Raw genomic sequence first — 115,343 nt, 5'->3', positions numbered from 1 at the left:
CATTGCGTCCCCAGACAATCAGGGTCTGGGCTTTGATTTCACCCAGACGCGGGCTGAAATCCGGGAACTGTTTCGGGTTGGCCTCCAGACTCTGGACAAAGTTTTCCAGGTGATCGCGGCGCGACAGCATGTTGTTCAAACGCGCTTCGAACAGCGCCTCGGTCAGGTCGCTGGTGTCGAAGACAAAGATCTCCATCATCAGCTTCAGGTTCTCGATGGTCGGCTCGCGATACAGCTGATTCAGGCGCTTGATACCTTCGGTCGGCATCGGAGTAAACAGGCTCATGCCGCCCGTTCCGCCGCCCATTAATACCAGTTTGCCCACGCGCTCCGGCCAGCTCAGGGTAAACGCCACAGCACTGTGACCGCCCATCGAGTTACCCAGCAGGTGGACTGTTTGAATATCCAACTGATCGACCACGCTTTTCAGGATTCGAGCGTTGAGATCGGATCGCGAACCGCGGTTAACGATCCCATCGCTTTTGCCCCAGCCAGGACAATCCAACAGGATCACCCGGTATCCGGCCTGTACCAGCGGATCGATATTTCGGCTGAAGTTTGCCCAGCCCGTCGCGCCAGGACCGGATCCGTGCAGCAGCACGACGGTCTCTTCGCCCTGCCCACAGTCATTGAAATGCACGCGTAGGGTTTCGCCTGCTTCCTGCACCTCCAGAAAACGACTGGTAGCGGCTTCGGTTTGCGATTGGTAAGTCATGATGTTCTCCTGCATATTCAGTTCTGTTTTAGTTCTGCGTAGTGGCGCTCAGGGAGCCGAATCCGGCGATCCACTCCGGGATCGGGCGGTAATAACGGCCTTCGCTGCGCCAGTTGCCAAAGGCAGAAATGGCGGCAAAGGCGGCAACCCAGGTTTTAACTTCGTGCGTTGATTTGCCCGCCATCGCGGACAGCTCTTCGTTACTGACCGCGTCCAGCTCCTGCAAACGCCCCTGCTCAAGCAGCGTCATAAAACGGTTATCCCAGACGGGGTTAAGCGGGTGCAGCGTGTTTTGATCGACCACAAACTTCTCGGCGGCGCTGATCACCCGCTGCTGGCGCAGCTCGCGCTCGTTTTCAGGCAACTGTTTGCCGCTACCGAGCAGGCGGTCGCGCATATGGGCATCGGCCTTCGCCAGTTCCGGTACCGGCGGCTGATGCGACAGACCACCGGAGCCTAAAAACAGCACGCGCTTATTCAGCGAGCTGGCGAAACGGCCAATCGCTTCACCGAGCATGCGGGTGCGCTGAAAGCCCGGCAGCGGCGCGGCGACGCCGTTAATAAACACTGGCAGCACCGGCACCTTATCCAGGCCGCCGAGCAAAAACTCCAGAGGCTGCGCGAAGCCATGATCGACCTGCATGTTGTAGGACACGGCGAGATCGATACCGCTTTTCATTACCGCGTGGGCGCAGGCTTCAGCCAGATCTGTCGGAACCGGCAATTCCCCCGCCGCGCTACCAAAATCGCCGATCGCCGTAGCGCCAACGCCTAAACAGAACGGCGGCATCACGTCGTAGAAAAATCCGTTGTAGTGATCGGGGGCAAACAGCACGACCAGTTCAGGTTCGAACGCCGCAATACGTGCCCGAGCGCTGGCGATCACGCCGTTAACCTCGTCGAGCACAGCCTGTGCCGGGTCGACATAGCCCACCAGCGGCGAATGGGAAAGACAGTGAAGATAAGCGTGCATATCAGGCAACCTTTTCAACAGGAATGTCGACAGTAGCGCGAGTGAGCGTCATCACCGACGCCAGTTTATTCAGGGTGCTGCCCAGGGTTTGCGGAATGGCGATGGCGGCCACGAAGCGGTCCGGGCGCATGACTACCAGCGCGGCGTTGTGCTGGGCAAACCACGCGCGCAGGCGGTTTTGCGTATCGCCAATGCGGGTAACGCCATCGTGGTTATCCTGATCGGTATGTATCTGCGTCTCCGGCACGACCTGGATAAAACACGTCCCCAGCGCCTGCCACTGTTGGATCTGCGCCTCGCTCATGCCCCATAGCGGGTTACAGCCCCAGCCAATCACCGCGAAATTCGGTCCGATGACGTTGTCGAGCAACGTCGCTTCGCCCGATTCCAGCGTCACCTTCGGCTGGATAAACATCTTGCCGACCGGTGAAGTTTTCGCGTTGCCTTCACGCACCAGCGCCCCGGCGTGGTACTGCGGCATCGGCTTAAAGCGCATTTCAAGGAAGTAGCGTTTGACCGGCGGAATATAGTTCAGCAGCCAGGAAACCCCATCGCGCACCGCACCATGCCAGCGTTTGGGCGGTGCAAGTACGTTGCCTGCGGTCACAGAGAGGTCGATCATCGCTTTGGCGTGGTCGCGACGTTCCTGCTGGTAGGTATTCAATAGCGCATCGCCGGCTTTACCGTTAATCACCAGCGCCAGTTTCCATGCCAGGTTGAAAGCATCGCGCATGCCGCTGTTGTATCCCTGACCCTGCCAGACCGGCATAATGTGCGCCGCATCGCCCGCCAGCAGCACGCGGTCAATACGAAAACGTTCGGCCAGACGAGCATTATGGGTATACACGCGCTGGCGGATCAGCTCGACGTTGTCCGGGTTCGGCAGCACTTTGCTCAAGAGCTGACGCATATTCTGCGACTCGCTAAGCTGCGCTTCGGTTTCCCCCGGCATAACCATAAACTCAAAACGGCGCACCGCGTGCGGCAGCGCGGCAGAGACATACGGGCGCACCGGATCGCAGCACAAATACACATGCGGCGTGCTGAGCGGATCGTTGGCGATATCCACTACAATCCACTGATTCGGCGCGGTTTTACCTTCAAACGGCACGTTCAGCGAGCGTCTGACGTTGCTGCCACCGCCGTCACAGGCCACCAGCCACTGGGCCTTCACCGTTTCACGTTGATCGTCCGGCGCTTTCAGATTTAGCGTCACTTCGCCGTTTCGCTGGCTGAAGGCCTCCAGTTCGCGGGAGAACAGGCAGCGCACGTTGGGAAAACGCGACAACCCTTCCAGCATCACCGCGTCCACCTGTGGCTGAATAAACGCATTGCGGCGCGACCAGCCAAATTCGTCGGTCATCGGCTGGATATCAGCAAAGCAGCGGCCTTTCGGGGTGAGAAAACGCATTGCGTGCCACGGCGTGGTGTGCGGCAAAACGCGCTCGACCAGCCCCACAGACTGCATAGTGCGCAGCGCTTCATCGTCAATGCCGATGGCGCGAGGATAGTCGATCAGCGTGTCGAGCTTCTCCACTACCAACACCTCAATGCCCATCTGGCCAAGATAGTTGGCCATCATCAGCCCTACCGGACCAGCGCCGGCAATCGCCACCTGCGCGGTATGCTGCGCAGCGGGTTGGATATCCGGGTTTTTTGTTGTCATTTCAGAACCTCACGACTCGGACAAAACGCAATTGCAGACCCTGGTGAGGCGCAATCTGTTTTGTTAAAAATATGTGAATAATTTTTTGTTGTGCGGTCAGTATAGAAGCGAGTTTTTGCGCTACAATCAAAACATGCCAGGATGTGCACTAAGTGCACAACGTTGTTTTACCTGTAGATTTGTCAATGAATATGAAAAATGACGAGAGCACTGAGTACAAAACCGTACGCGGATTAACGCGCGGATTAATGTTATTAAATATGTTAAACCGGCTCGATGGTGGGGCCAGTGTTGGCTTACTTGCTGAGTTAAGCGGCCTGCATCGCACCACGGTCAGACGGCTGCTGGAAACCCTGCAGGATGAGGGTTACGTCCGGCGCAGCCTGTCCGATGACAGCTTTCGCTTAACTATTAAAGTCCGCCAGCTCAGCGAGGGGTTTCGTGACGAGCAGTGGATTTCTGCACTCGCCGCCCCGCTGCTGGGGGATTTGCTGCGCGAGGTCATCTGGCCGACCGACGTTTCCACGCTGGATGTGGACGCGATGGTGGTACGTGAAACCACCCACCGTTTCAGCCGCCTGTCGTTTCACCGGGCGATGGTAGGGCGTCGTTTGCCACTGCTGAAAACCGCATCCGGCCTGACCTGGCTGGCATTTTGTCCGGAGAATGAACGGCAGGAACTGATTGAAATGCTGGCCTCCCGACCGGGAGAAGAGTTTCAGCTTGCGCGCGAACCGCTGAAGCTCAATGCCATTTTGTCCCGCGCGCGAAAAGACGGTTTTGGCCAGAACTTTCGCGGTTGGGATCAGGAAGAGAAAATCGCTTCTATCGCCGTCCCCATCCGCAGCAAACAGCGGGTGATCGGCTGCCTGAATCTGGTGTATATGGCCAGCGCCATGACCATCGAACAGGCTGCGGAAAAGCATCTTCCGGCCTTACAAAAGGTGGCAAAACAAATAGAGGACGGCGTCGAGTCGCAGGAGATTTTGGTTGCCGGGAGGTGAGATGGATCACAGTTATGCGGATTATCTGATTGATAGCTGGCATAACTCACTATCCGGCCGATAAAACTCTGTGACCTCTTGCCCAAAAAATATCTTCATTACATAGTGTGCATTCGTTTTCTGCCAGGAGGCTGCATGTTAAAGGTCATTGCTGAGGATTTCATCAAACCTGAGTATATTGAAACCGTTCTCCCGTTGTATCGTGAGCTAATATCGGCAACGAAGAAAGAACCGCACTGCATTGCTTACGACCTCTATATTGATGAAAAAGATCCGGGGCATTTTATTTTTATCGAAGAATGGCCAAACCACGCGGCTCTCGATGAACATTGTGCCAGTGAGCATTTCCAGCGACTTGTACCATTAATCGATCAATACACGCGCCAGGAAGCACGTTACATACTGATGGATGACGTGGTAAATCCGGCAGTCTCGTGATAATGAAGGAAGTAGTTGGAATACTGTTAATTATGTTTTTGGCAGAATGCTCAACACCAGGAAAGACAGTCTTTTACTTCCCTGGTCGCTGAGGGCTTAAAGCCTCTTCAAAAGAGGCTTTAAGCTTTGCAACAATGCATCCCACGGATTACAAAACGGAATCATCACTGTTCCAGCTGTATTGTTATTTAGAGTTTATACTCCATTATTACTGTTCCAGATATTAAGCGCATTTTTACGAGGCCATTTTCATCGCGGCACCAATAACTGCCATACACATACTGCTCGCAAGTAAAACAATAAACCAATATATATAATTATTAAACTTTGTAAATAACCAGATAAATCTAAGCAATGACAATGCAGCAATAGAAATAGAAGACACAAACATTGTAAATATATAAATACCAGAAATTATCCATCCTGCTTCTTCGTAAATACTCTTCATTGTAAAAATAAGGATAGATAAGTAAAATGCTGATAAAGCAAGCCCGCTCAGAAAATCATAATAATCGATGTATGTGATGTTTTTATCTTTCTGCGGAAGAGCTATAAACTTTTCAAGTTTCTCATTGTCTACTCGTGACAAAAACCGATTAATTAGCGGAGTAAACATCACTAAAATCATCACCAAATGAATGAATAGTAAAGAAAGTTTAATTCTGTCATCAACCGATTCATTCTGTGGCCAGATAGATATTATTTCATAATCCATTTTTGCAAGGAGAAAAAAGCAAATGGCCGATGGTATATATTCAGAAGATATAGCTTTCCATATTTTTTTTAAAATCACTTATATTACCCCATTAGTTATACCGGTGAATCACTATTAGTTAACCGCGCTACTAATCTGCAAATAGTTGGCGATCATATTTATTTAATACGGATAATATATATCTATTCAGAAACGGATTGCTACCTACTAATTTTATCACTACATACCTGAATCACGTAAATTACACATATCAAAAAAAAACCGAAACCCGCCCCTGAAAAGAGCAGCGTTCCGGTTTTTATTCAGTCCGAAGGGTTTCAGACTTTAAGCAGTTTCACCGTCTCATCGATGTCGATTTCATCTTCCGAGAAGATCAGCGTCGTGCCCTGGAAGGTAGTGATGGCCAGCTTTTTCAGCGTGCGCATTTCACCAGGCTTCACGTCTGATTTCGGTCGGATGCTGTTCATCAGCACGCCGACAGACAGCACAGCATTTTCTTTGTCGATACGGGTCTCTACAGGGACTTCTTCGCTGTAGACCAGGAATGACTTGATCGAGGTGAGCTTCAGACGCTCGCCTGCGATATAGATGTACTTGCTGTCTGGTATGACTTTTACCGCGTAGGCAGACAAGCCTTTGTTATTGGTGGTGGGCTCAAAAGTCACCGCCGCGTCTTTCTTGATCAGCTCAGGATTAGCAACCTTAATCACATGAAAATAGCGGTTGTCGCCGTTTTCATCTTTGATAAATCCAAAGCCTTTATCTTTAAACCATGTTGTGATTGTTCCGTTCATTGCTGTTTCCGCCTGATTAAACCTATTACTCGTAGAGTATACCTACTCAATTTGCGCGCAGTGTAAAACACAGGCCATGTCTTTGGCTACTCGTTACCCCAACGATTGAGGAACTCCGCAATATCATCGATACGCTGAGCGTCGACACCTGCCACGGTAGCCATCTCCTGCTGCGCTTCTTCGCTGATCTCTTCGTTGTTCATCAAACGGGTGATCAGCTGCTGGAAGTAGTGCGCCAGCGCGTCACGTTCTGTGTCGCTCACCGGCTTTGCGGCCTCGGTCGCGTACTCGTCGGCAATATCATAATATTTTAGCGGAATGTCGTTGTTCATCAGTTGCTCCGGGGTAAATGCATGTGCCAGCAGTTGCCTGCCGCGTCTGGTGTGAATGATAGCATTCTTATTTCATGGTTCGCGATCTGTTTTATTGGTCACTATGCATTACATATATCAATAATGTTTTCTGGCACCACTTCGCATTTAATCAACCTTTCCGTATTTAAATAACAGCATTCTTATTCAGCTCGATAAAAACAACTGCGTATTAAATAACGAGCCACAAAGGGAATATTAAATTACTTTAATTACATAATTGATATCTGTCATCTGCAGTTGGCCCAATCTCATCGCTAGTCGCCCATTTGCCCACATTCATCTTCTGGACAACACTCTACGATGACACCACTGACCCAACACGTGGAGCAAACACCATGAACATCACGCAAATCCGTAACGCCACACAGCACATCACCTTTGGTGGCAAAACCTTTCTGATCGACCCTATGCTGGCGGCAAAAGGTACTTATCCGGGCTTTGCCGGTACGGCACGCGCCGAGATCCGCAACCCGACCGTTGATCTGCCTGTCGATATCGACACCCTGCTCAACGTTGATGCGCTGATCGTGACCCATCTGCATGAAGACCACTGGGATGAAGCCGCGGCTCGTGTCGTACCGAAAGACAAACCGATTTATGTGCAAAACGATCGCGATGCGCAGGTACTGCGGGAACAAGGTTTCACGCAACTGACCGTACTGACGCAAAACACTGCGCTTGGTGATATCACCCTGCGTAAAACCGGCGGCCAGCACGGTTCGGATCGCACTTACGCCATCCCGCAAATGGCTGAGCGTCTGGGTGATGCCTGCGGAGTTATCTTCCAGCATCCGGCGGAAAAAACGCTGTATCTGGTCGGGGACACCATCTGGCGCGACGAGGTGGAAACCAACATGCGGACTTTCCAGCCAGGCGTGGTCATTGTGAATGCAGGCTTTGCCCACGTTATCGGGTTTGGCCCAATTATCATGGGCGCGGAAGATGTGCTAAAAACCCACTTCACGCTGCCCGAAGCACAAATTGTGGCGACCCACATGGAGGCGATTAACCACTGTCTGCTGACCCGCGCGGCCTTGAAAGAGTACGCCTGCGACAACCAGATTGCGCAATTTGTTAACGTGCCGGAAGATGGCGAAACCCTGACGTTTTAAAATCCACAGAGGACTCGTATGCAACCGCTTAACGTCGCCATTGTTGCCGTGGAAGATTTCAGCCCGTTCCACTTCTCGGTGCCGTGCATTATTTTCAGTGACAAAGTGGCGGCGAAAAAGCGTTTTGAGGTGCAACTGTGCGCCGAACAGCCGGGCATCGTTTCCTCGCAGGATGGCTTCTCCATCAACGCAGCCTACGGCTATGAAGCGGTGGAGGCCGCCGATATTGTGGTGATCCCCTGGTGGGGCACCACAGCACATCGGCCACCACAAAGCCTGCTTGATGCGCTCAATCGTGCGCGACAAAACGGCGCGCAGATTGTTGGATTATGCCTGGGTGCGTTTGTCCTCGGCTACGCCGGTCTGCTGGATGGCAAACGGGCGGCTACGCACTGGGAGTTCGAGCAGGATTTTCAGGCCCGTTTTCCGGCAGCTCATCTGGATATCAACGCGCTGTATGTGGATGACGACGGTATTATTACCTCGGCAGGCACCGCCGCCGCACTGGATTGCTGCCTGTACGTCATCCGCCAGCGTTTTGGCAGCACGGTGGCGAATCAGATTGCCCGACGGATGATTGTGCCGCCACATCGCGAGGGCGGCCAGGCACAGTTTATCGAGCAACCGGTGGCGAAAAATACCAAAGATCAGCGCATCAACGTCCTGCTCGACTATTTGCGCCAGCATCTCCATGAACCGCATAATCTCGACGAGCTGGCGCAACGGGTGATGATGAGTCGTCGCACCCTCACCCGTCATTTTATGAAGGCTACAGGGTCAAGCGTGGCCGAATGGTTGATTGCCGAGCGCCTGCGCCGTAGCCAGACGTTGCTGGAGTCCAGCCAGTTACCCGTTGAACGCATCGCCGAACAGGTTGGTTTTCAGTCGCCCGTCACCTGGCGCCAGCATTTTAAATCCCACTTTGGCGTTAGCCCGGCTGAATGGCGTAAAACCTTTCGCGGTGATTAGCTTCTTTTTTGCGCCAGCCAGATGGTGTGCCCGGCGCAGTGCGGATCTTCCATCACCATCTCGACCACCGCAAAACCGTGTGCTGACAGCAGTGCCCGGTATTCATCCGGGGCGAGGCTGGCGTGAAACAGCGGCTCACCTTCAAATTGCCCCATCGCGATACCGTTGTCCGTACCGCTGGTGAACATCAGCGCGCTACCGGGATGGCTGAGGCGGTCAAAAATCGGGAACATCTTTTGCTGGTCCTGCTGAGTTAAATGGAAAAAGCTATCCCAGGCGATCAGACCATCGAAAGTCTCATTGAGTGCCAGCTCGCGCATATCCTGTTCCAGCCAGAGCTGCGCGGGAAAAGTGTTTCGGGCCCGCGCCAGCATCGCCGGGGAACCATCAACGCCGGTAAGCTGAAAACCCTGCTGGATAAAATAACCGGCGATCGGCTGGCCGTTGCCGCAGCCAATATCCACAATGCTGCCCTGCCCGCCCATCACGGAAATGAATTTATCGAGCCAGCTTTTCTCGAACAAGGTGCGCGAGCGCTGGCTGGCAAAAGCATCCGCATGGCGTCGGTAGATGGACAGAATATTTTTTGCCGCAGAATCGCTCACAATGTCCTCACTTTTTTCTTCTGTTAGGTATAACGGCGATAAATCCTTCAGCACGCTATCCTCAAACCCTGGAATGCGCCTCGCAGAACCCATGCGCAAATACCCCAAAACCGTCCCGCTGTGGCATCATAGCGCACAGATAACGTCATTACAGGGGTGATAAACGTGAAACCGGTAACGCTATACGATGTGGCAGACCATGCAGGCGTCTCTTACCAGACCGTCTCTCGCGTCGTGAACCAGGCCAGCCACGTTTCCGCAAAAACCCGACAGAAAGTTGAGGCCGCGATGGCGGAACTCAATTACATTCCTAACCGCGTTGCACAGCAGTTGGCTGGCAAACAGACGCCACTGATTGGCGTTGTGACAGCAAACCTTGCCCTGCATGCCCCCTCACAAATCGTTGCTGCCATAAAATCCCGCGCCGACCAGTCCGGTGCCAGCGTGGTGATCGCCATGGTCGAGCGCAGCGGCGTTGAGTCCTGTAAAGCCGCGGTCCACAATCTGCTTTCTCAACGCGTAACCGGGCTTATCATCAACTATCCGCTGGATGAAGAAGATGCCATTGCCGTGGCCGCTGCCTGCGGTACGGTGCCGGTGCTGTTTCTCGATGTCTCTGACCTGACGCCAATTAACAGCGTGATTTTCTCTCATGACGACGGCGCGCGTCTTGGCGTTGAACATCTGGTGCAGCACGGACATCAACGGATCGCCCTGCTGAGCGGGCCGCACACCTCCGTTTCGGCAAGGCTTCGGCATGCGGGCTGGCACAAGTATCTGGCACATTACCAGCTACAACCCGTAGCGGAGCTGGAAGGCGACTGGAGCGCGATGTCTGGTTTTCAGCAAACGATGCACATGCTGAATAACGGTAACCTCCCTACCGCCATGCTGGTCGCTAACGATCAAATGGCGCTGGGCGCGATGCGGGCAATCAGCGAGTTCGGTCTGCGGGTCGCCGTGGATATATCGGTAATTGGCTACGATGACACCGAAGACAGCGCCTGTTACATCCCACCGCTGACCACCATCAGGCAGGATTTTCCGTTACTGGGTGAAACCAGCGTCGACAGGCTGCTGCAACTCCCACGTGGCGAATCAACCGTGGGCAACCAACTGCTACCCGTCACCCTGGTCAAGCGCAAAACGGTTCTGCCTCCCGATACGCAAACCACCACTCCCCAGGCGCTGGCTGATTCCCTGATCCAGCTGGCACGGCAAGTTTCTCAGCTCACACCCAAATTGTGAACGCATAACAATTGTGTGAGTCAGTTCACTTATTGAACGCTCCATCCTTTACAGAAAGGAGCGCTTGTTCGTATTTTGATTGAAATTGTGAGCGAGTAACAAATTCAAACAGGATACCGTTATGAACCTGAACACAGATTCACTCTCCGCTGTTCTGGCCCGCCGTGACTGGGAAAATCCCGGCGTCACGCAGCTCAACCGCCTGGAGGCGCACCCGCCTTTTTGTAGCTGGCGCTCAGCGGATGATGCACGTACCAATCAGCATTCGAGTCAGTTACGCTCGCTGAATGGCAAGTGGCAATTTGCCTGGTTTGCCGCACCGGAGGCAGTACCGGAAAGCTGGCTGACAAGCGATCTGCCACAGGCAGACATCATCAACGTCCCTTCTAACTGGCAGATGGACGGTTACGATGCGCCAATTTATACCAACGTCACCTACCCAATCCCGGTGCATCCTCCGTACGTTCCGGCACAGAACCCCACAGGATGTTACTCGCTCACATTTAATATCGAAGACGCGTGGTTAGAGGAAGGTCAGACGCGCATTATTTTTGACGGGGTCAATTCCGCGTTTCATCTGTGGTGCAACGGTCGCTGGGTCGGTTACGGTCAGGACAGCCGTCTGCCGTCTGAGTTTGATCTTAGCGATTATCTGCTGCGCGGCGAAAACCGTCTGGCTGTGATGGTGCTGCGCTGGAGCGACGGCAGCTATCTGGAAGACCAGGACATGTGGCGCATGAGCGGTATTTTTCGCGATGTCTCCCTGCTGCATAAGCCCACTACGCAAATCCGTGACCTGCGCATTAATACCCGTTTTAATGACGACTTCAGCCGCGCCACGCTGGAAGCGGAAGTCAGAGTGGGTGGCAACGAGAGCGAAGATTTACGCGTCACCCTGCAATTGTGGGAAGGTGAAACGCTCAGCCACGAAACGACCTCACCGCTCGGCAGCGAGATCATTGATGAACGCGGCGCTTATCATGACCGGGTGACTCTGCGTCTGAACGTCGAAAAACCGGCGCTGTGGAGTGCCGAAACACCCAATCTGTACCGCGTCGTTGTGCAGTTACGCACCGCGGGCGGAGTGCTGATTGAAGCGGAAGCCTGTGACGTTGGTTTTCGTCAGGTTTGTATCGAAAACGGCCTGCTGCTGTTAAACGGCAAGCCGCTGTTGATTCGCGGTACCAACCGCCATGAGCACCATCCGGTCAACGGCCAGGTGATGGATGAGGCGACGATGGTGCAGGACATCATCCTGATGAAGCAGAATAACTTTAACGCCGTGCGCTGCTCACATTACCCGAACCATCCGTTGTGGTACACCCTGTGCGATCGCTACGGTCTGTATGTGGTCGACGAAGCCAACATTGAAACCCACGGCATGGTGCCGATGAATCGCCTCACCGACGACCCCGCATGGTTGCCTGCCATGAGCCAGCGCGTCACGCGCATGGTGCAGCGCGATCGCAACCATCCGAGCATTATTATCTGGTCACTGGGCAATGAATCCGGCCATGGTGTCAATCACGACGCGCTCTACCGCTGGATAAAATCAGAAGACCCGTCACGCCCGGTACAATATGAAGGCGGCGGCGCAAATACCGCGGCGACCGACATTATTTGCCCGATGTACGCCCGCGTAGATCAGGATCAGCCCTTCCCCGCAGTCCCCAAATGGTCGATTAAAAAGTGGCTGTCGATGCCCGGCGAGCAGCGTCCGCTGATCCTTTGTGAATACGCCCACGCCATGGGCAACAGTTTTGGCGGCTTCGCCAAATACTGGCAAGCGTTCCGCCAGTATCCGCGCCTGCAGGGCGGGTTTGTCTGGGACTGGGTGGATCAGTCGTTGATTAAATATGATGATAACGGCAAGGCATGGTCAGCCTACGGTGGCGACTTTGGCGACACGCCTAACGATCGTCAGTTTTGCATGAACGGACTGGTGTTCGCCGATCGCACTCCGCATCCGGCGTTATACGAGGCCAAACATGAACAGCAGTTCTTCCAGTTCACGTTACTGCCGGGCGCTGAACGCCAGATTGAAGTGACCAGCGAATATCTGTTCCGCCGCAGCGATAACGAAGTTCTGCACTGGTCGATTGCTCAGGACGGCAATCCGCTGGCCGCCGGAGAAATCGTTCTGGATATCGCCCCACAGGGTCGCCAGGTGATTACCCTGCCTGATGTCCCGATGCCAGACACCGCAGGCCAGCTGTGGTTGACGGTACGCGTAGAGCAGCCTCAGGCGACCGCATGGTCAGAAGCCGGGCATATCAGCGCCTGGCAGCAGTGGAAGCTGGAAGAAAAACTCAGTCTGGCACGGCAGCCAACTCACTGTTTCGCGCCACAGCTTAACGTTAGCGAAAACATCTTTACCGTTGAGAACGATAACAAGCGCTGGCAATTCGACCGTCAGTCTGGCCTGCTGACACAGTACTGGATTGGCGATAAAGCCCAACTGTTAACCCCACTGACCGACCAGTTCACCCGCGCACCGCTGGATAACGATATCGGCGTGAGCGAATCAACCCGCATCGACCCTAATGCCTGGATTGAACGCTGGAAGGCTGCCGGTCATTATCAGGTCGAAGCAACGTTACTGCACTGTGCTGCCGACACGCTGAGCAGTGCGGTACTGATCACCACCGAACATGCGTGGCAGTATCAGGGCGAAACGCTGTTCGTCAGCCGAAAAAGCTATCATATTGACGGCAATGGTGAAATGCAGATAACGGTGGATGTTGACGTTGCCAGCGGTACGCCGCATCCGGCCCGCATCGGCCTGAGCTGCCAGCTGGCGCAGGTTGCGGAGCGAGTGAACTGGTTAGGTCTCGGCCCGCATGAGAACTACCCGGACCGTCTGGGCGCCGCCTGTTTCGATCGCTGGGATCTGTCGCTTGATGAGATGTACACCCCGTATGTTTTCCCGAGCGAAAACGGTCTGCGCTGCGGCACGCGCGAACTGTACTACGGCGCGCACCAGTGGCGCGGAGACTTCCTGTTCAACATCAGCCGCTTTAGCCAGCAGCAACTGATGGAAACCAGCCACCGCCATCTGCTGCAACCTGAGGCGGGCACCTGGCTCAATATTGATGGCTTCCATATGGGCGTCGGCGGCGATGATTCGTGGAGTCCTTCAGTGTCGCCGGAATTCCAGCTAAGCGCAGGACGCTACCACTTCCAGTTCGTCTGGGGCCAAAAATAATAATATAAGCAGGGCAGGTTGATACCTGCCCGCATTTATAGGAAGTCTGTTATGTATTATTTAAAAAACACTAACTTTTGGATGTTCGGCTTTTTCTTCTTCTTTTACTTTTTCATTATGGGTGCCTATTTCCCCTTCTTCCCTATCTGGTTACACGATGTAAACCATATCAGTAAAGGCGACACCGGCATCATCTTCGCCTGTATCTCACTGTTTTCTTTGTTATTCCAGCCAATTTTCGGACTACTGTCCGATAAGCTTGGTCTGCGTAAACATCTGCTGTGGGTAATTACCGGCATGCTGGTAATGTTTGCCCCGTTTTTTATTTACGTATTTGGCCCATTATTGCAGGTTAATATTTTACTGGGTTCAATTGTCGGCGGGATTTACCTTGGCTTTATTTACAATGCCGGTGCCCCAGCGATTGAAGCCTATATTGAAAAAGCCAGCCGCAGAAGCAACTTTGAATTTGGTCGCGCGCGCATGTTTGGCTGCGTGGGCTGGGCGCTGTGCGCCTCGATTGCCGGCATTATGTTTACCATCAATAACCAATTCGTCTTCTGGTTAGGTTCTGGCTGTGCGGTCATTCTGGCATTGCTGCTGCTCTTTTCAAAAACAGATGCCCCCTCTTCTGCAAAAGTCGCGGATGCGGTAGGCGCCAATAACTCGGCATTTAGCCTGAAGCTGGCGCTGGAGTTATTTAAACAGCCGAAACTTTGGTTCCTCTCCTTGTATGTGGTCGGCGTTTCCTGTACTTACGATGTGTTTGACCAGCAGTTCGCCAACTTCTTTACCTCATTCTTTGCCACCGGCGAACAGGGCACCCGCGTGTTTGGCTACGTCACGACGATGGGAGAATTACTCAACGCCTCGATCATGTTCTTTGCGCCGCTGATTGTGAACCGAATTGGCGGAAAGAACGCCCTGCTGCTGGCCGGTACGATTATGTCGGTAAGGATTATTGGCTCGTCATTCGCCACCACTGCACTGGAGGTCGTTATTCTCAAAACGCTGCATATGTTTGAGATACCGTTCCTGATCGTCGGTTGCTTCAAATACATCACCAGTCAGTTTGAAGTGCGTTTCTCGGCCACAATTTACCTGGTGTGTTTCTGCTTCTTCAAACAGTTAGCCATGATTTTCATGTCAGTTCTGGCCGGAAAAATGTATGAGAGCATTGGTTTCCAGGGAGCTTATCTGGTGCTGGGGATTATTGCGCTGAGCTTCACGCTGATTTCCGTATTTACCCTTAGCGGGCCGGGGCCGTTTTCCCGCGTTTTCACCCCGGCAGGTAAACAAGTCTGAAGACAAATAACAAGAAGGAATATCTTCGATGAGCATGTCTATGAGAGACAGAATGAAAGCAGGCAAGCTGTTTACTGATATGTGCGAGGGGCTGCCGGAAGAGAGACTGCGCGGAAAGGAGTTAATGTATGAGTTTAACCACACGCGTCCATCTGAGATTAAAAAGAGGGAAAAACTGATTCGCGAAATATTTGCCTCCGTAGGAGAAAATGCGTGGATTGAGCCCCCCATTTATTTCTCTTACGGCAGCAATATTCACATTGGCAAAAACTTTTACGCCAATTTTAACTTTACCATTGTGGATGATTACACGGTCACCATCGGCGATAACGTTTTAATTGCACCAAACGTCACGATCACGGTAACGGGTCACCCTGTGCACCATGAATTAAGGAAATCCGGAGAGATGTTTTTCTTTCCGGTCACCATCGGCAATAACGTATGGATTGGCAGTAACGTAGTGATCAATCCCGGCATAACGATTGGCGATAATTCCGTTATCGGCGCGGGGAGTATAGTCACAAAAGACATTCCGGCAGATGTCGTGGCCGTGGGGGTTCCCTGTCGAGTTCTCAGAACCATTAATGAACGAGATAAAGAGTACTATTACCAAAATTATAAAGTGGATCCGTTACTTTAAGTCGTCATGCCGGATGCACCACTCACGTGGTTTATCCGGCCTACAATACTAAAAGGCCCGGTAAGCATTGCGCCGCCGGGCATCACACGATGTTACTCTTCAATCGCCTGACGGATTTGCTGCAACGACGCGGGATCGTCAATGGTCGTTAGATCGCCAGGATCGCGGCCTTCACAGATCGCCTGGATCGTCCGTCTGAGCATTTTGCCAGAGCGCGTTTTCGGCAACTGCGACACAAACCAGACGTGCGCCGGACGGCCAAAATTACCAATCTGACTGTCCACCAGCGCCATAATCGCCTTCTCTTCCGAATGTGCGATGTCGCGATCTTCAAGGCTGTCGCTCTGTTTCGGAATGACAAACGCGACCGCGACCTGCCCCTTCAGCGCGTCCTTCACGCCGACCACAGCCACTTCGGCAACGTTCGGATAGCTGGAAATACTCTCCTCTATCTCACGCGTCCCCAACCGATGCCCGGCCACGTTGATGACATCATCCGTACGGCCAAGGATGAAGTAATAGCCGTCCGCATCGCGAATACCCCAGTCAAAGGTGGCGTACACCTGGCGAGAAAACAGCGACCAGTAGGTATTCACAAACCGCGCGTCATCACCCCAGATAGTCTGGATACAGCCCGGCGGCAGCGGCCCTTCAATCACCAGCATGCCCTTTTCATTCGCTTCGCAGGGCTCACCGGTCACCTCATTGAGCAACTGCACGTTATATCCGTACATCGGCACGCCTGGGCTACCCAGCCGCGACGGGCGGTCGTCCAGCCCGCGAGCGATCGCCATAATCGGCCAACCGGATTCAGTCTGCCAGTAGTTGTCGATAACCGGGACGCCCAGCGTTTCCGTTACCCAACTGGCGGTCGGTTCATCCAGCGGCTCACCCGCCAGATACAGCACCTCCAGCGAGGAGAGATCGTGATTGCGGATTTGCGCGGTCGGGAATTTCTTCAGCACGCGGATGGCGGTTGGGGCAGAGAACATCCGGCTGACCTGATACTTCTCAACAATTTTCCACCATACGCCACAGTCTGGGTACGTTGGCAACCCTTCGTAAACCACCGTCGCCATCCCCGCCAGCAGTGGGGCATACACGATATACGAATGCCCAACCACCCAGCCGATATCCGATGCGCAGAAGAACACGCCGCCCGCTTTACCGCCGAAAATTGTGTCCATCGAGGTCGCCAGCGCGACCGCGTAGCCGCCAACATCGCGCTGCACGCCTTTCGGTTTACCGGTTGTCCCGGATGTATAGAGAATGCAGGACGTTTCGTTCGACTCCAGCCAGGCAACCGGCACCCGCGCGCCGAGATGCTGTTGGCGCAGCGCGGCAAAGTCGAGGTCTCGCCCCTCTACCCGCGCCATTTTCGCCAGACCGCGATCGACCAATACCACATGACGCGGCTGGTGCTGCGCCTGGTTGATCGCATCATCGAGCAGCTTTTTATACGGCAGGACTTTGCCGCCGCGCGCCCCGGCATCCGCCGACACGATAACCACCGGTCGGGCGTCGTCGATACGCGCCGCTACGCTGTGCGAGGCGAAACCACCGAACACCACCGAATGGATCGCCCCTATACGTGCGCAGGCCAGCAGCGTAATGTGCGCCTCGGCGATCATCGGCATATAAACCAGTACCCGATCGCCACGCTGTACGCCCAGCGACAACAACATCGCCGCCGCGACGTTCACTTCGTCATACAGCTGACGAAAGGTAAACGTGCGTTCTTCTTCGGTTTCTGATGACACAGCAATCAGCGCCAGCGCGTCAGGCTGTTTCTCCAGCCAGCGGTCGATGGCGTTGTGGCACAGATTGGTCGTGCCGCCGCAAAACCAGCGGGCAAACGGCGGATTACTGTGGTCCAGCACCTGCGTATACGGCTGCTGCCAGTCAATACGCTGGGCCTGTTCGGCCCAGAACGACTCCGGCTGTGTAATAGAATGTTGATAAAACTCGCTATAAGACATAATGCTCTCCTGTTGAACTTACGCCTGATGAGTCGGGTTTTAGATAATGAACAAATCCAGATACTCATTGACCGGCATCTGCTCCAGACGAGTTCTGTCCAGGGAGACATCCAGGATGCGCTGCTGCTGACGGGTCGGGAACTGACGCGCCAGGTTAATTTTGAACTTCTCGACCAGCTTCGGCATACCGTCGTTACGACGGCGCGCGTGGCCGATTGGGTATTCCACTACCACTTCTTCAAAGCGTGAGCCGTCGGTGAATTCAAGCGTGATGGCATTCGCGATGGCGCGTTTTTCAGGGTCGTGGTAATCGGCAGTAAAGGCCGGATCTTCGAAGCAGTTAATCTTTTCACGCAGTGCATCAATGCGTTTGTCCTGCGCCACGCCGTCTTCGTAATCTGCCGCCGTTAAGCGCCCGAACAGCAGCGGGATAGCCACCATGTACTGGATGCAGTGGTCACGATCCGCCGGGTTATTCAACGGGCCTTTTTTATCGATGATACGGATACAGGCTTCGTGCGTACGAATGGTCACTTTTTCGATATCGGCAGCGGTCTTACCTGCGGCCTGTAACTGCTCGTACAGCGTCATCGCCGCTTCTACCGCGGTTTGCGAGTGGAACTCTGCCGGGAAGGAAATTTTAAACAACACGTTTTCCATCACGTACGAACCGTACGGGCGCTGGAAGCGGAAAGATTCGCCTTTGAAAGAGACATCATAGAAGCCCCAGGTTTTTGCCGTCAGTGCGGACGGGTATCCCATTTCACCGGTTTTCGCCATCAGCGCCAGACGTACAGCACGTGAGGTGGCATCGCCAGCCGCCCAGGATTTACGCGTGCCGGTATTCGGCGCATGACGATAGGTACGCAGCGACTGACCGTCGACCCACGCCAACGAGACGGCGTTGAGAATTTCATCGCGGTTCAGGCCGAGCATCTCGGCAACCACCGCCGTGGAGGCGACTTTTACCAGCAGGACGTGATCCAGACCGACGCGGTTGAAGGAGTTTTCCAGCGCGATACAGCCCTGAATTTCATGGGCTTTAATCATTCCGGTTAACACTTTTTTCATGGTTAACGGCGCTTTACCCACCGCCACCGCATTGCGCGACAGCCAGTCAGCTGTCGCCAGAATACCGCCGAGGTTATCGGAAGGATGACCCCATTCTGCGGCCAGCCAGGTGTCGTTAAAGTCCAGCCAGCGGATCATCGCACCGATGTTAAACGCCGCCTGCACCGGATCGAGCTGGAACTGGGTACCTGGTACGCGCACACCGTTCGGGACGACGGTACCCGGTACAACCGGCCCCAGCAGTTTTTTACAGGCCGGATATTCCAGCGCTTCCAGGCCACAGCCAAGGGTATCAAGCAGGCAATAATGCGCGGTGTCATACGCCACCTTCGAGGTGATCTCGTAGTTCATGACATAATCAACGATATCAACGATTTCACGGTCAAATTCAGGGCGGACGTTCGAAATATGTGCAGACATAGGGTACATTTCCTGTTTTTTATCTTTAGAGGTTTTGCATTAGCAACGTTTTTCAATCGGGACAAATACGCGATCTTCCGGGCCGGTATAGTTGGCGGAAGGACGGATAATTTTGTTGTCCTGGCGCTGTTCGATGATGTGCGCCGCCCAGCCAGTGACGCGGGCGATAACGAACAGCGGTGTGAACATTTCAGTGGGGACGCCCATCATGTTGTAAGAGACTGCCGAGAACCAGTCGAGGTTGGGGAACATCTTTTTCGTTTCCCACATCACCTCTTCCAGACGGTCGGCGATGTTGTACATTTTCAGCGAACCGCCTTCCTGAGAAAGCTGTTTCGCCACGCTCTTGATCACCTGGTGGCGCGGGTCGGCGATGGTGTAAACCGGGTGACCAAAGCCAATCACCACTTCTTTATTTTCAACGCGTTTACGGATATCCGCTTCGGCTTCATCCGGCGTTTCATAGCGTTGCTGGATCTCCAGCGATACTTCATTCGCTCCGCCGTGTTTCGGCCCACGCAGTGCGCCAATCGCACCGATAATCGCGGAGTACATATCAGAGCCAGTTCCCGCAATCACACGCCCCGTGAAGGTAGAAGCGTTAAACTCGTGTTCGGCGTACAGCACCAGCGAAATGTGCATCGCCTTTTCCCAGCTTTGTGATGGCTTTTCACCATGCAGCAAATGCAAGAAGTGACCGCCAATAGAATCATCATCGGTCTCCGGCTGAATGCGCTCGCCGTTATGGCTGTAGTGATACCAGTACAGGAGGATAGAACTGAGCGATGCCAGCAGTTTGTCGGCAATATCGCGTGCGCCGGAGACGGTATGTCCTTCTTTTTCTGGCAGAGTACAACCCAGCGCGGAAACACCAGTGCGCATCACGTCCATCGGATGCGAGGCGGCAGGCAGCGCTTCCAGTACGGTGCGCACGTTAGCGGGCAATCCGCGCAGCGCTTTCAGTTTGCTTTTATAGGCGGTGAGCTCATCGCGGGTGGGTAATTTCCCGTGAATCAGCAGATGCGCAACTTCTTCAAATTCGCACTGTTGTGCCAGGTCAAGAATATCGTAGCCACGATAGTGTAGATCGTTACCGCTTTTACCCACGGTACATAAGGCAGTATTTCCGGCAGCGACGCCTGACAGCGCAACCGATTTTTTGGGTTTAATGACATGGGTACTATTTTGCAGGATCGTTGTGTCGCTCATGTTGTCCTCGTCATTATTGTAATATGTAGGGTACTAATTTATTGCCGGATGGCGGCTACGCCTTATCCGGCCTACGACGGTTACTTTTTTGTGTACAACGCGTCGAGTTTCTCTTCGAACTGGTAGTAATTGATGCTTTCGTACAGCTCGTTGCGCGTCTGCATAATGTCGATAACGTTCTTTTGCGTACCTTCCTGACGCAGCACGTTGTAAACCTTCTCCGCCGCGCGGTTCATGGCGCGGAAAGCTGACAGCGGGTATAGCGCCATCGCAACGTTCGCGCTGCGCAGTTCATCGGTGGTAAACAGCGGTGTGGCGCCAAATTCAGTAATGTTGGCGAGAATTGGTACCTGTACCGCATCTGCAAACTGGCGGTACATCGCAAGTTCGGTAATGGCTTCCGGGAACAGCATGTCAGCGCCCGCTTCGACATACGCCTGGGCACGATCGATGGCAGCCTCTAACCCTTCCACCGCCAGTGCATCGGTTCGCGCCATAATCACAAAGTTGGGATCGGTGCGCGCATCAACGGCTGCGCGGATCCTGTCGACCATCTCTTCTTTCGAGACGATCGCCTTGTTCGGGCGATGACCGCAGCGCTTGGCGCCGATCTGATCTTCAATATGCAGCGCAGCAGCACCCGCTTTGGAAATCGACTTGACGGTACGCGCCACGTTGAATGCAGACGATCCAAAACCAATATCCGCATCCACCAGCAATGGCAGCGGGCAAACATCCGTAATGCGACGAATATCAGTCAGCACATCATCAAGGGTAGAAATACCGAGATCCGGCAGCCCCAGCGAGCCCGCAGCGACGCCACCGCCGGAGAGATAAATCGCCTGATACCCGGCGCGTTGAGCCAGCAGAGCGTGGTTGGCATTGATGGTGCCAACGATTTGTAATGGGTTTTCTTTGGTAAGCGCAGCGCGAAACGCCAGCCCTGGGGAGTGTAGAGACATATCCCGTCCTCTTGTTATCAACTTGTTATCGTTCGTTGATATTTCTAAAGCAAGGGGTATGCCAGGGAGCTTATTTTCTCTTCAATTTAATTTTTTATCTTTTAAAACAATATATTAAATCCAATACTTCTATTTTTGTTGCACAAAAGCGTGTCAGCTATCGTTTCATGAAACGTTCCTTCACGTTTCATTGCAACATTTATGAAACACAACTAAACCCTACTACTCGGTTCCTTAATTTTTGGGGTTAGTTATGGCAGATACGCATCTACCGCCGCGAGTGAACGACGATAAACCGGTTATCTGGACAGTCTCGGTCACCCGCCTGTTTGAACTGTTTCGCGACATCAGTCTGGAGTTCGACCACCTGGCGACCATCACCCCCATTCAGCTTGGTTTCGAAAAAGCGGTGGCCTATATCCGTAAGAAGCTGGCTACCGAGCGTTGCGATGCCATCATTGCGGCGGGCTCCAACGGGGCATATCTGAAAAGCCGTTTATCGATTCCGGTGATCCTGATTAAACCCAGCGGATTCGACGTGCTACAGGCGCTGGCAAAAGCGGGAAAACTCACCTCGTCGATTGGCGTCATTACCTATCAGGAAACCATTCCTGCGCTTCTCGCGTTTCAAAAAACCTTCAATTTGCAGCTTGAACAGCGCAGCTATATCACCGAGGAAGATGCCCGTGGGCAAATCAACGAACTGAAGGCCGGTGGTACGCAGGCAGTGGTTGGTGCGGGATTGATTACCGATCTGGCAGAAGAAGCAGGTATGACCGGCATCTTTATCTATTCGGCGGCCACCGTGCGCCAGGCCTTTGTCGATGCGCTGGATATGACTCGCCTGACGCTGCGCAGAAACGGTCAGTACGCCTCTGGCGATACGTTGCGCACCCGCTACGCACTGGGAGATATGCGCGGTCACTCTGCGCAGATGGAACAGGTGCGGCACACGATTATGCTCTACGCCCGCTCGCGTGCGCCGGTCCTCATTCAGGGCGAAACAGGAACGGGTAAAGAGCTGGCCGCACAGGCCATTCACCGTGAGTTTTTCACCCGTCAGGAGAATCGACGCGGTAAACCCTCGCCGCCGTTTGTTGCCGTCAACTGCGGGGCAATCACCGAGTCATTGCTGGAAGCGGAGCTGTTCGGCTATGAGGACGGCGCCTTTACCGGCTCTCGCCGAGGGGGGCGCGCGGGCCTGTTTGAAATCGCCCACGGCGGAACCCTGTTTCTTGATGAGATAGGCGAGATGCCGCTGCCGTTACAAACCCGACTGCTGCGCGTGCTGGAAGAAAAAGAGGTTACCCGGGTCGGTGGACATCAGCCGATTCCGGTCGATGTCCGGGTGATTAGCGCCACACACTGTAATCTGGAGCAGGAGATGAAACAGGGGGAATTTCGTACCGATCTGTTTTATCGCCTGAGCATTTTACGCCTCAAGCTACCGCCGCTACGCGAGCGGTTGCCCGATATCCTGCCGCTGGCGGAAAGCTTTTTAAAACAATCGCTGGCGGAACTGGACGTGCCGTTTTCTGAGCCAGTACGCAAGGGGCTGGGATTAAGTCAGCCGACGCTGCTGAATTATGGCTGGCCGGGGAATATCCGCGAACTGCGTAATATGATGGAGCGCCTGGCGCTATTTTTAAGCGTCGAGCCGCAGCCGGAGCTGAATATGGATTTTTTACAACAGCTATTACCGGAACTGGCCATTGCTGCTGACTCACCGCAAGCATCTTCATTGCTGACGCCGCAGCAGGTGTTGGCACAATTCAATGGTGATAAAACCGCGGCTGCACGCTATCTCGGAATTAGCAGAACCACGTTCTGGCGCAGATTAAAAGAAAACCCGCCGGTGCAATGACCGACGGGTGGCGTATTTTTTACAGCAGCGTGTTATTTTTTCTTGTAAATATTAGCTGTGCCATGGATTTTGTTATCCGTTTGGCCGGAGGTTAATACCACCACATCAGCGCCTTTCTCTTCAGCTTTCTTCAGCAGCTCTTCTTTAGCATCTGCAACAGAAACTTCATTACTCGTTGAAATATCACCGATTTTTGTGTACTGCGACTCAACCTTTTCAAACTCAAGTTTTGTCATAAATTCCGCAGCATAGGCGTTGGAAAAAACTAAAGCTAACGCACCAATAAGTACTTTATATCCAGTTTTCATATAAAAGCTCCAGGTTTTGTTATATATGCCATCATCGCCCCCTGAACATTCGACACGCGAGTCAAGGATGATTAATAAGTAGTTCAGGCTGATAAAAAGATCCAGAGCAGGCGGAAATATAAAGATATTTTGCTAATCGTTAAATACGCAAAATGCAGCGGCGCTGCGTTTTCAACGCGCAGTGTGAGTGAATACGCAGAATGACGTGGATACTAAAATTATAGTGTTAGCTGTCTTTCCCATGTTTACTAATGGAAACGTTGTCTATGGAACCTTTGCACGCCGTTGTACTCACCGTCAGCCTGTTTGTTTTAACCTTTTTTAACCCCGGCGCAAATCTGTTCGTGGTGGTACAAACTAGCCTGGCATCCGGACGACGCGCAGGTGTGATGACCGGTCTGGGTGTTGCCTTAGGTGATGCGTTTTACTCCGGCCTTGGGCTCTTTGGTATGGCAACGCTAATCACCCAGTGTGAAGAGATATTTTCATTGATTAAGATTGTCGGCGGCGCCTATCTGCTGTGGTTTGCCTGGAACAGCATCCGCCATCAGGCCACGCCGCAAATGCCCACGCTACAGCAGCCGCTTTCCGCCCCCTGGTATGTATTTTTCCGCCGTGGATTACTAACAGATTTATCGAACCCACAAACTGTACTGTTTTTTATTAGTATCTTCTCGGTCACCTTAAGCGCAGACACACCTACGTGGGCCAGACTGATGGCCTGGGCAGGCATTGTGTTGTCTTCCGTTATCTGGCGTATTTTTCTCAGCCAGGCATTTTCTTTGCCTGCCGTGCGACGGGCGTATGGTCGCATCCAACGGGTTGCCAGCCGGGTAATTGGCGCAATAATAGGTGTCTTCGCGCTAAGACTTATTTATGAAGGTATTAGCCATCGATAAGAGAGTTTAACTTGACCATCGTGAGGTAATTGTCCGTAATACCGCCTGAATTTTTAATCGCAGGTTGAGTGGCAGTGAGATGGAACAGGTTGAACCGGTAAACGACACATTACTCCTTACGGAATGGCAGGCGCTGATACGACAAACATCGCCTGACGTTCATACGCTCCTCACATCGTTAAGCGATGAAGAGATCCGCCATTTAGTGACCGTTTTTTATGACTATATGCTCTCCCATGCCCAGAGCGCATTGTTCCTTAATACAGAACAGGTCAGTACCCGCCTCAGCGGTAGTATGTTTGACTGGTTACGCAGCGTGCTCGGCAGCGCGCACGAAGATCTCTCACAGCTGCTGGCCAAACAGCGAGAAATTGGCGTGGTGCATGCCCGTATCGGCCTGCCCATCGATCTGGTGAATCGCGGCGCGCGTAAGCTCAAGGATGAGCTGTATCGGGTATTGAAAACCAAAGCTGACCACTCGTCTTCCCTGCTGAGCAATGCTATCTGTTTCAGCAGCCTGGCAATGGATACTGCGCTGGAGGCCATGACCGTCTCCTATTCCCCAAGCCACCAAAACTCCCTGCATACGCAGGAGCAGTATCGCCTGCAGACCATTTACGATGACGTTAACGTCGAGCGCGAACGGCAAATTCGCTCATTTACCGACTGGGAAAACCAGTTTATCTATAACATTGCCACCGGAATGCCTTTCGGTGAAATGGTGTTTCTGGCGAACTCTGATTTTGGTATGTGGTTCTCACATAAGGGAAAACATATTCTTGGCAACAGCAATTTGCTCAAAGAAATGGAATCGCTAATTGCAGAGATCGACACCCGTCTGACGACCACCCTGTCACCTCAGCATCAGCCGACAGAACCCGAGCGGATGAGCTTATTACAGGATGTTCGCCAGCTGTCGGCAAAAATCCATTTCCTGCTCGCTTCGATGTTTGAGGCGCTGGTTAAGCAGGAAAATGGTAAAGATTCGCTGACCCAGTTGCTTAATCGCCGCTTTATTCCGACCATCATGCGACGCGAAATCTCGCTGGCGTTACATGCGCGTAAGCCTTTTAGCCTGGCGATGCTGGATATCGACTACTTCAAGCAAATTAACGATAACTTCGGGCATAATACCGGCGATCTGACGCTCAAAAATGTCGCAGCGGCCATTTATGATCATATCCGTAGCAGCGATTACGTGTTCCGCTACGGTGGTGAAGAATTTATGATCTTGCTCGTCGAGTCAGATGAATCGCAGGCCAGTATCATTTTGGAAACGCTGCGTATGAAAATTGCCGGGATGCGCATGGCAGCCTCTGCGACAGAAACGTTTTCTATTACCGTCAGTATCGGTATTGCCGAATATGATTATCATCCCGACTACAAACAGCTGGTTGATAAAGCCGATCGCGCACTTTATCAGGCAAAAAGTAATGGTCGCGACCGCGTTGAGGTTTATCAGGAATAACCATTGCCCTGCAGAGAAATAAATACCCCGTTCAGGGTATTTATCTGACTTGCGATAAATATCGAGCTGTTATTTTTATTCAGGCATATTGGCATGATGAAAATAACAGCCACGTAATAAGATGCAAATCAAATACACCAAATCTGAATAGCGCTAGCATATCCCGGTGATGACGCCTTCTGAATGCAGAAGGGGAAATATGAGGGATAGTATAAAATCATGAACGGGAAGAAAAGAACGCGCTGGCAGCGCCGTCCTGGCACGATCGGAGGCAAACTGCCGTGGAATGACTGGCGCAACGCCAGCAGCTGGCGAAAAGCCACCCAGTTTCTCCTGCTGGCTATTAATATTTATATTGGCGTAACGTTCTATTACTGGGTCCGCTATTTCGAAACCGCCGGCACCAGCGTCTATATTCCAAGGCCAGGTGGTATTGAGGGATGGCTACCAATCGCGGGTTTGATGAATATCCGCTATACGCTGGAGACTGGTTTTCTTCCGCCTATCCATGCCGCCTCCATGCTGCTGTTAGTTGCGTTTATCCTGATTAGTCTGTTGTTAAAAAAAGCCTTCTGTTCGTGGTTATGCCCGGTGGGCACGCTGTCCGAACTGCTCGGCAATCTGGGGAAAAAAGTATTTGGTCGCAACTTCACGCTGCCGCGCTGGCTGGATATTCCGCTGCTCAGTCTGAAGTATTTGTTGCTGAGTTTCTTTTTGTATATCGCCCTGTCGATGCCTGCGCAGGGGATTCAGTATTTTCTAATGTCGGCCTATGGCATGATTATCGACGTGAAGATGCTCGATTTCTTTCGCCATATTGGCTCCGCTACGCTCATCTTTGTTATCGTTATCAGCGTCCTGAGCCTGTTTATTCGCAATGCCTGGTGCCGCTATCTGTGCCCTTATGGTGCGCTGCTCGGCCTGTTCTCATTACTCTCACCGTTTAAAATCCGCCGTAACGCTGACAGCTGTATCGACTGCGGAAAATGCGCGAAAAACTGCCCGTCGAATATCCCGGTCGACAGACTGATTCAGGTGCGTACCGTGGAATGCACTGGCTGCATGACCTGCGTTGAATCCTGCCCGGTAGCCTCAACGCTGAGCTTTTCACTGCAGACTCCGCCTGGAGCACAAGGCAACGGTGGTAAATCATTATGGCGCCAGAGGACGCTGTCAGGTGTTGCCATGACGCTACTGGTGCTGGGCATTCTGTTTGCCACTATTGGTTATGCCGTTTATGCCAATGTCTGGGATACGCCAGTGCCCGATCATATGTATTTCCAGCTGATCCCGAAGGCAAAGATGATCGGCCATTAATTTTTTTATCAGTATGTTCAAAACCCTGCCAATTCTGGCAGGGTTTCCCGCGTCTTTTGCCATTTTAAGACAATTGAACTTGTGCCATCGCGCTCTCGTTTATACAACCTTAAATATCATCTGTAATAATTTTTCTATTTTGTTATGGGCGACTGGGATCAAAATAATGAACGGGATAACATCATGACTAAAATAAAACTGGCACTGCTATTACCTCTGTTTCTGGCGGGTTGTACGATGAGCGACGGGGAATTAAGAAACGCTTACGCTCAGCATTATCAGCAACCTACCGCTTATGTAGATGCTTATAAACAGAAAATAGCCAGTATGGATATTCATGCGCTGGCCCAATATGCCGCCGCAGAAGATAAGAAAAAAATGCGTGGGCAGCCAAGACTGAAAATCGACGAATTCATTACCATTGAGAACGTGCAGGCGAAAGGAAATCGGGTAGTCTATGATTACTCACTGTCCGAAAGCTGGCTGGCGCTGTCCGCAGATAAACAGCGCGAGAAGCAGACTAATATGAATAAAGACCTGATCTACCGTACCTGCTCGCTGGAAACGGTACGTCTGGCGCAGGCAAAAGGGCTGGAAGAAGAGCATAACTATTACAGCCAGTACCCAGACAAAGTCGCCTTTACTCTGAGAACCAGCGCGCAAATTTGTCTGCAAAACGGTTTTACACAATAACCGCAATCCACTATGCCTGATGCGCTGCGCTTATCAGGCCTACGATTTACATGCTGCCGTAGGCCGGATAAAGCACCAGCGCGCAAATTTGTCTGCAAAACGGTTTTACACAATAACCGCAATCACTATGCCTGATGCGCTGCGCTTATCAGGCCTACGATTTACACGCTGCCGTAGGCCGGATAAGGCGCCAGCGCGCAGATTTGTCTGCAGAACGGTTTTACACAATAACCGCAATCCACTATGCCTGATGCGCTGCGCTTATCAGGCCTACGATTTGCACGCTACCGTAGGCCGGATAAGGCGCCAGCGCGCAGATTTGTATGCAAAACGGTTTTACACAATAACCGCAATCACTATGCCTGATGCGCTGCGCTTATCAGGCCTACGATTTGCACGCTGCCGTAGGCCGGATAAGGCACCAGTGCACAGATTTGTCTGCAGAACGGTTTTACAAAATAATCGCAATCCACTATGCCTGATGCGCTGCGCTTATCAGGCCTACGATTTACACGCTACCGTAGGCCGGATAAGGCGCCAGCGCCGCATCCGGCTAAAACATCAGAATTTCCAGGACACACTGCCGACAATGCTGCGCTCGGCGCCGAAGTAGCAGTATGAGAGCGAGTTACAGGCCGCAACGTAGCGCTTGTCGGTCAGGTTGTTAACGTTCAACTGCGCGCTCAACCCTTTAATGCCGATATTCGTTAAGTCGTAACCAATCACCATATCCACCAGCGTGTAGGACGGCAGGGTGTGAGTATTCAGGCGATCGCTGGTAATACCGTTAACGTAGCGCACGCCTGAACCCAACGTCAGACCGTCCAGCGGACCGCTTTTCACATCGTAGCTCAGCCAGGTACTGGCCTGGTTACGCGGGGCGTACACTGCGCGCTTGCCCTGCTCTTCCGGGCTGCTTTTCTTATAGCGAATGTCGGTATAGGTATACGCCGCCTGCAAACGGAAGCTATCCGTCAGTTGGCTAATTGCCTCCAGCTCCACCCCTTCAGATTCAATTTCCCCAATCGAGCGGTACGGATCGGTCGGCTCTTCTTTGGTGGCGATATTCGTCTGATTGATACGGAATACCGATGCGCTGAACTGGCTGTTGAGTCCTTCCGGCTCATATTTCAGCCCGGCTTCCCACTGCTTGCCTTTCATCGGATCCAGCAGATTGCCGTTCTCATCGGCAAAGCTGGTTGGCGTAAAGGCAGTGGAATAACTCATGTACGGCGCAAAGCCGTTATCGAATAAATAGAGCAACGCGGCGCGGGTGCTGAAGTTGTTTTTATCCAGATCGCTGCGAGTATTCTTGATCTTATCAATGTTAGAAACGCTGACCTGATCGTAACGACCACCGAGCGTAATACGCCAGCGATCCCATGACATCTGATCCTGCAAATAGTAACCCGTCTGGCGCAGCTTGTGTTTCTCACGCGCATACATGTCGATGTAATCAGGCTTCGCGCCGTACACTGGATTAAAAGCGTCAATCGGCGGGAAAGCGCCGTAGTAACCGGTAGTATTGTTGCTGCGATCCTGATAGTCGATCCCCACCAGCAGACGGTGGTTTACCTGCCAGGTATCAAAGCTGCCGTCGAGCTGGTTATCCAGCGTAATCGCCGACATTTTTTCATCGGAGCCGGAGTAACCGCGATTAAGCTCGGTTTCATTCAGCCAGCCCGCCGCATACACCTGATTCAGCTCAACGTCGGTATGCAGATAGCGCAGCTTTTGCCGCACCGACCAACCGCTATCAAACATATGCTCAATGTTGTAGCCCACCATGTTTTCACGGCGATCGTATTTGTCGTAATCATCCTCGCCTTCGTAAAAGGTGTTGGAGATCTTTTGCCCGTAATGCGGAACCACGGTGCCGTCATACGGCAGACCGGAGTGGCTACCGCCTTCCGGGTCACGGTGCAGATATGCCATCAGATCCAGACGCGTCTGGTCGGTGATACGCCATGTCAGGCTGGGCATCAGCGCGTAACGCTCTTCCTTCAATGGACCCAACTGCGAGTCCGCGTAACGCGTCATCCCGCTCAGTCGCGCCGCCACGCGATCGTTATCATCCAGTGCCCCGGTGACGTCAAACGCCGCGCCGCGCTGGTTATTGTTGCCGGCAAACAGCTTCACCTCACCGCCCGCATCAAACGACGGCTTACGTGAGGTCAGCGCCACAATGCCACCCGGGGAGGAACGGCCATACAGTACGGAAGCCGGGCCACGTACGACTTCGATATCTTCGAGGAACCACGGATCGACCACCAGCGAGCTGTGTGAGTTGGTGTCGCCCATCATCTTCAGACCATCGAGATAGACGTTATCCAGGCTACCGTCAGAAAAGCCACGTAGCACGATGTAGTCAAAGCGGTTGGAGGCGCCAATCTGATTGCTGTACACCCCCGGCGTATAGCTGACGGCCTGGCGCACGCTGGTTGCGCCCTGCTCTTCAAACTGCTCACGGGTAACGATCGATACCGACTGCGGCGTTTCAATATCCGGCGTGGCAAGCTTCGTGGCCCCGCTCTGCATCTGCGAGGTGACAACCACCGTATCGTTTTTTGTTGTTTCCTGCGCCAGTAGAGGAAAAGCCACGCTGCCGGTCACCCATCCCACCAGCAGCGCCAAGCGAGTCTTCGCGAACATGAATATCTCCAAAGGCATGTCTAATTGTAAGTGAGAATTATTACCTTTTTGCTGACGGAGATAGCTATGCCGAATGCCAGGTTGCCTATGCGCAGTGCCAAATTGTCAGGAAATCACGTGCGTAAAACGCAAATATGGATTAGCAAAGTTTGAGCAAATCGCCGGGCGAAAAGCCGTAACGGCGACGAAAAGCGGTAGAAAAGTTGGTGGCGTGCTGATAACCCGACATCCAGGCCGCCTGTTGTACGCTATATCCTTCCAGTAGATAGCCGCGCGCACGTTCCAGACGGCAATCGCGCAGGTAGTCGAATACCGAACAGCCATAGGCTGCGCGAAACTTACTGCGCAGGCTACTGGGACTCATCGCTGCGCGTTGTGCCAGGTCATTAAGGGTGTAGCCATTTTCGGGACTCTGCTCCAGCAGTCGGCGAACGACCTCCAGCCGCTGCTGCTCCCCGCTCGACGCAAGACGTTTACCGCTCTCGACCTGACACACGCTGAGGCCATGACCGAACAGTTGTAATATCAGCCCTTCCAGCATCAGCTGACGAGAAACATGGCTAATCGTGCTCTGCTGCGCGTACTGCAGTCCGCTGAGTAAAAACCCCGGCACCTGCCAGATAAGCGTTGGCGTCTGGCATCTTTCCCACTCACGCATCAACGATTCGAGCAACCCCGTGCGACACGCGCCGTCGGGATACAAACCAAGCGATAATGTCCGCAGTTTACAATCAGCATGATGACGGGCACGCATCGTCTGGTGCTCACTCAGGCGTGAGCTAAACGCCATGCCGGAGCGCACCACATGCTCCTGTCCGTTAAGCGTCAGGAGCACGCAACCTTCCAGTACCACCAGCATATACAGAGGGCTGTCGTGACGAGAGGTGGTTTCGTAGGGTTGCAATACCTGTACGTCGGAGTGCGTCACGCACATCCCACACGGGAGCGTCATCTCCTCCACCTCACCTTGCAGAACGGGGCTGCAGGACGGTAAATCCGGCCTTTGTGCCAACTGGGGAAAGCGGTAATCGATCCCGTAGCGCTCACCAAAATCCATAAACTCGCTGACGGAGAAAGTGCGAGCGACGCGTCCGGAGGCATTCAGGGCGGTGGTATTGTTCATGCTGTCTTCTGCACAGGAAATGGGATTAACGGTTTATAACTGAAGCAACATTACCATTACCTGCGCATCACGACAATAATAATGAGAACTATTATCAATATGGATAATTAGCAGAATAAACAGATTAATCCAGCCAGTTTAGATCTGCCGAGGAGACACACGGCGCAGCCTCTTTTAACCAGCGATACAGCAGCTCAATATTTCTAAGCCGTGTTGAAGTCTTTGGCCAGACAAGGTAGTAGCCCTCGCCAGTCGCTACCGCATCTTTAAACGGTAACGCCAACATCCCTGCCTGAATGGCCGCCAGGCTTAACAGCAGGTCGGCAACGGACACGCCATGACCGCTCATCGCAGCAAGACTGCCCTGCTCCAGGGTGTCGAACACTTTGCCTCGCGCAAGATTCAACGCCGGAAACTTCCCGGTGCGTTGCAGCCACCGACGCCAGTCACGGCGATCCGCTGAGGGATGAATCAGTTCACAGGCAGAAAGATCGCACTGCGCCTGCACCAGCAGTGCGGTTGAGCACACCGGGATAAGCCACTCCTGAAACAGCAACCGGCAGTCGGTATCGTCACCAAAATGGCCATTCCCTAATAGGATCGCACAGTCATACGGTTCACGACCGAAGGATACCGAATCGGTATCCATCCAGACGCTGGAAATTTCGACAACCGGGGTCGGATGCGCTTCACGGAAATGACGCAGCACGTCCAGAAGCCAACGCATCGTCAACGTAGACGGCGCTTTCAGCCGTAGCTCATGACTGCTGCTGCGAAAGGCATGACACGCGTGTTCCAGACTCTGAAACCCAGCCGTCAACTGCTGCGCCAGCCCTTGGCCAGAAGGCGTTATCTCGATACGCGGGCCGCTGCGGACAAATAGCTCACAACCAAACCATGCCTCCAGCGTGCGAATATGACGGCTTACCGCGCCCGGCGTCACGTTAAGTTGAATAGCGGCTTTACTGAACGATCCCAGACGGGCTGCGGCTTCAAAAGCCCTCAGGGCATACAACGGAGGTAGCGTCATTCTCAGCTTCTATGTTGAGTTTTACTCACAGTAGAGCGCAGTTTTATTCGTTTTTCAATGCGCCACGCAGGCGGAATACTGATGGAAAATATCATCAGGATAATCAGGTATGAATTTCACTTTACTGGCTGCCTATAGCCTCAGCGTAGTAACCCTGTTGTTAACTCCGGGTCCTGTCGTGGCGCTGATTACCACCACCGCGTCGCAGCACGGCTATCGCCGGGCCTTTCTCACGCTGATTGGCACTAACGGCGCTTCTTTAGTATTGATTGCTCTGGCTGCACTGATGTTAGCTGGTGTGGTTTCAATCTCTGCGATATGGCTTGGCGTACTGGGTCTTGTGGGATCGTTGTATATCGGTGTGATGGCGATTAACGGCCTGCGGGCCAGGGACTCAAACCCCGGACTGTGTGCGCCAAAACGCGATAACAGCGGGCTTATCCATGGATTTCTGACAGGGGTCGCTAACCCAAAGGACATTTTGTTTTTCGTAGCGTTTTTTCCCCAGTTCATTGCCATTACGCAAGATTTCACCACCAGCATTCTGACGCTAACGCTGGTGTGGGTTATTTTTGATGTTACGGTGCTGTCTTTTTACATCATAGTTTTCAAACGCTGGATGCCAGAGCGGTTTGCCAGACGCAGCGTTTTTATCTCCTCCCTGTTTCTACTCGCGGTGGCGGCGTTTGGCATTATTTATAATGTACACGCGCTACAAATGCTCTCACCCGCGATGTGATCCCCAACGAATTGTTCAGCCAGACATCTGATCTTGCACCGGGAGGAATAAAATAAGAACAAATCGACATTAACATTATTAATGGATTTATAAACCAGGATTCAGAAAATATAGACGATAACATTTTCCCGGCGTTCAACTGGCACCCTCACCCATGACAATGCATCAACGGCGACAGGTGCCATTTCATTTTCTAAGCGAAGTAGAGGTGTATTGCCATCTGGCACAACCGTGCTTTCACCGATCTCAAGAACGCCCCGAAAAGAAATGGACACATTGTCTGGCGTATCCGACAACCTTATCCATTCGGTTGTAATCACTAACTTTCGAGTAAACATTCGCTGTCCTTTGCGTGTGGTATATATCCGATAATTTCACAGGTAGATCAATACACTCTTTGAACAAACAGAAATTTGTCCCCCATATCAGTTAAGCATTACTTAACAGAAAGAAAATTGAAGTAATAAAACTCATTCGAAATATGTTTCACAAATTCAACCGGCAGGTTATGTTTGATGAACGTTAACTTTGCAAACTCAATATCGCCGTACACTCGAATACAGAAAGGTTTGACTATCTCGCCCTGCACGCCAAAGCACTCCTGAAGCCGGGTGTCATCCATAAAAATAAAGTCACCTTTTCTGACCTTAATACTTTCATGAAGGCCTTGCCACTTCTCCGGAGTGAGCAGAAAGCTCTCCCATCCATTATTTCTCAACACTTCAATCGTGTGAGTAAATTTAAAATAGTCGTTTTGCATTGTCACATCACCACTCGATGTGGCGTACAAATATTCTATTTTAAATTTAAGTTGTGCATTGAGGCTTTTTTTCTTCCCCTCATCAATTAACCACTGAAGCTCACTGACAATGCTCTTCGAAAAGATTTTTCTTTTTTTGGCAATAGCCAGCCAATGCATAATGAATAGATGCTCTGACATTTTAGAGTAGATTTTATGATCCTTTATTGCAATACCAATTGCGACTAACGCACTCCAGGTAAAGGCTTCAAGATCATCCTGATAATGATGTCGTAACGTACTAACTCTTCCAGAATCCCTTACCACTTAAACCTGCCCAAATAAATCATCATTGTTATTCCACGTCATTCTTGTATTACTCTATTAAAAAATTACTACAACTAAAATCGCCAAAATATGATCCAGATTAACTTATCCCTATGTAATAAACGTGCAAATATAATACATCATACTTATTAATCATTAATCCGGGGTAGCTCAACAATGACTAATAAGAATAATGCGATAAAGATAAAGGTTAATAATAATCACCAGTAATCAATATCACCTTCTGTGATGAGACCTGTAAACAGAAAAAGCAAACTACCGGGCATTCAGCAAGCCGGAAGTTTGCTTATTACAGACGAAGTTAATAGAAAATACCGATGATCAGGGTATGCGTTACAAAGCCCACAATCAACGGTACAGCGGTACGTTTAACCACATCAAATGGCGTTATTTTCGCCCCACTGGAAACGGCAATCACCACGCCGGAAACCGGTGAAATTGCCCGCCCCATATGTGATGCCTGCTGCATCGGCAGGATCATGGCAACAGCGTTAGCGCCCATACTTGCCGCGATTTGCGGGATCAGCTCAACGAAAGCAAGGAATGGCGCATTACCCGATCCCATAATAATTGCTGCCGCCAGCGTCACCAGCGCAAATACCACCGCCATAGCAAATGGAGGTAATCCCACGTGCTCCGCCATCAGGATTAATTGATCAATGGCACCAATAACTTTAATCCCGTGAGCAAAAACACCTGCCGCAACCAGTAGCCCAACCACCCCGGTAAAGGCGGTGCCCATGCCTTTAAGGAAATGGCTGAATCCTTCGCATACTGACTTTAAATCACGCACCCGCAGCCACTCAATCAACATGCAGACAGCCATCGAAATGAGCACAATGGTGATAATATTCAAGTTAATACCACTGACGAACATTTCCGATGATCCCACCGCCATCAGTATCGGAAGCATCGGGAGAAGCGCATAAAAAGCCGGGGCTTTTCCTGAATCAGTCACCTCAGCGCTACCGATTTCCCGTGGAAGCGTCCCCGCTTTACGGTCGCAATGCCGCTGCCAGAAGAAATGGCAGACGCCGACGACCAGCACGGTTGCCAGCGCTGCGGGTCCCTGGTGGTAAACAACGTATTCCACCACATCCATATTGACCGCTTTAGATCCCCTGATAGCATCGATGGCCGTCGGGGTATACGCCACACCAAGCGAGGTGGCAATAACCCCAGCAGCCGAGGCCGCAGAAAGCCCTAACCCCAGCATAATGGGGAACATCGTCCCCATCAGCAATACGGCAAGCCCGGTAGCGGATGGGATAGCCAACTGCAGGAGGCTGGCGAGCAGATAGGAGAAAAATAGAAGCACATAGGGCGAACGCAGCGCGCGCAAAGGTTTCGTCACGACCCGCACAACCGCTTCATTTGCCCCGATATGATCCATGTAATGCGCAAATCCCATAAGCGCCATAATCATCAGGCCGAGATCGGCAGCACGCGTACTAAAGAGATCGCGCATCACCTCGAAAGGATCGAGAAATGAAATCCCCGTACTGGCGACGCCCTTCGGTAATACAGAACCCCATCCGGTTAACGCCGTACAAATCATCAACACCAGGCCCGCAATGAACAGCACGGGTTCAGCGCGATAACCTTTCAGTATCAGACGCGCGACCACCACGATAACCAGTAGGGCAATTAACACCTGAATCATGACTGAGCTCTCCTCTGCGCGAACTCAGCAAAGGTTTCCTCAATGACCGCTACCACCACATCGCTGGCGGCTCGCAGTGAACGCACCGGTAGATATTCATAAATTGAATGAAAGTTATGAGCACCGGTAAAAATATTCGGGCAAGGCAGTCCTTTCTGCGATAGCACTGCGCCATCATACCCACCACGCATGGCGACAGGTTGCGGGGTAATGCCACACTTCTGATACGCGCGTAACGCAATATCAATCGGGTAGTGTGCATCGCCCTGCAAGCTATTGAACACATTGGCATAGCGATCGGTTAAATGACAGACCACGCTGTTTTCTCCCCACAGCGCGCAGGTGCTGACGGCAAGCTGGCGGATATAAGCCATACGCGCCTTATACCCTTCTTCGGTAAAATCCCGGATATCCAGCTTAAGTACCGTACGGGCGCTGTTACCCTGAAGCTGTTTTACCCAGTAATACCCTTCGCGTCCTTCCGTATACTCAGGCGCCTCTCCTCCGGGCAGCATCGCAATAAACTTATGCGCCATCAGCAGAGAGTTCTTCAGCTTACCTTTGGCCGACATAGGGTGCGCGGACTGGCCGGTAAAGATGATTTCCGCATCACCCGCGTTCCAGTTCTCATAGACAAACTCTCCAATGCCGCAGCAGTCCAGGGTATAGCCAAAATCAGCGCCAAACGCAGCAACATCAAACGCTTTTGCTCCCCGTAATCCCTGCTCTTCATCAGGAACAAAACCGACCTTCACCGGCCCATGCTTAATCTCCGGATGCGCGACAAGGTACTCCAGAGCATTCATAATCGCGGCGATGGCGGCTTTATCATCAGCCCCTAGCAGACTGGTACCATCCGTCACCAGCAGGTCATCGCCGACATAATTTTTCAGTTCCGGAAATTCACTTTCACGCAGATAAATATTCAGCTCTTGATTCAGACACAAATCCCCACCGCTGTAGTGAAGACGTTGCGCATTTGTGTCCGCGGTCTGTTCCGCGCTGGTATCCAGATGACCAAAAAAGGAAACGACAGGGATCGTGTCATCGGTATTTCCAGGTAAGGTCGCGGTCACAATAGCGGTATCCCTGACCTCAATGTGTTCCATTCCTAATGCTTCAAGTTCTACTGCAAGTAGTTTTGCCAGTTCCATTTGACCAGGTGAAGAAGGCATTATCCCATTAGCACCATTTTCCCTTGAGGTCGTGGTATTGATTTTCGTGTAGTTAATAAAGCGTTCAACAATATCCATTCCAGGAGATCCTTTAATGTATCATTTACGAGGTACTGCAAGAGAAGACCTGCATACAGCGTGGGTTGAATAATCTGAGAACAAAATAAAATCAGCGCTCATCCCAGAACGCTGATTTTATGGGTGTTACGACAACGATTTATATAAAGGAAGATAAAAAAGGCCAGTAATTATACCAGTGATTAAAAACTCCATTTGATTGATAAAATCATATTCCCTGTCTGTTTTTACTACATTTTCCATGGTGTTAAGCTAACAGAAGTCATAAACGGCATTCGTATGCCTAAGGGATAATAAAAATCATTTAGATTCTTGCCCCCGACACCGATACAAGACATACCATCGCTATATTTTTTTAATGAACGAATGCTGTAACAGCAACATGCAACCGTTTGCACCTCTCTACAAATAGCCACTTAACGCACTAAAATCCGTGAACAAAATCACAATTACTTCAAAAGCGAGAATTAACATAACGCTTAAAAACAGACAGTTATAAGAAAAACTATATAATACCCCTATAAATAAAGATGAAATCACACTATTCATCATGAAATAGATTCATAGCGATACTATTTCAACATTACCGTATGGTTCACAGAACAAAATCTTTCGTCATCACTAATGCAAAACAACAAGAACAATAATATTAAATTATCTATTTATGACGATTATCAAAATTATACACAGGCAAAAAAAACCTCTCCCCTGAGAAGAGATTCAGGGCAGAGGTAATACGGGTGTTAAGGACATTTTTATAGTTTTGATGATAACAGAAGAGCTTCTTGCTGGATTGAGTATACACACTTCATGACGTTAAGAAAATTCTTAAAAAGAATTAAAAGAAAACACTATTAAAAATCCTTTTTATAATAAAGACATGTTTATAAAATAAAACAAAATTAGGATAGGGGAAAATTAAACATCACTAATCTATAGTATTACGCAACTGGGACTAACAACACATCATTACGGCCAATACCACTACTGACGATGTCTGAATGTTCAATAAATTTAATATATTCATACACCGCTCAGCTAACGAGAGTTAAAAAATTATAAAATAAGCTAAACGCAATTTTTCGTCATAGATCACATTTTCCCGACAGGACGATTCCCCTACTTGCCCATACTGGTATGATTCAGCAGATAAATACCTATCAACTCAACCCGAGGCTTTGATGCTGGAGAATGTAATCATCAGATAATCAGCTTACCGACCTTTTCAGGCCGGACTGGTTATCAATGCGCCGAAATCGAATGCGGACACCGCTGTGTGTTTGCACGTTTTGCACATGATGATTAAACAGGTTTTCCAGTATGAATTTATCCCGTCAGGAACAACGTACCTTACACGTTCTCGCCAAAGGTGGCCGTATTGCTCACGTCCGCGATGCATCTGGTCGCGTCACTTCCGTCGAATGCTATAGCCGCGAAGGGTTACTGCTCTGCGACTGCACGCTCGACGTATTCAAAAAACTCAGAACGAAAAAGCTGATCAAATCCGTTAATGGTCAGCCCTACCGCATCAATACCACCGGGCTGAACAACGTTCGCGCCCAACTGGATAATCGCTAAGGAGAGAGAGATGGATATCCCGAAGATTTTTACGATCAGCGAAAGCGCACATCGCATTCATAATCCGTTCACCGCGCAAAAATATGCGACGTTAGGTCAGGTTTTACGGATGCCCCCAGGAACCCGCATCCTGGATCTCGGCAGCGGCTCGGGCGAGATGTTGTGCACCTGGGCACGCGATCATGGAATTTCCGGCATTGGTATCGATATGAGCCAGTTATTCAGTGAGCAAGCCACCCTGCGGGCAAGTGAATTGGGCGTCACTGAGCACGTGCGTTTTATTCATGCCGATGCAACAGGTTATATCGCCGAAGAAAAATTCGATATTGCCGCCTGCGTTGGTGCAACCTGGATTGCCGGCGGCGTTGTCGGAACGGTCAAACAACTGGAACAAAGTCTCAAACCAGGCGGGATCCTGCTCATCGGCGAACCGTACTGGCGTCAGATGCCCGCAACGGAGGAGATCGCTATGGCTTGCGGCGCGACTTCAGTAGCCGATTTTCTTTCTCTGCCAGAACGCGTTTCGTCTTTCGACCTGCTCGGTTATGACGTGGTTGAAATGGTACTGGCCGACCAGGAAGGTTGGGACAGATACGAGGCGGCAAAATGGTTGACGATGCGCCGGTGGCTAGAGGCAAATCCGGACGATGATTTTGCCGCCAAAGTCAGAGAGCAACTGAGAAGTTCACCAGTACGCCACGTTGCATTCACCCGGGAATATATCGGGTGGGGCGTGTTCGCACTCATACAGAGGTAATATGTCCTGTCGGTATAGCCAGGCAGGTTATACCGACTTTTTCATCGCATCATCACTTACTTCATTAATACTTCAACAAATTTAGCTAACCATTGCGGATGTGCGGGCCATGCTGGTGCCGTCACCAGATTGCCATCAACGTGGGCCTGATCAATGCCAATATCGGCATAATGTCCACCGCTCAGACGAACCTCGGGCGCACAGGCCGGATAAGCGCTACAGGTCCGGTTTTCTAACACCCCCGCCGCCGCTAACAGTTGGGGCCCATGACAAACTGCGGCGATAGGCTTACCGGCAGTGTTGAAATCTTGCACCAGCTTAATGACATCCGGATTCAGTCGAAGATATTCCGGAGCACGCCCGCCGGGGATCAACAGTGCGTCGTAATCCGCAGCCCGCGCCTCGGCAAAATTCGCATTTAACGTAAAACGATGCCCCGGCTTTTCACTGTATGTCTGCGCCCCATCAAAGTCGTGAATGGCGGTTTGAACGTAGTCACCCTGACTTTTATCCGGACAGACGGCATCCACACGATGCCCAAGCATTTGCAAAGCCTGAAAAGGCACCATCGTTTCATAATCTTCGACATAATCTCCGACCAGCATCAGTATCTTCTTCATTCACTTCCCCCACTCACGTTTATTAATGATGAGAAATAACGGCCATCTTTACTATAGCCCACACGGTTCATGGCATTAATAAATACAACAGAACAATCGGCCAGATCACAATCCACGGCAAGGCCCGTCAGACGAGGCCTCAGAGCCAACGGCGTGACATATGTTCATGCAGATAAATATAAATTATATATAAATATATAGTTGAGAAATTTTAATAGTAGCCAGTTTCACTCATTATATAAAACTAAGAGATTGCAACGTATATCTCTTATGTTATATTTCGCGTGAAATTTACCCGAGTTCACTTTATTTATTATTCAATATTTAAAATACGCAGAATATTTATTATCTATTATTATTTTAATCACCTGATATCAGGTAAAAATACGCAAAGGTTAATCCTATGATGACAAGACGTTCATTCGTCAGACAAGGCCTGGTGACTTCAACGAGTATGCTACTCGCCGGTATGACGGGCTTCAGCTTTAGCCAACTTGCCCGCGCAACAGAGAACCGCCGCTGGCAAATGCCAGATGAAGGCGCACCGCATGCGGCAACCTGGATGGCGTTTGGTGCCAGTGCGGAGATCTGGGAGCCTCATCTGCTACCGGTGGTGCAGAAAAACCTGGCGTTAGTTGCCAAAACCATCGCCGCATTTGAACCCGTGAATATGTTAGTACGCGAAGAAGACAGCGAACTCGCCGCGCGTCTGTGCGGGCCGTCGGTCAATCTTCTGGTGCACCCAATAGACGATCTATGGATCCGCGACACCGGGCCGGTATTTGTGAAAAGCGCCAGCGGCGCGCTAGGCGGAGTGGGATTTAATTTCAACGGCTGGGGCAATAAGCAAGAGCACGAACGAGATGCCGATGTAGCTGAATTCGTTACTGATTACGTTCATGCCGAGTTTATCCCCTCGGTACTGACTCTGGAAGGTGGCGGTATTGAGGTAGATGGTGAAGGCACAGCAATCATCACCGAGAGCTGCGTGCTTAACTCCAATCGTAATCCTGGCGTCAGCAAAGCCAAATGCGAAGAAGAACTTAAGCGACTGCTAGGTCTGGAGAAAATCATCTGGTTACCAGGTATTGCCGGCAAGGATATTACCGACGGCCATACAGATTTTTATGCCCGGTTTACGCATCCGGGTACGGTGGTGGCGGGTCTTGAGCAGGATCCGTCATCCTTTGATTACGCGATCACCCGACGTCATCTGGACATATTACGGGCCGCCACGGATGCCAAAGGCCGACGCCTGGAGGTAGTCACGCTGGAAGGACCTTCTACCATCCGCCAGACTTATGCGAGCGATGATTTCGCCGCGGGGTATATCAATTTTTATCTGTGTAATGATGCGGTCATTGCACCGCAATTTGGCGATAAGCGCACCGATCGTAATACCCATGCTATTTTGCAGGAGCTGTTTGCCGATCGTGAAATTATTCAGTTGAAAATCGACGGTATCGCTGCCGGTGGCGGCGGTATTCACTGCGCGACACAGCAGCAGCCTCGTTAATGATTAACAATTGAGTGTGTTGTGGGAAGGTGGGGGAAACTCACTTTCCTGACAATAACAGAATGATTCCCTTAGAAAGATGCCTCCGTAGGTTAAATTTTAATAAACAAAGCACTCAATTAACATTTATGAAATAAATACCATTAAAAGATAACACTTTAATAGCTTTCATCGATCTTTCATGGTATTTATGATCTACCAAACCTATCGATAAAATCTATCAAAAAATTTATATTGATCGTTATTATCGATCGTATATTCTGTCTTAAATAATGGCTAATAACGGAATTTTTATTATCAGTACAGCCACAAAGATTGTTCTCCCCTGCGTTGTGAAACACAGTGAAATTATCGAGGATTACATTTAAAAAATTCGTATAACATATTTTATAATGGTTTTCAATTAGCGAAAACATCCAAAAATACACATTTTAAGCCCTAAATCTAACCTGTTTTAAGTAGATGACTTAAATCGAGAACGGTGATAACTCACTGAGAATTGCAAATGATGATATTGCTAAGAAAAACGGAAAATATAAATTTCATTAATACATTTAGAGACTATTTTTGTGTCGGCATCGCGTTTTTTGCATTACAGCTGGTCGCTGGTCATCTCAGTAAGCAAGAGGATGTTGCGGGTATAACACTGCATTTTTACGATCTCACTTTACCTCTCATTTCTGCATTGCTGGTTTTATACCGGCAAAAGGCGCTGCCAATTTTGGCTGCCTTTTTCTTGTATGCGCTTTACTCTTACTCTTTATCTTCGGTATTCACGCTAACGGCTCAGCTACTAGCTGCTCTCATTAGCCAGACACTCTACTTTTTCTCGACAGGCAAACGAGGCGCGGTTAGCTTTGGTCGTAGCCAGCTTACAACCCTGCGTATTGTCTGGCTCGTGTGTTGCAACGCCTTACTATTCATCTCAATTGATCACTGGTTCCAATCGAACACAGCCTCTGCACCGATCGCAAACCTTTTTACACTACAAACATTAATTAACTTACAGTGGCTGATGAACTCTTGCCTGACTGGCATCCCTTTTTGTTATCTGTTGCTTAGAAGCGTTCAAAATCCTGCATGGTGCATTCTATACATTAGACAAGTAAAGGCGCTGATAAAATCCGGCCCTCCTATTCTGTATCAAGTATTATGGCTGGTGCTGTTACTCTGCATTATGTCCGCTTTGATCGTCATCAGAGAAGATATTCTTATATTTACAGACTATTCATTACTGTGGTTACTTCCAGTAATGCTATGGGGAGTGATCTGCATTGGCCATGCTTTGATATCCCCTGTATGGGTAACAATGCTCATCCTGTTGGGATATTATATAAACAGCTATATTCCGCCTGCTAACTATGATAATTATTTACATAGTCTCGTGATTTCCTCCACGATAGTGTTTGTCTTTTCTCTTACGATTGTTGTTACCGGTGTACTTGTGGTTCATAACCGAAAATATCTCCGCCGCCTCAAACAACTTTTTAGATCAGAGCCTAACACTGGACTGCCTAACTTTCAGGCCCTGCAAATGGACATCCGTAAACACGCAACAGAGTGCTTGTGTTACATCCGTTGTACAGAGTTGAATACGCTGGAGCAAACTCACGGAATAGAATTCCGTTTTGAATTTGTAAAAGCGCTAAGCGCATATGTACGTAAATTGATTAAGGGTACAGGTGATATTTATTACGCACCAGGTCATGGAATAATTCTACGCCTTAATGCTGTCCCTGACATTCCTGATTTTTACAAAGAGCTAAACTCTTTTCGTTTTATCTGGAAGGACTACCAATTAGGGCTATCTTGTGGTGTGGCATATACCACCGAGAAAAACCTGATTAAAAATTTATCACAAGCAATTAAGCATCTTAATACCCAAAGCTACATCTCGTTAATGCAGGGGCAACCGTTGTTACTCAGCCCGCAAGTGCCAGGTGATAAAATTGTCAGTCAGGCGATCATTCGCCATATGTTGCAAAAAGCAATTGACAGAAAGTCGTTTGAGCTTATGGCTCAACCCATCGTATCAACGATGCTGGTTGTTCAGCCGATCGTTTCAACCACGGGACTGACACGTTATCACGAGATACTTATTCGGATAAAAATGGTTGATGGTAAGTTAATCTTTCCAGATACCATCCTACCGGTTGCTCGCGAGGCAGGATTACTTCCTGCGCTAGATATCACTGTTATTGAGCAAACATTTCGTTTTATACAGTCACGGCAGAAATCTGACCCGAACAGTCATTTCTCCATTAATCTGACACCAGACTCACTTAATAAAATTGATTTTCTTGATAATGTTTTCACATTGTTTAGAAAATACTCAATAGCACCTGAACGTATAATTTTTGAAGTCATTGAGTCAGATATCATTGACAACGCAAATGTCACTGATGTTCTGAGAGCACTACGTAAAGCCGGTTCTAAAATTGCTATTGATGATTTTGGCACAGGAGCGTCAAGCTATTCACGACTACGAACGTTAGACGCAGATATTCTGAAAATTGATGGTTCCTTTATCCGTAACATACTGACCGATGAATTTAGTCGATGCGCCGTCAGATCCTTCTGCGAAGTAGCAAAACTCAAAAACATGGAAGTAGTCGCTGAGTTTGTTGAAAATGAGGAAATTGAAAAGATGCTAATTACGATGGGTATTGGTTGGTTACAGGGATACCATATAGGGAAACCCGTTCCTATTGAGTTGGCTGAATTATAATTCAGTAATTATAATAATAATTATATTCCTACATTGATTCACTTACCGGCTCCCGTGCCGGTTTTTTATTCCCTAAAACAAGCGGTATATTAATTAAAGCAGGTATGCCGCGACCGTTTGCCGCGACATACCGTGTTTCATTTTTACCTCTACTCAGCCGAATGCTACGGCCTATTCAGCTTCCATCACTCCCAGGCGCGCTCAGATTTCGCGGCGTCAAACTGCGGCGGCGGTTTGCGAAAACGTCCGGTCAGCCAGGCAAGATACACCAGCCCTAACCCGGCCCATACCAGTCCCAGCGTCAGCGATGTCACCTCCAGATTCACCCACAGTACGGCAACCGTGGCGGCACCGACCATTGGCAATACCAGATAGTGCAGCTTCTCCTGCCAGGTATGCTTACGTCCTTCACGACGCCAGAAGTGGTTAAACACGGAGAGATTAACGAACGTAAAGGCCACCAGCGCACCAAAGTTAATCAACGCCGTGGCAGTCACCAGGTCAAAAAACAGGGCCGACAGCGCCACAATCCCAACCATGATGACGTTCAACGCGGGAGTACGCCATTTGGGATGGACATAACCAAAGTACTTCTCCGGGAAGACGTTATCGCGGCCCATCACGTACAGCAGACGCGAAACGCTGGCATGCGACGCCAGACCTGAAGCCAGCGTATTTACAAAGGTGGTACACAGGAAAATAGACTGGAACAGCTTGCCGCCGACGTACAGCGCAATCTCCGGCAGCGCCGCATCCGGGTCTTTGAATCGGCTAATGTCCGGGAAAAACAGTTGCATAAAGAACGAGGCGGCAATGAAGATCAGCCCACCGTACAGCGCGGTAAGAAAAATAGCTTTCGGAATGGTGCGCGCAGCATCCGGCGTCTCTTCAGATAGAGTCGTCACCGCGTCAAAGCCGAGAAACGAGAAGCAGACAATGGTCGCCCCGGTGATAATCGGGATCAAATGCGCATTCTGGCTGATAAACGGTTGCAGCGACCAGACGGTCCCAACCCCTTCCCCTTTGTGCAGCCCCTGCACCACGAGGAAAATGAACACCACGATGATCGCCACCTGCACCAGTACAAACAGCGCATTGAAGTTCGCTACCAGATTAACGCTTTTCAGATTGGCCGCGGTGAGGATCGCGACGAACATCACCACCCAAATCCATGGCGCAACCCCCGGGAACAGCGCGGAAAGGTAAATTTTCGCCAAGAGTACGTTAATCATCGGCAGGAAAAGGTAGTCAAGCAGTGACGACCAGCCGACCATAAACCCGACATGCGGATTAATCGCTTTTTGCGCGTAGGTATAGGCCGAGCCGGCCTGTGGAAACTGGCGCACCAGCTTCCCATAACTGATGGCGGTAAACAGTACTCCCGCCAGGGCCAGCAGATAAGAGGCCGGAACATGGCCATTGCTGATACCCGAAACAATGCCAAAGGTGTCAAACACCGTCATCGGCGTGAGATAGGCCAGCCCCATCACCACCACCTGCCACAGCTTGAGGGATTTACGCAGCTGTGCTTTGCCCGGCTGGGCAGAATGATCAGCAGAAGAATTAGTCGACATAGCTTTCCTCCCCGCTGCGAGCCCAGATCTGCGTTCGAAACGTGGGTACAGCAGACCTGGGTCGTGTCGGGGAGGAATGGCATAAAAAAGGCGTCAATGTGGTACGGCACAGATGCGGTCCGTATTTACTGCGGGAGCCATGAATACTCACGCGGGGCGGGTTTTTAAACATTGGCATCATCACATTTCCTCGTCACAAACTCTGTCGGTTATCTGAAGACCCGTTGTCGCCCGCGCTCCATTACGCGACATCCGGGAAATGGCAGGTATTCCTGCAATTTTTACGGGCTGGCTCCGCTCAGCCCGCATGATGCGACTTCTTTTTCAATGACCTGTACAACGGTCAGGCGTTTTTCAGCATCCACTCAATTTCAGTGTCGGTTATCAGACGTTCAAACTGGATAAGCTCATCGTTTTTACAGGCGTGATACACATGGCTAAACCGCTCACCCAATAGTTCACGCAGACTGTCATTTTGCATGAACTCCCACAGTGCATCGCTCTGGCGAATCGGGAACGGCAGCCCTTCCTGCTCCAGACCGTTGCCCTCCACTTCTTCTTGTAATGGCAGTTCGTTATCCAGACCGTGAAGGATCCCTGCCAGGATGGTCGACATCACCAGATACGGGTTGGCATCGGCCCCCGCTACGCGATATTCAACCCGATGGTTATCACGGTCACCGCAGGGAATACGCAGCGCCACCGTACGATTGTTATGCCCCCAGGAAGCCTGAGTCGGAACATACATCCCCGGCTGGAAGCGGCGATAGGAGTTCACATTCGGCGCCAGCAGCGCCATTGACGCGGGCATCAGATCAATCATCCCGGCAAGCGCACGCTTTAATAACGCGGAATCATCGCCATTCGCATCAGCCAGAACGTTCTCACCTTTGTTATTCATGACGCTGATGTGGATATGCATCCCGCTACCGGCATGCTCCTCATAAGGCTTTGCCATAAACGTGGCATGCATCTTATGTTTCTCTGCCACCAGCCGTACCAGACGTTTCAGCGCCAGTGCGTCGTCGCAGGCGTCGAGCACGTTGTCGGTATGGTAGAGGTTGATTTCAAACTGCCCAGGGGAGGCTTCAGCCACCGCGCCGTCAGCCGGGATCAGCTGCAAACGGGCCAGTTCATCGATATCGTTCAGCACATCAGCAAAATGGTTCAGGTTATCAACCGAATAAACCTGACTTTGGGTATTACGATCGTCCGTTCCCGGCGCGCATGGCGGCTGCAGATAACCTTCGGGATCGCGCTTACGATCGAGTAAATAGAACTCCAGCTCTACCGCTACTACGGGGAACAGACCGCGCTGGCGAAGTTTCTGCCAGAGTCGGTTTAGTACGTTCCGCGGCTCAACGTCAAAGGGAGCGCCATCTTCATCCAGCATCGTCAGCATCATCTGCGCAATAAATTCCGGATCGGCAGCCGAAGGGGTTAACGTACCTGCCACGGGTACACAGGTCCGATCCGGTTCGCCAAGCTCCTGGCCTAATCCCGCCTCTTCGACCACATTGCCCAGAATATCCATCGCGAAAACGGATGCCGGGAAATAGCAGCCTTTCTCTAACTTATGCAATCCCGCAACGGGAAGGCGTTTACCGCGAAAACAGCCATTAAGGTCGGTTAACAACACATCCACATACTGCGTATTAGGATAGCGTTCCAGATACTGCTTAACTTCGCGCGCAAACGCGCTACTTCGTCTCTCTTCAGAATGCTGAACAAAATTCTCAACTTCTACGATATTGGTTTCCATGATTCACCGCCGTTGGCCTGGTAAGCTGTTCTGTGATTTGACTGTTAAATATAATGTCCACCATTCGACTCTGGATGCAAACAAATTGTTTGTCAAATGTTAAATTAAGTTTGCTAGAAGGTTATTCCGCTGCTAGATTGAGAAAATAATGAACGGAATGGCACAACAAGGAACCGTTTGGCAATAATTTATTCCAAAACGTGAGGTCGATCATGGGCAATATATTTGACAAGCCAGTTATTGGTGTAGTGATGTGTAGGAACAGGCTTAAGGGTCACCAGACCCAGACTCTGCAAGAAAAGTACCTGAATGCGGTATTAAATGCCGGTGGATTACCGATAGCGCTTCCCCATGCGCTTGCGGAACCAGAATTGTTGAACGCGCTGTTACCGAAACTGGACGGTATCTTCCTGCCAGGAAGCCCAAGCAATGTGCAGCCGCACCTCTATGGTGAAAATGGCGATGAGTCTGACGCCGATCCCGGGCGTGATCTTCTGAGCATGGCGCTAATTACCGCCGGGCTCGAAAGGCGCATTCCCATTTTCGCCATCTGCCGGGGCTTACAGGAATTAGTTGTCGCCACTGGCGGGACTCTGTATCGTCGCCTGTGCGATCATCCACAGTTCCTGGAACATCGTGAAGATGCGGAACTCCCGGTGGAGCAGCAATATGCACCATCTCATGAAGTCCAGGTTCAACAGGGAGGATTGCTATCTCAGTTAATACCAGGTTGCAGCACGTTTTGGGTCAACTCCTTGCATGGTCAGGGCGCAAAAACCCTTGGCCCGCAGCTGCGCGTGGAAGCACGCTCGCAGGATGGATTAGTGGAAGCTGCCAGCGTCCATGACCATCCTTTCGCGCTCGGCGTGCAGTGGCACCCGGAATGGAACAGTAGCGAATACGCCCTGTCGCGTTTGTTACTTGAAGGTTTTATCACCGCTTGTCAGAACCACCTCGCTGAAAAACAGCGACTCTGACCACTACAGTTAAGGAAATGCAATTATGAGCGATGACGGCCTGGCGCCGGGTAAACGTTTGTCAGAGATCCGCCAGCAATTGGGTCTTTCGCAGCGTCGTGCCGCCGAACTGTCTGGGTTAACGCATAGCGCCATCAGCACCATAGAGCAGGATAAAGTCAGTCCTGCCATCAGTACGCTGCAAAAGCTATTGAAAGTATATGGGCTGTCGCTCTCCGAGTTCTTCGCGGAACCGGAAAAGCCTGACGAACCGCAGGTGGTTATCAATCAGGATGATTTGATTGAGATCGGGAGTCAGGGAGTATCCATGAAGCTGGTACACAACGGAAATCCGAATCGTACGCTGGCAATGATGTTTGAAACCTATCAGCCAGGTACGACAACCGGGGAGAGAATTAAACACCAGGGTGAAGAGATTGGCACAATACTGGAAGGTGAAGTGATACTGACCATCAACGGTCAAACGTATCCTCTTGTTGCAGGACAAAGCTATGCCATTAACACTGGCATACCACACAGTTTCAGCAACACCTCGGCAGGGATCTGCCGCATCATCAGTGCCCACACTCCCACCACTTTCTAATAAGTAGCGGCCTGAGTTTCTCAGGCCTTCTTAAATAACGCGCATTAACAGGGTACATCCCTGGGGCATCGTGCAGCCTGATTTTGCCTGAAAAAGATCAGCAACGAACTTTATCTTATTGATATAAAAGGAGTAGCTATGAACTTTCAGAATCTTAAATATTGGCGTGAGAAAGCCAGCCATTATTCACCAGAGACCCGTTTATTTATTAACGGCGAATATTGTGCCGCCGCCGATAACGAAACCTTTATTACGCTGGATCCGGCAGGACAACGTCCTCTGGCTAAAGTCGCCCGCGGTAAAAAAGCGGATGTGGACCGCGCGGTCACCGCAGCCCGTACCGTCTTTGAACGCGGAGACTGGTCGCAAGCCTCACCCGCAGAGCGCAAGGCGGTACTGCACAAGCTAGCGGATTTAATGGAGCAGCATCACGAGGAGCTGGCGCTACTGGAAACGCTCGATACCGGTAAACCGATTCGCCATAGCCTGCGTGATGATATTCCCGGCGCGGCACGCGCCATCCGCTGGTACGCCGAAGCTATAGATAAAGTCTATGGCGAAGTTGCCACCACCTCGGTGAACGATCTGGCACTGATTGTGCGCGAACCGGTGGGCGTGATTGCGGCCATAGTACCGTGGAATTTTCCCCTGCTGCTGGCCTGCTGGAAACTCGGCCCGGCACTGGCGGCGGGCAACAGCGTGATCCTCAAGCCTTCCGAAAAATCACCGCTGACCGCCATTCGCCTGGCTGCTCTGGCTAAAAAAGCAGGTTTGCCCGATGGCGTTCTCAGCGTTGTTAGCGGGTATGGTCACGAAGCGGGCCAGGCGTTGTCACAGCATCCGGATGTTGATGTGATCACCTTTACCGGCTCGACCCGTACCGGCAAGCAACTGCTCAAAGATGCTGGCGACAGCAACATGAAACGCGTCTGGCTGGAGGCCGGAGGTAAAAGTGCCAACATCGTGTTTGCCGACTGCCCGGATCTGCCGAAAGCCGCCGCTAATGCAGCGGCAGGTATCTTCTATAACCAGGGCCAGGTTTGTATCGCCGGTACGCGTCTGCTGCTGGAAGAGAGCATTGCCGACGAGTTCATCGCCCTGCTGAAAGAACAGGCGAAAAACTGGCAGCCCGGCAACCCGTTGGATCCGGAAACCACGATGGGCACGCTTATCGACAATGCGCATGCCGACACCGTGCACGGTTTTATTCGCGACGGTGAAGCGCAAGGCACGTTGGCGCTGGATGGCCGCAGCCACGTACATCCGGCCGCTATCGGTCCGACTATTTTTGTCGATACCGCACCGCAGGCCCACGTCAGCCGCGATGAAATCTTCGGCCCGGTACTAGTCGTCACCCGTTTTAGCAGTGAAGCCGAAGCCCTGGCGTTAGCCAACGACAGTGACTACGGCCTCGGCGCCGCAGTCTGGACCCGTGATTTATCGCGCGCCCACCGTATGAGCCGTCTCCTGAAAGCCGGCTCAGTCTTCGTGAATAACTACAACGACGGTGATATGACCGTGCCGTTCGGCGGTTATAAGCAAAGCGGTAACGGACGCGATAAATCCCTGCATGCGCTGGAAAAATTTAGCGAACTGAAAACCATCTGGATCTCCCTGGAGTCTTAATCATGACTGAACATACCAGCAGTTATTACGCCGCAAGCGCCAATCAGTACGAACCGTTTCCGACCCTTAGCGAATCGGTTAGCTGTGATGTTTGCGTGGTGGGCGGTGGTTATACCGGACTCTCCTCCGCCCTGCATTTAGCGGAAATGGGTTACGACGTGGTGCTACTGGAATCCGCGCGTATTGGTTTCGGGGCCAGCGGACGTAACGGCGGTCAGTTGGTGAACTCCTACAGTCGCGATATCGACGTTATCGAACGTACCTATGGCCCGGACGCCGCTAAAATGCTCGGTGGAATGATGTTTGAAGGCGGCAATATCATCCGCGAACGCATCAAGCGTTATCAGATCGAATGCGATTATCGTCCCGGCGGGCTGTTTGTAGCGCTGAACCACAAACAGATGGAAACGCTGGAAGAGCAGAAGTCGAACTGGGAACGCTACGGCAACACGCAGCTTGAACTGTTAGACAGCAGTGAAATTCGTCGCGAAGTCAGCAGCGATCGTTATGTCGGCGCGCTGCTCGACCACAGCGGTGGTCATATTCACCCGCTGAACCTGGCGATTGGCGAAGCTAACGCCATTCGTCTGAACGGCGGACGCGTCTACGAACAGTCGCCAGTCACCCGTATTCAGCACACCAGCCCTGCAGTGATCAGCACTGAAAAAGGTCAGGTGACAGCCCGCTTTGTGATCGTCGCGGGCAACGCCTACCTCGGAGACAAACTGGAGCCTGCGCTGGCAAAAAGCAGTATGCCGTGCGGCACGCAGGTATTAACCACCGAACCGCTGTCGGCGGAGATGGCGCGCTCGCTAATCCCGAAAAACTACTGCGTGGAAGATTGTAACTACCTGCTCGATTACTACCGTCTGACCGGCGATAACCGCCTGCTGTACGGCGGCGGTGTAGTCTATGGCGCTCGCGATCCGGATGATATTGAGCGTCTGGTGATGCCGAAACTGCTGAAGACCTTCCCGCAATTACAGGGGGTAAAAATTGATTTCCGCTGGACCGGTAATTTCCTGTTAACGCTGTCTCGCATGCCGCAGTTCGGCCGTCTTGATACCAACATCTACTATATGCAGGGCTACAGCGGCCACGGCGTGACCTGTACTCACCTTGCAGGACGCCTGATTTCCGAACTGCTGCGTGGGGATGCCGAGCGCTTTGACGCGTTCGCCAAACTGCCGCACTACCCGTTCCCGGGAGGCCGCAGCCTGCGCATTCCGTTTACCGCCATGGGGGCGGCATATTACAGCTTACGCGATCGCCTTGGGGTTTAAGTTCTTCCGCGATAAACCCGACGCACAGGGCGGTCCCCCCTGTGCGTTTTTTTATTCCTGGAAAGCGAAAAACAGATAACAGGTACGAAAATACCGCAATAGGACATAACCACACTCTTTGCATTGTTTCTCCCTTCCGATCGGATACGCTTTTTTAGATATCGCTGGCGGCATGCGCCAGAACTCAACGGGGGAAGAAACGCGTGTTATGAATACGAATAACGAGGAGACCTTTTATCAGGCGATGCGTCGCAAAGGCGTAAGCAGACGCAGTTTTCTCAAATATTGTAGCCTCGCCGCTACATCGCTGGGGTTGGGAGCCGGAATGACGCCCAGAATTGCATGGGCGCTGGAGAACAAACCCCGGATCCCGGTAGTCTGGATCCACGGGCTGGAATGCACCTGCTGCACCGAATCATTTATCCGCTCCTCTCACCCACTTGCCAAAGACGTCATCCTCTCCCTGATTTCCCTCGATTACGACGACACGCTGATGGCCGCCGCCGGAACGCAGGCCGAAGAGGTATTTGAAGACATTCTGAGCCGCTACCACGGCCGATATATTCTGGCAGTCGAAGGTAATCCTCCACTGGGCGAGCAAGGGATGTTTTGCATCAGCAGCGGGCGTCCTTTTATTGAAAAGCTAAAAAGAGCCGCGGCAGGTGCCAGCGCGATTATCGCCTGGGGAACCTGCGCCTCCTGGGGCTGCGTGCAGGCTGCCCGGCCTAACCCCACCCAGGCGACACCAATCGATAAGGTGATCACCGATAAGCCGATCGTGAAAGTGCCCGGCTGCCCGCCGATTCCGGATGTCATGAGCGCCATCATTACCTACCTGGTGACGTTTGGAAGGTTGCCTGAACTCGACCGTCTGGGTCGTCCGCTGATGTTCTATGGTCAGCGTATCCACGACAAATGCTACCGCCGCGCCCACTTTGACGCCGGGGAGTTCGTTGAGAGTTGGGACGATGACGCCGCCCGCCAAGGCTATTGCCTGTACAAAATGGGCTGCAAAGGGCCAACCACCTATAACGCCTGTTCCACCACCCGCTGGAATGGTGGCGTTTCCTTCCCCATCCAGTCCGGCCACGGTTGCCTGGGATGTTCGGAAAACGGCTTCTGGGATCGCGGTTCGTTCTACAGCCGCGTGGTCGATATTCCACAGATGGGAACGCATTCAACCGCCGATACCGTGGGCCTCACCGCGCTAGGCGTCGTGGCGGCCGGTGTCGGTGTTCACGCAGTCGCCAGCGCCGTCAATCAACACCACCGCCACAAACAGCAACTAGCCGACGCCGGACAACAGTCTCCAGACAATAAGGATAAACAGGCATGAGCAATTCGTATCAAACCCAGGGATATACGGTCAATAATGCCGGTCGCCGCCTGGTTGTCGACCCCATCACGCGCATTGAAGGCCATATGCGTTGTGAAGTGAACATTAATGAGCAGAACATCATCACCAACGCGGTTTCCTGCGGCACCATGTTCCGCGGGCTGGAGATCATTCTACAGGGGCGCGACCCGCGCGATGCCTGGGCATTTGTCGAACGAATTTGCGGAGTGTGCACCGGCGTACATGCGCTCGCTTCGGTCTATGCCATTGAAGATGCTATTGGCATCAAGGTGCCCGACAACGCCAACATCATTCGCAATATTATGCTGGCGACGCTGTGGTGCCACGACCATCTGGTGCACTTTTACCAGTTAGCCGGAATGGACTGGATTGACGTGCTGAATGCCCTGAAAGCAGACCCGCGCGCCACATCGCAGTTGGCACAAAGCCTTTCAGCCTGGCCGATGTCTTCTCCAGGCTACTTCTTTGACGTTCAAAATCGCCTGAAGAAATTTGTCGAAGGCGGTCAGTTGGGGATTTTCCGCAACGGTTATTGGGGACATCCGCAGTACAAGCTGTCGCCAGAGGCCAACCTGATGGGCTTTGCCCACTATCTGGAAGCGCTCGATTTTCAGCGCGAGATCATCAAAATCCATACGGTGTTTGGCGGTAAGAATCCGCATCCGAACTGGATTGTCGGCGGGATGCCGTGCGCTATCAATATCGATCAGAGCGGCGCGGTAGGCGCAGTCGATATGGAACGCCTGAACCTGGTGCAGTCGATCATCACCCGCACCGCCGACTTCATCAACAACGTCATGGTGCCTGACGCGCTGGCTATCGGCCAGTTCAATAAACCCTGGAGCCAGATTGGCACCGGGCTTTCTGATAAGTGCGTTTTAAGCTACGGCGCGTTCCCGGATATCGCCAACGACTTCAGCGACAAGAGTCTGTTGATGCCTGGCGGCGCGGTGATTAACGGTGATTTTAACAATGTCATGCCGGTGGACCTGGACGATCAGCAGCAAATTCAGGAGTTTGTCGATCATGCCTGGTATCGTTATCCGGACGATCAATTAGGCCGTCATCCGTTCGAAGGGATTACTGAACCCTGGTATAACCCGGGCGATGTCAAAGGCAGCGATACCGATATCAAGCAGCTCAACGAACGGGAACGCTATTCGTGGATTAAAGCCCCGCGCTGGCGGGGACACGCTATGGAAGTTGGGCCGTTGGCGCGTACGCTGATTGCCTATCACAAAGGGGATGCCGCCACGATTGAATCCGTGGATCGCATGATGTCCGCTCTCAAGCTGCCGCTATCGGGTATGCAATCAACGCTGGGACGTATTCTGTGTCGCGCGCACGAAGCGCAGTGGGCCGCGAGCAAGTTGCAATATTTCTTCGACAAGCTGATGACCAACCTGAAAAACGGCAATCTGGCTACCGCAAATACCGAAAAGTGGGAGCCTGAAAGCTGGCCGCAGCACTGTCGCGGGATCGGTTTTACCGAAGCGCCGCGCGGAGCATTAGGCCACTGGGCATCGATTCGCGACCAGAAGATCGACCTGTATCAATGCGTGGTGCCGACCACCTGGAATGCCAGCCCGCGCGATCCAAAGGGACAAATTGGCGCTTACGAGGCGGCGCTGATGGGCACCCAAATGGCGATACCGGATCAACCGCTGGAGATCCTGCGCACCTTGCACAGCTTCGACCCCTGCCTGGCATGTTCAACCCACGTACTCGGCGACGACGGCAGCGAACTTATCGCCGTCCAGGTTCGCTAAGCGTTAAGGAACGGAACGATGACTGGAAAAACATCCCCACGCGTCGGGGAGGCGCGTGATACCGCCACCAGCCACTATGTGTTTGAAGCGCCAGTACGCTTGTGGCACTGGCTGACAGTGGGCTGCATGTTGGTGTTGATGGTGACCGGATACTTCATTGGCCGACCGCTGCCGTCGGTCAGCGGTGAGGCCACTTATCTGTTCTACATGGGCGACATCCGGCTGGTGCATTTCGCCGCCGCCATGGTATTCACGGTGATACTGCTGATGCGCATTTACTGGGCCTTCGTCGGTAACCGCTATTCACGCGAACTGTTTATCGTGCCGGTCTGGCGGCGCAGCTGGTGGCAGGGTGCGTATTCTGTGGTGCGTTGGTATCTGTTTCTGGAAAAAAAACCGGGAGATGATATCGGTCATAACCCCATCGCGCAGGCGGCGATGTGCGGTTATTTCCTGCTTTCCGTTTTTATGATCCTCACCGGTTTTGCCTTATACAGCGAACATAGCCAGTACGCCATTTTTACCCCTTTCCGCTATGTGACGGAGTTTTTCTACTGGACCGGCGGAAACTCTCTCGATATCCACAGCTGGCATCGGTTAGGGATGTGGTTCATCGCCGCCTTCATCGTAGGCCATGTGTATATGGCGATTCGTGAGGACATCATGTCTGACGAGACCGTCATCTCAACCATGATTAACGGCTTTCGTAGCCATAAATTTCCCAAAGGCCAGCACGATAAGGAGGCGTCATGAGCGAACCTAACGTCATCGTGATGGGCTTAGGCAACCTGCTGTGGGCAGATGAAGGGTTTGGTATTCGCCTCGCTGAGCGCCTGTACGCCCATTATCACTGGCCAGAATCGGTAGAGATTGTTGACGGCGGCACGCAGGGACTGAATCTGCTGGGCTACGTTGAGCAGGCCAGCCATTTGCTGCTGCTTGACGCCATCGACTACGGGCTCGCACCAGGCACCCTGCAAACTTACGCCGGAGACAAAGTCCCGAGCTACCTCAGCGCCAAAAAAATGAGTCTGCATCAGAACAGCTTCTCTGAAGTGCTGGCTCTGGCGGATATTCGCGGCCATCTCCCCACGCACATCGCTCTGGTGGGACTACAGCCGGTACAGCTGGACGACTATGGCGGCAGCCTGACCGACATCGCGCGCGCTCAGCTCCCGGCGGCAGAACAGGCCGCGCTTACGCAACTGGCCGCGTGGGGCATTGCGCCACAAACAAGCGATGAAACACGTTGCCTGAACTATGAATGTCTGTCGATGGAAAACTATGAAGGCGTGCGTATTCGCCAGTATCGCGTAACGCTGGAGAGATAATTAACATGTTGAATGACCAACCGTTTTCTGCGCTATGGCAGCGAATGCTGGCCAGGGGCTGGCAACCGCTGAGCGCATCTGAACTGGATGACTGGATAACCCGCGTGCGTGATGGCGTGGTCCTGCTCAGTAGCGATCCTCGCCGTACACCGGAAGTCAGCGATAACCCGGTCATGATTGCCGAGTTGCTCCGCGAGTTTCCCCAGTTTGACTGGCACATCGCCATGGCGGATCTTGAACACAGCGAGGCGATCGGCGATCGCTTTGGCGTGTTCCGTTTTCCGGCTACCCTGGTGTTTACCCAGGGTGAGCTGCGCGGCATTCTCAGCGGTATCCACCCGTGGGCCGACCTGCTCAACCTGATGCGTCCCTTCGTTGAAGAACGTATACCGCCGGAGTCTGCATGATGAGCGATTCCTTTTTTCATCTGCTGGGGCCAGGAACGCAGCCGGGTGATGACAGCTTCAGCATGAACCCCTTGCCCCTCACCTGCCAGGTCAACAGCGACCCCAGCATGGCAACACTGGAAAACTGCCCGCACAGCCCGGCGGTGATGGCATTGTTAGCCGATGTGCGCCACCAGCTCACCCAGAGAATTCCCGCTAAACAGGACGTACTGGGATGGGATTTATCCGCGCTCAATGCAGACGATCTCACCTTTCTGAATACGCTACTTGGCGAAGGCGAAGTTTCCGTGCGCATTCAGCATGCTGACGGCAGGGCGAGCGAGATTCAGGAGTCGATTTTCTGCGGTATCTGGCGGGTGCGTAGTCAGAATAACAAGGGGCAATGGCAGGAACATCTGGAAGCAGGCAGCGCACCACGGGCGCTGTGGCAGGCGGCAACAATCAATACGCTGCCGGACGATAGCCTGCTGCCTCCGCCTATAGATGGGTTGATGAATGGCCTGACGCTGGCCCAGGAACTGCTGGCGCACGTGCGCGATCCGGCAGCGCAACCCCATAGCATTAACCTCACCCAACTGCCGATTAGCGACGCGGATCGCCTGTTCCTTGCCCGCCTGTGCGGCGAAGGGCACATTCAAATCCGCACCATCGGCTACGGCGAGAGCCAAATCGACGCCACGGCGCTGCGCCATGTCTGGCATGTTCGCTGTCTGGATACCCTGAAAGGGCTTCTGCTTGAGAGTTATGAGATCTGTCCGTTGCCGGAACTGGTGTTGGCCGCACCGGAAGATCTGCTCGACTCGCTCGAGCGCCTGGATGAAGTCTGCGGCTGGCTGGGATCCGGCCCGCCTGCCTGATCCCCCTCTTTAGACCCGCGTACTTTTCTACTGCGGGTCTGGCGTTTTCTTCCTTACCTATTCACTCTCTAATGCCTGATGGAGTTAGCATGTGGGACGTCATTGACCTATCGCGCTGGCAGTTTGCGCTGACCGCGCTGTACCATTTTCTGTTTGTTCCCCTGACGCTGGGGCTGATTTTTTTGCTGGCCATCATGGAAACCCTGTTCGTGGTGACCGGCAAAACAGTCTACCGCGACATGACGCGTTTCTGGGGAAAGCTATTCGGTATTAACTTTGCGCTCGGCGTGGCAACCGGCCTGACCATGGAGTTTCAGTTCGGTACTAACTGGTCGCTCTATTCCAACTATGTGGGTGATATTTTCGGTGCCCCGCTGGCGATGGAAGCCTTGATGGCCTTCTTTCTTGAATCCACCTTCGTGGGGCTGTTCTTCTTCGGCTGGCAGCGCTTAAACAAGTATCAGCATTTACTGGTAACCTGGCTGGTCGCGTTTGGCTCTAACATCTCAGCCCTGTGGATCCTCAACGCCAACGGCTGGATGCAATATCCAACAGGCGCTCACTTTAATATTGATACCCTGCGCATGGAGATGAGCAGCTTTAGCGAGCTGGTCTTTAACCCCGTCAGCCAGGTGAAATTTGTGCATACCGTGATGTCCGGTTATGTCACAGGTGCCATGTTTGTGATGTCTATTAGCGCCTGGTATTTGCTGCGTGGTCGCAATCGCGAGTTCGCCCGGCGCTCCTTCGCGGTGGGTTCCGTCTTTGGCACGCTGGCTATCCTCGGCACGCTACAACTGGGTGATAGCTCAGCCTATGAGGTCGCCCAGCTCCAGCCGGTAAAACTGGCGGCAATGGAGGGCGAATGGCAAACCGAACCGGCCCCCGCGCCCTTTCATGTCATCGCCTGGCCGCAGCAGGAGCAAGAACGTAACGCCTTCGCGGTGAAGATACCGGCCCTGCTGGGTATTCTGGCGACCCACTCTTTAGATACGCCGGTTCCGGGGCTGAAAAACCTGATGGCGGACGCGCTCCCCCGCCTGCAGCGAGGCCGGGAGGCGTGGTTACTGATGCAGGAAATTGCCAAAGGTAACCGCACGCCTCAGGTACTGAACGCTTTTCACGCTATGGAGAAAGATCTGGGTTACGGCATCCTGCTGGCGAACTACGCGCCTGATATGAACCACGTTACACCAGCGCAATATCAGGCCGCGCAACGCGGCGCCATTCCGCAAGTGGCCCCCGTGTTCTGGAGCTTTCGCATTATGATTGCATGCGGTTCGCTGCTGCTACTGGTGATGGCGATTGCGTTGATACAGACCTTACGCTGGCGTATCGACCAGCATCGCTGGGTACTGCGCATGACGCTGTGGAGCCTGCCGCTCCCGTGGATTGCCATCGAAGCGGGCTGGTTTATGACGGAGTTTGGCCGTCAGCCGTGGGCGATTCAGGATATTTTGCCGACCTGGTACGCCCACTCCGCGTTAAGCGCAGGTCAGCTGGCCTTCTCGATGGGGCTAATTCTCACGCTTTACACCCTGTTTTTAATTGCTGAGGTCTACCTGATGCAGAAATACGCGCGCCTTGGCCCAGATGCAATGCAAAACCAGCAACCAGCGCAACAACAGGGATAAAGGAGACAATCATGTTGGATTATGAAACGTTGCGGCTCATTTGGTGGCTGCTGATTGGCATCATTCTGGTGGCCTTTATGGTCACTGACGGGTTTGATATGGGGGTCGGCTGCCTGTTGCCGCTGATCGCGCGTAACGATGATGAGCGTCGGGTGTTAATCAATAGCGTCGGGGCGCACTGGGAAGGTAACCAGGTGTGGCTCATTCTGGCGGGCGGTGCATTATTCGCGGCCTGGCCGCGGGTCTATGCCGCCGCATTTTCGGGGTTTTATGTGGCGATGATCCTGGTGCTGTGCGCCCTTTTCTTTCGCCCGTTGGCCTTTGATTATCGCGGTAAAATTGCTAATGCACGCTGGCGCGTCATGTGGGACGCCGGGTTGGTTATTGGCAGCCTGGTCCCTCCTGTTATCTTCGGCGTCGCGTTTGGCAACCTGTTCTTGGGCGTGCCTTTTATCTTCACACCACAGCTTCATGTGCAATACCTGGGCACCTTCTGGCAGTTACTCTCACCCTTTGCCCTGCTGTGCGGCGCATTAAGCCTGATGCTGGTTATTCTGCAAGGGGGCGTGTGGCTCCAGTTGAAGACCGACGGCATTCTTCATCAACGCGCGCTTTCTACTACCCGTCGCAGCGCGATGCTGGTCGTGCTCTGCTTTCTGTTAGCCGGTTACTGGCTATGGACGGGGATCGACGGCTATGTGTTGCTTAGCCAGGATCCTAATGGTCCCTCCAACCCGCTATTAAAAATGGTAACTACCTCACCGGGCGCGTGGATGGCGCACTTTTATCAGTCACCACTGCTGTTAATTATTCCGCTGCTTGGCATGATTTTCCCGATGCTCGCGATCTATGCCTGCGGGCAACGTCGGGCCGTATGGGGATTTTTGTGCGCTTCACTGACCCAGGCCTGCGTGATCTTCACCGCCGGAATCACCCTGTTTCCGTTTGTGATGCCTTCAAGCGCGTATCCGCTCTCCAGCCTGACGGTGTGGGACAGTACCTCCAGCCAGATGACGCTCAGTATCATGCTGGTTATTGTGCTGATTTTTCTACCGATCGTTCTGCTTTATACCGTGTGGAGTTATTACAAAATGCTGGGACGAATCAATGTAGAAACGATCCGCCGCCACAATCACGAACTTTACTAGGGAGGACCGTACGATGTGGTATCTGTTTTGGTTTGTCGGCATTCTGCTGATGTGCGCACTCTCCACGCTGGCGCTGGTCTGGCTGGAGTCGCGGCAGAAATAATTCTGCGCGTACGCTACGCTTTCTGGCTCCCCGGTTTATTCGGGGAGCTTTTTTATCCCCTTTCCATCAGCTCTCCAAGGCGCTTTATCTGCCGTCCCTGGTTATCGAAATTACGCTCATCAAGCCACAAATCGTAGGCAGGACGGAGTGTTGGGTACTCTCCGTCGATGATTGAGTACCATGCGGTATCGCGATTTCGCCCACGGGTAACGATTGCCTGACGAAATATGCCTTCAAAACTGAAGCCAAAACGCTCTGCCGCCCCACGAGAAGGGGCGTTAAGGGCATCGCATTTCCATTCAAAACGGCGATAGCCCAGATCCTCAAAAACGTACTTTAAAAGTAATGAGATGACTTCCGTTGAGATTCGCGAACGTTTCATGCGTACGGAGTAGGAAACATGGCCAACCTCGATCACGCCATTTGCGGGATCAATCCGCATAAGAGCAAACGTACCAACAGGTTTCATACTGGTTAAATCGATCACGGCAAAATGCATCGGATCTGTCTGTTCTTCCGCCTTTTTTAAATAAACCTGGAAGGCATCAAAAGTTTCAAAAGGTCCGACCGCCAGATATGTCCAGTCACGACAATCGCTTGCTTCGCAGTACGCTTCATACAACTCTTTTGCATGGCGTTTGGCGTTAATGCGTTCAAGCTTACAATAGCGACCTGTAATTTGCTGAGCCTGTGGAAAGGGTGCGCCTTTCCAGTCAGACAAAGTCATACCTACGGGTTGTTGGAATTGATTAAAGACGCCCGGCATATCTGTACCCCTTACAAAACAGAACTAAACCAGCGCAGGGTATGATCAAACTGAGCGGCCCAAAAGAACCACAATGCGTGTTTTTAACGGATCCACACTATTTAATTGTACAAAAAGCAGGCTCTGCATTTTTACACGTAGCGAAAGAAACGTATTTACTGCATTAATGCTAATAGCGGAATAAATTATAATTTAAATAACCTGAGCCAAACGGCGAATCCCATCAACAATTGCCTCTACCGGATGATTTGCAAAACCAATCAAAATCCCCTGTCGTGAGACATCGCTTTGGTAATAACGACTTAGTGATAGTATTCCCATCCCTAGTAATCTGGCTTGCTCCTCAACTTCATTTCCGGTTAATCCGTTTTGTAGCCAGCACACAATATGGACGCCAGAGTCAGAAGGCTGCACAATCATTTTATCAGCCAGGTATTCTTGAATAGCATTCACCAGCGCAGTTCTTCTTTCATAGCATGCCTTACGAATTCGGCGCACATGACTGGCATAGTGACCATCCTCTATAAAACTCGCCATCACAGCCTGCTCAAGATAACTGGTGCCAAGATCGGAAAAATATTTCGTCACCATAATCTGTTCTTGTAAAACCGGCGGGACAACTAAAAAACCTAAACGAAATTCCGGGTACATCATTTTAGAAAATGTTCCGGCTTAGATTACGCGTTGATTCTGATCTAATCCTTGCAGAGCTTGTAAAGAACGGTCGGCATAACGGAACTCGCTATTATAGTCATCTTCAAATATCCATGCCTGATTCGACTTCGCCCATTCCAGCAACTCAAAACGCCGGGATAAACTTAACGTTCCACTTAATGGATATTGATCCGACGGGACGACATAGGCCAGCTTAGCGTCAGGAAAATGATCAATACCATAGCGGACGTTCATTCCCTCGCTATCTACCGGTACCGGCCTCACCATCGCGCCAACTGACATGAAGGCTCCGCGAGCGCCTTTGTAACCCGGGTCGTCCAGCCAAACGTCACTTCCTGCCGACAGCAATGCTCGTGCAGTAATGTTCAATGCCTGTTGAATACCATTTACGATGATTATCTGATCTTCGTTACAGTTCACTCCACGCGTTGTTTTAATGTAGCGGCAAACCGCTTTTCTCAAAGGAAGGTACCCGCAAGGATGAGTGTGAGCCCCCAGTTGATGCCGGGATTGTCTCCAGACACGTTGCAGTAGCTTTCCCCATAACGCATGCGGAAAGAGATCCGTACACCCGACACCAACCGCAAATAGGCGGTTCATGCCGCGCCCTTCATACTCATTTGACCACAAATCGCGAACAGGATTATTTCGGCTGTGAACCTGTTCATCAGGCGAGACGACGTCCCCCGACGCCATCTTTGGATAGCTATTGCTGATACTCCGATCCGGAATATTATGTGAGACATATGTTCCAGACCCTTTACGGGTCAGGATATACCCTTCATCTAATAGCCTGTCATAACCGGCGATCGCTGAGTTTCGTGAAATTGACATCATCTCGGACAATGCCCTGGTTGACGGCATTTTTGTTCCTGGCGGCAATCGCCCTTCGAGGATGTGATCGCGGAGGATGTGGTAAACCTGCTCCTTAACCGCGCCTTTTCCTAAAACAAATCCTTGAAATAAAGGCGCATTGTTTTTCTTCATTGTATTAACCTTTATACTAAAAGTGGATCCTATCAATATATCGAAAGTGTCTCTTTACGAGAATTTATAAAGTTCTTAGTATCATCATACTAACACATTACTCGTATAAAATATCAGGATATATATGACTAACATGAATACCGTTACTATTGAATGTGCAGAACAAAAAGACTACGCCAGCTGGCTTCCTTTATGGATAAACTATCAAACATTTTATCGCACTAAAATTTCAGATAAAGTAACAAAATTAACGTGGGAGCGTTTCCTTACCCCGAGCGAACCTGTTTATTGTGCTGTTGCCAAATATGATGGAAAAATAGTGGGACTGGTGCATTATCTCTTTCACCGTTCAACATGGGCAGAATCCAACTATTGCTATCTCGAAGATTTATTTGTTAGCGAAGAGGTACGTGGCCAACATATCGGTAAACAGCTTATCGAGTATGTCCAACAACAAGCCAAAAAACACCACGCGTCAAGATTATACTGGCATACGCATGAAACCAATCTCCGCGGACAACGACTGTATGACTGGGTGGCCAAAAAGAGCGGGATGATCGAATATCAAATGTAAGGATAATAATACTCAGGATAGTATTTAATTATTCAGTACTAAAAATAAACCTCTGAGTAGATATACTCAGAGGATGTCTCGGTGACAAATCCCCCCAACCTGAATAAGATAAGGAAAAAAACCAGCGATAAGCAAATTCTTAAGAATCAAAAAGGTAAAGAGCCAGCATGGCAACGATAAAGGATGTTGCAGAGTTAGCGGGAGTGTCCACCGCAACAGTTTCACGTGTTATTAATCAAACCGCATGGGTTGAACCCGTGACGCGTGAGCGTGTTGAAAAAGCCATGCGCGAACTGAACTATCATCGCAATGCCGCCGCAATTGCATTAGCGAAACGCAGCGGTGACATGCTCGGGTTATTGACCGGCAACCTTGCCGATCCCTTTTTTGCCAGGCTTGCCCGAGGCGTGGAAGAAGTATCACGCCAGCAGCAATTTCGGCTGATGGTATGCAGCGGTGGCCACGATGAAGGAATGGAAAAATCAGGACTCGATTTTCTGATAAACCAGGGCTGTGAAGCTATTGTGGTCCATGCCAGTAGGCTTTCTGAAAAGGAACTGTTGAGATATGCCGCTCATTTTCCTGCCATGGTGGTCGTGAACCGCTATATTGCCGGGATGGCCAACCGCTGCGTGTGGCTGGAAAATAGTCAAGCAGCTAAAACAGCCACGCTACATCTCCTGGAACAGGGGCACCGTTGTATTGCCTGCGTGACAAGTGATTTACCGATTATCGATCGCCGTGAGCGGCTGGAAGGTTATCGCCAGGCGCTGGCTGAATATGGCATTACGCCAGATAAAAACTGGGTGATTAGCGTGCCTTTCAATGAAGAGGGTGGCGAACGCGCTGCACACCAGCTGCTTAATTGCGGCATTCCTTTCACCGCAGCGGTGACGTTTAATGATGTAATGGCCGCCGGGATTATGCGCATCCTCCATCAGCAGGGAATTACACTTCCGCAGCAGCTTTCGATCGTTGGATTTGATGATGTGGTGATGGCCCGCTATCTCTACCCCGCACTGACAACAATGCATTATCCCGTTGAGCGCATGGCTCGCAGCGCTTCGCAGCTGGCGATACAGCTTTTTAAGGGCGCAACTCAGCGTCCCAGCGTGAATAGTTTCACTGCGGATTTAGTGATCCGCGATTCTGTTCTTCCCCCCTCTCTCTGAAATCAATGCGTAAATCGTCAAGCCCCTGAATTGTGACCGACTTCAAGTTTAACGTCTTCATGTAATCGCTTACATGAGGGCCAATGAGCGATCACAGTCAGGCAAAAGGGTGTTCTCTACTCTTGAGCGACCTTACAGACTGGAGATTCATGAATGAATGCCTCTCAAAATCAGAAAAAAACACTCTCATTTGGACTGGCAGTGATCCCTATTTTAGCCATGCTACTGCTGCTAATTATTGGCTACGGCATCATGGGGCTACGTATTGAGCCCTTGTTGCTATGTTCTGCTGCAGTCGCCGCGGGCATGGCCTGGTGGCAAGGGTATTGCTGGGAAGACATCATTAATTCGGTAGTTGATAAACTCGCCAAAGCAATGCCGGTGATCATGATTCTTATCTGTGTCGGCGGCCTGATTGGTACATGGATGTTCAGCGGCACCATCCCTTACATGGTGTACTGGGGACTTAAACTCATCAGCCCCGAATACATTCTTATCGCCGCCTTCTTTTTGACCAGCGTCGTATCGGTGTGTACCGGAACCTCCTGGGGTTCCGCCGGAACGGTTGGCGTAGCATTGATGGGCGTTGCCGCCGGACTGGATGTTTCGATGGCAGCAGCGGCAGGTGCCGTTGTTTCTGGCGCTTACTTCGGTGACAAGATATCGCCACTGTCAGACTCCACCAACTTTGCGGCCATTGTTGCAGATACCACCCTTTTCGAGCATATCCAGCACTTATTGTGGACCACTATTCCCAGCTTTCTGCTTGCCGCCGTGGTTTATCTTATTGCCGGCCACAGCAATATGCTGGGCGAGGTCGCCACGCCGCAACGGGTTACCGATATTGTCAGCGCTCTGGAGTCGCTATACCACTTCAATATCATTCTGATTTTGCCACCGGTTATTGTGTTGTGGGGCGCGATTCGTAAAAAGCCGGTCATTCCTTTAATGCTGAGTGCATGCGTATTAGCCCTGATTCTGGGCGTTGTCATGCAAGGACTCAGCATCAAGCAGGGACTGGATGCCTTTATAGATGGATTCAACATTACTATGTTCCCGCAAGGGAGTGAGGGCATTATTGCTGATGTTCCGCGCCTGCTGAACCGCGGCGGAATGTTCTCAATGATGAGCACTATCCTTCTGGTATTTTGCGCATTCTCTTTTGCCGGTGCCTTAACGTTAACCGGCGCGCTCAACATTATCATTAACCGCTTACTGACGGTCATTCACAGTGTCGGTCAGTTAATTGCGGCAACCATTGGTACCACCCTTCTGGTGACCGGAGCCACAAGCGACGGCAAGCTGGCTCTTCTGGTTCCAGCTGAACTGTTTAAAAACGCATACCGTCGTATGGGACTGGATACCAAAAATCTGTCCCGCACCATTGAAGACGCTGGCACCGTTATTGAGCCGTTGTTGCCGTGGACAGCTGCCGGAGTTTATATGGCCACGACATTAGGAGTGAGCACGCTGGATTTATTGCCATGGGCGATTCAGTGCTATGCCGCAATCTTCTTCGCCTTGATTTACGGTTTCACGGGAATCGGTATTGCGGAGGCGCCTTCAGTGGCAGAAACAGAAAAAAATATCACGGCAACAGAATAGGGAGAGCATGTAATGGATTTTAATAAGATTATCGATCGCCACGATACCGCCTCGCTGAAATGGGACTTTATGGCGCGATATTTCGGCGAGGATACACATCAACTGTTGCCAATGTGGGTGTCTGATTTTGACTTTACTTGCCCGCCCGCTGTTCAGGAGGCTTTAACTCACCGCGTAGGGCACGGTATTTTTGGTTACAGCGAACGACCACAAAGCTACTTTGATTCATTAATTTCATGGTTCTCAACCCGGCATCAGCTGGAAATCAAGCAAGAGTGGATCTGCAGTATTGAAGGTGTTGTTCCGGGATTATCGCTACTCGTACAAATGCTGAGTCAACTCGGTGAAGGCGTGGTCGTTCAGGGGCCTTATTATGGTTCATTCGCAAAAATTATCTCTCTGAACGGCAGACAGCTGCTGGAAAATCCGTTGAATGAGGACCCGGCTACCGGTTATCAAATGGATTTTGCTCACCTGGAAATGTTATTCCGGACTGAACGTCCGCCGTTGATGATTTTATGTAATCCGCATAATCCAACCGGTCGTTGTTGGACTGCACCAGAGCTGGAACAGCTACTTACGCTATGCGAGACCTATGATGTGACGTTGCTGTCTGATGAGATATGGGCAGATTTATTGCTTCCTGGAGAACAATTCACTTCAGTTCTGCATCTGGGAGAACGCTGGCATTCGCGTGTAATTTCAGCTACTTCAGCCAGTAAAACGTTTGGTTTGTCGACATTGCGTATTGCTAATTTTCTGATACCGGCACCGGCATTGCGTGAACACTTTTTACGCCGTCTGGATGCGCATGGACTGGATGTATTCAATGCGCTATCCGTCGAAGCGAGTACGGCAGCATGGCAACATGGTGCGCCATGGTTAGACGAGTTACTTGGCTATCTGGCTGAAAATCGACGCTGGTTTATTCAACAAATTGATGAATATCTCCCATGGGCTCGGGTTGTTCCTTCCCAGGCAACGTATCTACTGTGGATAGATTGCAAAGCGCTTGGACTGGATGATGAGCAGCTCAAATGGGTAATGCTTGATGTTGCCGGTATTGCGCCTTCAATGGGAAATGGCTTTGGTCCTGCTGGAAATGGTTTTATCCGCCTGAACATGGGATGTCCACGCGCCTACCTCGAAAAAGCGGTAGAGGGCTTAAAGCGTATTGCATTTACATCCTGCTGAATCTGCTCAGTAAACGAATCGGCCCTGGCACAGGGCCGCTCGATATTATCAGCCATTTCGACGAGGCCTGATTAACGGGCTCTGAACTACCAACCAAGAATGGCGATGCGGAGAACGTGGTGCAGGTTACCCGGAAGATAATATGCGCGCTGAAAACCGCAGTAAACGGGGTTTGCGTTGATTTCGGTAGACCTGGGAAGAGTTTGAAATGGTGCCGATAATAGGAGTCGAACCTACGACCTTCGCATTACGAATGCGCTGCTCTACCAACTGAGCTATATCGGCCCTGATAAGGACGTGCCCATGAATGTGAACACGGGGTAGAAGGTTAAAACTAACCGGACTGTGCGTCAATGGCCTTGCGAATCAAACGCCTATTTTTGCATCATCCGCATTCAATTACGCACAAATCGTGTCGTCACAGGCTTCCTGGTACGCGGCAAGGGAATTCTATAACCAGCGGCGAACACGCTGCTCATAGCGTATCCATTCCGGCCCGAAATGTTTTCGTAGTTGTTCCTCTTCAAAATCAATATGTAATCTGGCAACCACCAGCATAAACAGCGGTCCAGCCAATATTCCAATCAAGCTACCGACGTAAAGAGCAAAAGCTAACTGAAGTCCACTCATTCCAAGATAGATTGGATTGCGGCTCAAGGCGTAACATCCGCCAGTAACAAGCGTGGTCGATTTCTCTGCATGCAGCGGGTTTAGCGTCGTACGTTTCTTCCGCATCTGCCACGCGGTATGCAGTATCATCGCCAGACTGACGCTAGCCAACAATGCACTTATCACGATAGTCACCGCGCCAAATGTGAAACGCGGTATCGCCGTCAACGCATCCGCGATGAGGAATAATAACAGGATGAGAGGTGGTGGAAGCCAGACTCTTAATTTTGTCAGGAAAGGACGCATGGCTACGGGCAAACCTCAGTACCTGTTTGATTAACGCTGATATCACTATAAATACCCCGTTTATGATACATAAACAAACGGTGCACACCTCACTATAGGACTTTTTACTTAATCAGACAGACAGGCAACGATGCAAAGACGCCCATACCAGAGGCGTCTGCCCCTGGTGTTCAGGAAAAAATCATGCTGCAGGCTATGTCAGCTCAGAGCACATACTCGTTTAAAGGTTTTACCCTTCATATGTAATAACCGTGTCAAAAAGGAATTACGTAGATAAAGGTGAATCCGACGCTGATTCAAACAAATCTACTGACTGCTGGTAATACCGGATAAAATCATTAAATGTCACTGGCGGTAGAAACTGATACCCCTGCAGATAGTCAACATTATTTTTTCCCAGCCATTGTTGCTGATAGTCATTTTCAACACCCTCTGCCACCGTACGTAACCCCAGAAGTCCTGAAAGGTGAGTAATTGACTCGAGCATAGGGATATATTGATCAACCTCTTTAATTTCCTTAATGAAGCTTTTATCAATTTTGATTACATCCAGGTCTAACTCATTGAGATAGCAGAGATTAGCGTATCCAGCACCAAAATCATCCAAAGCAAACAATACACCTTTATTTCGCAACGAGCGAATAAGTTCTTTGATTGCAGGAGTAATCGTGAACGTCTGGTTCTCTGTTATCTCTATCATCAATTTTATCGGAAGACCTTGCGTTATCTCCATAAAATTAAGGCATTCCCAATAGAATACAGGATTATTTAAACCTGACGGACTGACATTAAAAGAAACGAACAGAGTTTTATTAATACTCGCGCCTCCAGAGACCAGATTGCGCGCAACAGCGGTCATTAAATAGCTAGTTAACTCATTGATTAAACCACTTTTTTCAGCCAATGGAATAAACTCTCGCTGAGAAATAGCATAGTTATGTCCCTGTGGCCAACGAGCCAATACCTCAACTCCACAAACGTCGCCCCTGATATTCACGATGGGCTGAAAATAAGGAATGATCTCCTCATTCCTTATTGCCATACTCAGTCTACTAGTATCCGAAACATCATATGCGTCAGTGTAAACCGCATCCCCATTCACATTATTATTGATTATAGAACCTTCATTTAATAAATTATTTCGGGTTAAAAAGATAACAGTTTCATTAAAATTGGAAAAGCCGAGGCGAGCAGTAATTTTATCCCGATATCGATACACTGACTTAATTGTTAGCGAATTAGCAATACAGAAATCATGCAGTTTTTCTTTTGTGAATGATGAATACAGCATTTCTTCTTCAAATTCAGTCAAGTTAAAAGTAAACATCGGTGAATCTTTATTGACTTCCACTACTTTGTTAGGTGCCAATAAACTCTCTTTTAATTGAGCGATCAACTGCTCCGACAATTCCCCCCCATTGATAAAGGAATATTCTTCATATCCCCGATTAACTGGCAGGGTTTCGCACATCCGCAGAACAATACAGTGTATGTTGATGAACTGCGTACTGTTTCTCTGAAGCCATTTTTTGACCAATAATAATGGCAACCGGTTATCGATCACCAGCAAGCAGGACGGATATTGTGACATAACTGACTGCGTGCCAGAAATAAATGTCCGTGCATCGATCAATACCAGATTTGGTAACCATGCTTTTATTCCTGAAAAAAGGAAAGTATCATAACTGAGCAGAAAAATTTTTTTCGTATTCATAGTTATCACCAACTTGAATTTATGGCATAGCAGGTCCCTCGCTATATTCACGAGAGAATATACAACACCTTCGACCTCCAATAATCATAAGGCGATTCGTGATAAAACTTTATCCATAAGCCATATCACGTAAATTCAGAATTTATAATCACAGTTATCCATATGAGTATTCTCATCACACCGTAAGTTCCATTTAAAAATTGAAAAAGAAAAAACTCCATTTCTTAATCAGTACAAATCCCTTTACTCACTTTCACTTCATTACAAAACAAAAAGCTATAAATACAAAATTTACAAAACATATAACTACAGTGACCAGCAGAATAACATATTACCGTAGTTTATGCTGACCGACAAACTAAGAGAGGATGTCGTAGATCTTGTATTCATAAACATTTCCGGCAATATGCACGACATATTGTTTCATCGACTCTAAACTTAATGCTACGTTTTATAAAGCTAGTGACAGTATAGGTCCAATATATAATCTGGGCATATTGGCTCAGACCCAACACCTCTAATGATTAATTTTTGAGCAACCCTGACCCACGGGTAAATATTTCTGTAACGCTACGATAAATTTCCGGTTTTTTGTTTTCAACTCACTACTATGCCAGGTTTCCCCCGGTAACACATAACGCATGGTGGCTTCATCATCAGTTGAGTGACACCCCTGGTGTACGATAATTTTGAAAAAAGTATTCCCTGTGTTTTTCAACGTCCCGTTTATCTCATCAATGGTGTAGGCCAGGTTCATTTTCCTCGGACGAACGACCAATATGGTATCCATAGCGATCACCGGGAGAGCCTGTCCGCCTTTCCCTAGATTACGTTCGGTAAACAGCGTTATCGGCATTTCACGAAACAGTATTCGGTAATAGCGTTCTTTATCATCCTGCGGGCCACGATAGAAAATCTTAAAAAACTCACTTGCCTGCGGTGCCAGTGAAAAACTGAGCGGAGTAAACAAAAGTTCGCCTTCGGCAATAGCACTTCTGTTTTCACCTCCCGGTCCCGGTTTATCTATTTTAACTGCGCTAATACTGTACACGTTCTGTTTCTGGCTATCGTTATAGATTCGTTTACTGATAAATGATTTATCCGATGGCATCTCATAAATAGTCGACTCCAGGTAGACGGCCTGAGCGGAGAATACCGTTAGCCCGGAAAGCAAGATCAATATCCATCTTAGCGCCAAACGACAGTGGCTCATGGCGTCACGCCCACCCAATTCGCCGTCACTTTTATCTCTCCGCTGGCACTGACAACACCTTCCCAATCCGCACCGGAAACGGTCAACATCGAACGCGAATCATTCATTGGGAAAAGCAATTTTAAATCAGTCGCAAAGTAGCTTCCATCATCTGTATTATTTGCGTCCCAGGGCGTCTGTTGCCATTGCGCATCTCTCATGCTGATCGCCGCTTCACTACAGCTATTTCGTTTCTGTACCACGCCACCCGACTGACTGTTGTACTGAAGAAAGGCGGGAATTGGGACAGCTAACCCACCTTGCGTAGAGGTGAACAGGCAATAAGGCACATTGTTTATCGTCGTACTTTCCCCAATAACTTGTGCGGTAATGCTATCAGCCTGACGAGGCCCCGAAACCGTCACGGTGTAATCCATCTCAATCGGAGCAGTCTCGCCAATTGTGCCGCTGCCGCTTGCCGAGGTGCTGTTATCCGATGAGATAATACTGATCCCATATTCCTTTGGCACAATATTGAGCTGTAGCGAAGGGGTAAACTGGTAGTGTCCTGACTCTGGTGTTAAGCCATTATAAAAACCGAAGGTAAACGGCTGACTGTTGGTAATGCTGATCCCTGAATCAACAAGCTTCTTCAAAAATGCTTTTGACAGAAAAATATAAATGTATTCTCCAGATGTCGTAAAAACGTTGTAATAAGCAGTTGAAGTACCATAGTTATACCAGTTTGCACCATTCCCGGAGTATTTCACGGTGGCCGCTCCGGGCGTAAAACCAAGCATCGCCGTGTCGACAAAAGCGCGAAACGTCAAGGAGGCGGTCAGATTGGCCGTTTGTTGCAAGTTATAGCTCACCATTTTGCAAATCACACCGTCAGTACCGCCCACCACGCCAAGTTCACAATAACCAGAGTCTTTGGTGATGCTCGGCGTACCATCGCTGGCAACCCAAAGCTCCTGAAATGCGTTAGTCGAGACAAGTGACAGATGACCGCGTTTAGTTAACGTGTAATTGACGTAATTCCATGATCCTGTCGATTGGTCTTTGCACCGTTGCCCGGAAGAATAATCATAATTTACAGAAGTATAACAGCGGTTGAACACATAGGTTTCGCTGCTACCGGTTGGCACATTGCGGAAGTACTCATAAGCAGTATCGGTCAGGGAAGCGAATCCGTAGGCGCCACCAATAACGCCTGCGACAGAGCCGACCTGCGCATGATAAAAACCGTTTTTGTCAGTGCCCAATCCGGCAATAAACCCGGTTGATGGGCATTGAGTGCCACTATAACAACGGATTCCCCGGAAAGGCCCGTTAATCGGGGAGTTATCAATCCACATGTCCTGATAATAATATCCAGGCGCAGTCCAGCCGACAAAACCTAAATACCCGAGACTGACCTGAGAGGTACCGTATTTTATCCACGTATTTGACCCGCTGAAACGCGGATCAAGTGCCGATGGGGTAATAAAGTATTCACTATCAATGGCATTTTCGATAAACAAATAGTTATTACTGACTGATCCCGAAGAGATTGCATTCAACGCCAACGCAGGCACAGGTGAAAAACTCCCTACGGCACAGATTACAGTAGCTAATTTAATCAATACTTTCATTTTATTACCTCTGTGCCATCGTGGTTTGCGTTACACATTTCACATCGCCAACCCACGCAGCGCCGCGTGCTTTTTCCAGATCCAGATCGGCTTCACATACCCTGCCGTTGGCAGAAATTAACGTAATAACCGGATACTTTTTATCGATATCGATAGCAAACTCACCCTTTTCATCCGTACGCGTTTTACCGATGTGGTTATGGATATCGGTATTTGCAGCCAATTGTCCATCGGGATAACGAATGCGACCGAATACGGTGACCATGCTTTTCACTTCAGGGTTGATAACACCCACGTTACCCGGATATAGCGTCAACTCCTGTTTGCGTCCTGAAACAATATCGAAGCTGTCCTCAGAATTTTTATCATTGAGGATTTCCAGCTTGTACTGAGCATAGGGAGGCAGTGCAATGAAATTTGATTTACCGCTGAGAAGATAATTGCGGTTATTAATCTTCGCAGCCAGTTTCCCCTCGCCGGTCAAATCTGTTTTTACGATAACGCCAGAACGCTGCCTCTCTTTACTCAGACCGAAGTCTTTACCAGCCCACGCCAGAGAACCTTGGGAAGAGAAGTTCATATTGGTGGAGTTGTCAGCAGAACGCGTTACCGATACGGTGCCGGCGTTATATTTCGTGTCATAACTCAAATTGCCGTTTACCGAATAATTATTGTCATAATACTGTTCGCCGCTCAGACGCGTTGATGCCGATAATCCGACCGATTTAATCGGCCCTTCAGCATACTGTTTTCGTGCACTGAGATTACCCTGGGTACTACCATAGCGATCTCGGGAGACGCCCATGCTCAACCAGGTCGCCAACGGCAACGATAAGTCCAGGCTGACATAACGTTCCTGTCGCCCATCGTCATTTCGGTTGTTGTAGTAATAACGCTGAATACCTGCACGCAACCCAACCGTGGCATACCTGCCTGAATAAAGGGTCGTGTTGTAATCCAGATTACGGTATTTATTGCCTGAGTAACGATTCTCCGTCTGGCTCACGGTGAGCGAGCCGCCATGAGGAATAAACTTTCCAAGGTTAAGAGTTCCGCCAATGGAATAGTTATCACGTTCCTGCATGGGCAAGCGATCGCCAATTTTACTGTCTTCACGAGATGCCCAAAGGGAACCATATCCTTCAGGGACATTGAGATTGATGTTACTGATGTTTCGCCATGATGAATCGTTCGCTACCAACATCTGATTGCCAATACTGACGTATTCATTCACATTCAGCGTGACATCCGTTTCATTAACCGCATTGTTGTCAAAACCGTAGATCGTGGATTTCAGGCCCAGCCCCGACAATATCGCCAGCGTCACCGATGCGGCCCCCCCGGCAATCCAGGTCTGCTCATTACCCAAATCCTGATAGTGGTTACGCTTATAGCTCACCCGATCATAATCCAGCGAACCACCAAAAAACTGCCATGAGAGCTGATCAACTCCAGCAGCTTGTTGGCGAGCAAAGATCTTATTAACCCGGCTGACACGACTATTAATTGTCCGCCCATTGACCACGATATCTACCGTGACGTCGTAAACACCATACGGAAAGCGACTGGTATCAATTTCATAGCTGCCCATATTAAAGTTCTGCACGCTGAGTAAACGTCCATCGCGGAAGACATGAACCTCACCAGCGGCTGGCAAAAATACGGTAATCGGCGTGAGTGAAAGCGCGGTATTCTCAACAACCGTACTTCCTTTGTTCCCGTAGCTCACACCGTAAATTTTCCCACCATTCAGCGCATTCAGGCTGGCAATAGACTGGACATTCCATGTATCAAGCATCCCCAGCGCCAGTCGATACCCTTCATAATCGCGCTCATACATCGCACGATAAAGTTTACTGGTACCATTGCTGTCACCGATGCCGTAAAACGAACCGTTAACATTAATGTGGTGCTCCCGCAGCGATGTTGTATTGTCCATCGTCAGATAGCTGCGGGTACTGCTGCCATTTCGGTAATCGTTGTAGTAGGTACCAAAGTTGTAGTTCAGGACGTTAGACAGAGTTTCAACGCTGGAAGGTCCAAGCAAGCTACTGCGCGCGACAATCGCTTCAGTTAACGCATCTTTGCTGACAATCATCTCCAGGTGAAATGATGAGACATTAAGTTGCAGTCGAGCATCATCTGACAGTTCAATATTCGTATTATCGTGAAACTTTACATCACGGATTTTTTCCACTAACGCACGGGTTTTCTCGGATAACACAGCATTATTGGGCAATTCAGCAAGAGTCAGTGCTTTAACTGTAATATTGCCATCAACAAGCGAAATCACCGCATCGGCAATTTTTTGCTGACTTTTCTCATCAGTCTCGTTGTAACGTATATATACCGGCACCGTCATTCCCTGCTCCAGTGAACGGGCGAAAGCACTGGGAATAACGTAATTACCCACTTTTACTGGGGCTGCATGTGAAGTTCCTGGTGTCAGCGCAAGAAAAAGACAAATGCTACCGCCAACAATATATGTTGTTGTCATATGCATCCTTACAATCCGGTATTTTTATTTATCCCGTACAGATGGCTGCTATTGACCATCACTTCACTGTAATAAACTGCTTACCGTGCCAGATACCGATGCGTGAGCGGCTATTACTAATGTCGGTGAACTGCAGTTTTATTTTTGTACCTGGCATAATGTAATAACGTTCACGACAGCCCCGTCCCTGATCGCGAGCATTATCTTTGCAAGCTCCATAGGCGATTACTCGAAATGAAACATTGCCAGTATTGCTAATAACATCACCATTACGGTTATATTCAAAACGCTCTTTTCGCGGCGCAACGACCAAAATCGTGCCAATTTCTGCTGACGCTGTCGCAACAGCCAATTTATTGGCCCGGGTTTCCGCGCTCTCGGTGACCGGCTCATCTATCCATTGCAGACGATAATAACGCTCGACATCATCAACTGGCCCTTTATAAAAGAAGCGAAAAACATCCTTTGCCTGACCAGGCAGAATTAGATTGGCAGGCGTAGAGAGTAATTCCCCGGAATTAACGGGTTTTATTTCGACTCCGCCCGCTAAAGGTGATGACAGTTGTTTTACCGATACGCTGACATAACGAGCCGAATCTGTCGTATTAGTGATTTCTTTCGATAATGAACTCTCAGTAGAAGTCATTATCGACGTGATGTCACCGACGTTAATTGCCCAGCTGGAAAAAGAGATTACCAACCCTACCAACATTGCTGCCGGTAAATATTTATTCATGACACCATTCCTGATAAATTCGGGAGAATTTCTCCTCCCGAACCTTTATTTATTAGGCGGACGGAGTCGTCCAGGTTGCATTGAACTGTACTTTTACATCACCAGTCCAATAGCCGTCTGGCAGTGCAGAGTAATCCGTTACCGGCGTGCGACCATCAGAAGTCGCAGACGCAATGGTGAATTTGAAGTTAGATTGATCGCTGACGCGATCAGCACCGTTGTAAGCGCCATCAGCCATCAGGCTTTCAAGACCAGAAGTCGAGCTGGAATTTACCAGGACAGTATCTGATGAATTAGTCAACGCGGTGCCATTCCATGCCACCCCTACGTTCAGGGTAGACGCATCGCCACTGGCGTTGGTCAGAGTATTGCTAATAATCTGAGCGGTCAGTTCAAAATCAGTTGCCGTTTCCTGGCCCTGAATAGTCACATCAAACGCGCCATCCTGGGAGTTGAAGCCATTAAGACCTTCCGCATACTGGAAAGTCAAAGAGTTCAACGGAGTGACGACCAACATGCTGGTGGTATCTTTTGTTGCCGTCGCGTCCCACGAGGCCGTTGCAGAAGCAGTGACATCTGCCATTGCATTTGCCGCAACAAATACAGACGCCAGAGAGGTCACTAATAATAATTTTTTCATTTTTATCTTCTCCTAAGAACATACTCACCACCGAGTCTTATTATTAAGTCACTCCAGCGGTTCCATTAATTGCGAGCCAGAATTGCCGCGCCCCAAAATTATCATTTGAATTAAGTAACATCTCAACAAACCCTGAAACGCAAAAATTACAAAAAGACTAAGAATTTTCCCACTAAAACGATAATCTAAGAAGTTTCCTAAGTTTAATTTACTTAAATAACACCGTGAATCAGAACTATCACCCAAATAAATAAGGCAAATCAAACAATTCATCTTTTTTATGTTTTTGATAAATATCAAAAAGATCATACAAATACCACGAGAGCAAAACCCTTACAAAACATAAAGATAATTAACACCTCCATAGTTTCTCTATAATGCTTATTATTTGTTGCAATTATGCTAAATTTTTAACGCCGCAAGAAAATTCTCATGATATATCCATTTGCGCGGGAATATTCTTATAAAAAAATCATTCACCTACAGAAACTACATTCTAATTGATAATTATTTGACAAAATTAAAACCAGGAATTTTCCATATAAAATGAATATTCCTGGCTTATCAGGAGAGATAATGATTATCGTTAAATAGAAAATTAGATAAAACGTTTTAAACCAAGATAACTATTAATTGTTACGGTACGTACCCTATGTAAGGTAATCAGATTCTGCTGTTCAAGTGATTTTAATGAGCGGCTAACGGTTTCAATTTTAAGATCGAGATAACTGGCAATTTCGTCCCGAGAAAATGGCAAGCGAAGCGTCGTTTCTGGCCTGCCGATGCGCAAATGCATCTCGTAAAATTCCACCAGGAAAGCCGCGATCCTGGCCTCAGCATGTTTATTCGCATAGCGCCGCAGTTTTTCAACAATGAATCCATTGTCCCTGCAGAGAAACTTGATGACTGCGGCAGCAACCGAAGGCTCCTTATCTGCTACCTTGAACAACCGCGCAATATCAATGTGGCAAACCTCCGCAGCCGTTGTCGCCTTAATCGTTGTCAGGTACTTCCCCCCTTCGACAGCATCCAGCGCCATGATATCTCCCGGAACATAAAAGCGGCTGATAAAAACGTTATCGCCACATTCCACGCTGGACTTGCAGTACCCCTCATGGATAACAAAAAGCATATCCGCGGTTTCATCCTGTCGGGCGAGTATCTCCCCAGCTTTAAACCGCCTTCTTTTGTCTATTAATTTGTATTGATTATTACGATCAATCGCCGCTCCCTTTGGGCACAGCGAACAATGACGGGGAGGAAACGGGTTGCCAAGCGGCACAACAGGAATGCTAAGTTTGTGAATATCCGATTTCACGCAACAACTCCTCATAAAAATGAGATTGATTCTAATAGATCGGGCCATAGGAACAATACGTGAAACGAAGACCAGGAAAATTCATGCAGGCAGGGAAAATTCTGTGATACGCCGCCTTTCTGGCGCCAGAGAATGCATAGGTCAGAACCAGACTGGTGCGGATGATGTTAAAAACACAGGATAAAAAATACGGCAGCGGGATGAAGGTTAGAATTAACTGGGTGATGCCTTAATGGCCTTTTAAATCAGATGGCTATTATTGCATCACCCAGTTTCAATTATGCACGAACCGTGTCGTCACCGAAGCCAATCCACTTATATGTGGTCAGTGCTTCCAGTCCCATTGGGCCACGTGCGTGCAGTTTTTGCGTGCTCACCGCCACTTCCGCACCCAGTCCGAACTGGCCGCCATCGGTAAAACGAGTAGAGGCGTTTACATACACGGCAGAAGAGTCCACTTCATTCACGAAACGGTTGGCGTTGCTGAGCGTGCGCGTCAGTATGGCGTCCGAGTGCTGGGTGCCGTGTTCGCGAATATGGGCGATAGCGCCATCCATATTTTCGACCACCACAACATTCAGATCCAGAGACAGAAACTCGTTATCCAGCTCTTCCGGTTTCAGTGACACCAGTTTGGCAGGGCCATGCAGTACCTGCATCACGATTTCATCACCGTGCAGCGTAACACCGCTATCCGCCATCTTTTGGCTTAACGCAGGCAGAAAATGCTCAGCAATATCCTGATGCACCAGCAGAGTTTCTACGGTGTTACAGGTGCTTGGACGCTGCGTTTTGGCGTTAACGATAATCTTCAGGGCCGGGTCGATCTCCGCGGTATCATCAACATAAATATGGCATACGCCAATGCCACCGGTGATGACCGGGATAGTCGACTGCTCACGGCACAGCTTATGCAGGCCCGCGCCTCCGCGAGGGATCAGCATATCGATGTACTTATCCATCCGCAGCATTTCAGCGACCAACGCGCGGTCCGGGTTATCAATTGACTGTACGGCAGCCGCGGGTAAACCGCAGGCTTCCAGCGCCTTTTGGATAACAGCCACGGTCGCCGCGTTGGTCCGGTAGGTCTCTTTCCCACCGCGCAGAATCACCGCATTGCCGGTTTTCAGGCACAGGGAGGCAACGTCAACGGTGACGTTTGGACGCGCTTCATAAATCACGCCAATCACGCCCAGCGGGACGCGACGACGCTCCAGACGCAGACCGCTATCCAGCAGGCCGCCGTCAATCACCTGCCCTACCGGGTCGGCAAGATTACAGACCTGGCGCACATCGTCAGCAATCGCTTTCAGACGTGCCGGCGTCAGCGCCAGGCGGTCGAGCATCGCTTCGCTCAGGCCGTTGGCTCGCGCCTGCTCAACATCTTGTATGTTCGCGCTGAGGATGCTTTCCGTTTGCGCTTCCAGCTCATCAGCAATGGTTTCCAGTACGCGATTTTTTTCGCGACTGGAGAGCAGCGCCAGCTTGTATGACGCTGCTTTGGCAGCAATGCCCATTTGTTCCAGCATATGCCTGTTCCTTAACGGGTGATCATGTCGTCGCGATGGACAGCAACCGGACCGTATTCGTAGCCCAGGATGGTGTCGATCTGTTGTGAGTGATGTCCGGCAATACGGCGCAGCGCGTCGCTGTTATAGCGGGTGACGCCGTGGGCAATATCGCGCCCTTCGAGATTGCAGATGCGGATCACTTCACCACGAGAAAAGTTACCTGTCACGCTTTTAATGCCTTTTGGCAGTAATGAGCTGCCGCGTTCCAGAATTGCTGCGGTCGCGCCCTCATCGACGGTAATCTCCCCGGCAGGCGGCGCGCCAAAGATCCAGCGTTTACGGTTCTCCAGCGGAGAGGCCTGAGCATGAAAACGCGTCCCAACGGAAACGCCTTCCATCACGTCGCCAATCACGCCCGGCTTGCTGCCTGCGGCAATAATGGTGTCAATCCCGGCGCGGCACGCGACATCGGCGGCCTGCAGTTTTGTGCCCATGCCGCCGGTTCCCAGACCTGAGACGCTATCCCCGGCAATGGCGCGCAACGCATCATCAATGCCGTGTACGTCTTTAATCAGCTCAGCCTGTGGGTTGGTGCGTGGATCGGCGGTGAACAGCCCCTGCTGATCGGTCAACAGCAGCAGCTTATCGGCTCCAGCCAGAATTGCCGCCAGCGCGGAGAGGTTGTCGTTATCGCCGACTTTAATCTCAGCGGTCGCTACGGCGTCATTCTCATTAATGACAGGAACAATGTTGTTATCCAGCAGCGCGCGGAGCGTATCGCGGGCATTGAGGAAGCGCTCTCTGTCTTCCATATCTGCACGCGTCAGCAGCATCTGCCCGATATGAATACCGTAGATCGAGAACAGCTGTTCCCACAGTTGAATCAGTCGGCTCTGCCCGACCGCCGCCAACAGCTGTTTCGAAGCTATCGTTGCCGGGAGCTCCGGGTAACCAAGATGCTCACGTCCGGCGGCAATCGCACCAGAGGTAACGATAACAATACGATGCCCTGCGGCATGGAGCTGCGCGCACTGGCGAACCAGCTCTACGATGTGGGCGCGGTTCAGGCGGCGGGATCCGCCCGTTAACACACTGGTGCCAAGTTTTACCACCAGCGTCTGGCTGTCACTCATGATTCTCTGCCATTCAAAATTGGGGAAAATGATATCAAACGAACGTTTTAGCAGGACTGGCCCCGGTTGCCAACAACCAGCGCACAAAGCATGAAATTTTATTGCGCAGGATCAGCAAGCGTAGCGGCAGATTTTGACGCATTTATTACAGAAACAAAAAAACATCCTTTTTTAAAAATATTCTTACTTTGTCATAAAACGTTCATTGCCAGACGTTAAAAACCCTCCTGTCTTTTAACGGGGATCACACCCAGTGAATATTAGCGCGTACTTTTAATCAGGAATGAAAATGAAAAAGAGCACTCTGGCATTAGTGGTGATGGGAATTGTTGCGTCGGCATCCGTACAGGCGGCGGAAGTGTATAACAAGAATGGTAATAAGCTAGACTTGTACGGCAAAGTAAAAGCCATGCATTACATGACGGATTATGACAGCAAAGATGGTGACCAAAGCTATATCCGTTTAGGTTTTAAAGGCGAAACGCAAATTAACGATCAACTAACCGGTTATGGTCGTTGGGAAGCAGAGTTTGCCGGCAATAAAGCTGAAAGCGACTCTAACCAACAAAAAACACGTCTGGCCTTCGCCGGTGTGAAATTAAAAGATTTTGGCTCGTTTGATTATGGTCGTAACCTGGGCGCGCTGTATGACGTGGAAGCCTGGACCGATATGTTCCCGGAATTCGGTGGTGACTCCTCCGCACAGACCGATAACTTTATGACCAAACGCGCCAGCGGTCTGGCAACTTACCGTAACACCGACTTTTTCGGCGTCGTGGATGGCCTGGATCTGACCCTGCAATACCAGGGTAAAAACCAGGATCGTGATGTGAAAAAACAGAACGGCGACGGTTTTGGTACTTCCGTTACCTATGACTTTGGCGGCAGCGATTTCGCGGTGAGCGGCGCTTATACCAACTCTGATCGTACCAACCAGCAGAATCTGCAAACTCGTGGTACGGGTGATAAAGCTGAAGCCTGGGCGACCGGCTTAAAATATGATGCTAACGATATTTATATTGCGACGTTCTATTCTGAAACACGCAATATGACGCCAATTTCCGGCGGCTTCGCCAATAAAACACAGAACTTCGAAGCGGTTGTTCAGTACCAGTTTGACTTTGGTCTGCGTCCGTCACTGGGTTATGTACTTTCTAAAGGGAAAGATATTGAAGGCGTCGGCAATGAAGACCTGGTGAATTATATCGACGTGGGCGCAACATATTATTTCAACAAAAATATGTCCGCGTTTGTTGACTATAAAATCAACCAGCTGGATAGCGATAATAAACTGGGCATCAACGATGATGACATCGTTGCTGTCGGTATGGTCTACCAGTTTTGATATAGCATAAAAAAATGCCGGATGGGGTTGCGCCGCCATCCGGCATTTCACTGTTCATTATGCCGTTAACTTAACCGGTTCATCCTTAAAGCCGTCAGCAGGTTCCAGCGCCAGATTCAGCGTCGTTAACAAGCCACGTAATTTTTCATGGAATTCACGTAAGGTGTATTCCAGTCGCTCTACCACTTCAGTCTCTTTCACCGGCACCGCCGTCCAGTTACCGTCTTTATCAAACAAACCAAACTGATAGCTGTACGTGAAGCGTTTTTCCTGCGCCTCCAGTTCCATCCACCAGCCCCAGAACTCGCGTTTCTCAGGGGCGGGTTTCACGTTGACGCAAACAGCCAGACAATCGAAAAAAAATCGATTATCTTCGCACTGCCCTTCCCGGATATACGGGCCAAGCGCGGTGAATTTCTTGATCAATCTACTTTTCGGATGCCCACTCGGTAACGTCATTACGATCTCCTTAGGTGAAGCACCTGTTTTACCAAATCGATAAAATTTAGCAAACTTTTAACACAATCTCTGATTGATCCAACCGGTTATTTCCTGCAGCCCTTTGTCAAAATTGCGATACACCGGGTTGAAGGGGATCTCCAGTAGCTTACCGTCTGAAGATGAAGATGTGATTAAACGTGACTCTTCTTCCGGACTAAACGGATCATTCTTCCAGAATCCCGAGAGCATTGGCGTCGGGCAGCGTCGCCCCAGCAGGCCCTGCACTTTTAATGAATAGCGATTTAGCTCAACGCGCAGCGCTTCATCGGAGGCGTCATGCATCCCCAGGCGGCTAGCCAGTACATCAAGGTACATTTCCGGGACGCTCGCCTGACGCTGCGGGTCGCTAAGCAGCGCATGAACCACTGGCCCCAGACAGGCCACCGCCTTCAGACGCGATGATTCCAGATACGCCAGACGTACCGCTACGTTAGCGCCAAAGCGGAAACCGAAGGCCGCCACGCGGGTGTGATCCACCCAGGGAACATTAGGCAGCGCTTTTAATACATGCTGATGCAGCAGGCTGGAATCCTGAGTCAGTTTCCATTTTGACGAGAACCCGACCGACGGCATATCCAGCGTCAGCATGGCAATACCGCGCGGGGCAAAGTAGCGCTCATACAGACTGTAATAATCCGTTTGCATGGAATCGAGGCCACCGCACATCAGCACCGTCGGGAACGGACCGTCGCCTTTTGGCATATGTAAGAATCCGGTGATCGGCGCACCGCCGGTAACAGCAAACTCCATCTCACGCAGCGTGCCCGGCAATCGCTGTGCGGCCTCTTCATAGGCGCGATTGGCTAAAGCCTGTGCCTGCTCTGCCAGCTCATCGCCTTTCAGGTGTGGGTAAGCGGCAATGTTGTACAACGTAGACGCATGCAGCCAGTGACGTCCGCTCACTTGCGGATCCTCTTCCATAGACGCTTTCTGTTGCCAGTCCATCGCCTGCTTCGCCCACTCATAGATCCAGTTCCCACCGCGATAGCCGATAACCGTATCGTAGAGTTCTTTATCTGTACGCTCGGCTTCGCTCATCACGATACGTGCCTGCACCTCAAGGATTTCACGCGGGTCGACGCCGCGCCAGATCCACATCAGGCGATTCACCATGCGATACCAGTGCGGAATGGTTTTGCCATCCAGGGCGGATTGTACGGACGGCTGCGCGCCGTGATTAAAACGACGAACCAGTGTTGACGTTTCAGGGTGTTTGAAGCGGGGTTTAAACAGGACTTCGCTGAGGTTAGCCTGTGACATGATTGCAGCCTCCATGAGTACTCACTAAGGCATAGTGTAACCTGACACAGCACAAAAAGAACAACGCCCGGCAAATGCCAGGCGTTGAAAACTTTTTAGATTAGCGACCTGAGATCGGCGGGACGAACACCACGCCCATATCCCACGGCTGCTCAATCCAGGTATCCTGAGGGATATCAACAACATAATCATTCACCAGCGGGCGACCAGCCGGCTTAGCGAAGATAGTGACGAAATGCGCTTTAGGATACATTTCGCGGATCGCAACGGCGGTCCCACCGGTGTCAACCAGGTCATCGATTACGATGAAACCTTCACCGTCGCCTTCGGCACGCTTCAGCACTTTCAGTTCGCGCTGATTGTCGTGATCGTAGCTGGAGATGCATACGGTATCGACATGACGAATACCCAATTCACGCGCCAGCAATGCGCCCGGCACCAGACCACCACGGCTAACGGCAATAATGCCTTTCCATTGTTCAGAAGGCATCAAGCGGCTTGCCAGTTTACGTGCATGGATCTGCAACATGTCCCAGGTGACGACGTATTTTTCGCTCATGTGAAGTGTCCCAGCCTGTTTATCTACGGCTTAAAAAGTGTTCGAGGGGGAAATAGGTTGCGCGAGATTATAGAGATCTGACGCACTAAAAACCAGTGTTTCGCGGAATCCGCGCCTCTTTTTGCATGCTTTATGCTAGCCGTCAGCGGAGAAAGTGGTATTCTCAATCGCATCGCGCAAGCCTGACTTGTGGTGTTTTTAATTCTGCTAACCCCGTGGCCTGCAAGCAAGTTTTGTAGGACATCGCCAAGGAGACTCAACGTGTCTGAACTGTCTCAATTATCCCCGCAACCGCTATGGGATATTTTTGCCAAAATCTGTTCTATTCCTCATCCGTCCTATCATGAAGAGCAGCTCGCTGAACACATTCTGAGCTGGGCCCAAGAGAAAGGTTTCCACGTCGAGCGCGATCAAGTCGGTAATATCCTGATTCGCAAACCCGCTACCGCAGGCATGGAAAACCGCAAGCCGGTCGTTCTGCAGGCGCACCTGGATATGGTCCCGCAGAAAAACAACGACACCGTGCACGACTTCACTAAAGATCCTATCCAGCCTTATATTGACGGCGAATGGGTGAAAGCCCGTGGCACCACGCTGGGTGCGGATAACGGCATCGGTATGGCGTCTGCGCTGGCCGTTCTGGCTGATGACAGCGTGGTACACGGTCCGCTGGAAGTGCTGCTGACCATGACCGAAGAAGCGGGTATGGATGGCGCGTTTGGTCTGCAGGCTAACTGGCTGCAGGCAGATATCCTGATCAACACCGACTCAGAAGAAGAAGGTGAGATCTACATGGGTTGCGCAGGCGGTATCGACTTTACCTCTAACCTGCCGCTGTCCCGTGAAGCAATCCCGGCTGGATTCCAGAGCTTTAAGCTGACGTTAAAAGGCCTGAAAGGCGGTCACTCCGGCGGCGAAATCCACGTGGGTCTCGGTAACGCGAACAAACTGCTGGTACGCTTCCTGGCGGGCCACGCTGAAGAGCTGGATCTGCGTCTGGTTGATTTCAACGGCGGTACGCTGCGCAACGCGATTCCGCGTGAAGCCTTTGCCACCCTCGCCGTGGCTGCAGATAAAGTTGATGCGTTAAAAGCGCTGGTCAACACCTATCAGGAAATCCTGAAAAACGAACTGGAAGCCAAAGAGAAGAACCTGGCTCTGCTGCTGGATGCCGTAGCTCAAGACAAAGCCGCGCTGACCGCTCAGTCTCGCGACAGCTTTGTGCGTCTGCTGAACGCCACCCCGAACGGTGTAATCCGCAACTCTGACGTCGCCAAAGGCGTGGTAGAGACCTCTCTGAACGTCGGTGTTGTCACCATGACTGACGACAACGTTGAAATTCACTGCCTGATCCGTTCCCTGATCGACAGCGGTAAAGACTACGTGGTGAGCATGCTGGATTCACTGGGTAAACTGGCTGGCGCGAAAACCCAGGCAAAAGGCGGATACCCAGGCTGGCAGCCGGATGCTAACTCTCCGGTTATGCACCTGGTTCGTGAAACCTATCAGCGTCTGTTCAATAAAACACCGAATATCCAGATCATCCACGCTGGTCTGGAATGTGGTCTGTTCAAGAAACCGTATCCAGATATGGACATGGTTTCCATCGGGCCAACTATCACCGGTCCACACTCCCCGGATGAGCAGGTTCATATCGAAAGCGTCGGCCATTACTGGACGCTGCTGACTGAACTGCTGAAGTCTATTCCGGCGAAGTAAGATTCTGCGCTAAATGTCGGATGACGCTACGTTTATCTGGCCTACATGCTGATTTGTAGGCCGGATAAAGTTGTTACGTAGCCATCTGGCCTGCACGCTGGTTTGTAGGCCGGATAAGGCGTTTACGCCGACATCCGGCAATTGTTCTGAGTCACAGCCCCAACAGTAGCTGTCTTTCCATTTGTGGATCCAGCAGCGTGACGTGTAATCCCACCAGCCTGACGCCTCGCCCTCCCCTACGCTCGTCCCAGGTCTTGCGCGCTGTCGTAATTAAGTCATCTTTATTTAAGCGCGGCCAGACGTGCTCCTGCGTAGTCTGCTGAAAATCATTAAACTTGAGTTTTATCCCCTGGCGAGCGATCAGCAGATCCGGTTTAACCTTTGCCAGACGCCGTTCCAGTTCGGGATAGAGCCGTTCTATTATCGCCTCACACTCCGACCACTCGTGAATATCTTCCGCCAGCGTACGCTCCACGCCGACGGATTTACGCAGCCTGTCGTTGTTAACGTCCCGTTCGTCAATCCCCTGACTGCGCTCCCACAGCACGCGACCAAACTTGCCGAAGCGTTTGAGCAGCATTGCCAGGTCGTATTTTTGAACATCTTCGCAGGTACGTAATCCCATTGATTCCAGCTTAGCGGCGGAGACTTTGCCAACGCCGGGAATTTTGCCTAACGGTAATGTTCTGAGAAATTCAGGAACATCGGCAGGGGTAATCACATATTGCCCATTGGGTTTGTTGAGATCGGAAGCTATTTTTGCCAGAAATTTTACCGGCGCAATTCCGGCAGAGGCGGTTAACTGTAACTCGTTAAAAATTGTCTGGCGGATTTCCTGAGCGATCAGCGTAGCTGAGCCGTGGCAGTGGGTGCTGTCGGTCACATCCAGATAGGCTTCATCCAGCGAAAGTGGTTCTATCAGCGAGGTATAGCGGGAGAAAATAGCCTGAATCTGGCGGGAGGCTTCTTTATAGGCCTCGTAACGACCAGGTAATAAAGTGAGATGCGGACACAGCTTTAATGCCATTCCAGTTGGCATTGCGCTACGCACGCCAAATTTGCGCGCCGGGTAATTGGCCGTGCTGATGACCCCCCGACGTTCTCGACTGCCGCCAATAGCAATGGGAATATCACGCAGGGCGGGGTTGTCGCGCATTTCCACCGCCGCGAAAAAGCAGTCCATATCGACATGTATGATTTTACGCATCGTTTGTCTCCCACATTACTGTTTAAGTATACAGTATTTTTATGTTGTGAGAAGTCTGGTTGTACCTAATGCTGAGCCGTTCCTGACCCATTATCCATCCAGCACGATTAAGACCCAATGAAGCGCAGTAACCAGCAAAATACGGCAGTGTCTGACTGCCTTTAAGCGCAATTTTCCGTATAAAGAAAAACTAAAGTGTAAACGCCGCACGAGAGACTTGCGAAAAACTCTCTTGGTGCTAATGTGAGCGCTCCAGATCCAGATTTATCCGATTTGGGGATTCTTTTTGCCGTCCTGGCGTGTGTGATCGTTTTATCAAGGAATAAGCAGTATGCGTAAAATCGCATTTTTTCTTGCGATGCTTTTATTGCCGTGCGTTTCATTTGCCGGTTTGCTGAGCAGCAGCAGCCCGACTACGCCTGTCAGCAAAGAATATAAGCAGCAATTAATGGGCTCCCCCGTTTATATCCAGATCTTCAAAGAAGAGCGAACCTTGGATCTGTACGTCAAGATGGGCGAACAGTATCAATTGCTCGACAGTTATAAGATCTGTAATTATTCCGGTGGCTTAGGTCCGAAGCAGCGTCAGGGTGATTTCAAAAGTCCGGAAGGGTTTTACAGCGTTCAGCGTGGACAGCTGAAACCAGATAGTCGCTTTTATAAAGCGATTAACATTGGTTTCCCTAATGCCTATGACCGCGCACACGGTTATGAAGGTAAGTACCTGATGATCCACGGTGCCTGTGTTTCCGTCGGCTGCTACGCAATGACCGACAACGGCATTGATGAGATTTTCCAGTTTGTGACCGGTGCTCTGGTGTTCGGGCAGTCCAGCGTACAGGTTAGCATTTACCCGTTCCGCATGACCGATGCCAACATGCAGCGCCATAAGTTCTCGTATTACAAAGATTTCTGGGCCCAGTTAAAGCCGGGATACGATTACTTTGAACAAACACGTAAACCACCGACTGTCTCTGTCGTCGATGGTCGTTACGTCGTCAGCAAGCCGTTGAGTCACGAAGTGGTTCAGCCGCAACTGGCATCAAACTACACGCTCCCCGAGACAAAATAATGCCCACTCGCCTGGCATAATCTTTTGCCAGGTTTCATTGCCGGTTAACGGTTGAGTGGCAATCACGGTGACCACATCATTGGGTGTGGTCTCTGAGCTAAAATCGATTTCCACATCCTGATCCAGCAATGTCGCCACGCCAAACGGCGCACGACGCGTGATCCAAAACAGGTTGGTCGAACAGAAGGCCATCACATAGCGTCCGTCAGACAACAGCATGTTGAAGACGCCCTTCTCCCGCAGTTCTCCTGCCAGCATCGCGATATATTTAAACACTGCCGTCATATTGCCAGGCGTGCGCGGATAACGCTCCGTCAGCTTGTGGAGCAGCCAGCAGAAAGCTTTTTCGCTGTCGGTTTCCCCGACCGGGCGGAAATTTCCGGTTTCCAGCGATTTATAGCCACTGAGCTGTCCATTATGAGCATAGGTCCAGTTACGCCCCCACAGTTCGCGGGTAAAGGGATGGGTATTTTCCAACGCCACTTCGCCACGGTTCGCCTGACGAATATGGGCAATCACGGAACAGGATTTGATGGGGTAGTCTTGTACCAGTTTGGCGATAGGCGAATTAAAGCTAGGTTGCGGATCTTTAAACGTACGGCAGCCCTTACCTTCATAAAACGTAATACCCCAGCCGTCTTTGTGCGGCCCAGTCCCTCCGCCGCGCTGAACCAGCCCAGTGAAGCTAAAGCAGATATCGGTTGGCACATTGGCGCTCATCCCGAGCAGTTCGCACATACATCACCTACCTTAAAACCGTGAACTGCCTGATGGCGCTGCGCTTATCAGGCCTACGTGGTGCTCATGTAGGCCGGATAAGGCTTCAGCCACCATCCGGCAATCATCTTCTTATGGTTTAACCATCTCTTTTTCGATCAGCTGGATCAGGATATGGATCACTTTGATATGAATTTCCTGAATACGGTCGGCGTAGCCAAAGTGCGGCACGCGAATTTCAATATCTGCGCTGCCCGCCATTTTGCCGCCATCTTTACCGGTCAGGGTGATCACTTTCATCCCTTTCTCACGCGCTGCGGCAATCGCTTTAATTACGTTACCGGAATTACCCGAAGTCGAAATGCCTAACAGGACATCACCTTCACGACCCACGGCTTCTACGTAGCGAGAGAACACATAATCGTAACCAAAATCGTTGCTGACGCAGGAGATATGGCTAACGTCAGAGATTGCAATAGCAGGGTAACCAGGACGGTTTTCACGATAGCGTCCGGTCAGCTCTTCAGCAAAGTGCATCGCGTCGCAATGGGAACCGCCGTTACCGCAAGAAAGCACCTTACCGCCCGCTTTAAAGCTGTCTGCCAACAGAACTGCCGCGCGCTGAATGGCGTGAATATTGGCGTCATCTTTAAGAAAATTAGCCAGCGTTTCCGCCGCTTCGCTCAGTTCGTTACGAATAAGATCCTGGTACATGAGGATATCCTTCAGCATGAATGTAAATGACAAGACGCAGTGTACCGGATAGCGCTACCAGCGAGAAGTACAAGCCACAGGAATGGCTGTCGCTTTTGATTTTTTGTGCCGGTTAAAACAGCAACAATGTGAGCTTTGTTGTAATTATTTTGTAAACACATTGCTAAAAGAATTTACATCCACTACAAACATATCATCACAAGTGGTCAGACCTCCTACAAGCAAGGGAGCTTTTCGTTATGATGATTTTGAGTATTATCGCTACGGTTGTTCTGCTCAGCGTTCTGTTTTATCACCGCGTGAGCTTATTCCTCAGCAGCTTAATTTTGCTCGCCTGGACGGCTGCGCTTGGCGTGGCTGGCCTGTGGTCAGTCTGGCTGCTGGTTCCTCTGGCCATTATTCTCGTACCGTTTAACTTTACGCCGATGCGCAAATCCATGATCTCTGCGCCGGTGTTCCGCGGTTTCCGTAAAGTCATGCCACCGATGTCGCGTACTGAGAAAGAAGCGATTGATGCGGGTACAACCTGGTGGGAAGGTGACCTGTTCCAGGGCAAGCCTGACTGGAAAAAACTGCATAACTATCCTCAACCGCATCTGACCGCTGAAGAACAGGCGTTTATTGATGGTCCAGTGGAAGAAGCGTGCCGCATGGCGAACGACTTCCAGATAACCCATGAACTCGCGGATCTGCCGCCGGAACTGTGGGCATATCTGAAAGAACACCGCTTCTTCGCGATGATCATTAAGAAAGAGTACGGCGGGCTGGAATTCTCAGCATATGCTCAGGCTCGCGTTCTGCAGAAACTCTCCGGTGTTTCCGGGATCCTGGCGATCACCGTTGGCGTACCTAACTCATTAGGCCCAGGCGAACTGCTGCAACATTACGGCACCGAAGAGCAGAAAAATCATTACCTGCCGCGCCTGGCTCGCGGTCAGGAGATCCCATGCTTTGCTCTGACCAGCCCGGAAGCAGGCTCCGACGCAGGCGCCATCCCTGATACCGGTGTGGTCTGTATGGGCGACTGGCAGGGCCAGCAGGTGTTGGGTATGCGCCTGACCTGGAACAAACGTTATATTACGCTGGCGCCTATCGCCACGGTACTGGGTCTGGCATTTAAACTCTCTGACCCGGAAAAACTGCTGGGTGGTGAAGAAGATCTCGGTATTACCTGTGCGCTGATCCCAACCTCAACCCCGGGCGTACAAATTGGGCGTCGTCACTTCCCGCTGAACGTGCCGTTCCAGAACGGTCCGACCCTCGGTAAAGATGTGTTTGTACCGATTGATTACATCATCGGTGGTCCGAAAATGGCCGGTCAGGGCTGGCGCATGCTGGTGGAATGTCTGTCTGTGGGACGTGGTATTACCCTGCCGTCTAACTCGACGGGCGGCGTGAAATCGGTCGCGATGGCCACCGGCGCGTATGCACACATTCGTCGCCAGTTCAAAATCTCCATCGGTAAGATGGAAGGTATTGAAGAACCGTTGGCACGTATTGCCGGTAACGCCTACGTGATGGACGCTGCGGCATCACTGATTACCTACGGCATTATGCTGGGTGAAAAACCGGCGGTGCTGTCGGCTATCGTGAAATATCACTGTACCCACCGCGGGCAGCAGTCAATCATCGATGCGATGGATATCACTGGCGGTAAAGGCATTATGCTTGGCGAAAGCAACTTCCTCGCCCGCGCTTATCAAGGTGCGCCAATCGCCATTACCGTAGAAGGTGCCAACATTCTGACCCGTAGCATGATGATCTTCGGTCAGGGTGCGATTCGCTGCCATCCGTATGTTCTGGAAGAGATGGCTGCGGCACAGAGTAACGATGTGAATGCGTTCGACAAGCTGCTGTTCAAACACATCGGTCACGTTGGCAGTAACAAAGTACGCAGCTTCTGGCTTGGTCTGACACGTGGCTTAACCAGCAGCACGCCAACCGGCGATGCGACCAAACGTTACTACCAGCACCTGAACCGCTTGAGCGCCAACCTGGCATTGCTTTCAGATGTGTCCATGGCCGTACTGGGTGGCAGTCTGAAGCGTCGTGAACGTATCTCCGCGCGTCTGGGCGATGTGTTAAGTCAGCTGTATCTGGCCTCCGCGGTACTGAAACGTTATGACGATGAAGGCCGTAATGAAGCGGACCTGCCGTTGGTTCACTGGGGCGTTCAGGATGCGTTGTACAAAGCGGAACAGGCGATGGACGATCTGCTGAAAAACTTCCCGAACCGTCTGGTCGCGGGCTTGCTGAACGTGGTTATCTTCCCGACCGGTCGCCACTATGATGCTCCGTCTGACAAGCTGGACCATAAAGTCGCGAAGATTTTGCAGGTTCCGAGCGCGACTCGTTCTCGTATTGGTCGTGGTCAATATCTGACGCCAAGCGAGCATAACCCGGTTGGTTTGCTGGAAGAGGCGCTGCTGGACGTGATTGCAGCCGACCCTATCCACCAGCGGATCTGTAAAGAGTTGGGTAAAAACCTGCCATTTACCCGCCTCGACGAACTGGCGCACAATGCGCTGGCGAAAGGGCTGATTGATAAAGATGAAGCCGCGATTCTGGTGAAAGCCGAAGCGAGCCGACTGCGCAGTATCAACGTGGATGACTTTGAACCCGAGGAGCTGGCGACTCAGCCGGTAAAGCTGCCAGAGAAAGTGCGTAAAGTCGAAGCCGCATAACGATATACGCACAACGTTTAGCCCCGCTTAATGCGGGGCTTTTTATTGCCACATTTTCATTAATGCTCATGCTACAGTGTCAAAATGTTGTTCAACGAGGAGCCTCGATCGTGCCTGGTTTGAAAATTACTCTGCTGCAACAACCCTTGATCTGGATGGATGGCCCGGCCAACCTGCGCCATTTTGACCGACAACTGGAAACCGTCGCCGGACGTGATGTCATCGTGTTGCCCGAGATGTTTACCAGCGGATTTGCCATGGAAGCGGCAAATAAATCATTGCCGCAAGAAGAAGTCTTAAGCTGGATGCGTGCCAAAGCGCAACAGACCAACGCCCTGATCGCGGGCAGCGCTGCTACCCAGTCTGAACGCGGCCCGGTAAACCGCTTTTTTCTGGTTGAGCCCGAAGGTAATGTGCATTTCTACGACAAGCGCCATCTGTTCCGCATGGCGGACGAGCATCAGCATTACCATGCGGGTGACGCGCGCGTTATTGTTGAATGGCGCGGCTGGCGCATTCTGCCGTTGGTCTGTTATGACCTGCGTTTTCCGGTATGGTCGCGCAATCGCAACGATTACGACCTGGCGTTGTATGTTGCCAATTGGCCTGCGCCGCGTTCGCTGCACTGGCAGCTTCTGCTTGCCGCGCGGGCGATTGAGAACCAGGCTTATGTAGCAGGATGTAACCGCGTGGGCACAGACGGTAACGGTCATCATTATCGCGGTGACAGCCGGGTGATTAATCCGCAGGGTGAGATTATTGCCACCGCCGAGCCGCATCAGGCCACACGCATTGACGCCGAACTGTCACTCTCAGCGCTGCGCGAGTATCGCGAGAAGTTTCCCGCCTGGCAAGACGCCGACCCGTTCACGCTATAACTATCGCCTTCACTCCCGCTGCACAACGTTTTCCGTGGCGGGATTGTTTCACTCCGTAACCAACCGCAAAACAAATTCGCGTGGCGACATGCGGCGGGCATCGTATTCTGCAAAGGATAATCACTCGCAACCAACGAGTGGCAGACAATGTCGATAATTCCCTTATCAGGATTTCAATAATGAAGAACTTCGTACGCATGACTTTGCTGGCGGCTACCTTAGCGGGCGCTTCTTTTAGCACGCTTGCAGCAACGACATCTAATGTTCCGGCTCCAGCCCAGGATCCGATAGTGCAACATCTTAAGTTGAGCACTGACCAGGTTGCGCAGATTAAAAAACTGCACCAACAGCTTGAAACCAACGTCGGCCAGATTTCGGTGAAAGATGTTAAAGACGGCGCGTTGATTGACGTCATCAAGTCCGGGAAATGGGATGAAGCTGCCGTTCAGAAACAGCTTTCCGCGTTCAGCAACATCGAACAGCAGGCGCGTTATTATCGCGTAAAATACTATTTTGACCTGAACAAAGTGCTGACCCCAGAACAGCGCCAGCAGGTGCAAAAAGATATCGCACAGACGCTGAGCGAGTAATTTTCAGAGCCTGAGTCAGCAATGATTCAGGCTTTTCGGTAAAATTTCCTGCTCAAACAGAAAGCCCTGTACAGCATCTGCGCCGCTCATACGGCAAATGGCATAATCCTGTGGTGTTTCTACCCCCTCAATGACAACCCGTTCACCCAGCCCACGAAATTGATTGACCAGAACCCTCAACTGCCACTCCGATGTTCTGAACTGATGAAACATTCCACTTTCAATTTTGATGGCATCGAAACGGATGCCCGACAGCCGCCAGACAAAAAATAGCTCAGGCGAAACATCATCCAGCCACACGCGAAACCCGTGACGCACCAGCGTTTTTACGGCAATGCATACGGCCTGCTGCTCTGCCTTATCCAGGCGCATCATGGAGCCCGGATCCTGAATCTCAATAACAATCCTCCCCTGATGCCCCTGCTTTGTGAGACGCGTGATCCATGCCAGACTGGTCAGCATCCTGACGGATAAATTCAGCGAATAGCTTCCCGAGAGGGCCAGCACCCGCTGCATTTGCCATAGAAAAAGCTGCTGTTTTGCCGTGATGGAAAGGTGCTTGAAAAACAGATCCAGTGGGAGCGGTGTGCGTACCTGGCTTAACACCTCACAAACATCCAGCGATGCGTCATCAAAAAAATGAATGCGCTGCAAACGGATCCCGGTGATCCGCAGCAGTTCGGCGTTGCGGGGAAGTTCTGGCACATAACGGGCCTGTTCACTGAATCTGTTCATATCATTCCATTATTTTATTAAAAGGACGTCGTGCATCCTGCAGCCACGGGATACGGCGATCGTTTGGGTATATCAGGCAAAAGCGCGTCGCCAAACGATGCGCCTCGACCAGGTCGCGCTGGTGCAACGCCAGTAAGATTTGCGTGAAGGAGACATTAGGGTCTGGGTGAACGCGCACATAATCAGGCGCCCAGCGGCGAACCGCTTCCAGCCAACGTGCGTCCCGGGTACGCTGATACCGTTGCAGATACCCCATCTGGACATCAAACCGATAGCGACTGGTAAGAAGCCAGCCTCCGACAGGGAGCGGTTCGGCAAGACGCCACTGCGTTGACTGCCTCTCCGCCAGCGTCAATTGCTGTTGCGTGTGCAGCGTGAGAAGCAGCAATGGCGCGACGGTCAGTAATGAGATAAACCCTGCCGCGCGAATCAGCGACGTTGACGTAAGCGCCAGGCGTATTCCCGTTCGCGCGCTGTCTGCACATCGAAGCAACAGGATCAACAGCAGCCAGTGTGGCGTTGACTGCCTGACGGGGTATTCCGTCAACATATGAATAACCACCGGCAGTGCCGCCACCAGGCAGGCGCGACGCCAGCAATTACCGTGCAGCCAGAGCCAGAAACCACCCGCTATAAAACAGAGCGCCCCCGCAAGCCCAACCAGACCGCCCTCCACCAGCCACAGCACCAGTTCGTTGTGCGGATGCGAAATGCTGCCCAGCCCCAATGGCCCCGCGCGTTCGAGAAACACGGCAGCAAAACTGCCCACGCCCCACCCCATCCACGGGCGTTCGACAAATAATGCCAGCGACGTTTTCAACACCGTCCAGCGCACTTGAGAAGTCGTCAGATGATCGACCGTGACCACAGACAAAAAATGGCGGGCCGTTGCCCCTATCACCACGCCTAACGCCATCGGCAGTAGAAGCAGCAGTAGCGTGCGCCGTTGCGCCGGGAAAACCGCCAGCAGCAGCACTTCACCGACTACCAGAGACAAGTAGCCGGTTTGCGACTGAGATTCATGCAGTACAAATCCCATCATTACCAGGCCTATTCCAATGGCAATTCGATACCCGCGGTGCAGACGTAAAAAGAGCGGCGCTGACAGCAGCACACCGCATGCCGTGAAGCTGGCCATCAGGTTGACCTGCTGAAATATCCCGTAGGGTCGCGTACCGCGCCGCCAGGCAAACTCCCAGTAATCAACGCCCGGCAAATGCCAGTACTGATAGACAAACGCCAGACATTCAATCACGCACGCTCCCCATAGCAGAGCCAGCAGTGCCGTCAGGGTGTTTGCCGTGAGCGGAATTTGTAATGTGACCAGATAGACGCTCACACCGCCCAGTAACGCCCCCGCCACCAGCAGTGCCTCGGCCTGCCAGACATCAGGCGTTAGCAGGCAAAGCAACGTCAGGATGAACGCCCCGACTGTAAAACCCGCAGCGGGCACAGTGATGCGCCAGCGTTGACGAAGCACCAGCATCAATACGCTTGCAGCCAGTACAACAGCGTAGATCCAGCTCGTAATATTAAGCGGCAACGACAGACCGCTGCCGCCGTTGTTCGGCCAGTAGAGATGCATGGCCCCACACCAAAAAAACAGACTAATACTGAGCAATAATTTCTGCGCAGGCAGCGGCGCAATGCGATTCAGTACGTTCATCATGCTACTGGTAGTTCAACGTCCAGGTCCCGCTGGCGCTGAACGGACCGTATTCGAGAGACTGATTTTTTATCGCCGATGGCTCCGCTGCGACCCACGCCAAGAAATTCAGCGTCATCGAACCTTCTGTTATCTCTTTGACTGACGTGCTCTCATCAAGGCGGATTGCCGTACCGTCCTCTTCGCTCATCCCAATCCCGATCCCTGACGCGCCGCCTTGTTCACTGCTATCCAGCGCCAGATGATCGGTCAGCTCCGCATCCTCACGACCGCTGAAGGTAACCGAGATCCCACGGAAAACCTCAGGGTTGCAGTCGCGTAACTGGATGCTGAATTTTTCCGGCTTACTGCGCCCCGAGAGATAGAGATCCTGTGTCGCGATTTGCTTGAAATCGACCTCGATTTTGTCGCCTCCCGGTGCAAGGCTGCAGGCCAGCGCTCTGATGGTGCCGTGAAAATACATGTCGCCGCCGACCAGTTTGGTGTCGGCCTGCGCCATGCCACCTAGCAGTAACATACTGGTCGCGAATAACGCCGAGAATCTCATGACATCCCCCTACTGAAACTGCGCGACAACGGTAGCAGAGGCTTCAAATTCACCTTCCTTCACGCTTCCCACGCCCGGCTTTGCCACCGGCGCAGCGGTGAGATTCCAGTCGCCCTGATTCTGGTAAAACCCCTTCACGTTGTAGAATTGATTAGGCATGACGGTGCCACCACTTTCGTCTTTAAGCATAATGCCGAGATCGTCGCGCTTTTGTCCGCCGCTCAGCGTGCCAAGGAGATTACCGTTAAACCCCGCCGTACCTGACGCCGTGGTCGTTTGTATACCAAGATTAATGTTCAGCGCGCCCTGATCGAAACTCCCGCCTTCACAGACCACATGTATAGGGACTGACTTGCTGTAGTTAGTGCCGTTGAGCCGGGCAGCGGATCCAGGCAGATCGCCAAACTCAATGCTGATTTTGTCTCCCCGGTTGAAGGTGCATTTGTCCGGGACGGTAATCAGCCCGGATTTAATCACCACGCGAGAAATCGCCGTGGTTGGCGTAGGTCCCGCGCTTCCCATGCGCCCGGCCACCTCCACCAGCGACTGGGAAGTGATATTGATGCCATTGATAATGGGTTTAGTGACAATAAACGTCACTTTCCCTTTTGAACCACTTTCAACGTTAGTCGCTCGCGTGTAGCCCTTACGCTTTTTACAGCTGTTGTTGCTGTTGCGGTTTGAAACGTTGGTAAAAGGCGCCTGCACATATTTTTTATAGCCCCCGGCAACCCACACCTGAACTTCCACATCCAGATACTCGTTTAGCCGAAAACGGTTCGCCCCCTGATTTGAAGGCGGCATCGTGGTTGTGGTGGTGTAGTAAATTGGTGCTCGAGAGATGTCAGCCTGTTCGCAATAGAAATTCACCACATACCAGCCACCCAGATTCCATGGGAACGGCTCCGTTCTGCCACCCACGTGGTTTTTGCTGACATCCAGCGAGCTCAGTTCAATATCGTACTGATGCGGCGACCCACCTTCCGGCTCACCTTCTCCCTGTGTAAATGCCTGCCCGGCTATCGGACAGCCTGCCAGCACCACCCACAACAGCGTTTTACGTAATACGCTCATAGATACTCCAGCTTGAGTCTGACCAGACCGTTAAATTCTCCGGCGGTCACCTCTCTCCCAAAAGATTCCAGCGCGGCAAGAAAATGAATGGCGTTATCGCCCGGTTTGAGGATCCACATGCGTTGCGGTTGGTTCAGGTGGATCAACTGGTTGCGTTCGGTCAGTAGCCGAATGCCTGCACCACGCACATCGCCGTGAATGCGCCCCAAATCGCTGTTTTCCGGCGCGCCTTCAGCCATTAGGGTCATCGAAACGCCACGTTCCACCGTGCTATGCGCCAGCTCCGGCATCTCACTGGTCTGCCCGGGGAAATCCCTTAAAGTATGACCGGAGCCCTTTAAACAGCCGTTCAGATACAGCGTGACCAATACCGGATCGCTGCGATCGCCGCCCTGGCGAAAACGGCTGGCGGAAATATCACCAAGATCGATAGTCTGATCGCGGGAGGCCATATCCAGCACGCACGGCGAAACGAACACTCGCCCATGAAAGCGGACGTTGCCATACTCGCCGGACACATTGCTCATATCCTGGCGACCACTTGTGGCCTGAACCGAGCAGGCCATGCCCGCCATCAGCAGAGCGCAAAGCATCTTTTTCATTTACGAATCCTGTTACCGGGGCTGTTGCTCCATCGGCAATGCTTTACACACATTGCCTGTGCAGCTGAATTTCAATTCGGGATGACCGCCAAAATCGTTCACATACATCATGCTGAACTGGCTAACGCTGCCGTCGGCCACGCTGAAATCGAGAGAGGACTTTGGTGAAACCATAATCCCAGGGAAGTCAGTCAGCCTGTCGCCGCCCTGCGCTTCAGGCTTGCGGCTTAAGCCGATTAAGGTAACGAAGTACGGCGTAGGGTTATCCACACTCCAGCGCTGCCCCTGCTTATGAAAGACCAGTTGGTTTTGCCACACGGCGCCCGGTGTTTCCGGCACGATGGAGGTCGGACGGTAGAACAGTTTGATGCGTGACTGCATCGCCAGTTGCAGCACGTTCGGCTTATCCGGCTTGGGCGGAATTTCACGCACATTCAGGTAGAACAGACTTTCGCGATCCTGCGGCAGAGCGTTAATACCGCTGGTTTTTGTCACACGCGCAATGCCCTTTTGCCCGCCGTTAATCCGCTGCAGCGGCGGTAAAACCATCAACGGCGAGGTAATTTTTGTTCCATTGGCGTCTTCCACCCACGACTGAGCCAGAAACGGAATGCTTGGACTGGTGTTGGTTAAGTTCGCGCTGACAGATCGCGCATCACCGGTGATGATCAGACGGGTACGGTCAAGTGCAATGCCCGCCCATGAGGCGTTGATCTCTGCAATAAAAAGCAGACCGCAGACCACGGGTTTGAGCCAACGCTGCACGGAGTAAAATGCTTGATTTTTCATGACAAAATTCATTCAGGTTATTGATATTATTCACAAGGCAACAGCACGTTACCTTCCGGGTTGATTTGTTGAGGCACCTGTAAGTGACACTGCGCGCGACCGCCCCAGGCAACAGAAAGACGCTCGGCTGGATTCACACCCGCAATCCAGGCCATGCCGTTTTCCATCACCATGGCGACGCTAACACCGTTGGCGTTAAACACTTCGGCACCAAACGGCGGTACCGAACCATCTTTCAGGCGCAGCAGCGCCATCATTTTTTGCCCCTGCGCCACGGCGAAGCGCTGATAACCAATCGCGCCTTCCGTCAGGGTGTTGGTGACAATGGCTTTGGTCGCGGAAATGTCCTCGTCCATTGCGTCCACATCGATACGGGTATCAAAGCTGTGATAGCTGACGACGTCCGGTACGACGGCAATACCGAAGCGGTTTGAGTGCGCCTGTTCGCCGTTCAGCGGTACATTCGCCACACCGTCGGTATCAACCATCACCCTGGCGGTATTCATCGACGCCTGGCTGTTGTGTAGCGCCGCGCCATGACGCGTTGCGGTAAAGCCGCCGCGCATCGTGCCACCAACGGAGAAATAGCGTGATTGCTGCCAGCTGACGTTAGATTCCAGTTCCGCCATCATGCTGCGATGCTTGTAGTAGCCATCAAACGCGGTGTGCCCTTCACCGGAAACCCCTGCGCGCAGTCGCCATGGATTGTTACGGTCGCGGTTATCGGAATACGAAACCATCTGACTGGTCTGGCTGCCGCTGTTTTGCACTTCATAATCCATTGAGCGGCCATCGCTCCATGGCACCGAAATGGACAGCGAAAGGCTGTCGTCCCGTTTGCCCTGATACTCAGAGCGGTAAGCAGCAAGGTTAGCGCTGATCCCCTGAATGCCTGCGAACGAAAAGCTGTGCCCCATCGACACCCCGTAACGATCCTGAGAGCCACGATCCCAGTAATTCTGGTGGGTATAGGTCAGGTACAGCGTGGTCGCTAATTGCGGGTCGTCGGCAAAAAAGGTCTTGTTACCGGTGATGGTGTACATCTCTTTTTCGTTACCGGCGCTGTTGTTATTTTCATACTGCTCGTCGAGAAACTGCGAGAAGGTGCGGAAGTTACGCTGTGAAAAACGGTAACCGGCAAAGGTGATGGCGCTGTTGTATTCATCAAAGGTTTTGGCATAGCTGAGCTTAAAGGACATCCCTTTTTGTTCAGCCTGATGCTTCACCCGGCTCACGGATTGCGTTGCGTCAGCCGACAGCGCGCCCAACCAGCTCAAATCCCGCCCAATCCCCATCGACCAGGCGTTATAGCGATCGCCAGTGAGCAACGCGCCACCGTACAGTGACCACGCATTGCTGACCCCCCATGAAAAATCACCGCTATAAAATGCAGGTCCCTGGACGTCGTGGTTATAACGCGATGGCTTACCGACAGCGGCGTTGTAACGAACATAGCCCGGGCGCGTCAGGTAAGGGATATCGGCCGTATTGACCTGAAAGGTTTGTACGCTGCCATCCTGCTCTTCGACGCGAACATCCAGCGTGCCGCGTACCGAGCCATGTAGATCCTGAATATTAAATGGCCCCGCTGGAACAGTGGTTTGATAGATAACACGCCCCTGCTGACTGACGGTGACCTTCGCATTACTGCGGGCGATGCCGTGCACTTCGGGCGCGTAGCCCTGCAAATTCGGTGGTAGCATGCGCTCGTCACTGGCGAGGTTAGCCCCCGTAAATCGCACTGAATCAAACACCTGGGAATTCAGATATATTTCACCGACCGTCAGTTTTGCAGCCTGCATCGGTAACGGGCGATAGGCATAGATCTGATCCCAGTCGATACGCCCACGATTTTCATCCGAAGCATAATTGGCCTGATACTGGCCACGAAAGCGCCACGCGCCGAGGTTAAAGCCCGTCTGTCCATAACCAGACAGTGAGCGGTAATGATCGCCACCTTGTTCGTAATGTGTGGCCTGGCCCGAAACGCTGTAGTCGAAAATCAGTCCCGCGACGCCGTTATCCCAGCGCTCCGGCGGCGTCCAGTCTGGATCGGTATATTTCATCCATGCCTGTGGCACGGTAATGTCCAGTACGCCTGCGCTATTATTCAGCACCACACCCGGCAGGCGGGAAATGTCATAGCAGGTCGCGCTAATCGGATGAATATAGGTCAGCGCCTCTTCTTTGAGCGCCAGTAATTCGAGCTGTTGCGGCGTCAGGCACGCCATGGATTTATGCGCGTTGGCAGGATCAACGATATAACGGATCGACTGCTGAGGGAGCTCCTGGCTGTTAATACGAACATCCAGTAGATATTCTCCGGGAGTCACAAAGTTGCCTTCGGAAAAACGCTGTAAATCGACATTTTGTCTGTCACTGGCATCCAGGACGTCAGTATTAAATTCAATAGACTCATCCGCTTCAGCCCATGAAGAGGCACAGACCAGAGCAATTAAAAGCGCCAGACGTTTTTTATCTGTTTTCAGCGTGATCATTTTCGTTCGCAAACCTTCAGATACCCGAATTGCTGTGCAGCTCAGAGATAATTCACAACAAAATGCGTGACTGCAGTAAATTCACCAGACGTCATTCTTCCGTCGCGGGAGATCAAATAAGCCGTAAAATTGAGCGTGTTTTTCCCTGGGTTAAGCGCATAATCCGGTGATGGCTCACCCAAATGAATTTGCTTGCCTCTGCCGTCATATATTTCTATCGCTAAATTTTCAGTTTCCGATTGCACGCTCAGATAATCAGGATTGTCACTATCCGGTGCGCCGGAAAAGGTAATATTGGCGCGTTGGAACAGATTCCCGGGGTGTTGAGAATCCCCTAATGAACATCCCAGCAAATGAATGCTGAAATCATGCGCAGATACTTTTTCAGGTTTTCCGGAAATATCTCTGGCTGAGAGGTCATCAAATTCAACCAGCAGCGACCGGTCGTGTGGATCGACATAACAGGCAGCCTCAATAATATTTCCCCGCATGCGCATTTTGCCGGGCGTACTGACAAGACGATGGGTGTCAGCCAAAACCCATGCAGGCGATATGAAGATAAAAAGCAGTAAAATACGCCATCCAGGCATCACCGCATTTCCTTTCAGTTATTCGCAGGAAGGGTTAAGCAGGCGCATAATTGCGCCCGCAGCAGATCGTTACTGATAATCGATCTGGAAATTAACGGTAGATTCGAAGTCACCCGGGGTTACTGCTGCGGATGCGTTGTTGGCCTGCAGATAAGCAACGAAATCAATGTCGGTTTCGCCATCGGTAATGTTGACCTGAGATGCGGCTTCGCCCCATTTCACGTCCTGGTTACCACTGTCAATCATACCGATGCCCGCGCCCTTTGCTGTACCCGAGGTAAATGCAGCCAGCGCATTGTTGTCGGTATCAATCGTTGCCGGGGTGTAGGTTACTGTGGCGGTTTTCGCAACAGTTGTATCGCAGCCCTGCAGAACGATTTTGGCATGCTTAACACCAGCACGTTGGTTGTCTTTTAACTGAGAAGTTGGGATCTCACCAAAATTAACCTGCACCGGGCTGGATTCTGGGGCCAGACCGCATGCGGAATTAACCAGAGAACCAGTGAAGTGAATTTTACCGTTAGTCGGTTCAACATTTTTTGCAGCGAAAGCAGAAGATGCAGTAAAAGTCATTCCCGCCATCAGCGCACAAGCCACAGCCACGTTTTTCATTTTCATATTACTACTTAACCTTATATCTGTTTTTTGGTTATTCCGACGATCTATTTCCACAGACAATTTATGCAAGGGAAACCCTGATCTGCAGGTGGCGGAAGTGCATTTCCTTGCAAACAATCCATCTCAAGCCACCCCGTATTTTGAACTTCATTGGTATTCCATCAGAAATACCGTCCACAGTTGTTTACGCTGTTTCGGGGCTTATATTAAGTCGACGAAAAAATGACACAATGCAAAAGTCCGGTATTAATCAAACTCAGGGAATCGTGTTGTAACACTGTCTGTAGAGCGATCGTTTACCTAAAAAATAGCCAAAAAACACGACAATGCCAGTGTTAATGTCTATCATTTATTGTTTTTATAGAGTTTTTATCTATCAACTATTTTTTTATTTAGCCAGAAGAACAGGCAAAATGTATTTATGAATGTTTTGTAAAAATGAAATTGGGCATCAAAATCGAGTAATGACAATAAGATAGTGAAAGAGAGGAAGGAGATTGGAGGATTCTATTAGATACATTAAGAGATTGTTATATAAATATTAATAAAGTGATCTATGGTACAATCATTTTTTATAAATGAATTATGTTATGCTATTGCTTCCCCCACTCGAATGCGAGATATCCTGCTTTAAAGGAGACATCAGTGATTTCTCATATACCAATAAACAAAATTAAATCCGTAATTATTGGTGATGGCTTAGTTTTCAGACCACATAAAAATACCCTAAAAGACCTGGCATCTGGTGAAATGGCCACATTGAATAATGTGGCAACACAATTACTGCTCTATCTGTTGCAAAATGGTAAAGAGATATCCTCGCGCGATGAAATTCTGCAGAATGTTTTCCAGCATAATGGCGCCAGAGCGACGGATGCTAATCTCAATCAGCACATTTCATTTCTGCGCAAAGCAATAACGTCTACGGGCCATCCTGCAGAACTGATCGTCACTATTCCGCGAATAGGATTTCGGATGAGCGACGCCAGTATCAATATTCAGCAACTGGAGGAATCGCAAGCGCCCACCAGAATAGTCAATGTTGCATTGACGCCCAGGGAAAAGAAACGAAACCTGTGGCCTGTCACGATAACAACGTTAATTACCGGCATCGCCGTGCTGGCGACAGCGTGGTTAACATGGATACCCAATGAAATCGCGATGACGGACGCGGCGATCCTGCGGACTATCGACTACGAGCAATGCCGTGTACATATATTAGGAAACGCCCTCACCGACACCATAACCGAAAAAAAAGCGCTGGATATTTTCAAGTCCGTGGGTATTAACCCCAACTGTTCGTACCCAAAAGATCTGTATCTCAATACCTGGGCGAGCAACCATAATCTGGTTGAGTGGTCGTTTGCCGCTGAATGCGGGCTAAACCTCGGCTATTACCATTGCATCAGCCAGTATCGCCATCATGAGGAATGATATGAAGCAGGAAAGCGATCACTCTCCTTTACTATGGTCAGTCGTGATTGCCATTTTTGGGCTAGCGGCTATCGCTTTTTTTATTATCGCCGGGAATGCGAAAAAACAAGAAATCAGTTTTTCCTGCTCCTCGGAATTCACGTCGATACTCGACATCCAGAATACAAAAAAGGAACTCCACGGAATAATGCTGATAACCAGCTACAACTCCGGACACCTTTCATTGTCAGTCCAAGGGAAACTCAAAAGTGACGACGGCGAGTTCGCTGTTAATAGAAAACTGTTCTTTCGCTATGCCCGTCCACTCGGCCATACCGCAGGCGTTTTTATGCTCACTCCCGATGGTCGGGAAAAATCCCCCGATGATGATGCAACGGACGCTGTCGACTATCTCTTCTTCGACGCTTACGAACGTGCCGACAAGCTGTATATGCTAAAGCACCTGAATGAGGAAACGGTTCTTATTGGCGATAACTTTTCACCCCGCTTCGCCTGCGTGATGAATCACTTCGCGAGTTAATCGCCTTCTGGATATGCGTCGGGTTAAGGATGACCTGATGTGTTGCCCACCCGAAAGCTCGGGCGCGGTCGATAAAGCGTGATAATGAGATTATTATTTTTTGGCGGGCTAAAACGACGAAAGCCTGAATCATTTCTGATTCAGGCTTTCTGAATAGTGGCGGAATGGACGGGACTCGAACCCGCGACCCCCTGCGTGACAGGCAGGTATTCTAACCAACTGAACTACCACTCCGCGTTGTGTTCCGCTTGGGAACGAAGCGAATATTACGGATTGCCTCGCGCCTCGTCAACGCTTTTTCTCACGTTTTTAATCGTTTGCTGCAAAAATCACCCGAATGGCCATTTTCATACGGTAAACGTACAAACTATGCCCGCCAGAGGCAACTTCCGCCTTTCTTCTGCACCAGGTCAAGGCGTGACTCATGGGCCGCTAACTCTTCATCAGTGGCGAAAACAACGCGTAGTTTACTGGACTGTCGCACAATACGCTGGATCCCCGTGTCATTCTGCTGCTGGCTGTCGCCTTCCATTGAGAACGCCATCGTGGTCTGCCCGCCGGTCATCATCAGATAAACGTCGGCCAGAATCTGGGCATCGAGCAATGCGCCGTGCAGAGTTCGTTTACTGTTGTCTATCTCATAGCGCGAGCATAACGCATCAAGGCTGTTTCGCTTGCCAGGAAACATTTTCCTCGCCAGCGCCAGGCTATCGGTTATTTTGCAAAATTCATTCGTCTTTGGAATATCACGCTTGAGCTTCGCGAATTCATAATCCATAAAACCGATATCGAACGATGCGTTATGGATGACCAGCTCCGCGCCGCGAATGTAGTCGAGAAACTCATCGGCTACATCGGCAAACGTAGGTTTATCGAGCAGGAATTCGTCTGCGATTCCATGTACGCCGAACGCTTCCGGGTCCACCAGCCGGTCCGGCTTCAGGTAAACATGGAAGTTATTGCCGGTCAGGCGGCGGTTCACCACTTCAACCGCACCGATCTCAATGATCTTGTGGCCTTCATAGTGGGCGCCAATCTGGTTCATACCGGTAGTTTCGGTATCGAGGACGATCTGTCGTGTAATTCCAGTGCTCATAACGGTCATTTATGTCAGACTTATCGTTTGATTTCGATTTGCTAAAACAGGAAGTCTACCAGAGATGCTTAAACAGGTAGAAATTTTCACCGATGGTTCTTGCCTGGGAAATCCAGGGCCTGGTGGTTATGGGGCGATTTTACGCTATCGTGGGCGCGAAAAAACCTTTAGCGAGGGCTACAACCTCACCACTAATAATCGCATGGAGCTGATGGCGGCAATCGTTGCGCTGGAAGCCCTGAAAGAACAGTGTGAAGTGATACTCAGCACGGACAGCCAATATGTGCGCCAGGGCATTACGCAGTGGATTCACAACTGGAAGAAGCGCGGCTGGAAAACAGCAGATAAAAAACCGGTAAAGAACGTCGATCTGTGGAAACGTCTCGATGCCGCGCTGGGGCCGCATCAAATCAAATGGGAATGGGTTAAAGGCCATGCGGGCCATCCGGAAAACGAACGCTGCGATGAGCTTGCGCGCACCGCGGCCATGAGCCCGACTCAGGATGATATTGGGTATCAGGCTGAGGCTTAAGCGTCCGGTTTACGGTATTGCCGGGTCGCGCCAACGGCATGACGGATAGGCGTTTTGCTTTTATTTTGTTTCATCGGGTTGAGCGTAAGCGGAATGGTTCGCTTGCGCGCAACCACCAGCTGTAAACAGCCCAGCGCGGGGATATGGGCGCTTAACATTTTCCCGCCCTTCTTGTTCCAGGGCAGAACATGAAAACGACTATAGTGCAGCACTTCAAAATTCAGTAATGATAGCCAGTCCAGTTGACGCATGAGGGTAAACATCCGACTGTTATAGGGCGATGTCTTGCGCAATACGGGTATCAGTTTACGCAATCCCATCAAGCTTACCGGGTTAAAGCCGCTCAGAATCAACCAGCCGTCATCAATCAACACGCGATCGGCTTCACGCAGTAGGCGATGCGGATCAGAGCACCACGGTAACGTATGGGCCAATAAACAGACATCCACGGACTTATCGGCAAAGGGAAGATGCAAAGGATCGGCCGTCACCTGCATGGGAGCTCCCTGCAAAGAAACATTTACCTGATGAGAAACCGCGCACGCTTCAGAATCGATTTCTGCGCTTAAATTACCAACCTTAAGCAGATGAAAACCGTACATTTTTGCAAACCACGGGTTAAGCTGATGCTCCAGCGCCTCACGATAGTGTTCGCCCCAGGGCAAATCATCCCAGCTAACGGGCGCTACGACAGTTTGAGGGATCCTTGCCGGTTTCATCACAACCTTCCGTTACGCATTGAGAGGTAATATATGAATCTTAACAGTATTCCTGCATTTCAGGACAATTACATCTGGGTCCTGTCAAATAATGACCAGCATTGTCTGATTGTGGACCCGGGTGAGGCGGCTCCTGTTTTGAAAGCCATTGCAGAGCATAACTGGGTGCCGGAAGCCATCCTGCTAACCCACCATCATCAGGATCACGTGGGCGGTGTGAAAGAACTCCTGCAACATTACCCACAAATAGTGGTATACGGACCGGCTGAAACGCAAGATAAGGGAACGACACACATAGTCGAAGATGGCGATATTGCACTCGTTTTGGGGCATGAATTTAGGGTAATTGCTACTCCGGGTCACACTTTAGGACATATCTGTTACTTTAGCCATCCTTACTTATTTTGTGGTGACACGCTCTTTTCTGGCGGTTGTGGTCGACTTTTCGAAGGCACAGCAACTCAAATGTATCAATCACTTAAAAAAATAAACGAACTTCCTGACGATACATTAATTTGTTGTGCACATGAGTACACATTAGCAAACATGAAGTTTGCCTTAAGCATTCTCCCGCACGATTCGTTCATAAATGAATATTATCGTAAAGTTAATGAGTTACGCGTAAAAAAACAAATGACACTACCCGTAATTCTGAAAAATGAGCGGCGAAATAATCTTTTTTTGAGAACAGAAGATATTGATTTAATTAATGAAATAAACAAAGAAACAATATTGCAACAACCTGAAGAGCGTTTTGCCTGGTTAAGGTCAAAGAAAGATACGTTCTGACAATTCCGGGTTGCCTTTTGAAAACTTCGCCGTTATGATCGGTCGTCTTTTAAGCAACTATTGACACACACATGAAGGCAAAAGCGATATTACTCGCCTCTGTCCTGCTTGTTGGGTGCCAGAATACTGGTAACGTCCAACAACACGCACAGAGCCTTTCTGCAGCTGGTCAAGGGGAAGCAGGAAAGTTTACAAGTCAGGCGCGATGGATGGACGACGGAACATCTATCGCTGCTGATCAAGATTTGTGGGCTTTCATTGGTGACGAGCTAAAGATGGGAATTCCGGAAAACAACCGGATTCGCGAACAGAAACAGAAGTATTTACGTAATAAGAGCTATCTCCACGATGTAACTTTACGGGCAGAGCCGTATATGTACTGGATAGCCGGGCAGGTTAAGAAACGTAACATGCCAATGGAACTGGTACTACTACCCATAGTGGAGAGCGCTTTTGATCCTCACGCAACGTCTGGCGCCAATGCCGCAGGTATTTGGCAGATCATTCCGAGCACGGGGCGCAATTATGGTTTAAAACAGACCCGCAATTATGATGCACGTCGCGACGTTGTGGCTTCCACCACCGCCGCACTGGACATGATGCAGCGTCTGAACAAGATGTTTGATGGCGACTGGCTGCTGACCGTTGCTGCTTATAATAGCGGTGAAGGTCGTGTCATGAAGGCAATCAAAACGAACAAAGCACGTGGAAAATCCACTGACTTCTGGTCGTTACCATTGCCTCAGGAAACAAAGCAGTATGTGCCCAAAATGCTGGCATTGAGCGATATACTCAAAAACAGCAAACGCTATGGCGTGCGTCTGCCAACAACAGACGAAAGCCGCGCGTTGGCACGTGTTCGCCTGAGTAGCCCGGTTGAGATGGCTCAGGTTGCCGATATGGCGGGTATTTCCGTCAGCAAGCTGAAGACTTTCAATGCAGGTGTGAAAGGCTCCACGTTGGGTGCCAGCGGCCCGCAATATGTGATGGTGCCAAAGAAGCATGCAGAGAAGCTGCGTGAATCTCTGGCTTCAGGCGAAATTGCAGCCGTGCAGTCAACGCTGGTCGCGGATAACACGCCGCTGAACAGTCGTAGCTACAAAGTTCGCTCTGGCGATACGCTTTCTGGCGTCGCTTCACGTCTTGGCGTGAGCACCAATGACCTTAAGCAGTGGAATAATCTGCGCGGGTCATCCCTGAAAGTGGGTCAAAACCTGACGGTGGGTGCGGGTACCAGCGCGCAGCGTCTGGCGAACAACAGCGATAGCATCACCTATCGTGTGCGTAAAGGCGACTCGTTGTCGAGCATTGCCAAACGTCACGGGGTTAACATCAAAGATGTCATGCGCTGGAACAGCGATACGGACAATCTACAGCCAGGCGATCAGCTCACGTTGTTTGTGAAAAACAACGGCATGCCGGATTCCTGATAGGATTGTAGAAATGAAGGCACTGGATTCCCCCCAGTGCCTTTTTTATTTATCCCGCTTTATGTGCCTCAACCATTATCGTGTCGCTGGTAAACGAGCCATCTTCCTGTAACGCAAAGTAGGCTTTCACGTCTGCAGAAGCACTTTGTTGGTATGCACGAATCGCGTCGCTCAACGCCGCGGGCGTGCGCATCCTCGCGACCCACGAACTGAACTCCAGTGGCAGGCGATCGGTTAACAAAGTATCGGCAATCAAATTGGCATCGTTGATTAACGACAGCCACTCTCCACTGGAATAGTTACGAACGTGCGAGGTATCGCGTAACGCCTCCACGGTTTGCAACCAGATATCACGTACTGGGTGGCCTGGCGACATCACATCCATCACAATCAATACACCACCGGGCTTCAGAACGCGGTTCACTTCCCGCAGCGCGCGTCCGACATCATGCCAGTGGTGCGCAGAATAGCGGCTAATTACCACGTCAAATTCGCTATCTTCAAATGGCAGACTTTCGGCATAACCCTGGCGTGTGGCGACATTCTCCAGGCCTCTGTCTTTTGCCGCCTCAGCGACTACCTCAAGCATCTGCGACGATAAATCATAAGCCACAACCTGCTTTACGTGTTGCGCGGCTACAAAGCTGGCATGCCCCGCTCCACATCCCATATCCAACACACGGGCCTGCGGAAATGCCGATAACCTTTCCCTCAGACGCTGCAAGTCACGGCCAGAAGCGTGCACCGCACTGGTTAAATAGGCATTAGCCTGAGAGCCAAACTGTTTTTCGACGTTGTCATGGTGAGAGCGTGTTGTCATTGTGTTGTCCTTCGGTTGTTGTGAAATAGGAAGGGCAACCATCACAGGCCTGCCCTACGGCAGACCTGACACACCGTTATTGTTCAGGTTTGCCGGGACTGAATTCAACGAGTAGCGGGTTGTGATCGGATGCACGGGTGACCAGCACAGAGGCTTCACTCACGTTCAGACCACGATAGAACACAAAATCGAGAGGGCGACCAAACGCGCGTCGGCGCTGATCGTCAGTAAAACGTACCTGGCGCAGCGACATTTCACGCGCAAAGCGGTATAGCGCATTCATCCGTCGACGGCTCCAGGCATTGAAATCGCCAGCCATAATAACCGGACCGCTGTGATGAGCAATCTGATCGCCAATGGGAAGTAACTGCTTACTATAAACATCGACACCGAGGCTAAAGTTAACCGCGTGGATATTCACCACCATTAATAATCGAGAGTCAGGCAGCGGATACACCGTTACCAGAGCCGATTTCGCCAGCCGTAAAATAGGCTCACGCTCGCGCAATGGACAACAGTAAACAGGATGAGCAGCAGAGAGCGTCATGACGCCAGAGGGATGCTGAGGCAGCACAAAGGCAGGAACCTGATCGGCAGCAAGATAGTTAGCGGTCGCAAACTGCACCAGTTCTGGCGTGGTTTGCGCTTCCTGTAATAATACCAGATGCGCATCTTTGCCAAAATTCTTCAGCACCGACTGCCATTCTGCGCGCTGCTGTTTAAAAATATTCCATACCAGCACGCGAATGCGGTCTTCACTGCTTAACGGAACGCCTGCGGGTAATGCCTGGCCAATATGCGCAAACGACCCCGGCGGTAAAATCCGCTCGGCGGGTTGTCCGGCAACATAACGCATGGCATAGGTGTTTTTTCGCACTTTAGACTTTCAAACCTCTGTAACGTCAACCAGTCCGCAGCCGGACTGGTTCTTCTGTTATAGGGATTTTAGCACTCACTTTCAACGAACAATTGCAGTTTGTTTTGTAAGTGGGCGCTTACATCAATGATTTACCCCAGAGCAACACGCACGGGTTTATCAAGACGACCGCTGACCCCCATCAGCAGGAAAGCTACCAGAACAATGAGGGCGCCAATCCACGGCGTCTGAGCTAAACCATAATGCTCGACCGTTTGCCCGCCAATCACTGACCCCAGTGCAATCCCAATGTTAAACGCCGCAATGTTTAACCCTGACGCCACATCTACAGCATTAGGCGTAAATTGCTCAGCTTTCTGTACCACGTAGACCTGCAATCCCGGTACGTTACCAAAGGCAAAGATCCCCATCACCAGAATGGTAGCCAGCGCGGCGTACTGCGTAGAGGCCGTCAGTTGGAAGACCATCAGCAGAACAAACAGCGCGGCGAAAATGAATTTCAACGCAGGAACCGCACCATGTTTATCCGCCAGCTTACCGCCCCAGATATTACCGATAGCCACTGAAACACCGTAACCCAATAAGATCCAGCTTACTGCTGCCGGGGAGAATCCCGCCAGATCCTGCATCATCGGTGCCAGGAAGGTGAATGCCGTGAATACACCGCCGTAGCCCAGTGCCGTAACGGCGTAAATCAGCAGCAGACGGGGATGAGTCAGCACCTTCATCTGGTCGCGAATGCTGGCGGCTGCGCGACCGGGAATGTTGGCGGGGATCAACAACTGGCTACTGATCAGTGCAATCACGCCTAACATTGATACCGCGAGGAAAGTCTCACGCCAGCCAAAGTGCTGACCGATAAATGTTCCCAGCGGCACGCCGGTGACCAGCGCCACCGTTAAGCCACCAAACATAATGGCAATGGCGGAAGCCGCTTTCTCTTTTGGCACCAGACTTGTCGCGATGGTAGAACCAATCGAGAAGAATACGCCATGTGCCAGCCCAGTCAGCAGACGAGCAACAATGAGTGTCATATACCCGGGTGCCTGCCATGCGAGCAAATTCCCCGCTGTAAACAGAACCATCAGCGCAACCAGTAACTGTTTACGTGGAAGGCGTCCGGTCAAAGCGGTCAGTACCGGTGCGCCAATTGCCACCCCCAGCGCATAGATTGAAACCAGCATCCCAGCGGAAGGTAACGAGATCGCCAGCTGTTGAGCGATGGTTGGCACCAGGCCAACAATCACAAACTCAGTAGTGCCTATAGCGAAGGCACTTATTGTTAGTGCAAATAAAGCGAGAGGCATAAATAACTCCGTAACATCAGTAATCAGATGACACGCAGTATGCCAGGATGTTTTAATGACAAAAATATTCAAAATCTCAATATAATTTTGCGTCAGGTGCAAAAATGAAAGCAACCTCTGAAGAACTTGCGATTTTTGTGGCGGTAGTGGAAAGTGGCAGCTTTAGCCGGGCGGCAGAACAGCTTGGACAAGCCAATTCCGCGGTCAGCCGGGCAGTAAAAAAGCTGGAGATGAAACTGGGCGTCAGTTTGCTTAATCGCACGACCCGACAGCTAAGCCTGACCGAAGAAGGAGAGCGCTACTTCAGGCGGGTGCAGCAGATACTGCAAGAGATGGCTGCAGCAGAAACGGAAATCATGGAGTCGCGTAATACTCCGCGCGGCCTGCTGCGCATCGACGCAGCAACACCGGTGATGTTGCATTTCCTGATGCCGCTAATCAAGCCGTTCCGGGAGCGGTATCCCGAGATGACGCTGTCTCTCGTCTCCTCAGAAACGTTCATCAATCTTATTGAACGAAAAGTGGATGTTGCTATACGAGCGGGTACACTGACTGACTCGAGTCTACGTGCGCGTCCGTTATTTACCAGCTATCGTAAGATTATTGCCTCACCGGACTACATTGCCCGTTTTGGCAAGCCAGAGAGTGTCGAGGAGTTAAACCAGCACCTGTGTCTGGGGTTTTCCGAACCGGTTTCACTCAATACCTGGCCGATTGCCTGTATCGACGGACAGCTGCATGAGGTCGAGTGCGGAATTTCTTCCAACAGTGGAGAAACGCTAAAACAGCTTTGCCTGAATGGCAACGGCATCGCATGTCTTTCAGATTATATGATAGATAAAGAGATCGCGCGGGGAGAACTGGTGGAGTTATTGGCAGATAAACGTCTGCCGGTAGAGATGCCTTTTAGCGCAGTTTATTACAGCGATCGTGCCGTCAGTACGCGCATTCGGGCATTTATCGACTTTTTAAGTGAATATATAAGAACAGCTCCCGAAGGAGCTGTGAAAGAGGGTTAAAGGGTACAGAGGGTCAGGCAATTAATCCCAATCAGGGGCCAGGCCTTCCGGGCTGACCAGACGATCGTTGCAGTCCAGTGCCGCGATCACTTTTTTATCTTCGGCATCCAGATGCAGTTCCAACGCCAGCAGGTTGCTTGCCAGGTTTTCACGTTTGGTAGAAGAAGGAATTACGGAGTAACCTTCCCCCATTGCCCATGCCAGAATAACCTGCGCCGGGGTCGCGTTATGTTTAGCGGCAATGTGCGCAATCACTTCATCTTTCAGCGCTTTACCGTAAGCCAGCGTCATGTAAGAGGTGATGTGGATACCGTGTGCTTTCGCCCAGTCAACCACCTTACGGCTCTGCAGATACGGAGACAGCTCAATCTGATTGGTCGCAATGTTCTCTGCACCTACTGCGGCAATGGCTTTTTCCATCAGCGGAATGGTGAAGTTTGAGATACCAATTTCGCGAGTCAGCCCCTGCTGTTTTGCTTCGAGCAGCGCCTGCATGAATTCCTCAACAGATACCGCATCACCTGGAGATGGCCAGTGGATCAGCGTCAGATCGACATAATCTGTACGCAGCTTCTTCAGGCTTTCTTTCAGACTTGGGATCAGTTTTTCTTTGCTGAGATTTTCAATCCAAATCTTGGTGGTGATATACAGCTCGTTACGCGGTACGCCGCTTTCGGCAATCGCCTGACCAACAGCCGCTTCATTATCATAGATTTGCGCAGTGTCGACAGCACGGTAGCCTAGCTCAAGCGCCGTTTTAACAGAAGCGATAACCACGTCGTCTTTCAGGCGGAAAGTACCTAAACCGAATGCAGGGATAGTCATAGAATTCCTCTTTTTAATCACTATGTTCGTTAACTGAGAGGATTATGAGCTTCAGCTCTTTATAGAAAAAGAGTGAAAAATGCAGAGGATTTTTGCGGATTCAGCAATAATTAAATTGCAGACAAAGAAAAAGCCCTGAGCGTTAGCTCAGGGCTCTTAATAAGTGGCGGAACGGACGGGACTCGAACCCGCGACCCCCTGCGTGACAGGCAGGTATTCTAACCAACTGAACTACCG

General features: G+C 51.0%; 101 protein-coding genes, 2 tRNA genes and 1 pseudogene (1 of these 104 cut by a window edge). 47 read left to right on the top strand and 57 right to left on the bottom strand.

What is annotated here, in order from left to right:
* The 3 genes in view from mhpC to OGX89_RS17545 are tightly spaced (at most 28 nt apart) and all read right to left on the bottom strand, a layout consistent with a single transcriptional unit that may run on beyond the window.
* Positions 1-715 carry the 5' portion of a 2-hydroxy-6-oxonona-2,4-dienedioate hydrolase gene (gene mhpC, locus OGX89_RS17555; protein ID WP_126955948.1) on the bottom strand. The gene continues 152 nt to the left of window position 1, outside the view, so only the first 715 of its 867 coding nucleotides appear in the window; the start codon lies at positions 713-715; its stop codon lies off the left edge, out of view.
* 28 nt (positions 716-743) lie between these two features.
* Positions 744-1,688: a 2,3-dihydroxyphenylpropionate/2,3-dihydroxicinnamic acid 1,2-dioxygenase gene (gene mhpB / locus OGX89_RS17550; protein WP_063941281.1), complete on the bottom strand. Its 945-nt coding sequence runs from the start codon at positions 1,686-1,688 to the stop codon at positions 744-746.
* A gap of 1 nt (position 1,689) precedes the next feature.
* Positions 1,690-3,354: a bifunctional 3-(3-hydroxy-phenyl)propionate/3-hydroxycinnamic acid hydroxylase gene (locus tag OGX89_RS17545; RefSeq protein WP_126955949.1), complete on the bottom strand. Its 1,665-nt coding sequence runs from the start codon at positions 3,352-3,354 to the stop codon at positions 1,690-1,692.
* 191 nt (positions 3,355-3,545) lie between these two features.
* Here OGX89_RS17545 and OGX89_RS17540 point away from each other — a divergent pair, with 191 nt between their 5' ends.
* Complete coding sequence (locus OGX89_RS17540) at positions 3,546-4,358, top strand: DNA-binding transcriptional regulator (RefSeq protein ID WP_126955961.1); 813 nt, start codon at positions 3,546-3,548, stop codon at positions 4,356-4,358.
* 135 nt (positions 4,359-4,493) lie between these two features.
* Positions 4,494-4,796, top strand: coding sequence for a putative quinol monooxygenase (locus OGX89_RS17535; RefSeq protein ID WP_003830918.1), 303 nt, complete (start codon positions 4,494-4,496; stop codon positions 4,794-4,796).
* Positions 4,797-5,031: 235 nt separating this feature from the next.
* On the opposite strand, the gene OGX89_RS17530 is transcribed toward OGX89_RS17535, so the two are convergent.
* From OGX89_RS17530 to OGX89_RS17520, 3 genes are all read right to left on the bottom strand, one after another.
* A complete protein-coding gene (locus OGX89_RS17530) occupies positions 5,032-5,589 on the bottom strand; it encodes a hypothetical protein (protein WP_232397812.1) in 558 nt (185 codons plus the stop codon).
* Positions 5,590-5,828: 239 nt separating this feature from the next.
* The gene (locus tag OGX89_RS17525) at positions 5,829-6,305 is read right to left on the bottom strand and encodes a cold-shock protein (protein WP_003021353.1); all 477 of its coding nucleotides are present in this window, start codon (positions 6,303-6,305) and stop codon (positions 5,829-5,831) included.
* Between the two features lie 86 nt (positions 6,306-6,391).
* Complete coding sequence (locus tag OGX89_RS17520; RefSeq protein WP_003021350.1) at positions 6,392-6,637, bottom strand: YmjA family protein; 246 nt, start codon at positions 6,635-6,637, stop codon at positions 6,392-6,394.
* Positions 6,638-7,014: 377 nt separating this feature from the next.
* On the opposite strand from OGX89_RS17520, the gene OGX89_RS17515 reads away from it, so the two are divergent.
* Positions 7,015-7,791, top strand: a complete 777-nt coding sequence (locus OGX89_RS17515; RefSeq protein ID WP_126955950.1) for an MBL fold metallo-hydrolase — start codon at positions 7,015-7,017, stop codon at positions 7,789-7,791.
* Positions 7,792-7,809: 18 nt separating this feature from the next.
* Positions 7,810-8,760 carry a GlxA family transcriptional regulator gene (locus tag OGX89_RS17510; RefSeq protein ID WP_063941275.1) on the top strand — a complete coding sequence of 317 codons (951 nt, stop codon included), beginning with the start codon at positions 7,810-7,812 and terminating at the stop codon, positions 8,758-8,760.
* On the opposite strand, the gene OGX89_RS17505 is transcribed toward OGX89_RS17510, so the two are convergent.
* Entirely contained in the window at positions 8,757-9,365 is a 609-nt protein-coding gene (locus OGX89_RS17505; protein ID WP_370612808.1) for a class I SAM-dependent DNA methyltransferase, read from the bottom strand. The genes OGX89_RS17510 and OGX89_RS17505 overlap by 4 nt on opposite strands.
* Before the next feature lie 156 nt (positions 9,366-9,521).
* On the opposite strand from OGX89_RS17505, the gene OGX89_RS17500 reads away from it, so the two are divergent.
* The 4 genes from OGX89_RS17500 to lacA all read left to right on the top strand — a co-directional run bounded on the left by OGX89_RS17500 (position 9,522) and on the right by lacA (position 15,763).
* On the top strand, positions 9,522-10,613 hold the full coding sequence (locus tag OGX89_RS17500) for a LacI family DNA-binding transcriptional regulator (protein WP_122973924.1): 1,092 nt from the start codon (positions 9,522-9,524) through the stop codon (positions 10,611-10,613).
* Between the two features lie 121 nt (positions 10,614-10,734).
* A complete protein-coding gene (locus OGX89_RS17495) occupies positions 10,735-13,818 on the top strand; it encodes a beta-galactosidase (protein ID WP_126955951.1) in 3,084 nt (1,027 codons plus the stop codon).
* A gap of 51 nt (positions 13,819-13,869) precedes the next feature.
* Positions 13,870-15,123, top strand: a complete 1,254-nt coding sequence (locus OGX89_RS17490) for an MFS transporter (RefSeq protein ID WP_003830908.1) — start codon at positions 13,870-13,872, stop codon at positions 15,121-15,123.
* 28 nt (positions 15,124-15,151) lie between these two features.
* Positions 15,152-15,763, top strand: coding sequence for a galactoside O-acetyltransferase (gene lacA / locus OGX89_RS17485; RefSeq protein ID WP_126955952.1), 612 nt, complete (start codon positions 15,152-15,154; stop codon positions 15,761-15,763).
* Positions 15,764-15,855: 92 nt separating this feature from the next.
* Here the strand turns inward: lacA and prpE are convergent, their stop codons facing one another.
* From prpE to prpB, 4 genes are all read right to left on the bottom strand, one after another.
* Entirely contained in the window at positions 15,856-17,742 is a 1,887-nt protein-coding gene (prpE, locus tag OGX89_RS17480; protein ID WP_003830906.1) for a propionate--CoA ligase, read from the bottom strand.
* A gap of 39 nt (positions 17,743-17,781) precedes the next feature.
* Positions 17,782-19,233 carry a bifunctional 2-methylcitrate dehydratase/aconitate hydratase gene (locus OGX89_RS17475; RefSeq protein WP_003830905.1) on the bottom strand — a complete coding sequence of 484 codons (1,452 nt, stop codon included), beginning with the start codon at positions 19,231-19,233 and terminating at the stop codon, positions 17,782-17,784.
* A 39-nt stretch (positions 19,234-19,272) separates the two neighbouring features.
* Positions 19,273-20,442 (bottom strand): bifunctional 2-methylcitrate synthase/citrate synthase, encoded by a 1,170-nt coding sequence (prpC, locus tag OGX89_RS17470; protein WP_003830904.1) that lies wholly within the window; start codon positions 20,440-20,442, stop codon positions 19,273-19,275.
* An 80-nt stretch (positions 20,443-20,522) separates the two neighbouring features.
* Positions 20,523-21,404, bottom strand: a complete 882-nt coding sequence (prpB, locus tag OGX89_RS17465; RefSeq protein ID WP_003830903.1) for a methylisocitrate lyase — start codon at positions 21,402-21,404, stop codon at positions 20,523-20,525.
* Positions 21,405-21,657: 253 nt separating this feature from the next.
* Here prpB and prpR point away from each other — a divergent pair, with 253 nt between their 5' ends.
* A complete protein-coding gene (gene prpR, locus OGX89_RS17460; protein WP_126319122.1) occupies positions 21,658-23,268 on the top strand; it encodes a propionate catabolism operon regulatory protein PrpR in 1,611 nt (536 codons plus the stop codon).
* A gap of 32 nt (positions 23,269-23,300) precedes the next feature.
* Here the strand turns inward: prpR and yahO are convergent, their stop codons facing one another.
* Entirely contained in the window at positions 23,301-23,576 is a 276-nt protein-coding gene (yahO, locus tag OGX89_RS17455) for a DUF1471 family periplasmic protein YahO (RefSeq protein ID WP_003830901.1), read from the bottom strand.
* A gap of 266 nt (positions 23,577-23,842) precedes the next feature.
* On the opposite strand from yahO, the gene OGX89_RS17450 reads away from it, so the two are divergent.
* The 4 genes from OGX89_RS17450 (at position 23,843) to OGX89_RS17435 (ending at position 27,953) form a co-directional block, all read left to right on the top strand.
* On the top strand, positions 23,843-24,475 hold the full coding sequence (locus OGX89_RS17450; protein ID WP_003830900.1) for a LysE family transporter: 633 nt from the start codon (positions 23,843-23,845) through the stop codon (positions 24,473-24,475).
* A 79-nt stretch (positions 24,476-24,554) separates the two neighbouring features.
* Positions 24,555-25,943 (top strand): diguanylate cyclase, encoded by a 1,389-nt coding sequence (locus OGX89_RS17445; RefSeq protein ID WP_126955953.1) that lies wholly within the window; start codon positions 24,555-24,557, stop codon positions 25,941-25,943.
* A gap of 219 nt (positions 25,944-26,162) precedes the next feature.
* Positions 26,163-27,260, top strand: a complete 1,098-nt coding sequence (locus tag OGX89_RS17440; RefSeq protein WP_126319126.1) for a 4Fe-4S binding protein — start codon at positions 26,163-26,165, stop codon at positions 27,258-27,260.
* Between the two features lie 183 nt (positions 27,261-27,443).
* Positions 27,444-27,953 carry a hypothetical protein gene (locus OGX89_RS17435; RefSeq protein ID WP_226804445.1) on the top strand — a complete coding sequence of 170 codons (510 nt, stop codon included), beginning with the start codon at positions 27,444-27,446 and terminating at the stop codon, positions 27,951-27,953.
* A 561-nt stretch (positions 27,954-28,514) separates the two neighbouring features.
* Here OGX89_RS17435 and foxA read toward each other — a convergent pair.
* From foxA to OGX89_RS17420, 3 genes are all read right to left on the bottom strand, one after another.
* Entirely contained in the window at positions 28,515-30,623 is a 2,109-nt protein-coding gene (foxA, locus tag OGX89_RS17430) for a ferrioxamine B receptor FoxA (RefSeq protein WP_126955955.1), read from the bottom strand.
* Positions 30,624-30,744: 121 nt separating this feature from the next.
* Positions 30,745-31,728, bottom strand: coding sequence for a helix-turn-helix transcriptional regulator (locus tag OGX89_RS17425; RefSeq protein WP_126955956.1), 984 nt, complete (start codon positions 31,726-31,728; stop codon positions 30,745-30,747).
* A gap of 124 nt (positions 31,729-31,852) precedes the next feature.
* Positions 31,853-32,758 (bottom strand): LysR substrate-binding domain-containing protein, encoded by a 906-nt coding sequence (locus OGX89_RS17420; protein ID WP_126955957.1) that lies wholly within the window; start codon positions 32,756-32,758, stop codon positions 31,853-31,855.
* Positions 32,759-32,867: 109 nt separating this feature from the next.
* On the opposite strand from OGX89_RS17420, the gene OGX89_RS17415 reads away from it, so the two are divergent.
* A complete protein-coding gene (locus OGX89_RS17415) occupies positions 32,868-33,497 on the top strand; it encodes a LysE family translocator (protein ID WP_003830892.1) in 630 nt (209 codons plus the stop codon).
* 101 nt (positions 33,498-33,598) lie between these two features.
* Here the strand turns inward: OGX89_RS17415 and OGX89_RS17410 are convergent, their stop codons facing one another.
* The 4 genes from OGX89_RS17410 to pepT form a co-directional block, all read right to left on the bottom strand.
* On the bottom strand, positions 33,599-33,835 hold the full coding sequence (locus OGX89_RS17410; RefSeq protein WP_003830891.1) for a hypothetical protein: 237 nt from the start codon (positions 33,833-33,835) through the stop codon (positions 33,599-33,601).
* Between the two features lie 98 nt (positions 33,836-33,933).
* Positions 33,934-34,563 carry a DUF2913 family protein gene (locus OGX89_RS17405; protein WP_048226383.1) on the bottom strand — a complete coding sequence of 210 codons (630 nt, stop codon included), beginning with the start codon at positions 34,561-34,563 and terminating at the stop codon, positions 33,934-33,936.
* Between the two features lie 322 nt (positions 34,564-34,885).
* Positions 34,886-36,247, bottom strand: coding sequence for a C4-dicarboxylate transporter DcuC (gene dcuC / locus OGX89_RS17400; RefSeq protein WP_003830889.1), 1,362 nt, complete (start codon positions 36,245-36,247; stop codon positions 34,886-34,888).
* Entirely contained in the window at positions 36,244-37,500 is a 1,257-nt protein-coding gene (gene pepT, locus OGX89_RS17395) for a peptidase T (RefSeq protein WP_003830887.1), read from the bottom strand. Before pepT ends, dcuC begins: the two co-directional genes overlap by 4 nt.
* A gap of 1,320 nt (positions 37,501-38,820) precedes the next feature.
* Here pepT and OGX89_RS17390 point away from each other — a divergent pair.
* Entirely contained in the window at positions 38,821-39,078 is a 258-nt protein-coding gene (locus tag OGX89_RS17390) for a YjhX family toxin (protein WP_003021255.1), read from the top strand.
* A gap of 10 nt (positions 39,079-39,088) precedes the next feature.
* Positions 39,089-39,835: an SAM-dependent methyltransferase gene (locus OGX89_RS17385; protein WP_193135088.1), complete on the top strand. Its 747-nt coding sequence runs from the start codon at positions 39,089-39,091 to the stop codon at positions 39,833-39,835.
* 56 nt (positions 39,836-39,891) lie between these two features.
* On the opposite strand, the gene OGX89_RS17380 is transcribed toward OGX89_RS17385, so the two are convergent.
* Complete coding sequence (locus tag OGX89_RS17380; RefSeq protein WP_003830885.1) at positions 39,892-40,455, bottom strand: DJ-1/PfpI family protein; 564 nt, start codon at positions 40,453-40,455, stop codon at positions 39,892-39,894.
* A gap of 403 nt (positions 40,456-40,858) precedes the next feature.
* Here OGX89_RS17380 and OGX89_RS17375 point away from each other — a divergent pair, with 403 nt between their 5' ends.
* Positions 40,859-41,971 (top strand): agmatine deiminase family protein, encoded by a 1,113-nt coding sequence (locus OGX89_RS17375; protein ID WP_279891973.1) that lies wholly within the window; start codon positions 40,859-40,861, stop codon positions 41,969-41,971.
* 505 nt (positions 41,972-42,476) lie between these two features.
* Positions 42,477-44,699, top strand: a complete 2,223-nt coding sequence (locus OGX89_RS17370; protein WP_286560859.1) for an EAL domain-containing protein — start codon at positions 42,477-42,479, stop codon at positions 44,697-44,699.
* Positions 44,700-44,884: 185 nt separating this feature from the next.
* Here OGX89_RS17370 and OGX89_RS17365 read toward each other — a convergent pair whose 3' ends face one another.
* Both OGX89_RS17365 and OGX89_RS17360 read right to left on the bottom strand, forming a co-directional pair.
* A complete protein-coding gene (locus OGX89_RS17365; RefSeq protein ID WP_003830880.1) occupies positions 44,885-46,273 on the bottom strand; it encodes an APC family permease in 1,389 nt (462 codons plus the stop codon).
* A gap of 343 nt (positions 46,274-46,616) precedes the next feature.
* Positions 46,617-48,035, bottom strand: coding sequence for a glutamine synthetase family protein (locus tag OGX89_RS17360; protein ID WP_003830879.1), 1,419 nt, complete (start codon positions 48,033-48,035; stop codon positions 46,617-46,619).
* Between the two features lie 212 nt (positions 48,036-48,247).
* Between OGX89_RS17360 and puuD the strand changes: the two genes are divergently transcribed.
* The 13 genes from puuD to cbdX all read left to right on the top strand — a co-directional run bounded on the left by puuD (position 48,248) and on the right by cbdX (position 61,110).
* The gene (gene puuD / locus OGX89_RS17355; RefSeq protein ID WP_003830878.1) at positions 48,248-49,012 is read left to right on the top strand and encodes a gamma-glutamyl-gamma-aminobutyrate hydrolase; all 765 of its coding nucleotides are present in this window, start codon (positions 48,248-48,250) and stop codon (positions 49,010-49,012) included.
* Positions 49,013-49,037: 25 nt separating this feature from the next.
* Complete coding sequence (gene puuR / locus OGX89_RS17350) at positions 49,038-49,595, top strand: HTH-type transcriptional regulator PuuR (protein WP_003830877.1); 558 nt, start codon at positions 49,038-49,040, stop codon at positions 49,593-49,595.
* A gap of 138 nt (positions 49,596-49,733) precedes the next feature.
* Positions 49,734-51,221, top strand: a complete 1,488-nt coding sequence (gene puuC / locus OGX89_RS17345; RefSeq protein ID WP_279891981.1) for an aldehyde dehydrogenase PuuC — start codon at positions 49,734-49,736, stop codon at positions 51,219-51,221.
* Positions 51,222-51,223: 2 nt separating this feature from the next.
* Positions 51,224-52,504: an NAD(P)/FAD-dependent oxidoreductase gene (locus OGX89_RS17340; protein ID WP_003830874.1), complete on the top strand. Its 1,281-nt coding sequence runs from the start codon at positions 51,224-51,226 to the stop codon at positions 52,502-52,504.
* Between the two features lie 208 nt (positions 52,505-52,712).
* Entirely contained in the window at positions 52,713-53,840 is a 1,128-nt protein-coding gene (hyaA, locus tag OGX89_RS17335; RefSeq protein WP_032934533.1) for a hydrogenase 1 small subunit, read from the top strand.
* Complete coding sequence (hyaB, locus tag OGX89_RS17330; RefSeq protein WP_279891986.1) at positions 53,837-55,630, top strand: Ni/Fe-hydrogenase large subunit; 1,794 nt, start codon at positions 53,837-53,839, stop codon at positions 55,628-55,630. The genes hyaA and hyaB overlap by 4 nt, the downstream gene beginning before the upstream one ends.
* An 18-nt stretch (positions 55,631-55,648) precedes the next feature.
* Positions 55,649-56,383 carry a Ni/Fe-hydrogenase b-type cytochrome subunit gene (hyaC, locus tag OGX89_RS17325; RefSeq protein ID WP_032942451.1) on the top strand — a complete coding sequence of 245 codons (735 nt, stop codon included), beginning with the start codon at positions 55,649-55,651 and terminating at the stop codon, positions 56,381-56,383.
* Positions 56,380-56,961 (top strand): hydrogenase 1 maturation protease, encoded by a 582-nt coding sequence (gene hyaD, locus OGX89_RS17320; RefSeq protein WP_279891989.1) that lies wholly within the window; start codon positions 56,380-56,382, stop codon positions 56,959-56,961. Before hyaC ends, hyaD begins: the two co-directional genes overlap by 4 nt.
* Positions 56,962-56,966: 5 nt before the next feature.
* Positions 56,967-57,368 (top strand): hydrogenase-1 operon protein HyaE, encoded by a 402-nt coding sequence (gene hyaE, locus OGX89_RS17315; protein ID WP_279891991.1) that lies wholly within the window; start codon positions 56,967-56,969, stop codon positions 57,366-57,368.
* On the top strand, positions 57,368-58,225 hold the full coding sequence (locus OGX89_RS17310; protein ID WP_032934532.1) for a hydrogenase expression/formation protein: 858 nt from the start codon (positions 57,368-57,370) through the stop codon (positions 58,223-58,225). Before hyaE ends, OGX89_RS17310 begins: the two co-directional genes overlap by 1 nt.
* An 89-nt stretch (positions 58,226-58,314) precedes the next feature.
* Entirely contained in the window at positions 58,315-59,859 is a 1,545-nt protein-coding gene (gene appC, locus OGX89_RS17305; RefSeq protein WP_218667618.1) for a cytochrome bd-II oxidase subunit 1, read from the top strand.
* 11 nt (positions 59,860-59,870) lie between these two features.
* Positions 59,871-61,007 carry a cytochrome d ubiquinol oxidase subunit II gene (appB, locus tag OGX89_RS17300; protein WP_279891996.1) on the top strand — a complete coding sequence of 379 codons (1,137 nt, stop codon included), beginning with the start codon at positions 59,871-59,873 and terminating at the stop codon, positions 61,005-61,007.
* Positions 61,008-61,020: 13 nt separating this feature from the next.
* Entirely contained in the window at positions 61,021-61,110 is a 90-nt protein-coding gene (gene cbdX / locus OGX89_RS17295; RefSeq protein ID WP_003830863.1) for a cytochrome bd-II oxidase subunit CbdX, read from the top strand.
* A 52-nt stretch (positions 61,111-61,162) separates the two neighbouring features.
* Here cbdX and OGX89_RS17290 read toward each other — a convergent pair whose 3' ends face one another.
* A complete protein-coding gene (locus OGX89_RS17290) occupies positions 61,163-61,876 on the bottom strand; it encodes a GNAT family N-acetyltransferase (protein WP_191221789.1) in 714 nt (237 codons plus the stop codon).
* 192 nt (positions 61,877-62,068) lie between these two features.
* Positions 62,069-63,538: pseudogene (pdxR, locus tag OGX89_RS17285) on the bottom strand (MocR-like pyridoxine biosynthesis transcription factor PdxR).
* Between the two features lie 124 nt (positions 63,539-63,662).
* On the opposite strand from pdxR, the gene OGX89_RS17280 reads away from it, so the two are divergent.
* The 4 genes from OGX89_RS17280 (at position 63,663) to OGX89_RS17265 (ending at position 68,083) form a co-directional block, all read left to right on the top strand.
* A complete protein-coding gene (locus OGX89_RS17280) occupies positions 63,663-64,112 on the top strand; it encodes a GNAT family N-acetyltransferase (protein WP_279892002.1) in 450 nt (149 codons plus the stop codon).
* Positions 64,113-64,279: 167 nt separating this feature from the next.
* Entirely contained in the window at positions 64,280-65,284 is a 1,005-nt protein-coding gene (locus tag OGX89_RS17275) for a LacI family DNA-binding transcriptional regulator (RefSeq protein ID WP_164563075.1), read from the top strand.
* A gap of 153 nt (positions 65,285-65,437) precedes the next feature.
* Positions 65,438-66,889: a Na+/H+ antiporter NhaC gene (nhaC, locus tag OGX89_RS17270; RefSeq protein WP_286560841.1), complete on the top strand. Its 1,452-nt coding sequence runs from the start codon at positions 65,438-65,440 to the stop codon at positions 66,887-66,889.
* Positions 66,890-66,901: 12 nt separating this feature from the next.
* Positions 66,902-68,083: a MalY/PatB family protein gene (locus tag OGX89_RS17265; protein ID WP_279892010.1), complete on the top strand. Its 1,182-nt coding sequence runs from the start codon at positions 66,902-66,904 to the stop codon at positions 68,081-68,083.
* A 209-nt stretch (positions 68,084-68,292) separates the two neighbouring features.
* On the opposite strand, the gene OGX89_RS17260 is transcribed toward OGX89_RS17265, so the two are convergent.
* The 11 genes from OGX89_RS17260 to proB form a co-directional block, all read right to left on the bottom strand.
* Positions 68,293-68,368, bottom strand: a tRNA-Thr gene (locus tag OGX89_RS17260).
* Positions 68,369-68,533: 165 nt separating this feature from the next.
* A complete protein-coding gene (locus tag OGX89_RS17255) occupies positions 68,534-68,998 on the bottom strand; it encodes a methyltransferase family protein (protein WP_126957814.1) in 465 nt (154 codons plus the stop codon).
* A 265-nt stretch (positions 68,999-69,263) separates the two neighbouring features.
* Complete coding sequence (locus OGX89_RS17250) at positions 69,264-70,712, bottom strand: EAL domain-containing protein (protein ID WP_126957812.1); 1,449 nt, start codon at positions 70,710-70,712, stop codon at positions 69,264-69,266.
* Between the two features lie 517 nt (positions 70,713-71,229).
* The gene (locus tag OGX89_RS17245; RefSeq protein ID WP_126957810.1) at positions 71,230-71,925 is read right to left on the bottom strand and encodes a fimbrial biogenesis chaperone; all 696 of its coding nucleotides are present in this window, start codon (positions 71,923-71,925) and stop codon (positions 71,230-71,232) included.
* Positions 71,922-73,538, bottom strand: a complete 1,617-nt coding sequence (locus OGX89_RS17240; protein WP_063941998.1) for a fimbrial adhesin EcpD family protein — start codon at positions 73,536-73,538, stop codon at positions 71,922-71,924. Before OGX89_RS17240 ends, OGX89_RS17245 begins: the two co-directional genes overlap by 4 nt.
* Before the next feature lie 4 nt (positions 73,539-73,542).
* The gene (locus OGX89_RS17235) at positions 73,543-76,035 is read right to left on the bottom strand and encodes a CS1-pili formation C-terminal domain-containing protein (protein ID WP_126957808.1); all 2,493 of its coding nucleotides are present in this window, start codon (positions 76,033-76,035) and stop codon (positions 73,543-73,545) included.
* 58 nt (positions 76,036-76,093) lie between these two features.
* A complete protein-coding gene (locus OGX89_RS17230; protein ID WP_060682708.1) occupies positions 76,094-76,771 on the bottom strand; it encodes an EcpB family pilus assembly chaperone in 678 nt (225 codons plus the stop codon).
* A 52-nt stretch (positions 76,772-76,823) separates the two neighbouring features.
* Positions 76,824-77,411: a common pilus major fimbrillin subunit EcpA gene (gene ecpA, locus OGX89_RS17225; RefSeq protein WP_126957806.1), complete on the bottom strand. Its 588-nt coding sequence runs from the start codon at positions 77,409-77,411 to the stop codon at positions 76,824-76,826.
* Positions 77,412-78,009: 598 nt separating this feature from the next.
* Entirely contained in the window at positions 78,010-78,729 is a 720-nt protein-coding gene (locus OGX89_RS17220) for a Crp/Fnr family transcriptional regulator (RefSeq protein ID WP_126957804.1), read from the bottom strand.
* Between the two features lie 278 nt (positions 78,730-79,007).
* The gene (gene proA, locus OGX89_RS17215; RefSeq protein WP_126957802.1) at positions 79,008-80,258 is read right to left on the bottom strand and encodes a glutamate-5-semialdehyde dehydrogenase; all 1,251 of its coding nucleotides are present in this window, start codon (positions 80,256-80,258) and stop codon (positions 79,008-79,010) included.
* 11 nt (positions 80,259-80,269) lie between these two features.
* Positions 80,270-81,373, bottom strand: a complete 1,104-nt coding sequence (proB, locus tag OGX89_RS17210) for a glutamate 5-kinase (protein ID WP_003031373.1) — start codon at positions 81,371-81,373, stop codon at positions 80,270-80,272.
* Between the two features lie 289 nt (positions 81,374-81,662).
* Between proB and phoE the strand changes: the two genes are divergently transcribed.
* Entirely contained in the window at positions 81,663-82,718 is a 1,056-nt protein-coding gene (phoE, locus tag OGX89_RS17205) for a phosphoporin PhoE (protein ID WP_003830831.1), read from the top strand.
* 57 nt (positions 82,719-82,775) lie between these two features.
* On the opposite strand, the gene crl is transcribed toward phoE, so the two are convergent.
* From crl to gpt, 3 genes are all read right to left on the bottom strand, one after another.
* Positions 82,776-83,177 (bottom strand): sigma factor-binding protein Crl, encoded by a 402-nt coding sequence (gene crl / locus OGX89_RS17200; protein ID WP_003830830.1) that lies wholly within the window; start codon positions 83,175-83,177, stop codon positions 82,776-82,778.
* A gap of 57 nt (positions 83,178-83,234) precedes the next feature.
* Positions 83,235-84,479: an esterase FrsA gene (gene frsA, locus OGX89_RS17195; protein ID WP_003830828.1), complete on the bottom strand. Its 1,245-nt coding sequence runs from the start codon at positions 84,477-84,479 to the stop codon at positions 83,235-83,237.
* A gap of 100 nt (positions 84,480-84,579) precedes the next feature.
* Positions 84,580-85,038, bottom strand: a complete 459-nt coding sequence (gene gpt, locus OGX89_RS17190) for a xanthine phosphoribosyltransferase (protein ID WP_003031380.1) — start codon at positions 85,036-85,038, stop codon at positions 84,580-84,582.
* 261 nt (positions 85,039-85,299) lie between these two features.
* On the opposite strand from gpt, the gene pepD reads away from it, so the two are divergent.
* Positions 85,300-86,757 (top strand): cytosol nonspecific dipeptidase, encoded by a 1,458-nt coding sequence (pepD, locus tag OGX89_RS17185; protein ID WP_003830826.1) that lies wholly within the window; start codon positions 85,300-85,302, stop codon positions 86,755-86,757.
* A 151-nt stretch (positions 86,758-86,908) separates the two neighbouring features.
* Here pepD and dinB read toward each other — a convergent pair whose 3' ends face one another.
* Complete coding sequence (dinB, locus tag OGX89_RS17180) at positions 86,909-87,964, bottom strand: DNA polymerase IV (protein WP_003830824.1); 1,056 nt, start codon at positions 87,962-87,964, stop codon at positions 86,909-86,911.
* Between the two features lie 331 nt (positions 87,965-88,295).
* On the opposite strand from dinB, the gene dpaA reads away from it, so the two are divergent.
* Positions 88,296-89,036 carry a peptidoglycan meso-diaminopimelic acid protein amidase gene (gene dpaA / locus OGX89_RS17175; RefSeq protein ID WP_003830823.1) on the top strand — a complete coding sequence of 247 codons (741 nt, stop codon included), beginning with the start codon at positions 88,296-88,298 and terminating at the stop codon, positions 89,034-89,036.
* On the opposite strand, the gene OGX89_RS17170 is transcribed toward dpaA, so the two are convergent.
* Entirely contained in the window at positions 89,007-89,774 is a 768-nt protein-coding gene (locus OGX89_RS17170) for a class II glutamine amidotransferase (protein ID WP_003031388.1), read from the bottom strand. The two genes, dpaA and OGX89_RS17170, sit on opposite strands and share 30 nt — an antisense overlap.
* 111 nt (positions 89,775-89,885) lie before the next feature.
* Entirely contained in the window at positions 89,886-90,467 is a 582-nt protein-coding gene (lpcA, locus tag OGX89_RS17165; RefSeq protein WP_003031390.1) for a D-sedoheptulose 7-phosphate isomerase, read from the bottom strand.
* A gap of 239 nt (positions 90,468-90,706) precedes the next feature.
* Here lpcA and fadE point away from each other — a divergent pair, with 239 nt between their 5' ends.
* The 3 genes from fadE to OGX89_RS17150 all read left to right on the top strand — a co-directional run bounded on the left by fadE (position 90,707) and on the right by OGX89_RS17150 (position 94,619).
* Positions 90,707-93,151 carry an acyl-CoA dehydrogenase FadE gene (gene fadE / locus OGX89_RS17160; protein ID WP_003830821.1) on the top strand — a complete coding sequence of 815 codons (2,445 nt, stop codon included), beginning with the start codon at positions 90,707-90,709 and terminating at the stop codon, positions 93,149-93,151.
* Positions 93,152-93,261: 110 nt separating this feature from the next.
* The gene (locus tag OGX89_RS17155; RefSeq protein ID WP_126957800.1) at positions 93,262-94,029 is read left to right on the top strand and encodes an amidohydrolase; all 768 of its coding nucleotides are present in this window, start codon (positions 93,262-93,264) and stop codon (positions 94,027-94,029) included.
* A 179-nt stretch (positions 94,030-94,208) separates the two neighbouring features.
* Complete coding sequence (locus OGX89_RS17150) at positions 94,209-94,619, top strand: Spy/CpxP family protein refolding chaperone (protein ID WP_126957798.1); 411 nt, start codon at positions 94,209-94,211, stop codon at positions 94,617-94,619.
* Between the two features lie 15 nt (positions 94,620-94,634).
* Here OGX89_RS17150 and OGX89_RS17145 read toward each other — a convergent pair whose 3' ends face one another.
* The 9 genes from OGX89_RS17145 to OGX89_RS17105 all read right to left on the bottom strand — a co-directional run bounded on the left by OGX89_RS17145 (position 94,635) and on the right by OGX89_RS17105 (position 103,738).
* Complete coding sequence (locus OGX89_RS17145) at positions 94,635-95,354, bottom strand: EAL domain-containing protein (RefSeq protein ID WP_126319162.1); 720 nt, start codon at positions 95,352-95,354, stop codon at positions 94,635-94,637.
* Position 95,355: 1 nt separating this feature from the next.
* Positions 95,356-97,023 carry an O-antigen ligase family protein gene (locus OGX89_RS17140; RefSeq protein ID WP_126957796.1) on the bottom strand — a complete coding sequence of 556 codons (1,668 nt, stop codon included), beginning with the start codon at positions 97,021-97,023 and terminating at the stop codon, positions 95,356-95,358.
* Position 97,024: 1 nt separating this feature from the next.
* Entirely contained in the window at positions 97,025-97,567 is a 543-nt protein-coding gene (locus tag OGX89_RS17135) for a fimbrial protein (protein ID WP_003830815.1), read from the bottom strand.
* 9 nt (positions 97,568-97,576) lie between these two features.
* Positions 97,577-98,641: a fimbrial protein gene (locus tag OGX89_RS17130; protein WP_126957794.1), complete on the bottom strand. Its 1,065-nt coding sequence runs from the start codon at positions 98,639-98,641 to the stop codon at positions 97,577-97,579.
* Positions 98,638-99,243, bottom strand: a complete 606-nt coding sequence (locus OGX89_RS17125) for a fimbrial protein (RefSeq protein ID WP_003830812.1) — start codon at positions 99,241-99,243, stop codon at positions 98,638-98,640. The genes OGX89_RS17130 and OGX89_RS17125 overlap by 4 nt, the downstream gene beginning before the upstream one ends.
* 12 nt (positions 99,244-99,255) lie before the next feature.
* Entirely contained in the window at positions 99,256-100,044 is a 789-nt protein-coding gene (locus tag OGX89_RS17120; protein WP_269757609.1) for a fimbrial biogenesis chaperone, read from the bottom strand.
* Positions 100,045-100,058: 14 nt separating this feature from the next.
* Positions 100,059-102,530: a fimbria/pilus outer membrane usher protein gene (locus OGX89_RS17115; protein WP_126957790.1), complete on the bottom strand. Its 2,472-nt coding sequence runs from the start codon at positions 102,528-102,530 to the stop codon at positions 100,059-100,061.
* Positions 102,531-102,571: 41 nt separating this feature from the next.
* Positions 102,572-103,120: a fimbrial protein gene (locus OGX89_RS17110; RefSeq protein ID WP_003830809.1), complete on the bottom strand. Its 549-nt coding sequence runs from the start codon at positions 103,118-103,120 to the stop codon at positions 102,572-102,574.
* Between the two features lie 69 nt (positions 103,121-103,189).
* On the bottom strand, positions 103,190-103,738 hold the full coding sequence (locus OGX89_RS17105; protein WP_003830808.1) for a fimbrial protein: 549 nt from the start codon (positions 103,736-103,738) through the stop codon (positions 103,190-103,192).
* A 645-nt stretch (positions 103,739-104,383) separates the two neighbouring features.
* Between OGX89_RS17105 and OGX89_RS17100 the strand changes: the two genes are divergently transcribed.
* Positions 104,384-105,172 carry a winged helix-turn-helix domain-containing protein gene (locus OGX89_RS17100; protein WP_003830807.1) on the top strand — a complete coding sequence of 263 codons (789 nt, stop codon included), beginning with the start codon at positions 104,384-104,386 and terminating at the stop codon, positions 105,170-105,172.
* 1 nt (position 105,173) lies between these two features.
* Positions 105,174-105,692: a FidL-like protein gene (locus tag OGX89_RS17095; RefSeq protein WP_003830806.1), complete on the top strand. Its 519-nt coding sequence runs from the start codon at positions 105,174-105,176 to the stop codon at positions 105,690-105,692.
* A 157-nt stretch (positions 105,693-105,849) separates the two neighbouring features.
* On the opposite strand, the gene OGX89_RS17090 is transcribed toward OGX89_RS17095, so the two are convergent.
* A tRNA-Asp gene (locus tag OGX89_RS17090) sits at positions 105,850-105,926 on the bottom strand.
* Between the two features lie 133 nt (positions 105,927-106,059).
* Positions 106,060-106,788 (bottom strand): DNA polymerase III subunit epsilon, encoded by a 729-nt coding sequence (dnaQ, locus tag OGX89_RS17085; RefSeq protein ID WP_095533177.1) that lies wholly within the window; start codon positions 106,786-106,788, stop codon positions 106,060-106,062.
* Positions 106,789-106,852: 64 nt separating this feature from the next.
* On the opposite strand from dnaQ, the gene rnhA reads away from it, so the two are divergent.
* Positions 106,853-107,320, top strand: a complete 468-nt coding sequence (gene rnhA, locus OGX89_RS17080) for a ribonuclease HI (protein WP_063941989.1) — start codon at positions 106,853-106,855, stop codon at positions 107,318-107,320.
* Here the strand turns inward: rnhA and OGX89_RS17075 are convergent.
* Positions 107,317-108,039 (bottom strand): class I SAM-dependent methyltransferase, encoded by a 723-nt coding sequence (locus OGX89_RS17075; RefSeq protein ID WP_003830801.1) that lies wholly within the window; start codon positions 108,037-108,039, stop codon positions 107,317-107,319. The two genes, rnhA and OGX89_RS17075, sit on opposite strands and share 4 nt — an antisense overlap.
* Before the next feature lie 33 nt (positions 108,040-108,072).
* On the opposite strand from OGX89_RS17075, the gene gloB reads away from it, so the two are divergent.
* Positions 108,073-108,828 carry a hydroxyacylglutathione hydrolase gene (gloB, locus tag OGX89_RS17070; RefSeq protein WP_003830800.1) on the top strand — a complete coding sequence of 252 codons (756 nt, stop codon included), beginning with the start codon at positions 108,073-108,075 and terminating at the stop codon, positions 108,826-108,828.
* A 71-nt stretch (positions 108,829-108,899) separates the two neighbouring features.
* Positions 108,900-110,258: a murein transglycosylase D gene (gene mltD, locus OGX89_RS17065; RefSeq protein WP_032934340.1), complete on the top strand. Its 1,359-nt coding sequence runs from the start codon at positions 108,900-108,902 to the stop codon at positions 110,256-110,258.
* A 49-nt stretch (positions 110,259-110,307) separates the two neighbouring features.
* Here the strand turns inward: mltD and OGX89_RS17060 are convergent, their stop codons facing one another.
* The 3 genes from OGX89_RS17060 to OGX89_RS17050 all read right to left on the bottom strand — a co-directional run bounded on the left by OGX89_RS17060 (position 110,308) and on the right by OGX89_RS17050 (position 113,262).
* On the bottom strand, positions 110,308-111,078 hold the full coding sequence (locus OGX89_RS17060; RefSeq protein ID WP_126319176.1) for a class I SAM-dependent methyltransferase: 771 nt from the start codon (positions 111,076-111,078) through the stop codon (positions 110,308-110,310).
* A gap of 76 nt (positions 111,079-111,154) precedes the next feature.
* Entirely contained in the window at positions 111,155-111,955 is an 801-nt protein-coding gene (locus OGX89_RS17055) for an endonuclease/exonuclease/phosphatase family protein (RefSeq protein WP_008783770.1), read from the bottom strand.
* Positions 111,956-112,086: 131 nt separating this feature from the next.
* Complete coding sequence (locus OGX89_RS17050; protein ID WP_126319178.1) at positions 112,087-113,262, bottom strand: MFS transporter; 1,176 nt, start codon at positions 113,260-113,262, stop codon at positions 112,087-112,089.
* 104 nt (positions 113,263-113,366) lie between these two features.
* Here OGX89_RS17050 and yafC point away from each other — a divergent pair, with 104 nt between their 5' ends.
* Positions 113,367-114,281: a DNA-binding transcriptional regulator YafC gene (yafC, locus tag OGX89_RS17045; RefSeq protein ID WP_003830795.1), complete on the top strand. Its 915-nt coding sequence runs from the start codon at positions 113,367-113,369 to the stop codon at positions 114,279-114,281.
* Between the two features lie 21 nt (positions 114,282-114,302).
* Here the strand turns inward: yafC and dkgB are convergent, their stop codons facing one another.
* Positions 114,303-115,106: a 2,5-didehydrogluconate reductase DkgB gene (dkgB, locus tag OGX89_RS17040; RefSeq protein ID WP_126957788.1), complete on the bottom strand. Its 804-nt coding sequence runs from the start codon at positions 115,104-115,106 to the stop codon at positions 114,303-114,305.
* Positions 115,107-115,343 lie beyond the last annotated feature (237 nt).

It is taken from the genome of Citrobacter sp. Cpo103, assembly GCF_030332605.1.
Taxonomy (GTDB): domain Bacteria; phylum Pseudomonadota; class Gammaproteobacteria; order Enterobacterales; family Enterobacteriaceae; genus Citrobacter; species Citrobacter portucalensis.
The sequence above is the reverse complement of the archived record's forward strand: the minus strand, read 5'-3'. Positions and strand labels throughout refer to the sequence as shown.

Excerpts from the sequence above, each read along its gene's own strand:
- mhpB (WP_063941281.1), bottom strand. The coding sequence starts at position 1,688 with ATGCACGCTTATCTTCACTGTCTTTCCCATTCGCCGCTGGTGGGCTAT.
- dinB (WP_003830824.1), bottom strand. The coding sequence starts at position 87,964 with ATGCGTAAAATCATACATGTCGATATGGACTGCTTTTTCGCGGCGGTG.
- OGX89_RS17520 (WP_003021350.1), bottom strand. The coding sequence starts at position 6,637 with ATGAACAACGACATTCCGCTAAAATATTATGATATTGCCGACGAGTAC.
- OGX89_RS17130 (WP_126957794.1), bottom strand. The coding sequence starts at position 98,641 with ATGAGCGTATTACGTAAAACGCTGTTGTGGGTGGTGCTGGCAGGCTGT.
- OGX89_RS17265 (WP_279892010.1), top strand. The coding sequence starts at position 66,902 with ATGGATTTTAATAAGATTATCGATCGCCACGATACCGCCTCGCTGAAA.
- lpcA (WP_003031390.1), bottom strand. The coding sequence starts at position 90,467 with ATGTACCAGGATCTTATTCGTAACGAACTGAGCGAAGCGGCGGAAACG.
- OGX89_RS17105 (WP_003830808.1), bottom strand. The coding sequence starts at position 103,738 with ATGAAAATGAAAAACGTGGCTGTGGCTTGTGCGCTGATGGCGGGAATG.
- OGX89_RS17415 (WP_003830892.1), top strand. The coding sequence starts at position 32,868 with ATGAATTTCACTTTACTGGCTGCCTATAGCCTCAGCGTAGTAACCCTG.
- OGX89_RS17095 (WP_003830806.1), top strand. The coding sequence starts at position 105,174 with ATGAAGCAGGAAAGCGATCACTCTCCTTTACTATGGTCAGTCGTGATT.
- OGX89_RS17275 (WP_164563075.1), top strand. The coding sequence starts at position 64,280 with ATGGCAACGATAAAGGATGTTGCAGAGTTAGCGGGAGTGTCCACCGCA.
- OGX89_RS17420 (WP_126955957.1), bottom strand. The coding sequence starts at position 32,758 with ATGACGCTACCTCCGTTGTATGCCCTGAGGGCTTTTGAAGCCGCAGCC.
- OGX89_RS17135 (WP_003830815.1), bottom strand. The coding sequence starts at position 97,567 with ATGAGATTCTCGGCGTTATTCGCGACCAGTATGTTACTGCTAGGTGGC.
- hyaC (WP_032942451.1), top strand. The coding sequence starts at position 55,649 with ATGACTGGAAAAACATCCCCACGCGTCGGGGAGGCGCGTGATACCGCC.
- OGX89_RS17125 (WP_003830812.1), bottom strand. The coding sequence starts at position 99,243 with ATGAAAAAGATGCTTTGCGCTCTGCTGATGGCGGGCATGGCCTGCTCG.
- OGX89_RS17150 (WP_126957798.1), top strand. The coding sequence starts at position 94,209 with ATGAAGAACTTCGTACGCATGACTTTGCTGGCGGCTACCTTAGCGGGC.
- gpt (WP_003031380.1), bottom strand. The coding sequence starts at position 85,038 with ATGAGCGAAAAATACGTCGTCACCTGGGACATGTTGCAGATCCATGCA.
- hyaE (WP_279891991.1), top strand. The coding sequence starts at position 56,967 with ATGTTGAATGACCAACCGTTTTCTGCGCTATGGCAGCGAATGCTGGCC.
- prpR (WP_126319122.1), top strand. The coding sequence starts at position 21,658 with ATGGCAGATACGCATCTACCGCCGCGAGTGAACGACGATAAACCGGTT.
- OGX89_RS17380 (WP_003830885.1), bottom strand. The coding sequence starts at position 40,455 with ATGAAGAAGATACTGATGCTGGTCGGAGATTATGTCGAAGATTATGAA.
- OGX89_RS17170 (WP_003031388.1), bottom strand. The coding sequence starts at position 89,774 with ATGTGCGAACTGCTCGGGATGAGCGCCAATGTGCCAACCGATATCTGC.
- crl (WP_003830830.1), bottom strand. The coding sequence starts at position 83,177 with ATGACGTTACCGAGTGGGCATCCGAAAAGTAGATTGATCAAGAAATTC.
- OGX89_RS17545 (WP_126955949.1), bottom strand. The coding sequence starts at position 3,354 with ATGACAACAAAAAACCCGGATATCCAACCCGCTGCGCAGCATACCGCG.
- appC (WP_218667618.1), top strand. The coding sequence starts at position 58,315 with ATGTGGGACGTCATTGACCTATCGCGCTGGCAGTTTGCGCTGACCGCG.
- OGX89_RS17370 (WP_286560859.1), top strand. The coding sequence starts at position 42,477 with ATGATGATATTGCTAAGAAAAACGGAAAATATAAATTTCATTAATACA.
- OGX89_RS17390 (WP_003021255.1), top strand. The coding sequence starts at position 38,821 with ATGAATTTATCCCGTCAGGAACAACGTACCTTACACGTTCTCGCCAAA.
- puuR (WP_003830877.1), top strand. The coding sequence starts at position 49,038 with ATGAGCGATGACGGCCTGGCGCCGGGTAAACGTTTGTCAGAGATCCGC.
- prpB (WP_003830903.1), bottom strand. The coding sequence starts at position 21,404 with ATGTCTCTACACTCCCCAGGGCTGGCGTTTCGCGCTGCGCTTACCAAA.
- foxA (WP_126955955.1), bottom strand. The coding sequence starts at position 30,623 with ATGCCTTTGGAGATATTCATGTTCGCGAAGACTCGCTTGGCGCTGCTG.
- fadE (WP_003830821.1), top strand. The coding sequence starts at position 90,707 with ATGATGATTTTGAGTATTATCGCTACGGTTGTTCTGCTCAGCGTTCTG.
- OGX89_RS17250 (WP_126957812.1), bottom strand. The coding sequence starts at position 70,712 with ATGAATACGAAAAAAATTTTTCTGCTCAGTTATGATACTTTCCTTTTT.
- hyaA (WP_032934533.1), top strand. The coding sequence starts at position 52,713 with ATGAATACGAATAACGAGGAGACCTTTTATCAGGCGATGCGTCGCAAA.
- lacA (WP_126955952.1), top strand. The coding sequence starts at position 15,152 with ATGAGCATGTCTATGAGAGACAGAATGAAAGCAGGCAAGCTGTTTACT.
- OGX89_RS17145 (WP_126319162.1), bottom strand. The coding sequence starts at position 95,354 with ATGAACAGATTCAGTGAACAGGCCCGTTATGTGCCAGAACTTCCCCGC.
- OGX89_RS17490 (WP_003830908.1), top strand. The coding sequence starts at position 13,870 with ATGTATTATTTAAAAAACACTAACTTTTGGATGTTCGGCTTTTTCTTC.
- dnaQ (WP_095533177.1), bottom strand. The coding sequence starts at position 106,788 with ATGAGCACTGGAATTACACGACAGATCGTCCTCGATACCGAAACTACC.
- cbdX (WP_003830863.1), top strand. The coding sequence starts at position 61,021 with ATGTGGTATCTGTTTTGGTTTGTCGGCATTCTGCTGATGTGCGCACTC.
- ecpA (WP_126957806.1), bottom strand. The coding sequence starts at position 77,411 with ATGAAAAAATTATTATTAGTGACCTCTCTGGCGTCTGTATTTGTTGCG.
- OGX89_RS17375 (WP_279891973.1), top strand. The coding sequence starts at position 40,859 with ATGATGACAAGACGTTCATTCGTCAGACAAGGCCTGGTGACTTCAACG.
- OGX89_RS17385 (WP_193135088.1), top strand. The coding sequence starts at position 39,089 with ATGGATATCCCGAAGATTTTTACGATCAGCGAAAGCGCACATCGCATT.
- OGX89_RS17365 (WP_003830880.1), bottom strand. The coding sequence starts at position 46,273 with ATGTCGACTAATTCTTCTGCTGATCATTCTGCCCAGCCGGGCAAAGCA.
- puuD (WP_003830878.1), top strand. The coding sequence starts at position 48,248 with ATGGGCAATATATTTGACAAGCCAGTTATTGGTGTAGTGATGTGTAGG.
- frsA (WP_003830828.1), bottom strand. The coding sequence starts at position 84,479 with ATGTCACAGGCTAACCTCAGCGAAGTCCTGTTTAAACCCCGCTTCAAA.
- OGX89_RS17245 (WP_126957810.1), bottom strand. The coding sequence starts at position 71,925 with ATGAGCCACTGTCGTTTGGCGCTAAGATGGATATTGATCTTGCTTTCC.
- OGX89_RS17535 (WP_003830918.1), top strand. The coding sequence starts at position 4,494 with ATGTTAAAGGTCATTGCTGAGGATTTCATCAAACCTGAGTATATTGAA.
- OGX89_RS17230 (WP_060682708.1), bottom strand. The coding sequence starts at position 76,771 with ATGAATAAATATTTACCGGCAGCAATGTTGGTAGGGTTGGTAATCTCT.
- proB (WP_003031373.1), bottom strand. The coding sequence starts at position 81,373 with ATGAGTGACAGCCAGACGCTGGTGGTAAAACTTGGCACCAGTGTGTTA.
- OGX89_RS17525 (WP_003021353.1), bottom strand. The coding sequence starts at position 6,305 with ATGAACGGAACAATCACAACATGGTTTAAAGATAAAGGCTTTGGATTT.
- rnhA (WP_063941989.1), top strand. The coding sequence starts at position 106,853 with ATGCTTAAACAGGTAGAAATTTTCACCGATGGTTCTTGCCTGGGAAAT.
- OGX89_RS17360 (WP_003830879.1), bottom strand. The coding sequence starts at position 48,035 with ATGGAAACCAATATCGTAGAAGTTGAGAATTTTGTTCAGCATTCTGAA.
- appB (WP_279891996.1), top strand. The coding sequence starts at position 59,871 with ATGTTGGATTATGAAACGTTGCGGCTCATTTGGTGGCTGCTGATTGGC.
- prpE (WP_003830906.1), bottom strand. The coding sequence starts at position 17,742 with ATGTCTTATAGCGAGTTTTATCAACATTCTATTACACAGCCGGAGTCG.
- hyaD (WP_279891989.1), top strand. The coding sequence starts at position 56,380 with ATGAGCGAACCTAACGTCATCGTGATGGGCTTAGGCAACCTGCTGTGG.
- prpC (WP_003830904.1), bottom strand. The coding sequence starts at position 20,442 with ATGAGCGACACAACGATCCTGCAAAATAGTACCCATGTCATTAAACCC.
- hyaB (WP_279891986.1), top strand. The coding sequence starts at position 53,837 with ATGAGCAATTCGTATCAAACCCAGGGATATACGGTCAATAATGCCGGT.
- OGX89_RS17050 (WP_126319178.1), bottom strand. The coding sequence starts at position 113,262 with ATGCCTCTCGCTTTATTTGCACTAACAATAAGTGCCTTCGCTATAGGC.
- OGX89_RS17450 (WP_003830900.1), top strand. The coding sequence starts at position 23,843 with ATGGAACCTTTGCACGCCGTTGTACTCACCGTCAGCCTGTTTGTTTTA.
- OGX89_RS17115 (WP_126957790.1), bottom strand. The coding sequence starts at position 102,530 with ATGATCACGCTGAAAACAGATAAAAAACGTCTGGCGCTTTTAATTGCT.
- OGX89_RS17060 (WP_126319176.1), bottom strand. The coding sequence starts at position 111,078 with ATGACAACACGCTCTCACCATGACAACGTCGAAAAACAGTTTGGCTCT.
- dcuC (WP_003830889.1), bottom strand. The coding sequence starts at position 36,247 with ATGATTCAGGTGTTAATTGCCCTACTGGTTATCGTGGTGGTCGCGCGT.
- pepT (WP_003830887.1), bottom strand. The coding sequence starts at position 37,500 with ATGGATATTGTTGAACGCTTTATTAACTACACGAAAATCAATACCACG.
- phoE (WP_003830831.1), top strand. The coding sequence starts at position 81,663 with ATGAAAAAGAGCACTCTGGCATTAGTGGTGATGGGAATTGTTGCGTCG.
- OGX89_RS17240 (WP_063941998.1), bottom strand. The coding sequence starts at position 73,538 with ATGAAAGTATTGATTAAATTAGCTACTGTAATCTGTGCCGTAGGGAGT.
- OGX89_RS17445 (WP_126955953.1), top strand. The coding sequence starts at position 24,555 with ATGGAACAGGTTGAACCGGTAAACGACACATTACTCCTTACGGAATGG.
- OGX89_RS17515 (WP_126955950.1), top strand. The coding sequence starts at position 7,015 with ATGAACATCACGCAAATCCGTAACGCCACACAGCACATCACCTTTGGT.
- OGX89_RS17410 (WP_003830891.1), bottom strand. The coding sequence starts at position 33,835 with ATGTTTACTCGAAAGTTAGTGATTACAACCGAATGGATAAGGTTGTCG.
- OGX89_RS17255 (WP_126957814.1), bottom strand. The coding sequence starts at position 68,998 with ATGCGTCCTTTCCTGACAAAATTAAGAGTCTGGCTTCCACCACCTCTC.
- OGX89_RS17280 (WP_279892002.1), top strand. The coding sequence starts at position 63,663 with ATGACTAACATGAATACCGTTACTATTGAATGTGCAGAACAAAAAGAC.
- OGX89_RS17540 (WP_126955961.1), top strand. The coding sequence starts at position 3,546 with ATGAAAAATGACGAGAGCACTGAGTACAAAACCGTACGCGGATTAACG.
- OGX89_RS17290 (WP_191221789.1), bottom strand. The coding sequence starts at position 61,876 with ATGCCGGGCGTCTTTAATCAATTCCAACAACCCGTAGGTATGACTTTG.
- OGX89_RS17440 (WP_126319126.1), top strand. The coding sequence starts at position 26,163 with ATGAACGGGAAGAAAAGAACGCGCTGGCAGCGCCGTCCTGGCACGATC.
- OGX89_RS17310 (WP_032934532.1), top strand. The coding sequence starts at position 57,368 with ATGAGCGATTCCTTTTTTCATCTGCTGGGGCCAGGAACGCAGCCGGGT.
- OGX89_RS17140 (WP_126957796.1), bottom strand. The coding sequence starts at position 97,023 with ATGATGAACGTACTGAATCGCATTGCGCCGCTGCCTGCGCAGAAATTA.
- mltD (WP_032934340.1), top strand. The coding sequence starts at position 108,900 with ATGAAGGCAAAAGCGATATTACTCGCCTCTGTCCTGCTTGTTGGGTGC.
- OGX89_RS17510 (WP_063941275.1), top strand. The coding sequence starts at position 7,810 with ATGCAACCGCTTAACGTCGCCATTGTTGCCGTGGAAGATTTCAGCCCG.
- puuC (WP_279891981.1), top strand. The coding sequence starts at position 49,734 with ATGAACTTTCAGAATCTTAAATATTGGCGTGAGAAAGCCAGCCATTAT.
- OGX89_RS17235 (WP_126957808.1), bottom strand. The coding sequence starts at position 76,035 with ATGACAACAACATATATTGTTGGCGGTAGCATTTGTCTTTTTCTTGCG.
- OGX89_RS17075 (WP_003830801.1), bottom strand. The coding sequence starts at position 108,039 with ATGAAACCGGCAAGGATCCCTCAAACTGTCGTAGCGCCCGTTAGCTGG.
- OGX89_RS17340 (WP_003830874.1), top strand. The coding sequence starts at position 51,224 with ATGACTGAACATACCAGCAGTTATTACGCCGCAAGCGCCAATCAGTAC.
- dkgB (WP_126957788.1), bottom strand. The coding sequence starts at position 115,106 with ATGACTATCCCTGCATTCGGTTTAGGTACTTTCCGCCTGAAAGACGAC.
- OGX89_RS17495 (WP_126955951.1), top strand. The coding sequence starts at position 10,735 with ATGAACCTGAACACAGATTCACTCTCCGCTGTTCTGGCCCGCCGTGAC.
- nhaC (WP_286560841.1), top strand. The coding sequence starts at position 65,438 with ATGAATGCCTCTCAAAATCAGAAAAAAACACTCTCATTTGGACTGGCA.
- OGX89_RS17425 (WP_126955956.1), bottom strand. The coding sequence starts at position 31,728 with ATGAACAATACCACCGCCCTGAATGCCTCCGGACGCGTCGCTCGCACT.
- gloB (WP_003830800.1), top strand. The coding sequence starts at position 108,073 with ATGAATCTTAACAGTATTCCTGCATTTCAGGACAATTACATCTGGGTC.
- OGX89_RS17435 (WP_226804445.1), top strand. The coding sequence starts at position 27,444 with ATGACTAAAATAAAACTGGCACTGCTATTACCTCTGTTTCTGGCGGGT.
- OGX89_RS17120 (WP_269757609.1), bottom strand. The coding sequence starts at position 100,044 with ATGAATTTTGTCATGAAAAATCAAGCATTTTACTCCGTGCAGCGTTGG.
- proA (WP_126957802.1), bottom strand. The coding sequence starts at position 80,258 with ATGCTGGAACAAATGGGCATTGCTGCCAAAGCAGCGTCATACAAGCTG.
- dpaA (WP_003830823.1), top strand. The coding sequence starts at position 88,296 with ATGCGTAAAATCGCATTTTTTCTTGCGATGCTTTTATTGCCGTGCGTT.
- yahO (WP_003830901.1), bottom strand. The coding sequence starts at position 23,576 with ATGAAAACTGGATATAAAGTACTTATTGGTGCGTTAGCTTTAGTTTTT.
- OGX89_RS17475 (WP_003830905.1), bottom strand. The coding sequence starts at position 19,233 with ATGTCTGCACATATTTCGAACGTCCGCCCTGAATTTGACCGTGAAATC.
- OGX89_RS17110 (WP_003830809.1), bottom strand. The coding sequence starts at position 103,120 with ATGCCTGGATGGCGTATTTTACTGCTTTTTATCTTCATATCGCCTGCA.
- yafC (WP_003830795.1), top strand. The coding sequence starts at position 113,367 with ATGAAAGCAACCTCTGAAGAACTTGCGATTTTTGTGGCGGTAGTGGAA.